The sequence below is a fragment of the Mesorhizobium vachelliae genome (assembly GCF_033977325.1).
GTDB classification, from domain to species: Bacteria; Pseudomonadota; Alphaproteobacteria; order Rhizobiales; family Rhizobiaceae; genus Mesorhizobium; species Mesorhizobium vachelliae.
Genome location: NZ_JAVIIR010000006.1, coordinates 226478 through 340592 on the forward strand (window position 1 = coordinate 226478; position 114115 = coordinate 340592).

The 114115-nt window shown below is 64.9% G+C and carries 100 protein-coding genes (2 of these 100 cut by a window edge); 61 read left to right on the forward strand and 39 right to left on the reverse strand.

Features of this window, described 5'->3' with window-relative positions:
- Nucleotides 1-1487: the 5' portion of an FAD-linked oxidase C-terminal domain-containing protein gene (locus tag RFM41_RS15290; RefSeq protein WP_320249916.1), read on the reverse strand. It extends 10 nt beyond the left edge of the window; 1487 of the gene's 1497 nt are visible here — the first part of the coding sequence; it begins with the start codon at nucleotides 1485-1487; its stop codon lies beyond the left edge, outside the window.
- 146 nt (nucleotides 1488-1633) lie between these two features.
- Nucleotides 1634-2902 (reverse strand): DUF3422 family protein, encoded by a 1269-nt coding sequence (locus RFM41_RS15295; protein WP_430691543.1) that lies wholly within the window; start codon nucleotides 2900-2902, stop codon nucleotides 1634-1636.
- Between the two features lie 259 nt (nucleotides 2903-3161).
- Here RFM41_RS15295 and RFM41_RS15300 point away from each other — a divergent pair, with 259 nt between their 5' ends.
- From RFM41_RS15300 to RFM41_RS15310, 3 genes are all read left to right on the forward strand, one after another.
- Nucleotides 3162-3965: a FadR/GntR family transcriptional regulator gene (locus RFM41_RS15300; protein ID WP_320249923.1), complete on the forward strand. Its 804-nt coding sequence runs from the start codon at nucleotides 3162-3164 to the stop codon at nucleotides 3963-3965.
- 23 nt (nucleotides 3966-3988) lie between these two features.
- Nucleotides 3989-5125: an alpha-hydroxy acid oxidase gene (locus RFM41_RS15305; RefSeq protein ID WP_320249925.1), complete on the forward strand. Its 1137-nt coding sequence runs from the start codon at nucleotides 3989-3991 to the stop codon at nucleotides 5123-5125.
- A gap of 112 nt (nucleotides 5126-5237) precedes the next feature.
- A complete protein-coding gene (locus RFM41_RS15310; protein WP_320249927.1) occupies nucleotides 5238-6005 on the forward strand; it encodes a metallophosphoesterase in 768 nt (255 codons plus the stop codon).
- 41 nt (nucleotides 6006-6046) lie between these two features.
- On the opposite strand, the gene RFM41_RS15315 is transcribed toward RFM41_RS15310, so the two are convergent.
- Nucleotides 6047-6178, reverse strand: coding sequence for a hypothetical protein (locus RFM41_RS15315; RefSeq protein ID WP_320250166.1), 132 nt, complete (start codon nucleotides 6176-6178; stop codon nucleotides 6047-6049).
- 294 nt (nucleotides 6179-6472) lie between these two features.
- Nucleotides 6473-7171: a type 1 glutamine amidotransferase gene (locus RFM41_RS15320; protein ID WP_320250158.1), complete on the reverse strand. Its 699-nt coding sequence runs from the start codon at nucleotides 7169-7171 to the stop codon at nucleotides 6473-6475.
- An 87-nt stretch (nucleotides 7172-7258) separates the two neighbouring features.
- Here RFM41_RS15320 and RFM41_RS15325 point away from each other — a divergent pair, with 87 nt between their 5' ends.
- From RFM41_RS15325 to RFM41_RS15340, 4 genes are all read left to right on the forward strand, one after another.
- The gene (locus RFM41_RS15325; protein WP_320249929.1) at nucleotides 7259-7906 is read left to right on the forward strand and encodes a hypothetical protein; all 648 of its coding nucleotides are present in this window, start codon (nucleotides 7259-7261) and stop codon (nucleotides 7904-7906) included.
- A gap of 31 nt (nucleotides 7907-7937) precedes the next feature.
- Complete coding sequence (locus RFM41_RS15330; protein WP_320249930.1) at nucleotides 7938-8672, forward strand: 16S rRNA (uracil(1498)-N(3))-methyltransferase; 735 nt, start codon at nucleotides 7938-7940, stop codon at nucleotides 8670-8672.
- Nucleotides 8673-8878: 206 nt separating this feature from the next.
- Nucleotides 8879-10252 carry a glutamate--cysteine ligase gene (locus RFM41_RS15335; protein ID WP_320249931.1) on the forward strand — a complete coding sequence of 458 codons (1374 nt, stop codon included), beginning with the start codon at nucleotides 8879-8881 and terminating at the stop codon, nucleotides 10250-10252.
- Between the two features lie 205 nt (nucleotides 10253-10457).
- Nucleotides 10458-11474 (forward strand): DUF937 domain-containing protein, encoded by a 1017-nt coding sequence (locus tag RFM41_RS15340; protein ID WP_320249933.1) that lies wholly within the window; start codon nucleotides 10458-10460, stop codon nucleotides 11472-11474.
- A gap of 306 nt (nucleotides 11475-11780) precedes the next feature.
- Here the strand turns inward: RFM41_RS15340 and RFM41_RS15345 are convergent, their stop codons facing one another.
- Nucleotides 11781-12071: a DUF1127 domain-containing protein gene (locus RFM41_RS15345; RefSeq protein ID WP_041010015.1), complete on the reverse strand. Its 291-nt coding sequence runs from the start codon at nucleotides 12069-12071 to the stop codon at nucleotides 11781-11783.
- 183 nt (nucleotides 12072-12254) lie between these two features.
- Here RFM41_RS15345 and RFM41_RS15350 point away from each other — a divergent pair, with 183 nt between their 5' ends.
- Nucleotides 12255-13211: a LysR substrate-binding domain-containing protein gene (locus tag RFM41_RS15350; protein ID WP_042640974.1), complete on the forward strand. Its 957-nt coding sequence runs from the start codon at nucleotides 12255-12257 to the stop codon at nucleotides 13209-13211.
- A 2-nt stretch (nucleotides 13212-13213) separates the two neighbouring features.
- Here RFM41_RS15350 and RFM41_RS15355 read toward each other — a convergent pair whose 3' ends face one another.
- Nucleotides 13214-15424: a bifunctional diguanylate cyclase/phosphodiesterase gene (locus tag RFM41_RS15355; protein ID WP_320249939.1), complete on the reverse strand. Its 2211-nt coding sequence runs from the start codon at nucleotides 15422-15424 to the stop codon at nucleotides 13214-13216.
- 119 nt (nucleotides 15425-15543) lie between these two features.
- Between RFM41_RS15355 and xseA the strand changes: the two genes are divergently transcribed.
- Nucleotides 15544-17109, forward strand: a complete 1566-nt coding sequence (xseA, locus tag RFM41_RS15360; protein WP_320249941.1) for an exodeoxyribonuclease VII large subunit — start codon at nucleotides 15544-15546, stop codon at nucleotides 17107-17109.
- An 8-nt stretch (nucleotides 17110-17117) separates the two neighbouring features.
- Nucleotides 17118-18236, forward strand: coding sequence for a DmpA family aminopeptidase (locus tag RFM41_RS15365; protein ID WP_320249942.1), 1119 nt, complete (start codon nucleotides 17118-17120; stop codon nucleotides 18234-18236).
- A 48-nt stretch (nucleotides 18237-18284) separates the two neighbouring features.
- Here the strand turns inward: RFM41_RS15365 and RFM41_RS15370 are convergent, their stop codons facing one another.
- Both RFM41_RS15370 and RFM41_RS15375 read right to left on the reverse strand, forming a co-directional pair.
- The gene (locus RFM41_RS15370) at nucleotides 18285-18539 is read right to left on the reverse strand and encodes a hypothetical protein (protein ID WP_320249944.1); all 255 of its coding nucleotides are present in this window, start codon (nucleotides 18537-18539) and stop codon (nucleotides 18285-18287) included.
- Between the two features lie 390 nt (nucleotides 18540-18929).
- Nucleotides 18930-19601: a FadR/GntR family transcriptional regulator gene (locus RFM41_RS15375; protein ID WP_320249945.1), complete on the reverse strand. Its 672-nt coding sequence runs from the start codon at nucleotides 19599-19601 to the stop codon at nucleotides 18930-18932.
- Nucleotides 19602-19824: 223 nt separating this feature from the next.
- On the opposite strand from RFM41_RS15375, the gene RFM41_RS15380 reads away from it, so the two are divergent.
- From RFM41_RS15380 to RFM41_RS15430, 11 genes are all read left to right on the forward strand, one after another.
- Complete coding sequence (locus RFM41_RS15380) at nucleotides 19825-20703, forward strand: fumarylacetoacetate hydrolase family protein (protein WP_320249947.1); 879 nt, start codon at nucleotides 19825-19827, stop codon at nucleotides 20701-20703.
- On the forward strand, nucleotides 20700-21479 hold the full coding sequence (locus RFM41_RS15385) for an alpha/beta fold hydrolase (RefSeq protein ID WP_320249949.1): 780 nt from the start codon (nucleotides 20700-20702) through the stop codon (nucleotides 21477-21479). The genes RFM41_RS15380 and RFM41_RS15385 overlap by 4 nt, the downstream gene beginning before the upstream one ends.
- Nucleotides 21480-21531: 52 nt before the next feature.
- A complete protein-coding gene (locus RFM41_RS15390) occupies nucleotides 21532-22872 on the forward strand; it encodes a metal-dependent hydrolase family protein (protein ID WP_320249951.1) in 1341 nt (446 codons plus the stop codon).
- Complete coding sequence (locus tag RFM41_RS15395) at nucleotides 22869-23918, forward strand: branched-chain amino acid ABC transporter permease (protein WP_430691539.1); 1050 nt, start codon at nucleotides 22869-22871, stop codon at nucleotides 23916-23918. The genes RFM41_RS15390 and RFM41_RS15395 overlap by 4 nt, the downstream gene beginning before the upstream one ends.
- Nucleotides 23915-24943 (forward strand): branched-chain amino acid ABC transporter permease, encoded by a 1029-nt coding sequence (locus RFM41_RS15400; RefSeq protein ID WP_320249953.1) that lies wholly within the window; start codon nucleotides 23915-23917, stop codon nucleotides 24941-24943. The genes RFM41_RS15395 and RFM41_RS15400 overlap by 4 nt, the downstream gene beginning before the upstream one ends.
- Before the next feature lie 56 nt (nucleotides 24944-24999).
- Entirely contained in the window at nucleotides 25000-26241 is a 1242-nt protein-coding gene (locus RFM41_RS15405; RefSeq protein ID WP_320249955.1) for an ABC transporter substrate-binding protein, read from the forward strand.
- A gap of 23 nt (nucleotides 26242-26264) precedes the next feature.
- The gene (locus RFM41_RS15410; protein WP_320249956.1) at nucleotides 26265-27050 is read left to right on the forward strand and encodes an ABC transporter ATP-binding protein; all 786 of its coding nucleotides are present in this window, start codon (nucleotides 26265-26267) and stop codon (nucleotides 27048-27050) included.
- The gene (locus RFM41_RS15415) at nucleotides 27043-29259 is read left to right on the forward strand and encodes an ABC transporter permease (protein ID WP_320249958.1); all 2217 of its coding nucleotides are present in this window, start codon (nucleotides 27043-27045) and stop codon (nucleotides 29257-29259) included. The genes RFM41_RS15410 and RFM41_RS15415 overlap by 8 nt, the downstream gene beginning before the upstream one ends.
- Nucleotides 29260-29340: 81 nt before the next feature.
- Nucleotides 29341-31545 carry a flotillin family protein gene (locus RFM41_RS15420; protein WP_320249959.1) on the forward strand — a complete coding sequence of 735 codons (2205 nt, stop codon included), beginning with the start codon at nucleotides 29341-29343 and terminating at the stop codon, nucleotides 31543-31545.
- Nucleotides 31546-31851: 306 nt separating this feature from the next.
- Complete coding sequence (locus RFM41_RS15425; RefSeq protein ID WP_320249960.1) at nucleotides 31852-32289, forward strand: SRPBCC family protein; 438 nt, start codon at nucleotides 31852-31854, stop codon at nucleotides 32287-32289.
- Between the two features lie 10 nt (nucleotides 32290-32299).
- Nucleotides 32300-33874, forward strand: coding sequence for an SRPBCC family protein (locus RFM41_RS15430; protein ID WP_320249961.1), 1575 nt, complete (start codon nucleotides 32300-32302; stop codon nucleotides 33872-33874).
- Here RFM41_RS15430 and RFM41_RS15435 read toward each other — a convergent pair.
- Nucleotides 33863-34750, reverse strand: coding sequence for a polysaccharide deacetylase family protein (locus RFM41_RS15435; RefSeq protein WP_320249962.1), 888 nt, complete (start codon nucleotides 34748-34750; stop codon nucleotides 33863-33865). The genes RFM41_RS15430 and RFM41_RS15435 overlap by 12 nt on opposite strands.
- Nucleotides 34751-34852: 102 nt before the next feature.
- Between RFM41_RS15435 and RFM41_RS15440 the strand changes: the two genes are divergently transcribed.
- Genes RFM41_RS15440 through RFM41_RS15450 form a run of 3 tightly spaced genes read left to right on the forward strand, consistent with a single transcriptional unit; the run spans nucleotide 34853 to nucleotide 37229 of the window.
- Nucleotides 34853-35590 carry an SDR family NAD(P)-dependent oxidoreductase gene (locus RFM41_RS15440; protein ID WP_320249964.1) on the forward strand — a complete coding sequence of 246 codons (738 nt, stop codon included), beginning with the start codon at nucleotides 34853-34855 and terminating at the stop codon, nucleotides 35588-35590.
- On the forward strand, nucleotides 35587-36321 hold the full coding sequence (locus RFM41_RS15445) for an SDR family NAD(P)-dependent oxidoreductase (protein WP_320249966.1): 735 nt from the start codon (nucleotides 35587-35589) through the stop codon (nucleotides 36319-36321). The genes RFM41_RS15440 and RFM41_RS15445 overlap by 4 nt, the downstream gene beginning before the upstream one ends.
- Complete coding sequence (locus RFM41_RS15450; protein WP_320249968.1) at nucleotides 36318-37229, forward strand: MurR/RpiR family transcriptional regulator; 912 nt, start codon at nucleotides 36318-36320, stop codon at nucleotides 37227-37229. The genes RFM41_RS15445 and RFM41_RS15450 overlap by 4 nt, the downstream gene beginning before the upstream one ends.
- Here the strand turns inward: RFM41_RS15450 and RFM41_RS15455 are convergent.
- Nucleotides 37226-38533 carry a type I glutamate--ammonia ligase gene (locus tag RFM41_RS15455; RefSeq protein ID WP_320249970.1) on the reverse strand — a complete coding sequence of 436 codons (1308 nt, stop codon included), beginning with the start codon at nucleotides 38531-38533 and terminating at the stop codon, nucleotides 37226-37228. The genes RFM41_RS15450 and RFM41_RS15455 overlap by 4 nt on opposite strands.
- Nucleotides 38530-39378: a MurR/RpiR family transcriptional regulator gene (locus RFM41_RS15460; RefSeq protein ID WP_320249972.1), complete on the reverse strand. Its 849-nt coding sequence runs from the start codon at nucleotides 39376-39378 to the stop codon at nucleotides 38530-38532. Before RFM41_RS15460 ends, RFM41_RS15455 begins: the two co-directional genes overlap by 4 nt.
- A 101-nt stretch (nucleotides 39379-39479) precedes the next feature.
- On the opposite strand from RFM41_RS15460, the gene RFM41_RS15465 reads away from it, so the two are divergent.
- From RFM41_RS15465 to RFM41_RS15525, 13 genes are all read left to right on the forward strand, one after another.
- Nucleotides 39480-40256, forward strand: coding sequence for an N-formylglutamate amidohydrolase (locus tag RFM41_RS15465; RefSeq protein WP_320249973.1), 777 nt, complete (start codon nucleotides 39480-39482; stop codon nucleotides 40254-40256).
- 3 nt (nucleotides 40257-40259) lie between these two features.
- Nucleotides 40260-40907: a cysteine hydrolase family protein gene (locus RFM41_RS15470; protein ID WP_320249974.1), complete on the forward strand. Its 648-nt coding sequence runs from the start codon at nucleotides 40260-40262 to the stop codon at nucleotides 40905-40907.
- Entirely contained in the window at nucleotides 40904-42214 is a 1311-nt protein-coding gene (locus RFM41_RS15475; RefSeq protein ID WP_320249976.1) for a M20 family metallopeptidase, read from the forward strand. Before RFM41_RS15470 ends, RFM41_RS15475 begins: the two co-directional genes overlap by 4 nt.
- A gap of 39 nt (nucleotides 42215-42253) precedes the next feature.
- The gene (locus RFM41_RS15480; protein ID WP_320249978.1) at nucleotides 42254-43486 is read left to right on the forward strand and encodes an ABC transporter substrate-binding protein; all 1233 of its coding nucleotides are present in this window, start codon (nucleotides 42254-42256) and stop codon (nucleotides 43484-43486) included.
- Between the two features lie 9 nt (nucleotides 43487-43495).
- Nucleotides 43496-44230: an ABC transporter ATP-binding protein gene (locus tag RFM41_RS15485; protein WP_320249980.1), complete on the forward strand. Its 735-nt coding sequence runs from the start codon at nucleotides 43496-43498 to the stop codon at nucleotides 44228-44230.
- Entirely contained in the window at nucleotides 44227-44952 is a 726-nt protein-coding gene (locus RFM41_RS15490) for an ABC transporter ATP-binding protein (RefSeq protein WP_320249982.1), read from the forward strand. Before RFM41_RS15485 ends, RFM41_RS15490 begins: the two co-directional genes overlap by 4 nt.
- Entirely contained in the window at nucleotides 44952-45815 is an 864-nt protein-coding gene (locus RFM41_RS15495) for a branched-chain amino acid ABC transporter permease (protein WP_320249984.1), read from the forward strand. Before RFM41_RS15490 ends, RFM41_RS15495 begins: the two co-directional genes overlap by 1 nt.
- Entirely contained in the window at nucleotides 45815-46792 is a 978-nt protein-coding gene (locus tag RFM41_RS15500) for a branched-chain amino acid ABC transporter permease (RefSeq protein ID WP_320249986.1), read from the forward strand. Before RFM41_RS15495 ends, RFM41_RS15500 begins: the two co-directional genes overlap by 1 nt.
- A gap of 19 nt (nucleotides 46793-46811) precedes the next feature.
- Nucleotides 46812-49145, forward strand: coding sequence for a penicillin acylase family protein (locus RFM41_RS15505; RefSeq protein WP_320249987.1), 2334 nt, complete (start codon nucleotides 46812-46814; stop codon nucleotides 49143-49145).
- Nucleotides 49146-49365: 220 nt separating this feature from the next.
- Nucleotides 49366-50157: an enoyl-CoA hydratase-related protein gene (locus RFM41_RS15510; protein ID WP_320249989.1), complete on the forward strand. Its 792-nt coding sequence runs from the start codon at nucleotides 49366-49368 to the stop codon at nucleotides 50155-50157.
- A gap of 19 nt (nucleotides 50158-50176) precedes the next feature.
- Complete coding sequence (locus RFM41_RS15515) at nucleotides 50177-51676, forward strand: 3-hydroxyacyl-CoA dehydrogenase (protein ID WP_320319276.1); 1500 nt, start codon at nucleotides 50177-50179, stop codon at nucleotides 51674-51676.
- Between the two features lie 194 nt (nucleotides 51677-51870).
- Nucleotides 51871-52344, forward strand: a complete 474-nt coding sequence (locus RFM41_RS15520; RefSeq protein WP_320249993.1) for a hypothetical protein — start codon at nucleotides 51871-51873, stop codon at nucleotides 52342-52344.
- A gap of 26 nt (nucleotides 52345-52370) precedes the next feature.
- The gene (locus tag RFM41_RS15525) at nucleotides 52371-54482 is read left to right on the forward strand and encodes a sigma-54-dependent Fis family transcriptional regulator (RefSeq protein WP_320249994.1); all 2112 of its coding nucleotides are present in this window, start codon (nucleotides 52371-52373) and stop codon (nucleotides 54480-54482) included.
- Between the two features lie 88 nt (nucleotides 54483-54570).
- Here RFM41_RS15525 and RFM41_RS15530 read toward each other — a convergent pair whose 3' ends face one another.
- The 7 genes from RFM41_RS15530 to RFM41_RS15560 all read right to left on the reverse strand — a co-directional run bounded on the left by RFM41_RS15530 (nucleotide 54571) and on the right by RFM41_RS15560 (nucleotide 62517).
- Nucleotides 54571-56202, reverse strand: a complete 1632-nt coding sequence (locus RFM41_RS15530) for a molecular chaperone GroEL (protein ID WP_320249995.1) — start codon at nucleotides 56200-56202, stop codon at nucleotides 54571-54573.
- A 57-nt stretch (nucleotides 56203-56259) separates the two neighbouring features.
- Nucleotides 56260-57072, reverse strand: coding sequence for an iron-sulfur cluster assembly protein (locus tag RFM41_RS15535; RefSeq protein WP_320249997.1), 813 nt, complete (start codon nucleotides 57070-57072; stop codon nucleotides 56260-56262).
- A 5-nt stretch (nucleotides 57073-57077) separates the two neighbouring features.
- The gene (locus tag RFM41_RS15540; RefSeq protein WP_320249999.1) at nucleotides 57078-58100 is read right to left on the reverse strand and encodes an amidohydrolase family protein; all 1023 of its coding nucleotides are present in this window, start codon (nucleotides 58098-58100) and stop codon (nucleotides 57078-57080) included.
- Between the two features lie 72 nt (nucleotides 58101-58172).
- Nucleotides 58173-58541 carry an MmoB/DmpM family protein gene (locus RFM41_RS15545; protein ID WP_071101918.1) on the reverse strand — a complete coding sequence of 123 codons (369 nt, stop codon included), beginning with the start codon at nucleotides 58539-58541 and terminating at the stop codon, nucleotides 58173-58175.
- Between the two features lie 21 nt (nucleotides 58542-58562).
- Nucleotides 58563-59621, reverse strand: a complete 1059-nt coding sequence (locus RFM41_RS15550) for an aromatic/alkene monooxygenase hydroxylase subunit beta (RefSeq protein WP_320250002.1) — start codon at nucleotides 59619-59621, stop codon at nucleotides 58563-58565.
- A 47-nt stretch (nucleotides 59622-59668) separates the two neighbouring features.
- Nucleotides 59669-60736, reverse strand: coding sequence for an NADH:ubiquinone reductase (Na(+)-transporting) subunit F (locus tag RFM41_RS15555; RefSeq protein WP_320250004.1), 1068 nt, complete (start codon nucleotides 60734-60736; stop codon nucleotides 59669-59671).
- Between the two features lie 107 nt (nucleotides 60737-60843).
- The gene (locus RFM41_RS15560) at nucleotides 60844-62517 is read right to left on the reverse strand and encodes an aromatic/alkene/methane monooxygenase hydroxylase/oxygenase subunit alpha (RefSeq protein ID WP_430691540.1); all 1674 of its coding nucleotides are present in this window, start codon (nucleotides 62515-62517) and stop codon (nucleotides 60844-60846) included.
- 550 nt (nucleotides 62518-63067) lie between these two features.
- On the opposite strand from RFM41_RS15560, the gene RFM41_RS15565 reads away from it, so the two are divergent.
- Complete coding sequence (locus tag RFM41_RS15565; protein WP_320250007.1) at nucleotides 63068-63529, forward strand: hypothetical protein; 462 nt, start codon at nucleotides 63068-63070, stop codon at nucleotides 63527-63529.
- An 8-nt stretch (nucleotides 63530-63537) separates the two neighbouring features.
- Here RFM41_RS15565 and RFM41_RS15570 read toward each other — a convergent pair whose 3' ends face one another.
- Nucleotides 63538-63801 (reverse strand): hypothetical protein, encoded by a 264-nt coding sequence (locus RFM41_RS15570; protein ID WP_320250008.1) that lies wholly within the window; start codon nucleotides 63799-63801, stop codon nucleotides 63538-63540.
- Between the two features lie 44 nt (nucleotides 63802-63845).
- On the opposite strand from RFM41_RS15570, the gene RFM41_RS15575 reads away from it, so the two are divergent.
- Genes RFM41_RS15575 through RFM41_RS15585 form a run of 3 tightly spaced genes read left to right on the forward strand, consistent with a single transcriptional unit; the run spans nucleotide 63846 to nucleotide 65520 of the window.
- The gene (locus RFM41_RS15575) at nucleotides 63846-64145 is read left to right on the forward strand and encodes a hypothetical protein (RefSeq protein WP_320250010.1); all 300 of its coding nucleotides are present in this window, start codon (nucleotides 63846-63848) and stop codon (nucleotides 64143-64145) included.
- Between the two features lie 23 nt (nucleotides 64146-64168).
- On the forward strand, nucleotides 64169-65299 hold the full coding sequence (locus RFM41_RS15580) for a WD40 repeat domain-containing protein (protein WP_320250011.1): 1131 nt from the start codon (nucleotides 64169-64171) through the stop codon (nucleotides 65297-65299).
- A gap of 26 nt (nucleotides 65300-65325) precedes the next feature.
- Nucleotides 65326-65520: a hypothetical protein gene (locus RFM41_RS15585; RefSeq protein WP_320250013.1), complete on the forward strand. Its 195-nt coding sequence runs from the start codon at nucleotides 65326-65328 to the stop codon at nucleotides 65518-65520.
- Between the two features lie 47 nt (nucleotides 65521-65567).
- Here the strand turns inward: RFM41_RS15585 and RFM41_RS15590 are convergent, their stop codons facing one another.
- Both RFM41_RS15590 and RFM41_RS15595 read right to left on the reverse strand, forming a co-directional pair.
- Nucleotides 65568-65861, reverse strand: a complete 294-nt coding sequence (locus RFM41_RS15590) for a ribbon-helix-helix domain-containing protein (RefSeq protein ID WP_320250015.1) — start codon at nucleotides 65859-65861, stop codon at nucleotides 65568-65570.
- Nucleotides 65862-66086: 225 nt separating this feature from the next.
- Nucleotides 66087-67139 (reverse strand): NAD(P)-dependent alcohol dehydrogenase, encoded by a 1053-nt coding sequence (locus RFM41_RS15595; RefSeq protein WP_320250017.1) that lies wholly within the window; start codon nucleotides 67137-67139, stop codon nucleotides 66087-66089.
- A 226-nt stretch (nucleotides 67140-67365) separates the two neighbouring features.
- Between RFM41_RS15595 and RFM41_RS15600 the strand changes: the two genes are divergently transcribed.
- The gene (locus tag RFM41_RS15600) at nucleotides 67366-69225 is read left to right on the forward strand and encodes a sigma-54-dependent Fis family transcriptional regulator (RefSeq protein ID WP_320250020.1); all 1860 of its coding nucleotides are present in this window, start codon (nucleotides 67366-67368) and stop codon (nucleotides 69223-69225) included.
- Nucleotides 69226-69300: 75 nt separating this feature from the next.
- On the opposite strand, the gene RFM41_RS15605 is transcribed toward RFM41_RS15600, so the two are convergent.
- Nucleotides 69301-71694: a thiamine pyrophosphate-binding protein gene (locus RFM41_RS15605; protein WP_320250022.1), complete on the reverse strand. Its 2394-nt coding sequence runs from the start codon at nucleotides 71692-71694 to the stop codon at nucleotides 69301-69303.
- A 130-nt stretch (nucleotides 71695-71824) separates the two neighbouring features.
- Between RFM41_RS15605 and RFM41_RS15610 the strand changes: the two genes are divergently transcribed.
- The gene (locus RFM41_RS15610; protein WP_320250024.1) at nucleotides 71825-72295 is read left to right on the forward strand and encodes an Lrp/AsnC family transcriptional regulator; all 471 of its coding nucleotides are present in this window, start codon (nucleotides 71825-71827) and stop codon (nucleotides 72293-72295) included.
- Nucleotides 72296-72367: 72 nt separating this feature from the next.
- Here the strand turns inward: RFM41_RS15610 and RFM41_RS15615 are convergent, their stop codons facing one another.
- Nucleotides 72368-73264 carry a LysR family transcriptional regulator gene (locus RFM41_RS15615; protein ID WP_320250026.1) on the reverse strand — a complete coding sequence of 299 codons (897 nt, stop codon included), beginning with the start codon at nucleotides 73262-73264 and terminating at the stop codon, nucleotides 72368-72370.
- Nucleotides 73265-73545: 281 nt separating this feature from the next.
- Between RFM41_RS15615 and RFM41_RS15620 the strand changes: the two genes are divergently transcribed.
- Both RFM41_RS15620 and RFM41_RS15625 read left to right on the forward strand, forming a co-directional pair.
- On the forward strand, nucleotides 73546-74280 hold the full coding sequence (locus RFM41_RS15620) for an SDR family NAD(P)-dependent oxidoreductase (RefSeq protein WP_320250028.1): 735 nt from the start codon (nucleotides 73546-73548) through the stop codon (nucleotides 74278-74280).
- A gap of 96 nt (nucleotides 74281-74376) precedes the next feature.
- Entirely contained in the window at nucleotides 74377-74976 is a 600-nt protein-coding gene (locus tag RFM41_RS15625) for an NADPH-dependent F420 reductase (RefSeq protein WP_320250030.1), read from the forward strand.
- A gap of 210 nt (nucleotides 74977-75186) precedes the next feature.
- Here the strand turns inward: RFM41_RS15625 and RFM41_RS15630 are convergent, their stop codons facing one another.
- The 6 genes from RFM41_RS15630 to RFM41_RS15655 form a co-directional block, all read right to left on the reverse strand.
- Nucleotides 75187-76695 (reverse strand): ABC transporter permease, encoded by a 1509-nt coding sequence (locus RFM41_RS15630; RefSeq protein ID WP_320250032.1) that lies wholly within the window; start codon nucleotides 76693-76695, stop codon nucleotides 75187-75189.
- Between the two features lie 29 nt (nucleotides 76696-76724).
- Nucleotides 76725-77810: a quaternary amine ABC transporter ATP-binding protein gene (locus RFM41_RS15635; RefSeq protein WP_430691544.1), complete on the reverse strand. Its 1086-nt coding sequence runs from the start codon at nucleotides 77808-77810 to the stop codon at nucleotides 76725-76727.
- 77 nt (nucleotides 77811-77887) lie between these two features.
- The gene (locus tag RFM41_RS15640; RefSeq protein WP_320250036.1) at nucleotides 77888-78850 is read right to left on the reverse strand and encodes an ABC transporter substrate-binding protein; all 963 of its coding nucleotides are present in this window, start codon (nucleotides 78848-78850) and stop codon (nucleotides 77888-77890) included.
- Between the two features lie 140 nt (nucleotides 78851-78990).
- On the reverse strand, nucleotides 78991-80550 hold the full coding sequence (locus RFM41_RS15645) for a trimethylamine methyltransferase family protein (protein WP_320250038.1): 1560 nt from the start codon (nucleotides 80548-80550) through the stop codon (nucleotides 78991-78993).
- Between the two features lie 17 nt (nucleotides 80551-80567).
- Nucleotides 80568-83027, reverse strand: a complete 2460-nt coding sequence (locus tag RFM41_RS15650) for a GcvT family protein (protein WP_320250040.1) — start codon at nucleotides 83025-83027, stop codon at nucleotides 80568-80570.
- Complete coding sequence (locus tag RFM41_RS15655) at nucleotides 83024-85477, reverse strand: GcvT family protein (RefSeq protein ID WP_320250042.1); 2454 nt, start codon at nucleotides 85475-85477, stop codon at nucleotides 83024-83026. The genes RFM41_RS15650 and RFM41_RS15655 overlap by 4 nt, the downstream gene beginning before the upstream one ends.
- Before the next feature lie 115 nt (nucleotides 85478-85592).
- Here RFM41_RS15655 and RFM41_RS15660 point away from each other — a divergent pair, with 115 nt between their 5' ends.
- The 3 genes from RFM41_RS15660 to RFM41_RS15670 all read left to right on the forward strand — a co-directional run bounded on the left by RFM41_RS15660 (nucleotide 85593) and on the right by RFM41_RS15670 (nucleotide 89909).
- Nucleotides 85593-86570, forward strand: coding sequence for a LysR family transcriptional regulator (locus RFM41_RS15660; RefSeq protein WP_320250044.1), 978 nt, complete (start codon nucleotides 85593-85595; stop codon nucleotides 86568-86570).
- Between the two features lie 137 nt (nucleotides 86571-86707).
- On the forward strand, nucleotides 86708-88036 hold the full coding sequence (locus RFM41_RS15665) for an aspartate aminotransferase family protein (protein ID WP_320250046.1): 1329 nt from the start codon (nucleotides 86708-86710) through the stop codon (nucleotides 88034-88036).
- A gap of 166 nt (nucleotides 88037-88202) precedes the next feature.
- A complete protein-coding gene (locus RFM41_RS15670) occupies nucleotides 88203-89909 on the forward strand; it encodes a GMC family oxidoreductase (protein ID WP_320250048.1) in 1707 nt (568 codons plus the stop codon).
- Between the two features lie 45 nt (nucleotides 89910-89954).
- On the opposite strand, the gene RFM41_RS15675 is transcribed toward RFM41_RS15670, so the two are convergent.
- The 5 genes from RFM41_RS15675 to RFM41_RS15695 form a co-directional block, all read right to left on the reverse strand.
- Nucleotides 89955-90656: an ABC transporter ATP-binding protein gene (locus RFM41_RS15675; protein WP_320250161.1), complete on the reverse strand. Its 702-nt coding sequence runs from the start codon at nucleotides 90654-90656 to the stop codon at nucleotides 89955-89957.
- Entirely contained in the window at nucleotides 90656-91504 is an 849-nt protein-coding gene (locus RFM41_RS15680; protein WP_320250050.1) for an ABC transporter ATP-binding protein, read from the reverse strand. The genes RFM41_RS15675 and RFM41_RS15680 overlap by 1 nt, the downstream gene beginning before the upstream one ends.
- Complete coding sequence (locus tag RFM41_RS15685) at nucleotides 91501-93216, reverse strand: branched-chain amino acid ABC transporter permease (RefSeq protein WP_320250052.1); 1716 nt, start codon at nucleotides 93214-93216, stop codon at nucleotides 91501-91503. Before RFM41_RS15685 ends, RFM41_RS15680 begins: the two co-directional genes overlap by 4 nt.
- Complete coding sequence (locus RFM41_RS15690) at nucleotides 93213-94304, reverse strand: branched-chain amino acid ABC transporter permease (RefSeq protein WP_320250054.1); 1092 nt, start codon at nucleotides 94302-94304, stop codon at nucleotides 93213-93215. Before RFM41_RS15690 ends, RFM41_RS15685 begins: the two co-directional genes overlap by 4 nt.
- Nucleotides 94305-94381: 77 nt before the next feature.
- Nucleotides 94382-95608: a branched-chain amino acid ABC transporter substrate-binding protein gene (locus RFM41_RS15695; RefSeq protein WP_320250056.1), complete on the reverse strand. Its 1227-nt coding sequence runs from the start codon at nucleotides 95606-95608 to the stop codon at nucleotides 94382-94384.
- A 377-nt stretch (nucleotides 95609-95985) separates the two neighbouring features.
- Here RFM41_RS15695 and RFM41_RS15700 point away from each other — a divergent pair, with 377 nt between their 5' ends.
- Complete coding sequence (locus tag RFM41_RS15700) at nucleotides 95986-96540, forward strand: helix-turn-helix domain-containing protein (protein ID WP_320250058.1); 555 nt, start codon at nucleotides 95986-95988, stop codon at nucleotides 96538-96540.
- A gap of 19 nt (nucleotides 96541-96559) precedes the next feature.
- Here the strand turns inward: RFM41_RS15700 and RFM41_RS15705 are convergent, their stop codons facing one another.
- The 3 genes from RFM41_RS15705 to RFM41_RS15715 are packed head-to-tail and all read right to left on the reverse strand — an operon-like array spanning nucleotide 96560 to nucleotide 100221.
- Nucleotides 96560-97618, reverse strand: coding sequence for an ornithine cyclodeaminase family protein (locus tag RFM41_RS15705; protein ID WP_320319277.1), 1059 nt, complete (start codon nucleotides 97616-97618; stop codon nucleotides 96560-96562).
- Nucleotides 97521-98798 (reverse strand): NAD(P)/FAD-dependent oxidoreductase, encoded by a 1278-nt coding sequence (locus RFM41_RS15710; RefSeq protein WP_320250065.1) that lies wholly within the window; start codon nucleotides 98796-98798, stop codon nucleotides 97521-97523. Before RFM41_RS15710 ends, RFM41_RS15705 begins: the two co-directional genes overlap by 98 nt.
- Nucleotides 98788-100221 (reverse strand): NAD-dependent succinate-semialdehyde dehydrogenase, encoded by a 1434-nt coding sequence (locus RFM41_RS15715; protein ID WP_320250066.1) that lies wholly within the window; start codon nucleotides 100219-100221, stop codon nucleotides 98788-98790. The genes RFM41_RS15710 and RFM41_RS15715 overlap by 11 nt, the downstream gene beginning before the upstream one ends.
- 119 nt (nucleotides 100222-100340) lie before the next feature.
- On the opposite strand from RFM41_RS15715, the gene RFM41_RS15720 reads away from it, so the two are divergent.
- Together RFM41_RS15720 and RFM41_RS15725 are read left to right on the forward strand one after the other, a co-directional pair.
- The gene (locus RFM41_RS15720; RefSeq protein ID WP_320250068.1) at nucleotides 100341-101078 is read left to right on the forward strand and encodes an aspartate/glutamate racemase family protein; all 738 of its coding nucleotides are present in this window, start codon (nucleotides 100341-100343) and stop codon (nucleotides 101076-101078) included.
- Nucleotides 101078-101593: an Lrp/AsnC family transcriptional regulator gene (locus RFM41_RS15725; RefSeq protein WP_320250070.1), complete on the forward strand. Its 516-nt coding sequence runs from the start codon at nucleotides 101078-101080 to the stop codon at nucleotides 101591-101593. The genes RFM41_RS15720 and RFM41_RS15725 overlap by 1 nt, the downstream gene beginning before the upstream one ends.
- Here RFM41_RS15725 and RFM41_RS15730 read toward each other — a convergent pair whose 3' ends face one another.
- Together RFM41_RS15730 and RFM41_RS15735 are read right to left on the reverse strand one after the other, a co-directional pair.
- Nucleotides 101594-103351 (reverse strand): thiamine pyrophosphate-binding protein, encoded by a 1758-nt coding sequence (locus tag RFM41_RS15730; protein ID WP_320250071.1) that lies wholly within the window; start codon nucleotides 103349-103351, stop codon nucleotides 101594-101596.
- 207 nt (nucleotides 103352-103558) lie between these two features.
- Nucleotides 103559-105163 (reverse strand): FAD-dependent oxidoreductase, encoded by a 1605-nt coding sequence (locus RFM41_RS15735; protein WP_320250072.1) that lies wholly within the window; start codon nucleotides 105161-105163, stop codon nucleotides 103559-103561.
- Nucleotides 105164-105315: 152 nt separating this feature from the next.
- Between RFM41_RS15735 and RFM41_RS15740 the strand changes: the two genes are divergently transcribed.
- From RFM41_RS15740 to RFM41_RS15785, 10 genes are all read left to right on the forward strand, one after another.
- Nucleotides 105316-105852, forward strand: coding sequence for a cupin domain-containing protein (locus RFM41_RS15740; protein WP_320250074.1), 537 nt, complete (start codon nucleotides 105316-105318; stop codon nucleotides 105850-105852).
- Nucleotides 105853-105861: 9 nt separating this feature from the next.
- Nucleotides 105862-106653: an aspartate dehydrogenase gene (locus RFM41_RS15745; protein WP_320250076.1), complete on the forward strand. Its 792-nt coding sequence runs from the start codon at nucleotides 105862-105864 to the stop codon at nucleotides 106651-106653.
- Nucleotides 106653-107459 carry an alpha/beta fold hydrolase gene (locus RFM41_RS15750; RefSeq protein ID WP_320250078.1) on the forward strand — a complete coding sequence of 269 codons (807 nt, stop codon included), beginning with the start codon at nucleotides 106653-106655 and terminating at the stop codon, nucleotides 107457-107459. The genes RFM41_RS15745 and RFM41_RS15750 overlap by 1 nt, the downstream gene beginning before the upstream one ends.
- Nucleotides 107456-109195, forward strand: coding sequence for a hypothetical protein (locus RFM41_RS15755; RefSeq protein WP_320250080.1), 1740 nt, complete (start codon nucleotides 107456-107458; stop codon nucleotides 109193-109195). The genes RFM41_RS15750 and RFM41_RS15755 overlap by 4 nt, the downstream gene beginning before the upstream one ends.
- Before the next feature lie 100 nt (nucleotides 109196-109295).
- On the forward strand, nucleotides 109296-110267 hold the full coding sequence (locus tag RFM41_RS15760) for a thiamine pyrophosphate-dependent dehydrogenase E1 component subunit alpha (protein WP_320250082.1): 972 nt from the start codon (nucleotides 109296-109298) through the stop codon (nucleotides 110265-110267).
- Nucleotide 110268: 1 nt separating this feature from the next.
- Entirely contained in the window at nucleotides 110269-111243 is a 975-nt protein-coding gene (locus tag RFM41_RS15765) for an alpha-ketoacid dehydrogenase subunit beta (RefSeq protein WP_320250084.1), read from the forward strand.
- Nucleotides 111244-111255: 12 nt separating this feature from the next.
- Complete coding sequence (locus RFM41_RS15770; RefSeq protein WP_320250086.1) at nucleotides 111256-112536, forward strand: alpha/beta fold hydrolase; 1281 nt, start codon at nucleotides 111256-111258, stop codon at nucleotides 112534-112536.
- A gap of 94 nt (nucleotides 112537-112630) precedes the next feature.
- The gene (locus RFM41_RS15775; protein WP_127293567.1) at nucleotides 112631-112954 is read left to right on the forward strand and encodes an NIPSNAP family protein; all 324 of its coding nucleotides are present in this window, start codon (nucleotides 112631-112633) and stop codon (nucleotides 112952-112954) included.
- A gap of 1 nt (nucleotide 112955) precedes the next feature.
- Complete coding sequence (locus RFM41_RS15780) at nucleotides 112956-113822, forward strand: hypothetical protein (RefSeq protein WP_320250088.1); 867 nt, start codon at nucleotides 112956-112958, stop codon at nucleotides 113820-113822.
- Nucleotides 113823-113824: 2 nt separating this feature from the next.
- Nucleotides 113825-114115, forward strand: partial view of a 3-hydroxyacyl-CoA dehydrogenase NAD-binding domain-containing protein gene (locus RFM41_RS15785; protein WP_320250090.1) — the start only. It continues 633 nt past the right edge of the window; the window shows 291 of its 924 coding nt (coding positions 1-291); it begins with the start codon at nucleotides 113825-113827; its stop codon lies beyond the right edge, outside the window.

Genomic DNA, 114115 nt, shown 5'->3' on the forward strand with positions numbered 1-114115 from the left:
GGAATATCCGGAAACGCCACCTGCCCGCGATGCACATGCATCCTCCCCAGCTCGGCGCAACGCCGCAGTTGCGGAAACACTTTTCCCGGGTTGAGCAGGTGGTTGGGGTCGAAGGCGCATTTGACGCGCATCTGCTGGTCGAGATCGATCTGGTTGAACATTTCCGGCATCAGGTCGCGCTTCTCGACGCCGACGCCGTGCTCGCCGGTCAGCACGCCGCCGACCTCGACGCAGAGCCGCAATATGTCGGCGCCAAAACTCTCAGCCTTGTCGAGCTCGCCGGGCACATTGGCATCGTAGAGGATCAGTGGGTGCAGATTGCCGTCGCCGGCATGGAAGACATTGGCGACGCCGAGACCGTATTTCTCGGAGAGATCACGCATGCCGGCCAGCACGCGCGGCAGTTCCTTGCGCGGGATCGTGCCGTCCATGCAGTAATAATCGGGCGAGATGCGGCCGACGGCCGGGAAGGCCGCCTTGCGGCCGGCCCAGAAGCTCAGCCGCTCCTGTTCCGATTGCGAGATGCGGCAGGTGGTCGAGCCGTTCCTGTAGGCGATGGCCTCGACGAGGCCGATCAGGTGGTCGACCTCGACGCTGGGGCCGTCGAGCTCGACGATCAGCAGCGCCTCGACATCGAGCGGATAGCCGGCATGGACGAAATCCTCCGCCGCGTGGATCGCCGGGCGGTCCATCATCTCCATGCCGCCCGGGATGATGCCGGCGCCGATGATGTCGGCGACGCACTGGCCGCCCTCCTCGCTGGTCGGAAAGCCGATCAGCAGCGCACGCGCCGTCTCCGGCTTCTTCAGGATGCGCACCGTAACTTCGGTGACGACGCCGAGCAGGCCTTCGGAGCCGGTCATCACGCCGAGCAGATCGTAGCCTTCCTGGTCGAGATGGCCGCCGCCGAGCCGCACCACCTCGCCATTCATCAGCACCATCTCGATGCCCAGCACGTTGTTGGCGGTGAGCCCGTATTTCAGGCAATGCACGCCGCCGGAGTTTTCCGCGACGTTGCCGCCGATCGAGCAGGCGATCTGGGAGGATGGATCGGGGGCGTAGTAAAAGCCCTCCTGCTCGACGGCGGTGGTGATGCCGAGATTGGTGACGCCCGGCTGGGCGACGACGATGCGATTGGGATAATCGATTTGCAGGATGCGGTTGAAGCGGCTCATGACCAGCAGCACCGCATCCTCAAGCGGCAGCGCGCCGCCCGACAGCGAGGTGCCGGAGCCGCGCGGCACGACGCGGATGTTGCGCTCGTTGCAGTATTTCAGGACGCGCGAGACCTGGGCGACCGTCTCCGGCAGCACCACGACCAGCGGCAGCTGCCGGTAGGCAGTCAGGCCGTCGCTTTCGAAGGCGCGCATCTCGTTGGCCGTGTCGACGACGCCCTCGCCCGGCACGATGATGCGCATGTCGGCGACGATCTCGGCGCGCCGGCGCATCGTCTCGGCATCTGGCTTGGGCATGGCTAGGCCGGACATCGGTCATCTCGCTTGACTGGTCAAAATCTTTTACCAGCTTGACCGTTTTGTTGCAAACGCTGCTTTGGTCCGGGCGGCGGCGAGCGTGACGCCAAGCTTCCGCAGCGGCAATCTGCCGCTGCTTCCGGCCGTCCCCCAAGATACGCTTACTCGCCCGGATGCCTCGCCGGCTCGGAATGCATTTTCCGCACGCGACGCACGCCCCACCAGACAAGCAGGATGGCGACCGGGACGGAGGCCGCGGTGACGACCTCGGGCGCGAAAGCGTGCCCGAAGACCGAGGCGCCCTTGGCGACATAGCCGATGAGGCCGACGACATAATAGGACACGGCGGCGACGGACAGGCCTTCGACCGTCTGCTGCAGGCGCAGTTGCAGCCGGGCGCGGTTGTTCATCGAGGCGAGCAAATCGCGGTTCTGCTTCTCGACATCGACATCGACCCAGGTGCGCAAGAGCGTCGTGGCGCGGGTGAGTTTGCGCGACAGGTTCGCCTGGCGCTCCTCGACCGAGCGGCAGGTGCGCATGGCCGGCGCCATGCGCCGCAAGAGGAAGCCTGCCCAGGTGTCGTAACCCTGCACCGGCTCTTCATCCAGCGCCCGGAGCCGTTCGGTGACGATGCCGTCATAGGCGCGGCTGGCGCCGAAGCGATAGAGGCTGGACGCGGCGTCGGCCTCGAGCTCGGCGGCAAGCCCGGTGAGATCGGCAAGCAAGGTCTGGCTGTCGCGGGTCTCGACCGCCTTCATTTCCAGCGTGGTCTGCGCCAGGCGGTCCTCGATACGACGGGCGCGCCCGGACAGCGTCAACGCCATCGGCAGGCCGAGCATGGCCAGCGTGCGATAGGTCTCGATATCGATCAGCCGCTGCGACAAGGCGCCGGTGCTGGCCGGCGTCAGGCCGCGATCGAGCACCAGGATGCGGGTCAGGCCGTCGCCGTCCTGGCGGAAATCGGTGATGATGGCGGCGGCGCCCCGCTCAACCAGCGAATAACACAGGCTGGTCGGGTCGAAGCCGGCGACCAGCTTTTCGCTGGCCTGCGTCCATTTGCGGATTTCGAGGCGGATGCCCGAAATCACGGTGCCGGGCGGCGAGAAGCCGTTGCCGAAAGGCGAATCTTCCTGCGCCCGGCCGTTCTCGGCCAGCGGCCCTTCCCAGAGATAGGTCGAGAATTCCGTATGCCGCTCCCAGCGCAGCGTGCCCTTGCCCCATTTCATCGCATGATGGCGCGCATTGCGCTCGGGCGCGGCGATGCCCAGCCGCCGCGACAGTTCCGACAGCACCGCATGGTCGACAGCGGCGCCGCCTTCGGTCATGAAGGAAAGCTGGATCAACACGCGCGGTTTTTCGATCAGCGGGTGCGGTCGGGCATGGACCTCCCCCAGCGCGCCAGGCCGCCCCTCATGCGCCGGAAAACCCATCACGCTGCCTTGGGCGCGCGGCTGGAATTCAAGCTTGGGCGTCTCGTCCGACACGGCTGATCCCCCTGATTTCGACCCATCGCGCAATCCGGTGGTCTTGCGGCAATCGGTGGGACGCGTAAACAGCAAATATTAGCATCCGGCGACCGCAACGCGCGGCGGGCAAGGCGACGGACTGACGAATTGGATAAATAATTTGACCAGTTGGCGAGAGAGGCCTTAATCTGAGTGACCTCCGTTCCGTTCTCCAGGCATCCCTTTGAGCGACATTTTCTTCAGGATCGAGCATTCGCGCACCGCCGACGAGGTGGTGCAGCAGATCGAGAGCCTGATCCTCGAAGGCGTGCTGCGCACCGGCGACCGGCTGCCCGGCGAACGCGAGCTGGCGCGCCAGTTCGACGTGTCGCGGCCGATCCTGCGCGACGCGCTGAAGGCGCTGGAGGGCCGCGGGCTGCTGACGACGAGGCCGGGCGGCGGCACGCATGTCGCCGACGTCATCGGCCAGCTCTTCACCAAGCCGGTGACGGACCTCATCTCCACGCACCGCAAGGCGGTGACGGACTATCTGGAATACCGGCGCGAGATCGAGGCGGTGGCGACCGAGTACGCGGCGCGCCGCGCAACTCCGGAGGATCTGGCGCTGCTCGACCGCATCATGGCGCGCATGGACGAAGCGCACCGGACCGGCGATTTCGACGACGAGGCGGAAATCGACGTCGAGTTCCACCACGCGGTGTGCGAATGCGCGCACAACATCATCCTCCTGCACACGCTGCGCTCCTGCTACCGGCTGCTGTCGGAGGGCGTGTTCCAGAACCGGCTTCTGGTGTTCAGCGTGCCCGGCGCGCGCGAAGCGCTGCTCGAGCAACACCGGGCGATCCATGCCGCGATCAAGGCCGGCGATCCGATCGCGGCGCGCAAGGCGGCGATGGACCACATCACCTATGTCGAGCGCTCGATGGCGGAAGCCGAGCGCAGCGGCGACTGGCAGCGGGTGTCCAGGCTGCGCCTCAGGCAACGCTCGGACGCCGGCGATATCGAACCCACACGAAAACGCTCCTAAGCACAGATTTAACGGGGACCATCATGAGCGAAATCCTCACCATCGCCGACCTCAAGGACCTGGCACGCCGCAGGGTGCCGAAGATGTTCTTCGACTATGCCGATTCCGGCGCCTGGACGGAGAGCACCTACCGGGCCAACGAAGAGGACTTCGGCAAGATAAAATTCCGCCAGCGCGTGCTGGTCGACATGAGCAACCGCTCGCTGGAATCGACCATGATCGGCGAGAAGGTGGCGATGCCGGTGGCGCTCGCCCCGACCGGGCTGACCGGCATGCAGCATGCCGATGGCGAGATGCTCGCGGCGCAGGCGGCGGAAGCGTTCGGCGTGCCGTTCACGCTGTCCACCATGAGTATCTGCTCGATCGAGGATGTCGCCTCGGCGACCAAAAAGCCGTTCTGGTTCCAGCTCTATGTGCTGCGCGACAAGGATTTCGTGCTTAACCTGATCGACCGGGCCAAGGCAGCGAAATGCTCGGCGCTGGTGCTGACGCTCGACCTGCAGATCCTGGGACAGCGCCACAAGGATATCCGCAACGGGCTCTCGGCGCCGCCCAAGATGACGCTTGCCAACATCGTCGACCTTGCGCTGAAGCCGCGCTGGTGCCTGGGGATCGCCGGCACGCCGCGCCGCACCTTCCGCAACATCGTCGGCCACGCCAAGGGCGTCGGCGACGTCTCTTCCCTGTCGTCCTGGACGACGGAACAGTTCGATCCGCAGCTGTCGTGGAAGGACGTGGCCTGGATCAAGGAACGCTGGGGCGGCAAGCTGATCCTGAAGGGCATCCTCGACAAGGAGGACGCGCTGATGGCGGCCAAGACCGGGGCGGACGCGATCGTGGTCTCCAATCATGGCGGGCGTCAGCTCGACGGCGCCGCCTCCTCGATCTCGGTGCTGGAAGAAATCGCCGATGCGGTCGGCGACCGGATCGAAGTGCATATGGACGGCGGCATCCGCTCCGGCCAGGACGTGCTCAAGGCGCTCTGCCTCGGCGCCAAGGGCACCTATATCGGCAGGCCTTTCCTCTACGGCCTCGGGGCGATGGGCAAGGACGGCGTCACCAAAGCGCTCGAAATCATCCGCAAGGAGATGGACATCACGCTGGCGCTCTGCGGCAAGCGCCTCGTCACCGACATGGGCAAGGAGCAGTTGCGTCGCTAAGGCGCTGTAAGCGCTGCATCGCATACATGGGGCAAGGAGCCGTTGCGCCGCTAGGGCGTTGTTCATCGATTGGTCCTAGCTTGCGCGGCGACCAATACGAAAGACAGGTTCCTTGACCGAAAGCGGCATCCACTACCTCGACGCGCGCGGGCCGGACGGCATGCGGCTCTATGCCATCGGCGACGTGCACGGCCGCCATGACCTGCTCGCCGCCATGCACCGGCGCATCGAGAGCGAACTGGAAAGCGCGCCCGCGTCCGACTGGCGCTTCATCCATCTCGGCGACTATGTCGATCGCGGTCCGGACTCCAAAAGTGTCATCGATTTCCTGATCGAGGCGCAAAAGCGCGATGCGCGCAACATCGTGCTCGCCGGCAACCACGACATCGGCATGCTCGAATTCCTTGCCGACGGCGAGCCGGACGGCCTGTTCATGAATTACGGCGGCATCCAGACGGCGCAGTCCTACTGCGTGGATTTCACGCGCGACATGGATTGGTTCGGCAAGGCCGAGGCCGTCGCGCGGGGACACATGGCCTTGCTGAAGGCCGTGCCGCGCAACCATGTCGATTTCCTGCAGTCGCTGCCGTTCTCGGTCAGCTTCGGCGATTTCTTCTTCTGCCATGCAGGTATCCGCCCCGGCGTGCCGCTCGAAAGCCAAAGCCCGCAGGACCTGATCTGGATCCGTGACGACTTCCATGACCACCCCGGCCTTTATCCGAAGGTGGTCGTGCATGGACACACGCCGGTGCCGGAGGCCGAAGTCATGGCCAACCGCGTCAATGTCGACACGCTCGCCTGGAAATCCGGAACGCTGAGCGCACTCGCCGTCAATGGCGGCGACAAACGCATCATCACGGTCCAGGGCAAAGCGCTTTAGACAGCCCCGGCGCGGGCGAGCTTCCGATTTTTTGATCGGGCTTAGTTCAGCGTTGCGGTGACGCCGTAACCGTCGACGGCCCGGTGGTTGGTCGCTGCGTCGGCGGCATAGATGCCCAGGCCGCAGAGAACGATGGCAGACAGCATGACAAAAGACAGGAGAGCTGCTTTCACGGACGTCATCTCTGGTTAAGCTTTCTGCATCTGGGCACGAGGCGGTTACCAATGCGTTGAAACGATAAAATGCGTCTCAATGTTTCGACGATTTCGCGCTTCTAAGCAGATTCTGTATCGCCGGTGTGTCGGCTGGATCACACAAAAGGTTCATGCCGGTTGCATCGGCGATACAAGGCGCGCCCTCTTAGGGGAGCGGTCGGACACAAACCAAGGAAGAAGAATGTTGTCCCCAGGCGGAAGCCCGCGGGCGTGCCAATTATGCCACGCTTCGCCCTATCAGGGACCGGATGCTCAGATGGTCGCCACCCAGGCGCGGGCAATCGCCAGCCCGGCGGCGTCGGCGTCGGCGCCATTGCGGGCCAGCTCGCCGTCGAAGCGTTCGTTCCAGCCGGGATGGCGCTCAGCGATCGTCGCCGCGAAGGACGTGCTCCAGTCGCGCACCATCGGCGTATCCGCCTCGAAGTGGAACTGGAAGCCATAGACGGCGCGGCCGAGGCGGAACGCCTGGTTTTCGGCAACCGCGCTGCCGGCCAGCCGCACGGCGTTTTCCGGCAGGCCGAACGTGTCGTCATGCCACTCGAAAATCGGGAAGCTTTCGGGCAGCGCAGCCAGCACCGGGTCCGACTTCGCCGCCGGCGTCAGCGAGACTTTGTGCCAGCCGAACTCGGTGGCGCCGCCAATCTGGTTGGTGCCGCCGAAGGCGCGCGCCAGAAGCTGGCTTCCGAGGCAGATGCCGAGCACCGAGCGGTCCTTGTCGGCGAAATCGCGCGTCAGGTCGAGGAGCGCCGGGAAATAAGAGTAGTCCTCGTCGGCCAGCGCATTCTGTCCGCCACCCAGCAAGACCATCGCATCATGCCCGCCTGCATCATGCGGCAACGGATCGCCCTGGTAGGGACGCCGCAGGTCGAGATCGGCGCCCGCTTCGGCCAGAGCGGCGCCGACCTGACCGAGGCCGGTGTTGTCGTAGTTCTGGACCACCAGCACGCGCATCGAGAATCCTGCTGACATGAAAACGCTGGGGCGAGCGATATCATGCGGCCCGTATTTCAGCCAAGATGCGCAGCCGGAGAGAAAGCTATGCCACTGCAGAACCGGGTCGACCCCTTCGGCGCCATCCATGCCGTGCCGGAACGCGGCCTGTTCACCGGCAACCGTGGCATCATCCACGACCCCGAGACCAAGACGCTGTTGAAGAAGCGCTGGGCCTTGCCGGCCTGGATCATCTGCGCTTGCCAGTTCCGCAATGTGCGGCGCGAGCCGATGGGCCGTAACAGGCCGGGCGGCAAGGCCGGCTGGACGGAATTGTTCTTCCTCGACGAGGTGACCGCCTTGGCCGCCGGCCACCGGCCCTGCTTCTTCTGCCGGCGCGAACGGGCGGCCGATTTCGTCACCCGCTTCGGCGAGGCGTTCGGCATCGATGAGCCGCGCGCGCCGATGGTCGACAAGCGGTTGCACAAGGAACGGCTGGCGTCAGGCGGGCGGCCGCCTGCCGTGACCGTTCCGGAGCTTGTCGGCTTGCCCGATGGAACGATGATCGCGCAGGGCGACGCTGCCTATGCGCTGCGTGCCGGCAAGGCACGCAAATGGTCATTCGCGGGCTACGCAGATTCCATTGCCCTCGATCGCTTCGCCGGTACTTCACTGCGCCTGCTGACGCCGGCGACCACCATTGCGGTGCTGCGGCTAGGCTTCTCGCCTGTCTGGCATCCGTCTGCCGATACTTGACGCCGCCCATTGCCTCGCCCATTCCTCAACGATGCGCGCCAACTACAAAATGCAGCGGCTGTTCGTGCCGGACGATCTTGGGCCCGGCCTCGAATTCGACGCCGGCCAGCAGCAGAGCCACTATCTCGCCCATGTGCTGCGGCTCGGCGAAGGCGCCGAGGTGTTGCTTTTCAACGGCCGTGACGGCGAATGGTCGGCGGCGATCGCTGCGAAGTCGAAGAAGGCTGTGCGGCTGAAAGTGCTGGAGCTGCAGCGGCCGCAGCCGCCGCTGCCCGATCTCGTCTATTGCTTCGCGCCGCTCAAGCAGGGCCGGCTCGATTACCTGGTGCAGAAGGCCGTCGAGATGGGCGCAGGCAGGCTTCAGCCAGTCATCACCCAGCACACACAGGTGGCAAAGCCCGGCATCGATCGGTTGCGCGCCAATGTGGTCGAGGCTGCCGAGCAATGCGGCATACTGGCGGTGCCGGAGGTGCGCGAGGCGGAGAGGCTGGAACGGCTGCTTGCCAATTGGGACAAGGAGCGGCGGCTGATCTTCTGCGACGAGGACGCCGCGACCAACAATCCGCTGCCGGCACTGCAAGCGGTAAGGGAGAGGAAACTTGCGCTTCTGGTCGGCCCGGAAGGCGGATTTTCCGAGGACGAGCGCAAGATGCTGAGGGCCTTGCCTTTCGTCACCGCCATTCCGCTCGGGCCGCGCATCCTGCGCGCCGACACCGCGGCGGTGGCGGCATTGGCGGCGATCCAGGCGACGATCGGCGACTGGTAATCAAATCCTGTTGAGGCCTGGCTCAGGATTTTTTGCTTGATCGGCTGCCGGCATTTCGTCCATCTAGCGCCGGCGGCCGTCCGGCCCCTGCAGCACCGCGCCTCCTTTTCGTGGAGCAAAGGGCGCTGTAACAATTAAAAGCTTGCGCAGGACGTCCAGCGAAAATCGGTACCGGTTTTCGGGGATTATGCGCACGGAGGGGCGAGATGGCGCGCGACACAACCGATACCCAGCCCATCGAAGGCATCGACGAACTGGTCGGCTATCTGGCCGCCGGCAACAAGCCGCGCGAAAAATGGCGCATCGGCACCGAGCACGAGAAGTTCCCCTTCTATGTCGACGGCAACGCACCGGTGCCCTATGGCGGCGAGCGCGGCATCCGCGCCATTCTCGAAGGCATGCAGGAAAAGCTCGGCTGGGATCCGATCATGGATGCCGGCCGCATCATCGGCCTCGTCGAGCCGACCGGCCAGGGTGCGATCTCGCTGGAGCCCGGCGGCCAGTTCGAGCTTTCCGGGGCGCCGCTGGAGTCCATCCACCAGACCTGCCGCGAGGGCAACGCACATCTGGCGCAGGTGCGCGAGATCGCCGAGCCGCTCGGCATCCGCTTCCTCGGCCTCGGCGGCAGCCCGAAATGGTCGCTGGCCGACACGCCGAAAATGCCGAAATCGCGCTACGAGATCATGACGCGCTACATGCCGAAGGTAGGCACCAAGGGCCTCGACATGATGTACCGCACCTGCACGATCCAGGTGAATCTCGACTTCGAGAGCGAGACCGACATGCGCCGCAAGATGCAGGTGTCGCTGAAGCTGCAGCCGCTGTCGACGGCGCTGTTTGCCAACTCGCCCTTCACCGAGAGCCGGCCGAACGGCCTGCAGAGCTGGCGCGGCGACATCTGGCGCGACACCGACAACCAGCGCTCCGGCATGCTCGAATTCTGCTTCTCGCCCGATTTCGGCTTTGCCGACTATGTCGAATGGGCGCTCGACGTGCCGATGTATTTCGTCATCCGCGACGGCCACTATCACGACATGACACGCTACACGTTCCGCCAGTTCATGGCGGGCGCCGCCCGCAATGAAGTCCCCGACGGCCTGCCGACGATGGGCGACTGGGCAAATCATCTCTCGACCCTGTTCCCGGACGTACGGCTGAAGCGCTTCCTGGAAATGCGCGGCGCCGATGGCGGCCCCTGGCGCCGCATCTGCGCCCTGCCCGCCTTCTGGGTCGGGCTGCTCTATGACGAACAGGCATTGGATGCCGCCGAGGCGCTGACGTCGAGCTGGACCCACAAGGAAGCGCTGGCAATGCGCAACGCCGTGCCGGAGCTGGGCATTGGCGCGCCGTTCCGCAACGCCACCTTGCGCGACGTCGCCCGCGACGTGCTCGCCATCTCGCGCATGGGCCTGAAGAACCGAGCCAAGAAGAACCGCGATGGCTATGACGAGACGTCGTTCCTCAACACGCTCGACGAGGTCGTGGCGCGCGGCACCACCAGCGCCGAGGAGATGCTGTCGGCCTACCACACGCGCTGGGGCGGTTCGATCGAGCCGGTGTTCATGGAATATGCCTATTAAAGCGCGTCGCGCTGCAGCGGACTCAGCCGACCGGTTTAAGCCTTTGTTTTGATGCATGTCGTTGTCCCAGAACCGCTGCACACTTCTGGGCGACATGCATTAACCGTTCGCCATGCGCCGAACGGTTGGGCACCAAAAGTCACTTCAATCGGTGATGGAAACGAATTAGGCTCTCCGACGAGGATATTGTCGGAGGAGAACCCAAATGCCTTCCCTGTTCGACATTTTCGCCCAGGCCCAGAACGGCGCAGGCATGCAGGCGCTGGCCCAGCAGTATGGACTTTCGATGCAGCAGACGCAGGCCGCGGTCCAGGCGCTTCTGCCGGCGTTCTCGCAAGGGCTGCAGCGCAACACCGCCGATCCTTACGGGATGGGCGCCTTCATGACGGCGATGGCGAGCGGCCAGCACGCCAAGTATTTCGAGGACGCCTCGAGGGCCTTTTCGCCGCAAGGCATCGATGAGGGCAACGGCATTCTCGGCCACCTGTTCGGTTCGAAGGACCTGTCGCGCGCCGTGGCGAGCCAGGCCGCGCAGGCGACGGGATTGAGCCAGCAGGTGCTGCAGCAGATGCTGCCGGCCGTGGCCTCGATGATGATGGGCGGGCTGTTCAACCAGACCAACAACCAGATGCGGGCCGCGGGAGGCTTCGGCGGCGGCAACAATCCGCTCGGCGAGATCATCGAGGAGATGATGCGGCAGGGCGGCCTCGCGCCGGCGCCGCAGCAACGTCAGGCGCCGCAGCCGGCGCCCAATCCCTATGGCGAGAACCCGCTCGGCAAGGTGCTACAGGACATGTTCGGCGGCGGCGCCCAGCAGCAGCCGCAGCAATCGCCCAATCCTTACGGCGAGAACCCACTCGGCAAGGTGCTGCAGGATATGTTCGGCGGCGGCGCCCAGCAGCAGCAAAGCCGGCCGCAGCCGCAGCAGACGCAAAGCCCTTATGGCGACAACCCGCTCGGCAAAATCTTCGAGGAGATGCTGCGTCAGGGCGGCGGCGGTTTCGGCCTGCCCGGCGGACAGCCGGCGCCCCAGCCGCAGCAGCGCCAGCCGCAGCAGAGCGCGCCGCAACAGCCGCAAACCAACCCGAGCGGGCGGCCGCGAAACCCGTTCGACGACATCTTCGGCAAGATGTTCGAGACGGGCGCGCAGCAGCGCGACGAATATGAGAAGAACGTCGGCACGATCTTCGACCAGTTCAAGCGCGACATGGACCGGCGGTAGTGTCGCTCGGCCCCAAGGTGCGCCGAGATTCAGGTCAGGCCGAGCCGAAAACGGTGGCTTCCGAGAACCGGAGCGGAGCGTACTTAAGTGCGTGAGCACCGGAAGCGCAGGAAACCGCCGTTTGCAGGCCGGCCTCACCTGAAGGTCGGCACACCTTAAAAAAATGCCCGGTCCTGGAGGAGAACCGGGCAATGTGCAGGCTGGCCGGCGGGGAACCGGCAGGGAGTGTGGGAGCCTGCATGAGACTTGGTCGCGCCGAGCCGTGAAAAGGTTCAACGTGACCGGAAATCCAGGCAACGCGGCCGTTCAGGCGACCTGACGAGCGAGGTCCTCGATCGTGTCGGCACGCTCGCTGGCGATGGCGCGCAGCTTCACGGTCGGATCGCGGCCGAACGGCACGGCGACGGCGACATGAAGGTCGGCGCGGGTCAGGCCGATATCGGCAAGCTCGGCATCCGACATCTCGCCCAGGCGATAGAAGGCGCGGCGATTTTTCCAGGCGACATAGGCGTTGGCGAGAGCATTGAGCACGCGCGTCGCAACGGCCGGACGCGTGGTGATGCGTGGGGTCTCGGAAGCGAATTCAATCGTGGTCATGTCAGTCTCTCCTTCCCGGAGTCGAGCGGACGAAACCAAGCAACCGGCGCCTTGGGAGAAGCGCCGTTTCGGTTTCCGTGCACATGCTGTCATGTGGACAAATCGCAATTTGCCATCGCGCGATTGATTAATCCAACGAATGTTTTTAATCTCTAGCATCAACATCAATGATAGGTTGGACCGATGAAAGCGCCGCTCGACCTCGATCAGTTGCAGACCTTCATCTCGATCGCCGATACAGGAAGCTTCACCCGCGCGGCCGAAGAGGTGCACCGGACGCAGTCGGCTGTGTCGATGCAGATGCGCCGGCTGGAGGAGCGGATCGGCAAGCCGCTGTTCGAAAAGGACGGCCGCACCAACAAGCTGACCGAGGAGGGCGACCGGCTGCTTTCCTATGCAAGGCGGCTGATCTACCTCAACCGCGAGACGCTTGCCGCCTTCGACGACCAGCGGCTCGAAGGCACGATCCGCATCGGCACGCCGGACGATTATGCCGACCGCTTCCTGCCCGAGATCATGGCGCGCTTCTCGCGCTCCAACCCGCGCGTCGAGCTGACGGTGGTCTGCGAGCCGACGCCGGGGCTGGTCGAGCACATCAAGCGCGGCAATCTCGACCTGGCGCTGGTGACGCACAACGACACGCGCGGCCAGTCGGAAGTGGTGCGGCGCGAGCCGCTTTTGTGGGTGACCTCGGCCAACCACGCCACGCATGAGCAGGAGACCCTGCCGATGGCGTTCGGCCGGCCGAACTGCATCTGGCGGCGCGCCGCGGTCGACGTGCTCGACAGGCAGAACCGCGACTACCGGGTGCTGTTCTCCAGCTTCTCGGCCACTGTGATCACCGCGGCCGTGCTTTCCGGCCTGGCGGTCTCGGTGCTGCCGGAATGCGCGCTCAGGCCTGGCATGCGCGTGCTCGGCGAGGCCGACGGCTTCGGCCAGTTGCCGGACTGCCGCATCGGCATCATGCGCGGCCAGACCTCGCAGCCGGAGATCGTCGACGCCCTGGCCCGCCACATCGCCGAAAGCCTCGACAACATTTCCGTGCCGGTCAGCGAAGAGGCGGGAAGCTTCGACTTCGCCGCGCTCGCCTTCGCCAAGATGAAGCGGGTCAAGGCGAACCAGATCATGCCTGGCTGGTAACGTCAGGCCCGGGCGACGGCACGCTCCCGGTCGGCTGACGAAACACCCGGCAGCGCAAGCAATTCGCCGGGCTCCAGCGGCGGCGACAGCAGATAGCCTTGCAACTGGCGGCAGCCCATGCCGACCAGCAGGGCCTTTTGGGTGTCGGTCTCGACGCCTTCGGCGGTCACTTCGACCTTGAGCGCCAGCGCCAGCTCGATCAGCGTCTTGGCGATCGCACGGGCGCTTTCGTCCTCGTCGAGCAGGCGCACGAAGGAGCGGTCGATCTTCAACTTGTCGATCGCCTGGCGGCGCAGATAGCTCAGCGAGGAATAGCCGGTGCCGAAATCGTCGAGCACGATGCGCACGCCGGACTTGCGCAGCTTGTCGATCGCCGTGCCGGTCGTGTCATTGTGCTCGAGCAGCACGCTTTCGGTGGTCTCCAGCTGCAGGCGGGACGGATCGAGCCCGGTTTCCCTCAGGACCGCGAAGACCTGTTCGGCAAAGCCGATATCACGCAACTGCATCGGCGAGATGTTGACCGCGATCCAGGGCAGTTCGGTCCTAGCGGCAAAGCTGCAGGCCTCGCTCAGCGCCCATTTGCCGAGCTCGCCGATGAGGCCGCGCTCCTCGGCGATGGCGATGAACTGCGCCGCAGGCAAAGCGCCATGCACCTCATGTCCCCAGCGGATCAGCGCTTCGGCCCCGAGAATGCAGCGGCCGTCGGCCGCGAAAACCGGCTGATAGGCGAGTTTTATGCCGCCGTCACCATCCAGCGCCTTGCGGAGTTCGGATTCGACCCTGCGCTTGCGCAACAGGAGATCGTCCATGTCGCCGGCAAACACCTCGTAGCGGCCGCGACCGTTCTTCTTGGCTTCGTAAAGAGCGATGTCGGCCTTGCGCAGCAGGTCGTCCGCATCCGTCTCCGATCCGGACGACAGCGCGATGCCGACGCTCGCGCTGACGAACACCTGGTCGTCGATCAGCCGGAACGGCTCGCGCAGCTTCGCGAGCAGCCTTTCAGCGATGTCCTCGGCGCTTCCGGCATCGGGAACGTCAAGCAGGATGACGGCGAACTCATCACCGCCGAGCCGGGCGACGGTATCGACCTCGCGGATCGTGTGCCTGAGCCGCGCCGCCGTCTGGCGCACCAGCTGGTCGCCGGCCGGATGGCCGAGCGTGTCGTTGATATGCTTGAAGCGATCGAGGTCGAGGTAAAGCAGCGCCACGCGCGTCCCGTCCTTGCTGGCGAAGAGCAGCGTGCGCCGCAAGCGATCCTCGAACAGCGCGCGATTGGGCAGGCCGGTGAGCGTGTCGTGGAAGGCGAGATATTGCGCCTGGTCCTGACTTGTCTGCAGCGCCGCCGAGGCGCGACGTAGCCTACGCAACAGGAATACCAGCACGCCGCCCGCCAGGAGCAGCGCGATCGCCAGGGCGGGAGCCATCTTACGCACCAGGGCAAGGCCGGGCCGCAATTGATCCCAGCCGATATAGCCGAGGATCACGCCGCGCGAATCGACCAGCGGCACGGCGGCTGGGCCAACCGGCTCGGACAATGGCACCAGACGCGCGCCCTCCAGCAGGTACTTTCCGGCGATCTTGCCGATGACCGCGTTGTTGATGAATTCGACCGAGATATGCAGATATTCGCTGCCGGGCGCCTGAGCGACCCTGTCAGAGCTCGGCAGCAGCGGCATGACGCTCAAGATCGCCGGCTTGCCGTCGAGCGGCACCAGATCCTCGGCAACCGCCTTCGCGGGCTGGCCGGACATGCCGGTTTCGGGCGGTCGCGAGAGCATGCCGCGCAGTTTTTCGATGGTGGGAAGAAGGACAGGCCGATCCTCGCCGTAGGCGGAGGTATCGACCGCCTTGCCTTCGCGCATGGCGTGGATCGGACGGTTGGCGCTATCCAGAATGTAGATCCGGTTATGGCCGTAGTAGGTGTACATCCAGACGCTGAGATTGTCGGCCATCCAGGCCTGGTTGCCGGCCTTTGCATTGACGACGGAATCGTCCCAGACTGAAACGCTTTCCTGCTCCCGCTCAACAGCCGCGATCTGGTCCTGCAGGCCATCGGCGACGAACATCTTCTGCCGTTCGAGAGAGGAATTGTCGGCCTTGCCTGCGGCGTAGAAGCCGAAGCCGACGACGATGGCCAAAGCGAAAGCGGCGAGCGTCAGCACCGTCAGCGTGACCTGACGTGTCAACGGGCTGCTGTTGCGGCGTGCGCTCATAACGTCCCAGCCGGCTCTCCTGCCGCCAGTCAAAGCAAATCGGGCTTAAAATCGCGTTATAATATTAGCGAGGTTTCTCCGTGCTTGACGCGGGCCGATAAGCGCTCCCCAATCGCCAAATGAGTGAAACAGCAAGCGAATCACGCAGCAACGCGACCGAATACACGGTGAGCGAGATTTCCGGCGCGCTGAAGCGCACTGTCGAGGACGCCTTCGGCAATGTGCGGGTGCGTGGCGAGATTTCCGGCTATCGCGGCCCGCATTCGTCCGGCCACGCTTACTTCGCGTTGAAGGACGACCGCGCGCGGATTGATGCCGTGGTCTGGAAGACCACCATGGCGCGGCTGAAGTTCCGCCCCGAGGAAGGCATGGAGGTGATCGCCAGCGGCAGGCTGACGACCTACCCCGGCAAATCCAATTACCAGATCGTCATCGACAATCTGGAGCCGGCGGGCGCCGGCGCGCTGATGGCGCTGCTGGAAGAGCGCAAGCGCCGGCTGCAGGCCGAAGGCCTGTTCGATGCCGGCCGCAAGCGGCGGCTGCCGTTCATGCCACGGGTCATCGGCGTCGTCACCTCGCCGACCGGCTCGGTGATCCGCGACATCATCCACCGCATCAAGGACCGGTTCCCGCTCCACGTACTGGTCTGGCCGGTGAGGGTCCAGGGCGAGACGACGGCACGAGAAGTGACCGCGGCCGTCAACGGTTTCAACGCGTTGACATGGGACGGACCCATCCGCCAGCCCGATCTGTTGATCGTGGCGCGCGGCGGCGGCAGCCTGGAAGACCTCTGGGGCTTCAACGACGAGGGGCTGGCGCGTGCCGTCGCGGCGTCCGGCATCCCGGTGATCTCCGCCGTCGGGCACGAGACCGATACGACCCTGATCGACTTTGTCGCCGACATGCGCGCGCCGACGCCGACGGGCGCCGCCGAGATCGCCGTGCCGGTCAGGGCTGATCTGGAGGCAACGCTCGCCAGCCTCGGCGCGCGGCTCAACGCCTGCGCCTCACGGCATCTGGACCGCAAGCGTCAGGCGGTGCGCGCGGCGGCGCGCGCGCTCCCCTCGCCTGACCAGTTGCTGGCGCTGCCGCGCCGCCGTTTCGACGATGCGACCAGCCGCCTCGGCCGCGGGCTGACGGTGAATATCGAGCGCAAGCGGGCAACGCTGGAGCGGCAAAGGCTGACGCCGGCGACCCTGTCGCGGCGCCTGAACGAGGCGCGCACGCTGACCGGCCGCGACATCGCGCGTGCCCGCGCGGCGTTCTTCGCCATCGTGCGCGAGCGGCGCGCGCGCTTCCAGCGCACATCGACACGCCTGTCGCCGGCGCCGATCGTCCGTCGGCAGAAGCTGCAGGCCGACACGCTGACGGGACTGTCGCGCAGGCAGGACCAGGCGCTGGCAAGGCGGCTCGACCGGCTGCGCGCGGCACTGACCCAGGCCGAGCGGCTCTTGTCGACGCTGTCGCACAAGGCCGTGCTGGCGCGCGGCTTCGCGCTGGTCAAGGACGCCGACGGCACCGTCATCAAACGGGCCGCGGAGTTGGCGCCGGGCGCCGCGCTGCAGCTGGAATTCGCCGACGGCAGTGCCGACGCCATCGCAACCTCCGGCGGCGCGCGACCGAAGCTCGCCGCGAAGTCGCCCGCCAAGGCCAAGGAGCCGGGCAATCAGGGCTCGTTGTTCTGAGGTTTTCAATGGGCAGCCACGACCCGCATCTTCGCACCCCCTCCGGCAAGCCGCGCCTGCGATCGTTCGGCATCGCGCTGGACGGGACGCCCGGACGTTTCAACGCCATCACCGACGTGCCGGGTGTGTCGGTGGGCTACACGACGCTGATATCCGGCGACGGTCCTCTGCAGGTCGGCACCGGCCCGGTGCGCACCGGCGTCACGGCCATCCTGCCAAGGCCAGTCGCCGATCTCGCGACGCCGGTGTTCGCCGGGGTGTTCAGCCAGAACGGCAATGGCGAGCTGACCGGAACGCATATCATCGAGGAGACCGGCGCCTTCAACTTCCCGGTCACCATCACCAACACGCATTCCTGCGGCGTCACCCGGGACGCGACGTTGCGCTGGATGCACAAAATATTACCGGCCGCGCTCGACACAGGCTGGGGCCTGCCGGTGGCGGCCGAAACCTATGACGGCTTCCTCAACGACATCAACGGCCACCATGTGAGCGTGGAGCACGTAGCCAAGGCGTTCGACGGCGCCAGCGGCGGGGCCATCGAGGAAGGCAGCGTCGGCGGCGGCACCGGCATGATCACCTTCGGCTTCAAGGCCGGATCCGGCACCGCCTCGCGCATCATCGAATGGCAGGGCAAGCGCTACACGCTCGGCGTGTTCGTGCAGGCGAATTTCGGCAAAAGGCACAATTTCACCATTCGCGGCCGGCGCGTCGGTCCTGAATTGGTCGAGCCTGCGATCCGCGAGGCGACGGCACGCGCCGAAAAGGGTTCCATCATCGCCGTCGTCGCCACCGATGCGCCGTTCCTGCCGCATCAGATGAAGCGGCTCGCCAGGCGCGTGCCGCTCGGCATCGCCATGACCGGCGGCTATGGCTACCACAGCTCTGGCGATATCTTTCTGGCGTTCTCGACCGCCAATCCGCAGGCGGCGCACGGCGCCTCGGGCAGCATCGGATACGCGGAATTCATCCCGGACGTCGACATCGACCCGTTCTTCGACGCAGTCGTGCAAGGTGTTGAGGAGGCGATCCTCAATGCGCTGGTCGCCAATGAGGATATGACGGGACGCGACGGCAATTTCGTGCCGGCGCTGGCGAAGAGTTGGCTGAAGGAGACGTTCGGCTAAGAGATACCGCCAGCCCGCGCCGGGACGGGCTTTTTCACTCTGCCGGCTTCATTCCGCCGGCTTGTCGGACGTTGCTTCGCTGCTGCCCTCTTCGGCAGCTTCCTCGAGGCGCGATGCGATCAATTCCTGGATGTCGCCGACCTCTTCCTGAATGTCCTCAAGCAGAATGCCCGCCTCGGCGGCCTTGGCGCAGCATTCCTTGGCGAGGGTCTCGGCCTGCTTGTCGATCTTGATCGGCGAATGCTGGCATTGGACTTTCTCGCCAATCCATCCGCGCAGGAACTCGATCGCATGTTCACTCATACTGCTTCTTCCCTAGCGGCAAAGCCGGTTGGTAGCCATGAACGTCCGCACCCCCGCACAGAATGCATGCCCCATTCGAGCCGAGTCGGCCTCGACCGGCAAGGCATCTTGCCCATGGGACAAGGCATCTTGCCCATGGTCCGCGGAGCCGAAGGAATGGGAGGGGTCGAGGTGCACGTTCAGATCATTGAGAATGATGGATCGTTGGCCGGGATCGATAGAAGGCCGCTATTGTTGTTTTTTGCTTGCTTTTTTCTAACTTTGACAGCGCATGTGTATCACAAGCCGTATCGCGGCTTCCCGGTCGATGCTGCCCCGGCCTCAGCCCGAGCAGGCGCTATATAGTGGCATCCTCATGCAATGTCGACTCAGGCTCCGCCATCGGGGCGATTACCTCCCCAGAAGATTGCGCTCGACGGTCCTCAGATGCGTCAGCATGGCTTCGCTGGCGCCTTCGGAGTCGCGCGCCAGCAACGCATCCAGGACGAGTTGGTGCTCGCTGCAATAGGTGGCGCGGCGCTCCTCCGAGAAGGAACGCTTCTTCATCTCGAACCACGGCCGCTGATTGCGCAGGATGCGCATGAGATTGTGTATCTCCTTGAGGAAGTCGTTGCGCGAGCATGCAAAGATGCGGTGGTGGAATTCCGCGTCCCAGTGCTCGAAAGTTGGCATGTCCTGGGACGCGCAGGCAATCTTGTGCGCCTCGCGCACGGCGTTCAATTCGCCGGTACTGGCATTGGTCGCGGCAAAGGACGCCGCCGCCGGCTCCAGCAACTGCCTGATCTCCATCATGTCGGCGGGGCTCGTCCCTTCCATGCGCGCGACGGTCGCGGCCATGGAATCGGGGTTGCCCGCCGTCAAAAAGGTCCCACGACCCACATGGCGTACGACCGTGCCGTCATCCTCCAGCATGCTCACGGCACGCCGCACCGTGTTGCGCGCCACGCCGAACTCGCTGGCGAGGTCACGCTCGGGCGGCATGCGGCCGTTCTCCAGCCACTCGCCCAGCGAAATGCGCTTCTTCAGGGCAAGGGCGATATCGTTGGCAACCAGTTTGGGCATGTTTGGGAGTGCTTATCTGATCCAATACTGAACCATTCATAGCAGAATTTCATGCGCCCGTCCATCATACAAGCCTGCGTACATTTCCGTATTTTCACGCTTTAGGCATTGGGATTATTTGATGAGGCCAATCAGAATCCGGCTTGCGGCCTAAGCCAATTGAAGCTAGCGTGTCTTAAAAGAGCGGAAAATTGGCTCAAAATTGGTTCACGGGAGGAACTTCATGCGGGTCGCGACTTTCTCGCTCGCCGGCGAAAGGCGGGTCGGCCTGGTCGATCTTGCCGCCCAGACCGTCGCCCCCTTCGATTTCCCGGTCGAGCGCGCCGAGACCGGGTTGCTCGCGCTGATCGAACGCAATGGAGCCGGGCTGCCGCGCACCCTCTCCCCGGTTCCGCTGGCCGGCGTGGAGATCGAAGCTCCGATTCCACAGCCGCGCCGCAATATTTTCTGCGTCGGCAAGAACTATCACGAGCACGCGCACGAATTCGCCCGCTCAGGGTTCGATTCCAGCGCCGGCGCCGGGGCGGTGCCGAAGCACCCGATCATCTTCTCGAAGGTGCCGGAATCGGTCGTCCCCAACCACGCCAGCGTGCTGATCGATTCCTCCGTGTCGACGGCGATCGACTATGAGGCGGAGCTTGCCGTCATCATCGGCAAGGGTGGGCGCGGCATCTCGAAGGAGGATGCCCTCGACCACGTCTGGGGCTACACGATCGTCAACGACGTCACGGCGCGCGACCTGCAAGGCAAATACAGCCAGTGGCTGATCGGCAAATCGCAGGACACGTTCTGCCCGATGGGACCGTGGGCCGTCACCAGGGACGAGTTCGATCTCGCCAGCGCCGGTATCCGCTGTTTCGTCAATGAGGACCTGCGCCAGGACTCGCGGATATCGCTGCTCATCTTCGATATCCCGACCATCATCGCCACGCTGTCGCAAGGCATCACGCTCAAGCCTGGCGACATCATCGCCACCGGCACGCCGGTCGGGGTCGGCATCGGTTTCGATCCGCCCAGATATCTCAAGCCCGGCGACGTCGTGCGCATCGAGATCGACGGTATCGGCATGCTGGAGAACCGTTTCGCGGAGAGGCCGCAATGACGACCGTGACCGTCGGCCAGGTCGTCGCGGAAGTGACAGGCGAAGGCGCGGCCGTGGTGATGATCCATGGCCTTGGCGGAACCTCGAACATGTTCCAGCCGCAGATGGGCGCGCTCTCCGGCTACCGCGTCATCCGGCTCGACCTGCCGGGGTCGGGCCGCTCGCCGCGCCCGATCGAGCCGCTCACCATCGAGGGGATGAGCGAGGCCGTCATCCGCGCCGTGGCCGGCATGGGCGTTACATCGGCGCATTTCGTCGGCCATTCGATGGGCACCATCGTGTGCCAGCAGATCGCGGCGACGCAGCCCTCGATGGTTACATCGCTGACACTGTTCGGCGCCCTGGCCGAACCCGCGGAAGCGACCCGGCAAGGCCTTGCCAACCGGGCGCGCCTGGCGCGCTCCGGCGGCATTTCCGACATCGCCGATCAGATCGTCGCCAACGCGATCTCGGCGCACACCAGGGAGACGTCGCCCGCGGCGGCGGCCTTCGTGCGGGAATCGATCACCCGCCAGGACCCCGAATCCTATGCGCGCACCTGTGAAGCCCTGGCGAAAGTCGCCGCGGTCGATGCGCGCCGGATTTCGGCGCCGACCCTGCTCGTCACCGGTGACGCCGACACGGTCAATCCGCCGGGCGTCGCCCAGGCGCTTGCCGACAAGATCAAGGGAGCCGTATTCTCCTCGCTCGATCGGTGCGGACACTGGGCCACGGTGGAAAGTCCGCGCGAGAGCAGTCTGAGGCTCGCCGATTTTTTGAGACGGGTTGATAGGTGAGGATTTCGCAGCGGGCGTAGACTTACGCGCTCGGCAAGTTGGGAGGCTTGTTATGGCAGACGAAAGCTGGGCCGGAAACGGGTCGGGAAGCACGCTCTTCACCAATGTGCGCGTGCTCGACGCGTCAGGTGAATACCCCTACACCGGCGAGGTGCTGGTGCAGGGCAACCGCATCAAGCAGATCACCAAGGGCTCGTCCCGCTTCGGCTCCTCCTCGTCGTCTTCCTACAGCGGCGGCGCGCCAGGGGGCGCCACCGTGATCGACGGCATGGGCGCGACGCTGATGCCTGGCATGATCGACGCGCATCTGCATCTGTCCTGGAACAACGCGCCCGGCATCGATCCCATCCAGATGATGGAGATCGAGGAGCACATGCTGGTCACCATGGAGATGGCCAAGCTGGTGCTCGATGCCGGCTTCACCGCCGGACGGGGCGCGGCCGCCGCCAAGCCGCGGCTCGACGTCGTCGCCAAGAAATTCATCAACCAGGGCCGGTTCCCCGGACCGCGTTACCTCGCGGCCGGACCTGAGATCACGACGGTCGGCGGCCTCGGCGATTCCGCGCCCTCGCATATCCCGCATGAGGGCCTCAATCTCGGCATCGTAGTCTCCGGTCCGGAGGAGATCCGCCGCACTGTGCGCCAGCTGATCAAATACGGCGTCGATTCCATCAAGCTCAACCTTTCCGGCGAGAGCATCACCGGCATGGGCGCGGAGGAAACCCCGATGTCCGAGGAAGAGGTCGCCATGGCTGCTTCCGAGGCGCGCTGCCGCAACAAGGTGCTGTCGGCGCATGCGCGCTCTTCCGGCTCGGTCAAGCAATGCATCCGCCACGGCATCCAGAACATCTACCACGCTTCCTTCGCCGACGAGGAAGCGCTCGACATGCTGGAGGCGGTCAAGGACAAGCACTTCGTCGCGCCCGGCGTCGCCTGGCTGATCAACACCGCGCGCCATGCCGAGCAATGGGGCATCAAGCCCGGCTCGCCGCTGTCGCTCGAATATGAGCGCGAGTTGGAGATGTGCATCGACACGATGAAGAAGATGCACCGGCGCGGCATCCGCGTGTGCATCGGCGGCGACTACGGCTTCGCCTGGACGCCGCAGGGCACCAACGCCAAGGACATCCAGACCTTCGTCGAGATGTTCGGCTTCTCGCCGATGGAGGCGATCCAGGCCGCGACCAAATATGGCGGCCAGATCATGGGCATGGGCGACGAGCTCGGCCTGATCAAGGAAGGCTACCTCGCCGATATCCTCCTGATCGACGGCGATCCGATTTCGGACGTGCGCATCCTGCAGGACAAGAACCGCATCCTCGCGATCATGAAGGACGGCAAGTTCCACAAGGCGCCGCGCATGAACGAGCAGCGCCGGCGGCTGACCGCATGAGCATACTCGACCAGCCATCGTCCTCGTCGCTGTCGGGCGGCGGCATGACACGCCGCCAGGTCTGGGGCCTTGTCGGCCTGCTGGCCCTCGCGGCGGTCGCCTGGCTGGTCTTCGCCGTCTGGCCCGCATGGCTGAACGCGATCCTGATCTCCAAGAAGGCCTTCGTCAGCGCCATCCTCAACGGCCTGACGCTGGCCGGTCTTTATTTCCTGGTCGCCAGCGGGTTCACGCTGATCTTCGGCCTGATGCGCAACATCAACCTGGCGCATGGTTCGCTCTACCTGCTCGGCGCCTATATCGGCTACGAAGTCACCAGCCGCACCGGCTACTGGCTGCTCGGGGTCGCCGCCGGCTTCGCGGTGCTCGCCATCATCGGCGTTGTCATGCAGGTTTTCGTCTTCCGCCGCCTGGAAGGCGACGACCTCAGGCAGACCCTGGTCACCATCGGCATCTCGATCGTCGCCGCCGACCTGATGCTGGCCGTCTGGGCCGGCGGCACCTACCAGATCGCCACGCCGGAATGGCTCGACGGCGCCTTGATCCTGCCCATCATCACCGCGGTTCGCTCGAACGGCGCTTCGGTGTTCCTCACCTATCCGCTTTACCGCGTGGTCGTGCTGGCGGCTGCGATCGTCATCGGGGTCGGACTCTGGCTGATGCTCAACAAGACGCGCGTCGGCATGATGATCCGCGCCGGCGTCGACGACCGCGCCATGCTGTCGGCATCCGGCGTCAATGTGCATGCGGTGTTCGCCATCGTCTTCGCGGTCGGCGCCGGACTAGCCGGTTTCGCCGGCGTCGTCGGCGGGTCGGCGCTCTCGGTCGCGCCCGGCGAGGACGTGCGCTATCTGCTTGCCTCGCTGGTCGTGGTCATCGTCGGCGGCATGGGCTCCATCACCGGCGCGGCGATCGGGGCGCTGCTCATCGGGCTCGCCGAGCAGATCGGCCTCGTCTATTTCCCGACCTATGGCGTGGTGCTCACCTTCGTCATCATGGTGGTGACGCTGGCGGTTAGGCCGCAAGGCATCATGGGGAAGGCGCGATGAGCCTCGCCACAGCCGCCGACGGCGCGGCGCCGCAGCAGAACTGGCTGGACAAGATCGGCGCGGGGCACGTCATCCTTGCCGCCGCGCTCCTTCTCTATCCGCTGGTGGCATCCGACTTCTTCCTGACGCAGATCGCCGGCTATTCGATGATCTTCGGCGTGCTTTCGCTGTCGCTGATGCTGTTGGCCGGCTATGGCGGAATGCTGAGCCTGGCGCAGATCACGGTCGCCGGCATCGCCGCCTACGCGGTCGCCATCCTTGGCAGCAACAATTCCAACGTGCTGGGTTTCGGCTGGCCATGGTGGATCGTCGTCCCCTTCGCGGTCGCCGCGGCGGCGGTGTCGTCGGCGCTGATCGGCTGGATCTCTGTGCGCACGGAAGGCATCTACACGCTCATGATCACGCTGGCGATCGCGACGGCGACCTTCTACTTCGCCCAGCAGAACTACGCGATCTTCAACGGCCATTCCGGCTACGCCGGCATCCACGCGCCGGTATTCTGGGGCATCAACTGGCGGGACCCGAAACCCTTCTACTACCTCTGTCTCGGCCTTGCGATGCTGTCCTACGCGGCGGTGCTCTATGGCTCGCGCTCCACCTTCGGCATGACCTTGCAGGCGATCCGCGACAACCCGCGCAGGATGCGGGCGCTGGGCTATCACGTCACCGCGCACAAGGTCTTCGCCTGGTTCCTGGCCGGCATCCTCGCCGGGCTGGCGGGCGTGCTCCTGGTCTGGTTCAACGGACGCGTCTCGCCGGGCACGATCGGTGTCGACGTGGCGATCGACATCCTGATCATCGCCGTCATCGGCGGCCTGCGCCATCCGATCGGGCCGTTCGTCGGCGCGATCGTCGTCATACTGATGCAGACCTTCGCCATCGACATCGTCGGCGCCGAGCGTTTCAACACGCTGATCGGCCTGGTGTTCCTGGTGATCGTCTTCGTCTCGCCGGATGGAATTCTTGGGTTGTGGGGGAGGATCAAGCCACATCTTGCCCAGGGATCCTTGCGCGCCGGCCCCTAGCGGCCGTCGCGGATGAAGCACTGCAGATCAATGCAATTCAATGGGAGGAACCGAGGATGCATAGACGTACACTGCTGGCCCTGGCGCTGTTCACCGGGCTGACCGCGCCTTCGATGGCGCTCGCCGCCAACGACACGATCAAGATCGGCCTGCTCGCCACATTCGAGGGACCGTTCACGGTGCTCGGCGAGGACGGCGAACGCGGCGCCATGACGGCGATCGCCGAGACCAACGGCACCGTCGCCGGCAAGAAGATCGAGATCGTCAAGGGCTCGTCCGACGCATCGCCCGACAGCGCCGTGCGCGCGGCGCGCAAGCTGGTCGAGCAGGACGGCGTGAAGGTGCTGGTCGGTCCGCTTTCGGGCGATGAGGGCCTTGCCGTCAAGGACTACGCCAAGACGAAGCCCGACGTAACGTTCATCAACGGCACCTCGGCCGCGCAGGACACGACGCTGCGCAATCCGGCCGAGAACTTCTTCCGCTTCTCCACCGACGGCGCGCAGTGGATGGCCGGCCTCGGCACCTATGCCTTCAAGGACAAGGGCTACAAGAAGGTCGCCACCGTCGCCGAGGATTACTCCTTCCCCTACACGCAGGTCTTTGGCTTCATGGCCGAGTTCTGCAAGGCTGGCGGGCATGTGCCGTCGAAATCCTGGGTGCCGATCGGCAACAAGGACTTCTCCTCCGTCATCGCGGCGATCCCCGAGGATGTCGACGCCATCTATGTGGCGCTCGGCGGCGCCGACGCCGTCAACTTCCTGACCCAGTATCAGCAGGCAGGCGGCTCGGCTCCGCTGATCGGCGGCTCGATCACCGTCGACCAGACCGTGCTGACCTCGAAAGGCAAGTTGCGCGACGTGCTCAAGGGCACGCCCTCGGCCGGACCGACCGCCGACACCAATGACGCGCCGGCCTGGAAGTCGTTCGTCGCAGCCTATGCGAAGCAGCCGGGCGCCTTCCCCTCGCCATCGCTCTTCGCCCACGGCTATTATGTGAACATGAAGGCGACGCTGCTGGCGCTCGACCAGGTCGGCGGCGACGTCTCCGACGGCGGCAAGAAATTGCGCGAGGCCTTGTCGAAGCTCTCCTTCGACACGCCGACCGGCAAGGTGTCGCTCGACAAGAACCGCAACGCCGTAGCCGACATCTTCCTGACCGAGGTCACCGAAGGTTCGGACGGCAATCTTCTGAACAAGCTGGTCAAGGTCGTGCCGCAGGTCAACCAGACGCTCGGCATTCCCGAGGACGAGTTCATGAAGCTGGGTGCGGTCAACCGCGACAATCCGAGCTGCCCGTAACGGTACCTGCAAGAGCATCGTCAGTGACCGAAAACCTGGCCGCGAACCGTCTGCAGAGCTCCGGTGCCTATGCGCTGGAGCTCGATGGCGTTGTGCGGCATTTCGGAGCGCTGGTGGCGCTCTCGGGCATCGATATGAGGATCGCGGCCGGCGAGCGGCGCGCGGTCCTCGGCTCCAACGGCGCCGGCAAGACCACGCTCTTCAACGCCGTGACCGGCGACTTCCTGCCGACCGCCGGACGCATCCGCTTCTTCGGCGAAGATATCACCGACCTGCCGCCGCATGAGCGCATCCGTCGCGGCCTGCGCCGCACCTATCAGATCTCGCAGCTGTTCAAGGGGCTGTCGGTCCTCGATTCCATCTTTCTCGCCTGCCGGGGCGTCTCGCGCCGGCGGTTTTCGCTGCTGAGGCCCGCCGCGGACGACGTCAACATGGTGCAGGCGCGATCGATCCTCGAAGCGGTCCATCTCGAGGCCCATCGCGACACACTGGTGGCGACGCTGAGCCATGGCCAGCAGCGGCAGCTGGAAATCGCGCTGGCGCTTGCCGGCGCGCCGCGCTTCATCCTGTTCGACGAGCCTGCGGCGGGTCTTTCGCCGACCGAGCGCCGCGACCTCGTCGCCATCCTCAACGCGCTGCCCAAGCATATCGGCTTCATCATCATCGAGCACGATCTCGACGTCGCGCTGCGCGTCGCGGACTACGTGTCGATGATGCACAATGGGCACCTGTTCAAGGAAGGCACGCCGCAGGAAATCGAGGCCGATCCGGAGGTCCAGCAGATCTATCTCGGAGGCAAGCATGGCTGAACGCTCCGCCGGCAAAAGCGCCAGGGCGGTGCTGAAGATAGAAGACCTGCAGGTCTTCTATGGCGAGAGCCATGCGCTGCAGGGAATTTCGCTGACGCTGGAAAGCGGGGTGCTTTCCGTCGTCGGCCGCAACGGCATGGGCAAGTCGACGCTGTGCAACACCATCGTCGGGCTGAAGCGCGCGCGCTCCGGCTCGATCCGCTTCGACGGCCGCGAGATCACCGCGCTCGAACCGCACGAGATCCACCGCCTCGGCATCGGCTATGTGCCGCAGGGGCGACGCGTCTGGCCGAGCCTGACGGTCGATGAGCATCTGCGTCTGGCCGCCGGCAACCGGCGTGAAGCCGCCTGGACGGTCGAGCGCACCTACCAGACTTTTCCGCGCCTGGCGGAGCGGCGGCACAATGGCGGATCGCAACTGTCAGGGGGCGAGCAGCAGATGCTCGCCATCTCGCGCGCGCTCCTCAGCGACCCCAAGCTCCTGGTGATGGACGAGCCGACCGAGGGCCTGGCGCCGATCATCGTCGACCAGGTCGAAAGGATGCTGGTCGACCTCGCCGCCGAGGGCGAGATGGCGGTGCTCGTCATCGAGCAGAATATCGGTGTTGCCACCGCTGTCTCCAGCCAGGTCGCGATCATGGTCAATGGCCGGATCAACCGACTGATGGACGCTTCCGCGCTCGCCGCCGACCGCGACCTGCAGCAGCGGCTGCTCGGCGTCGGACGCCATGCCGAGGAAGCGCCAGTCACGGCGATGGAAGCGGCGCAGGCAAAGGAGCAGCTGGCGGCCGTCTATCGCGTCGACCGCGCGGCAGGCGGATCGGTCGAACCGGCGGAGGGCGGCGTCTACCGCCCTGTCACCCAATTGCCCAACCGCTGGAACGTGCCGGTCACCGAATTGCGGCAAGCGGCCGTCGACAAGGCCGCGCCCCAGGACGACCCGAGGAAGGTCTTCGCCATCCCCTTTGCCGAGCGCATCGGCAAAACCGTGCTGGTCGCCGGAACCTTCGATACCAAGGGCAAAGAATTGCGCTTCGTCGCCGACCGGCTGAAGTCGCTCGGACTGCCCGTCCGCACCGTCGACCTGTCGACATCGGGAAAGCCGTCGAGCGCCGACGTGCCCGCCATGCAGGTGGCCGGCATGCACCCGCGTGGGTCCTCGGCCGTCTTCACCGACGATCGCGGCGGCTCGGTCAGCGCCATGGCGGAAGCTTTCGCGCGCTGGATCGAGCGCGAGCCGCGCATCGGCGGCGTCATCTCGGCGGGCGGCTCCGGCGGCACCACGCTGGCGACGTCGGGCATGCGGGTCCTGCCTGTCGGCATCCCCAAGCTGATGGTGTCGACGGTGGCGGCGGGCGACGTCGCCAAATATGTCGGCGGCGCCGACATCATGATGTTCCATTCGGTCGCCGATGTTCAGGGGCTGAACTCGATCACCGAGCAGGTGCTTGCTAACGCCGCCCACGCCATGGCCGGCATGGTCGCGCAATTGCCCAATGCGGAGGCGTGGGACGCCAGGCGCAAGCTGGCGCGCCCTGCCCTCGGCATCACCATGTTCGGCGTCACCACGCCGGCGGTGCAAGCGGTCACGAAGCGGCTCGAGGCCGACTACGACTGCCTCGTCTTCCATGCCACCGGCATCGGCGGGCGCGCGATGGAAAACCTCGGCGATTCCCGCCTGCTGTCGGCCTTCCTCGATCTCACCACGACCGAAGTGGCCGACATGATCGTCGGCGGCGTCTTTCCGGCGACCGAGGATCGTTTCGGGGCGGCGATCCGCACAAGGCTGCCCTATGTTGGCTCGGCCGGCGCGCTGGACATGGTCAATTTCGGCCCGCGCGAGACCGTGCCGGAAAAGTTCCGCAGCCGCAAATTCGTCATCCACAATCCGAACGTCACGCTGATGCGCACGACCCGCGACGAGAACCGCGCCTTCGGCGAATGGATCGGCACACGGCTCAACGCCATGGACGGGCCGGTGCGCTTCCTGCTGCCCGAGGGCGGCGTGTCGATGCTCGACGCGCCCGGCCAGCCCTTTCACGATCCGGAAGCCGATAACGCTTTGTTCGAAGCGATCGAGAAGACCGTTCGCCGGGCGCCGCAACGCCATGTCGAGCGGGTGCGCGCCAACATCAACGACACGCCTTTCATCGATGCGGTGATCAGCGCCTTCCACGCGATCGGCCCGAAGCTGCAGAGGCGGGCATGACGAATTTGGCTTTACCTGAGGGCGGACGGATCTTTGAATTGGCGTCTAGCGCTGACCGGATTGTGTAGGGGAGAATAAATCATGGACGCGCAGAGCTTTGGCGCTTTCCTGTTGTGGCTGATCGTTGCCGCGGTCGTGGTGGTGATCGCCGTCTACATCCTGCGGTGGCTCTATCGCCGCTCGACGAAGGAGACGGCATTCGTGCGCACCGGCTTCCTGGGCGAGAAGGTGGTGGTCAATGGCGGTGCCTTCGTGATCCCGGTGCTGCACGAGATCACCCCCGTCAACATGGGTGTGTTGCGCATCGAAGTTCGCCGCGAGGACGCGCTGGCGCTGATCACCAGGAACCGTATGCGCGTCGACCTCATCGCCGAGTTCTTCGTCCGTGTCGGAGCGAGCCGGGAGTTCGTCGCCGCCGCGGCGCAGACGCTTGGCCGCCGCACCCTGCAGCCCGACAGCCTGCGCGAATTGCTGGAGGGCAAGTTCGCCGGCGCCATGCGCACCGTCGCCGCGCAGATGACGCTTGAGGAGATGCATGAACTGCGCGGCGACTATGCCGACAAGGTCCGGGCGCTTGCGTCGGATTCGCTGGCCGCCAATGGGCTCGAGCTGGAGAGCGTCGCCATCGTCGATCTCGACCAGACGAGCCTGGAATATTTCGATCCGTCCAACGCCTTCGACGCCGAAGGCCTGACGCAGCTCACGGAATCCATCGAGACCAGGCGCCGCATGCGCAACGAGATCGAGCAGCGCACTTTGGTCGATATCCGCAACCAGAACCTCGACACGCAGCGCAAGGTGCTGGAGATCGAGCGCGACACCGAATATGCGCGCCTCGAACAGGAGCGCGAGGTGGAGATAAGGCGCGCGGCACAGCGCTCCGAGCTTGCCAGGGAACGGGCCGTGCGCGACCAGGAGGCCGAACAGGCGCAGCTTTCGGCGCGCGAGGCAGTCGAGAAATCGCGCCTCGCCCAGGAGCGCAGCATTACCGAGGAACGCATCCGCAGCGAGGAAGACACCCAGCGCCGCGAGATCGCGCGCCGCCGCGCGCTCGACGAGGCCGAGATGAAGATGCGCGAGTTGACCGAGCGCGAGCAGATCGCTCTCGGACTTTCGCTGGAGAAGGCGCGCATCGAGCGCGAAGGAGCGCAGAGCGGGCTCGAGATCGAGCGCAAGAAGTCGCTCGAGATCGCCGAGCTCGAACGTCAGATCGCGCTGGCCGAAAAGGCGCTCGAAGTGACCAGGGCGGAGGCGGAGAAGCGCCGCGCCGAGATCGTCGAGAACCAGGCGACCGAAACCGCGCGGATCGAGCAGGAACGTGCCGTCGACGAGGTGCGGATCGACAGGGAGCGCCATCTCGAAGCCCTGCAGATCGCCAAGCGCCAGGCCTTCGAGGAAGCCGAGATCTCGGCCGGCGAAGAGGTCGAGCGGGCCCGCATCACCACCGAGCGCGGCATCGAGGAGGCTCGCCTCATCAAGGAGCGGGATATTCGCCAGCTCGGCGTCGACCGCGACCAGAAGGTGGAGATCGCCGAAATCCAGAAGGCTATCGATATCGCCAAGAAGACGCAGGAACGCTCCTCGGCGATCGCCGCTTCGGAGGCCGTCCGCGCCAAGGCCATCCAGGCCGAGGAACAGGCCCTGACCGCCCGCGAGCGCGAGATCGCCGAGCGCCGCAAGCTGACCGACCTGATCGCCGCTAGCCGAGAAGCGGAGCGTGAGGCGCTTCGTGTCACGGCCGCCGCCGAGGCCGAGATGAAGGCCGCGAAGAGCCTGGCGGAGGCGCAAAAGATCGCGGCCGTCGCCGCCGCGGAAGCGGAGAAGATCCACGCCCTTGCCGCCGCCCAGCGCTACGAAGTCGACGCGACCGGCCATCGGCAGATCAACGAAGCGGAGAACCTTCTCTCCAGCGAAGCGCGCGCCGGCCGCCTGCGCGGCAAGCTGCTGGACCACATGGAAGGCATCATCCGCGAGAGCGTCAAGCCGATGGAGAAGATCGACGGCATCAAGATCCTGCATGTCGACGGCATCAACGGCGGGCCTGGCGGCAACCGCAACGTCACCGACGAGGTGATCGATTCGGCGCTGCGCTACCGGGTGCAGGCACCGATGATCGACAATCTGATGAAGGAGATCGGCATCGAGGGCGGCTCGCTCGGACGGATGACCGACGTGCTGCGTGACGCCAAGGACATTTCCAACCTCGCCCGTGACAAGCGACAAGAAGTGCAAGGGAAAGGCAAGGCCAAGACCGCCAAGGACGATGATGACGACCGCGACCATTGAGGTGAGCGCGGTGTTTCCCACCGCTTCGTTGGGCCGTGCGAGACGACGTCCTGCGCCCGATTGCCATGCCGGGTCGGTTCGCGATGATTGCCAAGTGGTTCCCCCACTCCGTCGCCGCTTCGCAGCGCCGCCTCTCCCCCCTCCGGAGGGAGAGCAAGGGAGCCCGCCGCGGAAGGCTCGCGCCCTTCCTCTCCCCCGTCGATCGGGGGAGAGGTGTCGAGCGAAGCTCGACGGAGCGGGGGTCGAGCTGGCGCGGCGCGAGATAATGCATGCGTGGACTGCCATGCCCACAGCCGGCTTTCAAACATGACCAAGGTCTATGTCTCCTCGGTCATCCCGGCTCCGGCCGCGGATGTCTGGAACGTCGTGCGCGACTTCAACGGCTTGCCGGGCTGGGCGCCTTTCGTGGCGGAGAGCCGCATCGAGCAGAACGCGCATGCCGACCGGATCGGCTGCATCCGCAATTTCACGCTCAAGGACGGCGGGCGTATTCGCGAAAAATTGCTGGCGCTGTCGGACTACGACCTCTCCTGCAGCTACGCGATCCTCGAAAGCCCTATGCAGGTGGAGAACTATGTCGCCACCTTGTCGCTGACGCCGATAACCGACGGCAATTTGACGTTGGCCGAGTGGCAGGCGGAGTTCGATTGCGCCCCCGGTCGCGAGGCGGCGCTGACGCAGCAGATCGGCGGCGGCGTGTTCCAGGCCGCGCTCACCGCGCTGAAGCAGCGCTTCGGCCGCTGACCCGCAGCGAATGGTCCAGGTCCGCCAGAGCACGATCATCGATGCCCCGATCGAGGAGGTCTGGGCGATCCTGCGCGATTTCAACGGCCACGACCGCTGGCATCCGGCGATCGCATCGAGCAAGATCGATGGCGGCGAGCCGGCCGACGCGGTTGGCGCCGTGCGCCATTTCCGCCTGGCCGACGGCGGCGAACTGCGCGAGCAGCTTCTGGCGCTGTCCGACAAGGACCGCCGGCTGAGCTACTGCCTGCTCGAGGCGCCACTGCCATTGATGGGCTATGTCGCATCGATAAGGCTGAAGCCGGTGACCGACGGCAACGCCACCTTCTGGGAGTGGCGCTCCGAATTCCATCCGCCGGCGCATCGCCGCGACGAACTGGTGAAGCTGGTCGCCGAAGACATCTATCGTGCCGGCTTTGCCGCGATCCGCAATCTGCTTGGGCGCCGCAACGTCGCCACACCGAACGACGCGAGGCCGTCGCCGGCAATCATGCCGTTGAGGCCGACAGGCGTCGCGCCGCGGTCGATCCCGGCGCCGTCGATCCTCGCACCATCCCTGGGTACGAAAGAAACGACGCGCGCGATCCTCGTCGAGCGCTATGGCGGACCGGACATGCTGCAGTTGAAGGAGATCGCATTGCCGCTGCCGGCGCCCGACGAGGTGCGGATCCGCCACACGGCGATCGGCGTGAACTTCATCGACGTCTATTGCCGCACCGGCTTCTTCGATCTCCTACAGCCGCCCGGCGTGCCCGGCATGGAAGCGGCAGGTGTCATCGAGGCCGTCGGCTCGGCGATCTCGGGCCTGTCGGTCGGCGATCGCGTGGCCTATGCCTGCCCGCCGGTCGGCGCCTATGCCGAGCGCCGCAACATGACGGCCGACCTCCTCGTGCGCCTGTCGGACGACATATCGGACGAAACCGCCGCCGCGAGCCTGCTCAAGGGCGTGACGGCCAGCTTTCTGCTGCACGACATCCATGCGGTCCGGCCAGGCGAGGTCGTGCTCATCCACGCTGCCGCCGGCGGCATCGGCCAGTTGCTGGTGCAATGGGCGCGCCATCTCGGCGCCACCGTGATCGCGACCGTGTCGAGCGACGACAAGGCGCGCATCGCCGAGCGTCTCGGCGCGCACCATGTCGTCGTCTACTCCCGGGAGGATTTCGCGGAAGCGGTCATGCGGCTGACCGCCGGCGCGGGCGCCAACGTCATCTACGATGCCGTCGGCGTCGATACTTTCGCCGGCTCGCTGGCTGCCCTTGCCGTGCGCGGCCATCTCGTCAGCTTCGGCCAGGCATCGGGACCGGTCGGCGCCTGGGACATCGACCGCCTGGCCTCGAAGTCGATTACCATTTCGCGGCCTAATTACGCGCATTATACCGACATGCCCGAGAAGCTCGCGCCGCATGTCGACCGCTTCTTCGCGGCACTGCGCCAGCGCGCCGTCAGGGTCGGGCAGCCTGCGTCCTACGATCTGGCCCAAGCCGCGGACGCCCATCGGGACCTGGAAGCCCGCAGGACCAGCGGGGCGCTCGTTCTGTTGCCGTGGCCACGGATCAAGCCGCCCGTGCGCTTGTCAGAGCGATGAGAAGCTGTTGACGCCGGTGCGCATCGGGTTTTCCGATTTCCACTTTTCGAGCGGGTTCTCCGATTTCCATTCGGCGGCATAGGCGCCGAGCGTGGTGAAATGCACGCCCGCGCAGGCTTTCATGCGCTGGATCAGCCGGTCGAGCATCATGATGCGGTGGCCGCGGCCGATGAATTCGGGATGCATGGTGAGCGTGTAGATGCCGCCCTTGCAGTTATCGAGCGCGTACTGGAAGTCATCCCACCAGATCTCCTCGATGTCGCGCGGATTCGAATAGCCCTGGTTCCAGCCGGCAACGACCTCGAAGGCCGGGTAGTCGTCCAGCCCCCAGGTTACCGGGAGCTCGACGAGTTCGGTCACCGGGCCGAAGGTGTATGGCTCGTCCAGGCCCCACTTGTCGTGCTTGCGCAGATAGTAGGGGTGGAAATCATGCGCCATGCAGCTTGAGTCATAGAGGAAGCCGAACTCCTCCAGAAGCTCGACGGTGTTCTCGCTGAAATCCCAGGCGGGAGAACGGTAGCCGGCCGGGCGGATGTCGAGCTTCCTGTAGGCGGCGAGGCCGTTCTCGATGATCCGGCGCTCATTGTCCCTGTCGAACTTCGCCGGGTTCTCATGAACCCAGCCGTGATGGCCGAATTCGTGGCCGTCGTCGCGGATCGCCCGCACGAGATCGGGGAAAGCCAGAACGTTGTGGCCGGGAATGCAGAAGGTTCCGGGAATGTCGTGCTTCTTCAGGAGCGAAAGCACGCGCGGCGTCGCCACGACTGTGAATTCGCCGCGCGACACCATGGATGGATTGCGGCTTTCCATGGTTCCGATCCATGCCGACGGGCCGTCGACGTCGAAAGTAAGCGCCACCGAGAGATCGTGTTTCATGGCTTTTGCAGCTCCCGGAAAGGAATGTTGAATTTTTGATATTTTGATGCAAGCTATGGAAATATGTAAAAAATTCAAGACTGCTTTTCGAGGAGATCCGAGATGCGATTCAAGGGCAAGCGCGCCGTCGTCACCGGCGCGGCGAGCGGATTGGGCCTGGCTACGGCGCAGCGGCTTCGCGCCGAGGGCGCCGAGGTGCTCTCCGTCGATCGCAATGCCGATCTGGTCGATGCGATGGCCTCGCCCAGGCTGCTGATCGACATCGCATCGAAGGAAGCGCCGGAAGCGATCGTGCGGACGGCGATGGATACGCTCGGCGGCATCGACTTCCTGGTCAACAATGCCGGCCTCGGCCGTCTCATCACGCTCGAGGAGAGCGACGACGACTATATCGACGACACCATGGCCATCAATCTGCGCGCCACGATCCGCCTCACGCGCGAAGCGCTGCGTGTGATCAGCCGGCCGGGCGGCTCGATCGTCAACATCGCGTCGATCTTTGGCCAGGCGGGCTTCCCGCGCTCGGTGATCTACGGCACGACCAAGGGCGCGATCGCGCAGTTCACCCGCAACGTGGCGGCGGACGTCACCCCGCACGGCATCCGCGTCAACGCGATCGCGCCGGGGCTGATCGAAACGCCGAGCAATCGCGAATTCGTCCAGAACGATCCCTGGTACAAGCGCAACATGATCGACACCATCCCGGCCCGCCGCAGCGGCCAGCCGCCGGAAATCGCTTCGGTGGTCGCCTTCCTCTGCTCGGACGATGCGTCCTATGTCAGCGGACAGGTGCTGGCCGTCGACGGCGGCTGGCTCGGCACGCGCGGGGTTTATGCATGAGCGGCGAGCGGGGCGAGCTTGACGGTCGCGTCGCCATCGTCACCGGCGCCGCCGGCGGGATGGGCGGCGCGATAACCCAGGCGTATCTCGCGGCCGGATGCCGCGTCGTGGCCACCGACCTGAAGCCGCAGCAGCTTCCGGAAGCCAGCGACGTGCTGTCCTGCCTGGCGCATGACGCATCGAACGAAAGCGACTGGCGCAGGGTCGTCGAGGAGGCGTCCGGCCGTTTCGGGCGGATCGACATCCTGGTCAACAACGCCGCCTATTTCGAACCGGCCCCCTTCATCGACACCACGGCGGCGGACATGGATGCGCATTACCGGGTAAACCAGCGCGGCGTGCTGATCGGCATGCAGTCGGTCCTGCCCGCGATGCGGTCGGCGGGGCGCGGAGCGATCATCAACATCTGCTCGGTGGCGGCGCTCAGCGGCTCGACCGGGGCCTTCGCCTATATGTCGACCAAATGGGCGATCCGCGGCATGAGCCGGGCGGCCGCACGCGAACTCGCCCCGCTCGCCATCCGCGTGAACGCCATCATGCCGGGGCTGATCGACACGGCTATGATGGTGCGCAACCCGCCGGAGCGGAACGCCGGCATCATCGGCGCCATCCCCGCCGGCCGCGCCGGAAGATCCGCGGAAGTCGCCGAGGCGGCACTTTATCTCGCGAGCGACCGCTCCGCCTATCTGACGGGCTCCGAGATCGTCGTCGACGGGGGCCTCTCCGCGTGAGGATCAGGGAGCGGCTGACGGCTGAGGATTTCGTCTTCACCAATTCGGAGAAGAAGGTCGTCCGTGAGCTCCTGAGCAACTATCCCTCCGCCGCGCTGGTCTCGGCATCGCATCTCGCGCGCTGCGCCGGGGTCAGCGACCCGACGGTGGCGCGGCTCGCCAACAAGCTGGGCTATGAGCGCTTCGCCGACATGCAGCAGGCGCTGCTCGACGAGGTGGCGTCCCATCTCAATTCGCCAATGACGATGCTGTCTTCGTCGAGCAGGTCGCTCGGCAGCCGCGAAGTCTGGCAAGGCTACCTGCAGGCCGTCACACGCGACCTTGGCGTGATGGAGCAGGAAATCCTCCCGGCCCAGTTCGCCGATGCGGTCGACCTGATCAGCGACCCCAAGCTGCGCTTGAGCTGCCTTGGCGGCCGGGTCAGCGGCTTCCTAGCAGCGATGCTGCAATGGCATTTGCAGCAGATCCGGCCCGGCGTGCACTTGTTGACCCACGACCGATCGCAACTCGCGGACCGGCTCGTGGATTTCGGCAAGCGCGACCTTCTGGTCGTCTTCGACATCAGACGCTACGAGGTCGACGTCGTGCAGTTTGCGGAAGCCGCCGCGGGGCGTGGGGCGCAGATCGTCCTCTTCACCGATCGATGGCGGTCTCCCATCGCGCAATGGGCGACGATCGTCTTCTCCGCACCGGTCGAGACCGTGTCGCCTTTCGACACGATGACGCCGTCACTCGCGCTCATGGAAGCGCTGATCGCGGCCGTCGCGCGCAAGCTCGGCGATTCCTTCGCCGAGCGGATGGAGCGCATCGAAGCCGCTCGCGCGCCCTACAACATCACCGTCGATCAGAAGCCGCTTGCGACCGCCGCGCCGAACCGCCGCGGCCGCAAGCCGAAAGGCTTAGTTTAGTAGACCGCCTCGTAGGCCTTGCATTGGTCGAGCACGCTGCGGTCGCCGAGGAATTTCAGCTCGCCGAGCTTGTGGTCGCGGTAGACCTCGCAGAAGCCGGCGGGGAACCAGCCGCGCACCGTCTCGTTGGCCATCATCCGCTCGATTGCCTCGCCGAGCGATTGCGGCAGCCGCGTGAAGCCGCGGGCGGCGAGCGCCGCGGGATCGAGCAGCGAAAGATCTTCTTGCGTCGCCTTTGGCGCCTCGAGCTTTTCCACGATGCCCTGCACCCCGGCATGAACGATGGCCGCGAGCGCCAGATGCGGCGAGGCGGCGGCGTCGGCCGCGCGGAACTCGATGTTGTACTGCCTGGCCACGCCCTCCGGATCGCGCGCGGTGGTCGGGCATATCCGCACCGACGCCTCCCGGTCGCGGACACCGAGATTGTTGAAGGCCGCACTCCAGCGATGCGGCGTCAGCCTGAGATAGGAAACCGACGACGGCGCCGTGAAGGCGACGATGCTGTCGAGATATTTCAGCACGCCGGCGACGAACCCTTGCGTGATCGCGGACATGCCGTGCGGACCATTCTCGTCATAGGTCGCGGGACGGCCGCTGGAATCCTCGAAGCTGAGATGGATATGCACGCCATTGCCGACACCGTCGGGGTGGCGGATCGGGGTGAAGCTTGCCTCGTCGTCGAAGCGCCGCGCGGTGGCGCGGACCATCTCGCGCAGGACAAGGCCGGCATCGGCCGCGCGCACGCCGCGCTCCGGGCTGATCGTCACCTCGTATTGGCCGACGCCGTACTCCTTCATCACCGTGTCCGGCTTCAGGCCGGCCGTCTTGATCGCCGCCATCAGCGTTGCGGCGAATGCCGCCCGGTTGCGGTAGCCCTCCATCGAATAGGCGCCGCCGCCCTCGCCGGCCTTGAGGTGGAACTCGTGCTCGAAGGCGCCGACCAGCCGGGCGCCCGCGATGTCCTCCAGCCTCTTCAGCGCCGATTTCAGGATGGAGCGCGTGCAGCACTCCCAGGGGGCGCCGTCGAGGGTCAGGATGTCGCCGAGCATGAAGTCCTCGGCGGGGCTGCCATCCTGGAAATCCACCGTCACGCGGCTGTCCCGGTCAGGCACCAGCAACAGGTCGCCAAGCGAACCATACGGGCTTTCGGCAATGGCATCGAAGCAGGTGATCTGCACGTTGGTCGGCGTCCAGCCCACACCGCGCCCTGCCCGTTTCTCGAGGAGCTCGAGGGGAAATGCCTTGCCCCGAACACGCCCCGAAACGTCGCATGTCGCGACGAAGAGCAGGGGTTCCCTTATCATTTTGTCGACTTCCTTTCCTTGTCCAGCCGCAGGGCATCCCAGGCGCGGATGCGGCTGCTTGTGGAATTCCAATCCCGTTCGGAAATGTGGGTGATCATCGCGTCCACGGTGACCATGGCGGCGATGTAGGTGTCCCATGCCGTTCCGTTGTCGATCGAGAGCGCGATGACCTCGGTCGCCTCGCTGGAGACCGGCGACATCCATTTGTCGGTGAAGAGCAGGACTTCGATGCCGCTCGCCTGCTTGGCCGTGCGCACGAGCTGCTCGAGGCGCGGCTGATAGCGGCGAAAATCGAACACCACGAAGACGTCGCGCGCCTTCATCCGCAAGATGTATTCCGGCCAGACTTCCGGATCGGGCGGGATGTGAAAGACGTCGCGCCGGATCTGGCGCAGATGGCGCGAGAAATGCTGCGCCATGGGATCGCTGATGCGGCCGCCGATCAGATAGATGGCCCGCCTTTCATCCGCCACCATGCCGCAGATGCGCTCGAACTGCACTTGCGTGAGCGCGGCGGGAACCGCGCGCACAATCTGGCTCGCGCGTTCGACATAGGCTTCGAGGAAGTTCGCGCCATGGGAGCTTTTGCTGTGCAGCTCCACCGGCGAGCGATGCCACTCCTTGAGCTCGCCGATCAGCTTGTGCTGGAAATCCTGGTAGCCCTGGCAGCCCAGCTTGGCGACGAAGCGCGTGATCGAGGGCGCCGACACGCCCGTCTTGTCGGCGAGCGTCTGGATCGTCTGCAGCCCGGCAAACGGATAGTCCGCCAGCAACGTCGAGGCCAGCTTCCGCTCGGCCGGCGTCAATGCGCTCTCAAGCTCTTCGATCTGTGCCCTGAGTTCCATTCCCGCCTTCCTCCCACACAGAAAAAATTTAGTCAATTATGATTTTGGATTTGACATTGATGAAAAATTTTCATCACCTTTACCCCGATAGAGAAGGCAGCATGAATATTTCCAATCAACCACAATCGACGCTTCTCGGCGCATCCGATCCCTTCCCCGTGGAGATCGTCAATCCCGCCGGCAGCGGCGATGTGCTCCTCGTCTGCGAACATGCCGGCCGAGAGATCCCATCCTCCCTGGGAGACCTCGGCATCGCGGTGAGCGAGATGGACAGGCATATCGCCTACGACATCGGCGCGCGCGATCTTGCCTTGATGCTCTCCGAGCGCCTCGATGCGCGCCTCGTCGCGCAGCGATACAGCCGGCTGGTCATCGATTGCAACAGGCCGACGGAGGCCGACGATTCCATCCCGCCGGTCAGCGACGGGACCGAAATACCGGCCAACAGGAACCTGGACGCCCGGCAGCGCGCGCAGCGGGCGACGGAGATTTTCGAGCCGTTCGACCGCGCGCTGGCGCAGGCGATCCGGGATCGCAGGCCGAAGGCCATCTTCGCGATCCACAGCTTCAATCCGGTGTTGCGGGGCGTGTCGAGGCCGTGGGACATCGGCTTCCTCTTCAGGAAGGACGAGCGGACATCCCCGGCGCTTAAACAATATCTCCTCGCGGCCGCGCCGGATCTTTCGATCGGCATGCAAGAGCCTTACGCGATCAGCGATCAATCCGATTGGTTCGTACCGGTGCATGGCGAGGGCAACGGCATCGCGCACAGCCTGATCGAGGTACGCAACGATCACATCTCGCATCCTGAAGGCGTGGCGCGTTTCGCTGGCCTTCTCGCGGGCGCGATCGACGAATTCATGAAGAGAGGCGACTAAGGAATGGAACTGACACGCAACGTTCCGCTGGTGCCGGAACAATCCTGCATCCTGTTCATCGATGTGCAGAATTTCTCGGCGCATCCGGACGGCGGCGAGTTCAAGGACCTCAGCAAAGCCGAATTCGAGGAAAAATACGGCTGGTTCTTCAAGCGCATCAAGAGCGAGACCATCCCAAACATGAAGCGCCTGCTGGATGGCTTCCGAGCCAGCGGGATCGAGGTCATGCACACGACGATCGAAAGCCTGACCAAGGACGGCCGCGATCGCAGCCTGGACTACAAGATCACCGGCTTCCATGTGCCGAAGGGATCCTGGGACGGCAAGGTCATCGACGAACTGGCGCCTACGGACGACGAGATCTGCCTTCCCAAGACGTCGTCGTCGGTCTTCGTCTCCACGCATATCGACTACATCCTGCGCAATCTCGGTGTGCGCCAGCTCGTGATCTCCGGGCTGCTGACCGACCAGTGCGTGGAAAGCGCGGTGCGCGACGCCTGCGACCTTGGATATCTCGTCACGCAGGTGACCGATGCCTGCGCGACCTATTCGCAGGAGCGCCACGACAATTCGCTGCGCACCATCAAGGGCTATTGCCGCCAGGTGACGACCGATCAGCTTCTCGATGAATTGAAGGGGCTCGCGAAATGAGCGACACGATTTCCGCCGTCTGGAAGGCCGTCGAGGAGGACCGGGACTACGTCGTCGGGCTGACCCGGGACATCGTGCGGATACCATCCGTCAATCCGAAATTTCAGGCCGATCCCGCGATCAACCGCGAGGCCGATGTGCAGACCCGTCTCGCCGGCGAGATGGAAGCGCTCGGCTTCGGCGTCGATCGTTGGGACGTGTTTCCGGACCGGCCGAACCTGACCGGCGAGTGGGCGGGCAGCGACGAGAAAAGCCTCATTCTTTGCGGCCATATCGACGTCGTGCCGGTGGGCGATCAGTCGAAGTGGAACTGCGATCCGTTCGGCGGCGACATCAAGGACGGCCGCATCTGGGGCCGCGGCGCTGTCGACATGAAGGCCGGCGTCGCCGCCTGCGTGGCGGCGGCCCGCGCGGTCCGCAAGGCAGGGGTCAAGCTCGACGGCCGGCTGGCTATCCACACCGTGGTCGACGAGGAGGCCGGCGGCTTCGGGGCGATGGACCTCGTCAAGCGTTCGCGCCTGGCAAAAAGCGCTATCATCGCCGAGCCGACCTGGGGCAACATCGTGCCGGCCGAAGGCGGACTGACCTGGGTGCGCTTGACGATTTTCGGGCGGCAAGCCCATTCGGGCTGGCGCTTCAATTCGATCTGGCCGCAGCCGCATGTCGAGGGCCGTCTCACACCCGGCGTGAACGCGATCGAGCTCGCTGCGCGATTCCTCGCGGCGTTGCGTGAATTCGAGGCATCGCGTTGCCGCGACAACTGGCATCCGTTGCTGCCTGCCGGTCTTCCAGGCATCAATCCCGGCGTCATTCGCGGCGGTGCCGGCCTGGGGCCCGACGGCACGCCAGCGATCATGACCAATCCCGCCATCATTCCCGACGTCGTCACCATCGATCTCGACTACAAGTTCATGCCGCAGGAGACGTTCGAGGACGTGAAAGCCGAGTTCGAGGCATTCGTCCATCACTTCGCCGCCACCGACGCCTGGATGCGAGCCCATCCGCCGAAGATCGAATGGGATCTTTTCGGCCTCAATTTTCCGCCGATGAACACGCCGGTCGACGCACCGATCGTGCAATCGCTCAACAAGCGCGCCATGGAACTGCAGGCCAAGGCGCCCGTGATCAAAGGTTTCGAAGCCGTCACCGATGCGGCGCATTACGCCGGCGCTGGTGTGGTGCCGGTGATCTACGGACCCGCCGGCGACGGCTTCCACGGCGACAATGAATGCGTGGAGATCGAAAGCCTGATCGAGACCACGAAGGTCATCGCCGCAGCCATCATCGACACGTGCGGCACTGCCTGAACAGACCGACCAATAAAACCAATATCAAGGGGTAACGAAATGATCACGAGACGCGTTCTTATGGGAGCAGTATCGGCCGTGGCGCTCTTTTCCACGTCCGCGTTGGCCTATGCCGACACCGTCAAGCTCGGCGTGCTCGCGCCGCTCACCGGCCCGGCCGCGGCCGACGGACAGGAAATGGTCAACGGCGCCAAGCTTGCCGTCGACGAGTTGAATGCCGCCGGCGGTATCGCCGGCCACACTTTCGAAGTCGTCGTGGCCGATGTCGGCGACGGCAATCCCGACAAGGTCGCGACGGCGGTCGAGCGGTTGCTCGGCGACCACGACATGGGCGGCGTGTTCACCAACTATGCTTCGAGCACCAACTTCGAAATCGAGATGATGGCCGAGCAGGACATGGTCTACATGATCGCCGCCAATTCGCAGCAGACCCACGACATCATCGCGCCGAACCCCGAGAACTTCCCCACCGTATGGTCGCTGACCCCGTCCTATGACGGCTACAACACCGAGATCGTGCCGGTGATCAAGGAACTGTCGGATCAAGGCAAGATCAAGCTGCCGAACAAGAAGGTCGCGATCATCTCGTCCGACAATCCTTATTCCAAGGGCATCGCGGAAGGCATGGCCAAGGCCTTCGGCGCCGACGGCTGGGAAATCACGCAAAACGATCTTGTGCCGTTCGGCGAAGTCAGCGACTGGCGCGCCTTCCTCGGCAAGGTCCGCAAGGATCCGCCGGCGCTGCTGATCAACACCGACTATCTGTCTGCCAATGCCGCGACCTTCATGACCCAGTTCATGGAGAATCCGACCGACAGCCTCGTCTTCATCCAATACGCGCCGTCGGTTCCCGAATTCCTGAAGCTGACCAAGGAGAAGTCGTCCGGCGTGGTCTACAACATGCTGGGCGGCCTGCTTTTGTCGCCAAATAACCCGCGCGCGCAGGCAGTGCTCGACAAGTACAAGGCCAAGTACAACATCGAATCCGGCGGCGCTGGCGCGCTGACCTATGAAGAGGTCATGATCTACGCCGACGCGCTGACCAAGGTCGGCGACCCGACCAAGCGCAAGGAGATCGGCGAGCAGATCGGCAAGACCGACAAGCAGACCTCGATCGGGCGCATCACCTTCGACCCGGCGACGCATCTGTCGGTGCAGAACACCGACGGCGTTCCGCTGCAGTTCTACCAGATCCAGGACGGCAAGCGCGTCCTCTTCTATCCAGGCAAATATGCGACCGGCGATTTCGTCCAGCCGGCATGGATGAAGTGACACGGTCCGATGAACGACACGATCCTCGAGGTCGTCGACGCCAGCAAGCATTTCGCCGGGTTGAAGGCCGTCAACGGCGTGAGCTTCGGCGTCACGCGCGGCGAGATCCTGGGCATTGCCGGCCCGAACGGCTCAGGCAAGAGCACGCTCTTCAATCTCATCACCGGCGTTCCCTTCGGCCCCACCTCCGGCGAGATACGCTTCCAGGGCCAGCGGATAGACCGCTGGCCCGCTCACCGCATCGCCCGCGCCGGGCTTGCCCGCACATTCCAGAAGGATGCGGAATTTCCGGATCTGACGGCCGACGAAACATTGCTGGTCTGCGGCACCTATAACGGCCAGCTCGGCCGCGCCGCGGCCAGGACGCGTTCCAACGAGGTGCTCGGTCTCGTGGCGTTTGCCGACACGCGGCGCGGCATCCCCTCGCGCAACCTGTCGGTCTATGAAAAGAAGCAGCTGATGATCGCCTCGGGGCTGATGTCGCGCCCGGCGGTGCTGATGCTCGACGAGCCAGCCTCCGGCCTCACCAAGCCCGAGATCGAGAACCTGGACAGGCTGCTCGTCGCTGTCAACGCCTCCGGCGTGACGGTGCTCCTGATCGAACATGTTCTCAGCCTGCTGCTTTCGATCTCCCAACGGCTCATCGTCCTCAACCAGGGTTCGGTCCTGGCCGAAGGCAATCCGGCCGAGGTCGTTCGCAACGAAGCGGTGATCACCGCCTATCTCGGAGGGCGCAAGCAATGACAGCCCTCCTCGACGTCAGGGACGTGCAGGCCGGCTATGGCGACATGCGCGTGCTGCACGGTCTTTCGCTGCACATCGGAGCGGAGGAATCGATCGGGCTCTTCGGCCCCAACGGCCATGGCAAGACGACCTTGCTCAAGACCATTTCCAGTCTGGTCCGGCCCACGGCAGGTTCGATCACCTTCGACGGCACCGACATTACCGGCCGCAAGCCGCCGGCCATCGTCGAGGCCGGCCTCATCCACGCGCCGCAGGGCAACACGTTGTTCGGCAGCATGCGCATCGCCGAGACGCTCGAGCTGGCCGCCTTCAGCAAACGGGCAAGCAACGGCGCCCAGAAGCGCCTCGACGAGGTCTACGCCCTCTTCCCGCGCCTGGCCGAGCGCAAGACGCAGCTCGCCAAGACCTTGTCCGGCGGCGAGCGGCAGATGCTGTCGATCGGCTGCGCGCTGATGTGCGCGCCGCGTCTTCTGATGCTGGACGAGCCGACGCTCGGCCTCTCCCCCCGCCTCAAGGAAGAGCTCGGCGCGGCAATCGGCGAGATTTCCAAAAGCGGCGTGCCGCTCATCGTGGTCGAGCAGGACATCGAGTTCCTCCTCTCCCTCACCGACCGGCTCTATCTGGTGGAGCACGGCGTCGTCGTGCGCGAGATCGACCGCGCAAACGCGCCCGACCATGAAGAGGTCATGCGGCTCTATTTCGGCGAAGGAGGAACGCATTGATGGATACGCTCCTCGCCACGCTGGTCTCCGGCCTCGTGCTCGGCTCGCTCTATGCCCTGATGGCGAGCGGGCTCAGCCTGGTCTGGACGACGCTCGGCGTCTTCAACTTCGCGCATGGTGCGCTGATGATGGTCGGCGCCTTCATCGCCTGGACGGTCAGCGAAGCGGTCGGGGCCGGCCCCGTCGCGGGCGTCGTCGCCGGCACGCTCGGCGCCGGCCTGATCGGCATCGGCATCGAGCGGCTCGTCATTCGGCCGTTTTATGCCAGCCGCAACATGCTGCTCGTCACAGCCATGACGACGCTCGCCGTCACCATCATCCTCGAACGCGGCGCGCAGATGATCTGGGGGCCGCGCCTGAAGCAGCTTCCGCCCCTCGTCAATGGCGAGATCAGGCTGTTCGGCAATGCGATCTCGGCGCATGAAGCCTTGCTGCTGGTGGCGGCTCCCGTCATCCTCATCGCGCTGTGGCGCTTCACGGTCTCGAGCAAGATCGGACGCAGCCTGCGCGCCGTCGGCCAGAACCAGGATTCGGCGGCGCTGATCGGCGTCGACGTGCCGACGGCCTTCGCGCTCGCCTTCGCCATCTCGGCGGCGCTCGCTGGCCTCACCGGCGCGCTTCTCGGCTCGATCCGCTTCATCACGCCCGCCATGGGCACGGAGCCGCTGACCAAGGCGATGATCGTCGTTATCTTCGGCGGCCTCGGCAGCCTCGGCTCGACGGCAGGCGCAGCCTATCTGATCGGCTTCATCGAGGCCTTCCTGGTGCTCTGGGTCGGGCTCTACTGGACACCCTTCGCGCTCTTCCTTTTGATGATCCTCGTCCTCCTGCTCAGGCCGAACGGAATATTCGGAAAGAGATGATGACCAGAAACAACCTCCTGCTGCTCGCGCTCTTCGTGGTCCTGGCCTTCGTGCCGCAGGTCTTCACGGACGGCTATGTCAGGCACCTCTTCATCATCGCCTTCATCTACGCGATCATCGCGTCGAACTGGAACCTCAGCCTCGGTCATTGCGGCATCTTCAATTTCGGCCACATGACCTTCTTCGGCATCGGCGTCTACACGGCGGCCATCCTGACCAAGACCGCCGGCGTCAGTCCCTGGCTCGCAATCCCTGCCTGCGCGATCACGGCGGCGATCTCGGCCGTGATCATGGCGGCGCCGGTCGCCCGGCTCAAGGGCATCTATGTCGTGCTCGTCACCTTCGCGGTGAACCAGCTGATGATGCAGCTGGTGCTCAGCCAGGCCGACCTCACGGGCGGCGCCAAGGGCCTGGTGCGCCTGCCGTTCCTCACCATCGGCGACTACAGCTTCATCCGCGACTACAAGCTCGGCTATTACTACCTGGCGCTGATCCTGCTCGGCCTGTCCACGGCCTTCCTGATCCTTGTCGCCGGCTCACCCTTCGGCAAGTCGCTCAAGGCCGTGCGCGACGCCGAGGACTATGCGACCGCGCGCGGCATCTCGGTGGCGCGCACGCGAGTTTCGGTGCTGGTGCTGAGCGCCATCTTCACCGGCATCGCCGGCGGCTTCTACACCATCTATCTGCGCGTCGCGTCGCCCGAGGTCTTCGGCTTCGGGACGATGTCGCTGGTGCTGTCGATGGTGCTGATCGGCGGCATCAACAGCGTGCTCGGCCCGGTGATCGCCGCGTTGGCGCTTACTTTTGCCAGCGAAGCCATGGCAGGGATTGGTGGCTTCGAGGACGCGCGCTACATCGTGATCGCGGTCGCCATGATCCTGGTGCTGAGGCTCGCGCCGGGCGGCCTGATCCAGATCCTTGAAAGACTGGCGCCGACGGGGCAAAAGCCGGCGACGCCAACGAGGAGCCCAGCCTGACCCGGGAGCAGCAATGGTCATGAGCCAAGAGGAAATCGCCGTCGAGGGCCTGAGCTCAGCGGCCAGCATCGTCGTCGACCGCTGGGGCATCGCCCATATCCGCGCCGAAACCTTCCTCGACATGTTCTTCGTCCAGGGCTTCAACGCGGCGCGCGACCGGCTCTGGCAGATCGATCTGTGGCGCAAGCGCGGCCTCGGCCTGCTGGCGGCGGATTTCGGCCCGGGTTACCTCGAGCAGGACCGCGCCGCCCGGCTTTTCCTCTATCGCGGCGACATGCAGGCGGAATGGGACGCCTACGCCCCGGACGCCGAGGCGATCTGCCGCCATTTCGCCGCCGGCATCAACGCCTATGTGGAGCTTTGCGAACGCCAGCCGCAAAGGCTGCCGCCGGAATTCGCCGCGCTTGGCACCCGCCCGGCGAAATGGCAGCCGGAAGACGTCGTGCGCATCCGCAGCCATTCGCTGATGCGCAACGCCGTCTCGGAGGTGATCCGCTCCAACATCCTTGCGGAACTCGACGCCGAGCTCGACGCGCTCCGGCAGAAGCTGGAGCCGCCGCACGACCCGCTTGCCGGCCGCGACCGCCCTGCCCCGCTGCCGCTCGACTGCCTCGATACGTTCAAGCTCGCCATCGCGCCCGTCACCTTCGGCGGCGAAAGGCTGGCGGCAGGCATCGGCGATGCCCGCGCCTGGCGCAAGATGACGCCGCTCGGCGACGTCGTGCGCGACACCAGCCTGCAAGGCTCCAACAACTGGGTGGTGTCGGGTGCCAGAACCGCCAGCGGCCGGCCCATCCTGGCCAACGACCCGCACCGCACCCATGCGGTGCCGTCGCTGCGCTACATCGTCCACATCGCCTCGCCCGAATTCAACGGCATCGGGGCCGGCGAGCCGGCGCTGCCGGGCATCTCGATCGGCCACAACGGTCATTCGGCCTTTGGCCTCACGCTCTTCCTCGGCCATGACCAGGAAGATGTCTATGTCTACGAGACGCATCCGGAGGATCCCGGCCTCTACCGGTACGGGGATGGCTGGGAGGCTTTTCTCGACATCGGCGAGACCGCCTCGGTCAAGGGTTGCGGAGAGGCCGCGCTCGCCCTGCGTTTCACCCGCCACGGGCCGGTGATCGCCGAATATCCGGAGCGGCGTCTGGCGGTGGCGATCCGCACTGTCTGGACCGATCCCGGCACGGCCCCCTACTTCAAGAGCATCGCCGCCATGCGGGCGACCAGCTTCGAGGCGTTCCGCGGCCATATGGGCGGCTGGGGCGTGCCAGCCGTCAACCAGGTCTATGCCGACGCCAAGGGCGATATCGGCTGGGCCGTCGGCGGGTTCAGCCCCATACGCCCTACCTGGGACGGACTGCTGCCCGTGCCCGGCGACGGGCGGCATGAATGGCAGGGCTTCCTGCCGGGTCATGCACTGCCGTTCAGTCACAACCCGGCGAAGGGCTATTTCGCCACCGCCAACGAGTTCAACCTGCCGGCCGATTGGCCGATGGACCAGCCGATCGGCTATGAGTGGCTGGAGCCCTCGCGCGCCCAGCGCATCGACGGCGTTCTGGCCGCAGACGAGCGCCACAGCGTGGACGCGTCCCGTCGTCTTCAGACCGATGTGTTCTCAGTGCCGGCGAAGCGGGTTGTCGGCCTGCTGTCGGGGCTGTCCGGACGCAACGAAGCGGAGACGGCGGCCCTGGGGCTGCTCGGCAGCTGGGATTTCCGGCTGGCCGCCGACAGCCCGGGCGCCGCGCTCTACGAAGTCTGGTGGGCGAACCACTTGCACGTGGCCATCATCGCCGATGCCGTCGGCAAGCCGGAACTGAGGCCATTGTTCGCACCCGGCGACACCGCCGGCATCCTCGATCGGCTTGAAGCCTTGGCGGCAAGGGCTCCGGGAGAGTTCGCCGCGCTGGCGCTGGGCAGCCTGGCGAAAGCCTATGACACGTGCCGGCGGATGCTCGGCCCCGACACGGGTGAGTGGGCATGGGGCCGCGTGCACGAGGCGCTTTTCGAGCATCCGGCAGGAGCGATCGCCAATGCCAAGGGCCGCTGGGATGTCGGCCCCTTCCCCTTTGGCGGCAGTGGCAGCACCCCGATGAACGGCTCCTACCGCCCCACTGACTTCCGGCTGACCATCGGCGCCTCGTTCCGGATAGTCGTCGATGTCGGCGACTGGGACAACAGTGTCTGCATCAACACGCCGGGCCAGTCCGGCGATCCGCGGTCGGACCATTACGGCGACATGGCGCCGCTCTGGGCCGTTGGCGACTACGTGCCACTGCTCTACACCGACCGGGCCGTCGACGCCGCGGCGGTGCTGACCTTGAAGCTTACGCCGCGACGAGCCGCATAGGCTCGGCCATGGCGCGCTTGGACACGCGCCGGATGCCTGCCGAACTCATGCATCGACACCGCAACCGCGAGCCGGTCAGGCGCTCTCGAAACGGCCACGGGACATCGTTTCCGAGGCGGTGCGGAGAATAGTCGTCAGGACCTCCACGTTAGCCTTGCAGGCTGCGCTGACGCTGACTATAGCCACGGATATGAAATTAAATTCCATGTGCTAGGTACGAATGCGTCCCGCGAGCGATCAGTCTCTTGTTGTGGTGGAGAGCCGCCCGTTCGACAATGTGGGGTTGGTCGAGATCAACCGCCCCGAAGTCCGCAACGCAATCAATCTCGAAGTACGGGAGAAGCTGGCCGCTGCCGTGGCAGGCTTCTCGGAAGACGCGGAGATCCGGTCCATCGTCATCGCCGGGCGCGGCGCCAACTTTGCCGCCGGCGCCGACGTCAGAGCGTTTGAAAAGCTCGGCTCCGCCGACATGCTTCTTCAACGCACCCATCGCTACTGGGATGTGATCGCCAAATGTCCGAAACCGATCATCGCCGCGGTCGAGGGCTTCGCGCTGGGCGGTGGCTGCGAGCTTGCAATGCATGCCGACATCATCGTGGCGGCACGTACAGCCACTTTCGGGCAGCCGGAGGTCAAGCTTGGCCTCATGCCGGGCGCCGGCGGCACCCAGCGGCTGCTGAGAGCAATCGGCAAGTACAAGACGCTGATGCTCGTTCTGACCGGCGATATGTTCCCAGCGGAAGATGCCGAGCGCGCCGGTCTCGTCAGCCTTCTCACGGATGAGGGCGAGGCCCTGCAGCAGGCGCTGCAGATCGCCCAGAAGATCGGTCGTCTCCCGCCATTGGCCGTCGAGCAGATCAAGGAAGCCGTCGCCAATGGCGAGGACGCGCCTCTGGAAACGGCGCTGCGCCTGGAGCGCAAGGCATTTCAACTGCTTTTCGACACGGCCGACAAACGGGAAGGCATCGCCGCCTTCCTGGAAAAGCGCAAAGCGTCGTTTACGGGGCGCTGACTTGGCAGACTCGGGAGGGGTGTCGAGAGGTCGGATCGAGAAAGCCGGTGTCGTGGGCGCCGGGGTGATGGGCTCCGGCATTGCGGAGGTTCTGGCCGCTGCGGGCGTCGACGTGATGATCGTCGACGAAGCGCCGGGAAAAGCCGCAGCCGCCCTCGATCAGATCGCGTCGCGCCAGCGCGCCAGGGCAACCGCGGGCAAGGTCAGCGCGGAAACGGTCGAAAAACTGCTTGCCCGTATCGAGCCCGTCGAGACCCTGGACCGCCTGGCCGGCACCGACCTGGTGGTGGAAGCCATCATCGAACGTCTCGAGCCCAAGCGTCAGCTCATCGGGACGCTGGAAAAGATCGTCGGGCCGGACGCAATCATAGCGACCAACACTTCGTCCTTGTCAGTGACGGCGATCGCCTCCGCGGCCAGCCGGCCGCAGCGCGTTGCAGGCTACCATTTCTTCAATCCCGTCCCGGTGATGAAGCTGGTGGAGGTCATCTCCGGCGCCCGCACGGCGCCCGAGGTCGAGCACGCGCTGGTCGATCTCGCGACCCGCTTTGGCCATCGCCCCGTCATCGCCGCCGACACGCCCGGCTTCATCGTCAATCACGCTGGCCGCGCCTTCGGCACGGAAGCCCTGGCGATGCTGCGCGAAGGTGTCGCGTCGATAGACGACATCGATGCGATCCTGCGGGACGCCGCCGGGTTCAGGATGGGTCCGTTCGAGCTGATGGACCTGACCGGGCTCGATGTCTCGCATCCGGTCATGGAAAGCATCTACAACCAATTCTACCAGGATCCGCGCTACCGCCCGTCGGTCATTGCCGCCCGGCGCGTGGAGGCAGGTCTTCTCGGCCGCAAGACCAAACGTGGTTTCTATGACCATGGCGATGTCCGTGCGACCCCTGCCGCGAAACCGGTAGAAGCGGTCGGCGCCGAGGCGGCCTTGCCGGGTCGCGTCACCGTGATCGCCGACAACGAAGCCTCGGGCATGCAGGAGCTCGTCGACTCATGCGCCGCCGACCTGACAATCGACGGCGACCACCTCATTCTCATCGGCCTGGAGGGCGAGGACGTGGCTGGTGCGGCGGTACGGCTCGGCCTGCCGGCTTCGCTTTGCGTGGGCTTCGATCCGTTTTTCGGTATCGACCGCCACGTGACGCTCGTGGCCTCCGCCGCGACGTCCGACCGGACCAGGGAAGCGGCTTTGAGCCTGGTCCACCGCGCCGGCCGCAAGGCGACCATGGTGGAGGATAGCTGCGGGGCCGTCTGCCAGCGCGTGATCGCCATGATCGTCAATATCGGCAGCGAGATCGTCGAGCAGAAAATCGCTTCGGCGCCGGATCTCGACGCGGCGGTCAGGCTTGGCCTGGGCTACCCGCTGGGGCCGCTGGAATGGGGCGACAAGATCGGCCCCAAACGCGTTCTGCGCATCCTGGACACGATTTATGACCGCACCCGCGACCCTCGCTACAGGGCAAGCCTATGGCTGCGGCGACGCGCGGAGCTAGGCCTTTCATTGCAATAGGCCGAGCGGGAGGAGACGAGTTGGCCCAAAATGCGGAGGGTGGTTTCGCCGGTCGCGATGCGGCATCGGGCTACCACCCGCACCGCTGCCGGATGTCGTATGTTAGTCTACTGGCACGAAAGGTGGTTCTGCGATACGGTTGAAAAAGGGGGCGTTGCAGACGGCTTTTTGACCAAGTGACTCTGGGAGGAGCAATGGTCGAAATCATATCGAAGCGCGACGGCTCGCGACGCGAGGACGTCGCGATGAAGCGCCTGATCGAGCAGAACCGCGCTACCATCACGCGGCTCGCCGATCATATCAGTGGCGGAAGCTATTCGGCAGGCAAGGCGCCAAAGCACAAGCCGCAGGCAAAAGGCCTCATCATCCATTCCGTCGGCAGCGCAAGGCCCACCACCGACGCGAGCCCCAGGATCCGCATCAGCCTCAACGGCCGGGTAATCGTGGTGGACGAGAATTCGGGCCGGCAGCTGCATCATATCGGCGATCTCAGGGGCCGGGACGGCAACGACGTCTTTGTGCTTGCGACCAAGGCCAACCAGTATTTCTCGCCGGTCGACGAGGACATCGCGGCCGCGTTGGCCGACCTCGACGGCGGCCGGCTCGGACCAGACTATGGCGAAGAACAGCTCGCCGCGGATATCGGCAACAGGCTTGGCATGACGTGAGGTGGGCGAGAGCGTGCGATGGTTAAATGAAGCGTAGCACCGGCCAGGACGAAAGCCTGCTCATGGCGCATCCCGCCCGTCATCCGTTGCGTCCCAACGCGTTTGTCGCGCCCAGCTATGACGAGCGGGCGACCATGCGAGCCTGGGAGACGTTGCTCGCCGGCGACGGCGAACGAGCGGGCAACCGCTTTCCTGTCCGCTCCCTGATCCACGATTCCTGGAGCCGCTGCGCCACAAGCGGCATCAATGCCCAGCAGAGCGAAGCGCCGCTGGAGAACGGCAAGGACCACATCGAGCTGCTTTCGCGCTCCAACGGCGAGTTACTCGCTGCCGCGCGGCGGTCCTTCTTCACCATCGGCCGCCTGCTCGACGGGACCGGCGCCATGCTGGTGCTCACCGACGGCGACGGCGTGCTCATCGATGCCATCGGCGACAAGCGCACGATCCATGACGGCATGGACATCCATCTCGCCGTCGGCGGAAAGTGGACCGAGGATGTCGTCGGCACCAACGGGATCGGCACAGCACTTTGGGCGGGCGAGCCGGTCTTCGTGCATGCGGCGGAGCATTTCTGCGCCGGGATCAAGTCATGGACATGCGCCGGTGCGCCCATTCGCGATCCGATCGATGGAAACATCATCGGCGTGGTCGATCTTTCGGGCCATCCCGACATCTTCCGGCCGCACAACACGGTTCTGGTCGCGGCGGCCGCGCGCGAGATCGAGAAGGCGCTGGCCGAACAGCAGATGGAGGACCGCGCGCGCCTGCTGGAGGCCTTCATCACCTCTGCCCCCAACTATCGCCGGCGCGACGGATTGATGATCGTCGACCGCCGCGGCCGGCCGATCTACTGCAACAACCTTCCCGAAGAAGCGGCACGCGAGTTGCTGGCGGAGCCAGCCGCGCAGAACCCGAACGCCAGGTTCCTGGTCAAGCTGCCAGAGCTCGGCTCCGGCATCGACCTGGGCGACGCCCTGCCGGCGTCGCTGCGGTCCTGCAACATCAGCGCGCTCGAGTTCGACGACGGCCTGCGCGGCGCCGCCCTCGTCTTCCCGGCGCAGGGATCGGCGACGATCGTCTCGGACAGCCGCAGAACGCAGATCAAGCAACTCGAAGCGGCGTCGGCGCTGATCATCGGCGAGAGCGAGCCCCTGCTTGCCGCCGTCGACATCGCCTGCAGGGTCGCGGACTCGAAGGAGGTCACCTCCGTCCTGCTCGAAGGCGAGACGGGCGTCGGCAAGGAGTTGTTCGCAAGGCTCATCCATATCGGCAGCCGCGCCTCGCAGAACAGCCCGTTCATCGCCGTGAACTGCGGCGCGATCACCAAGGAGCTGTTCGGCTCCGAGCTGTTCGGCCATGTGTCGGGCGCCTTCACCGGCGCGAGCCGCGAGGGAAAGCCAGGCGTCTTCGAGCTCGCCAATGGCGGCGTGCTCAGCCTCGACGAGATCGGCGAAATGCCGCTCGAGATCCAGCCGTTCCTGCTTCGGGTGCTGGAAGAGCGCGTGGTCCATCGCATCGGCGACAGCCGGGCTCGGCCTGTCGACGTGCGCCTGATCGCCTCGACCAACCGCGATCTCAAGCGCGAGGTGGACGCCGGACGGTTCCGCCGGGACCTCTATTATCGCATCTCGACCGTTTCCATCCGCGTGCCGCCCTTGCGGGACCGCGGCAGCGACGTGCTGCTGCTTGCCGAGCACTTCAACCACAAGATCTCGGCCCGGACGGGGTCGGCTCCGCTTGAATTCTCCACGGCGGTCATGGATGCGTTCCTGGCTTATCAGTGGCCGGGAAATGTGCGCGAGTTGAAGAACCTGGTCGAGAGGCTGCACGTGCTGTCGCGCGGCGCCGTCGTCGGCCTCGGCGATCTGCCGGAGGAAATGCTGGGAGCCGGAACGGCAAAGGCGGGATCCGAAATTCAATTGGCTACGCCGGCAACCGCCGGCGCGCCCGGCGCGTTGCCTTGCGCCATCGGCGGAGCGCCGGTGCGCAGCATCGAGGATGCCGAACGTCAGGTCATCAAGGACGCGCTGGCGGCGGAGGGCGGCAATCTGAGCCGCGCGGCGCTGCGTCTCGGGGTGTCACGCCCCACGCTCTATCGCAAGCTCGATCAGTTCGGCATCCGGCGCGGCTTCATCTGAGTTCATGCGTGGAAAGATCGAAGGCCCCATGGCATGAGCCATGGGGCCAAGGTCGTTGCTGTCTAATGCTTGGGCGCAACCGGTTGGATCACTGACGCCCGAGCTTCTCCGCGCCGCCGCCGAGCGCCGGCCCTTCGGTGGGATCCTCGTCCTCGGCCAAGTCGCCGACCAGCGTCTCGGTGGTGAGGATGAGCTTGGCGACCGACGCGGCATTGCTGAGAGCCGCGCAGGTGACGCGTACCGGGTCGATGATTCCGGCGTCGTACATGTTCTGGAATTCGCCCTTGTCGGCGTTGTAGCCGTAGCCGCCATTGACGCTCGAGATCTTGGCGACCACCGCGTCGGCATCGGCGCCCGCATTGGTGACGATGCGCCATAATGGACGCGACAGCACCGACCTGACCAGCCGCACGCCTTCGGCGACGTCGCCGTCGACCTTGGCCAGCACCTCGTCGAGCACCGGGGCAATCTGCGCCAGCGCCACGCCGCCGCCGGCGACAACACCCTCCTCCCACGCGGCGCGGACCGCCGAGAGCGAATCCTCGATCAGCTGGATGGTGCGCTTCTGCTCGACGGGTGTCACGCCGCCGGCATAGAGGACCGCCGTGCCGCCAGACAGTTTGGCCAGCCTCTCGCGCAGCTTGTCCTGCTCGACATTCGGCGGCGCGACCTCATACTGGCGCTGCACCTGGGCGCGACGCGCGGCGATTGCCTGCGGCTGGCCACCACCACGGATGACGGAGGTGTGGGTGGCGCTGGTGCGGACGCGCTCGGCCGAGCCGAGCTCCTCTTCCTGGATGTCCTCGAGCCGCCCGCCAAGGTCGCGCGCGATCACGCGGCCGCCGGTCAGGATCGCAAGGTCCTCCATCATGGCCTTGCGCCAATGGCCGTATTCCGGCGGATGCACCACGAGGTACTTCCCGGGTCCGTTCTTGCCGAGCAGCGTGACCACCACGTCCGGCGACATCTCCTCGGCGACGATCAGCAGCGGCCTGCCTTGCTTTTCGGCGATGGCCCTGGCCGCGTCGAGCGCCTTCGGCTCCTTGATCTTGAGATCGGTCATCAGGATCAGCGGCCGCTCCAGCACCACCTCCATCTTGTCCTGGTCGGTGACCATGTGATGCGAGAGGTAGCCCCGGTCGAAGGACATGCCCTCGACCACGTCCAGCGTCGTATCCCTGGTCACGCTGAAGTCGGTGGTGATGACACCGTCGGCGCCGACGCGCTCGTAAGCTTCCGCGACCAGGCTACCGAGCTTCGGATCGGTCGCGGCGATGTTGGCGACGGCCGCCAGGTTGCCGTTGGCCCGCGCCGGTTTCGCCGACGCCTTCAGCGCCTCCACGACCCTTGCCACCGCAAGGTCGATGCCCCTGACCAGATCGACGGATTTGGCGCCGCGCTCGTTGGCTTCAATGCCGTTCTGGACGAGAGCGTTGGCAAGCACGATCGCGGTCGTGGTGCCGTCGCCGGCGACTTCGTTCGTCTGCATGGAGACTTCGCGCACGACCTGCGCGCCCATGTTCTCGAACCGGTCATGCAGCTCGATCGAAGCGGCGATCGATACGCCGTCGCGGGTGACGATCGGCGTGCCGATCGGGCGATCGATCATGGCGTTCATGCCGCGCGGTCCGAGCGTCGGCTCGACGGCGGCGGCAAGCTGGTGGACGCCCCGGGCGAGCGCGCGGCGGGCATGTGAATTGTGGATCAGTAATTTGGGCATGGCTCCTCCTTCGCCGCGGGACGGCGCTTGTATCTGCCTCCGTGCGGAGGCTGTTTTTCAGCTATGTGCCGGGCGGCTCGCGCAGTCCCGGGGCGGCACGCGGTCGAGGATGAAGTCGACCAGCGTCGGTTCGCCATCCACCACCTCCAGTTCCTTGTACCGTGTGGTCTTCAGTCCACGGCACAGCGCGCCGTTGAACTCCATGTTGATGCGCACGCTCCTAAGTTCGGCGAGATAAGCGCCGAGCGCCTCCGGCGGGATCGGCGATCCCTGCCAGGTGACGAAGACGGGCTCCGTCGGACGCCGCTCGGGCCAGCGCAGCAGCAAGGCTTCGCGGTACCGCGGCTTCTGCTTGACGGCCTCCTCGCCCGCGAGCCTTGCGGTGTCGTAGGCGAGCAGGTCCATGCCGAGGATCTCGCGATCGGTCAGGCCATGCTTGCGCAGTCCAAGAAGCACGGCCTCCTGGCGTCTCGAATAGGCCTTTCGGGCAAAGGTCTCGTGCAGGCCGGCGATGTCTTCGTCGCCGGCCAGCTCGCCGAAGATCTGGCCGAATGTCTTGCCGGCCTCGACGCCGCGATTGACCTCCTCGGCGAACATGTGGTCGTGCAGCCGGATCCGGTGGGCAGGCGACCACGACAACGTATCGAGCGCCTGGCGCATCCCGTCCAGCATCAGGAAGGCGAAGTTCGGCGAGCACCAATAGGTCGGCAGGCGGAAATCGACCGCCACGGACCCGTCGGTCAGAACCTCGGCCCGTTCGACAAAACCCATCTCGGTCACGGGCTCGTCGAGCTCGGGATCGTTGACGCCTTCCAGGCTCCGCCAGAGTTCCCCCTGGCGGTTGCCCCGCAGGTCGGGCTGCACGGTCATCGCCGTCACTCCGCCGCGATCCGCAGCGGCGATTTCGCGAGCGCCGCCTTCTTGGCCGCCACGTCGATGTTGTAGAGCCGTGCCGCGTTGAGGCCGAGGATCTTCTCCTTGATCTCGTCGGTCAGTTGAACGCCCCGCTCGGCCGCGATGTCCTCGGGGATCTGATAAGCCCAGAGCTTCTCGACCAGCCAGCGCGGCGTCCAGATTCCGTAGTCCGATCCGAACAGGAGCTTGTCCGGGCCAAGCCAGTAGAGCAGTTCGGCGATCACCTCACCGAAATAGCGCGGCCGGTTGTGAATGAACGGCAAAGCGACCGCCAGTCCGCCATAGACGTTGGTTTCCTGCACGGCGACCCAGCAGAAGTCGTCGAGCCTTGGCAGGCCGCAATGCTCGATGATCCAGTTGAGGCCCTGGAAGTCCGTGGCGGCATGGTCGACGTCATGGACGTCGAAGGAATCCTTGGCCAGAGGAATGATCGTCGGCCCCTTATGGACATGGATGTTCTTGATGCCGAGCTTCTCGCAGAGCTCGAAACACCGGTAGGCGTCCGGATCGTTCAGCCGCCAGCCCTTGGAGGCTCCGTTCCATTCGGCCGTGTACATCTTCACGCCCTGAATGTCGTAAGTCTCCTTCATGTAGTGGATGTATTCGATCGCCTTCTCGCCATCGCGGGGATCGAAGGAACCATTGACGATGAAGCGCTCAGGATAGCGTTTCGCGACTTCCGCGTTGCGCTCGATCGTGTTGAAGCCGTTCTTGTAGAAATCCTTCAGATAGGTCGACTGGATGATCGCCACGTCATCCGGACCGTTGATGAAAAGGTCGCTGTAAAGATCGTCGGCACTGTATTTCTCGAACTTCTCCTTTGGCCAATATTCCTCTTTTGGGCTGAGGAACGTGTGATAGCCGTAGAAGCAGTCGATGAACTGCTTGCCGTGGATGTTGCGCTGGTTCTCGGGGCTGCCGTCCCAGAAATGGGTATGGCCGTCGACCACGAAGATTTCCTTGCCTTCCGGTGTGATGAACATGTTTGTGCTCCGCAAGTCGGATTGGTTGGTCGGCGCGCCGCAAAAGCGCGGCGCGCCCGTCTCGTGACGCGCTCAGATGAACTCGAAGACCTCGTCCATGTTGCCGAAGAGGATCACCGTGTTGTCGTCGACGCGGACCATGCGGCCGTAATGGGTCGACGTGTTCACCTCGAAGATCTCGGCGGTCATCTCGCGGCCGAGATATTCGCTGATCTCATCCATCTTGAAGATCAGCTTGCCGTGGCCGTCGATGCGGATGAGCGCCGGCTGGTAGGTGATGGTGACGCCGGGCTTCTTGCTCATGAACTCGGCGATGGCGCGCGCCTCGACGGAGTCGTTCATGGTGACGCCGCACTGGTCCGAGATCGTCTGCTCGAAGGTGATGTCCTTCATCGACTTGAAGATGTTGTCGTGCGAGGCATCGCGGGCTGCTGTTGACATGTTGGTGTCTCCTGTTTGCGGTTAGCCGTTGAGGCCGAGTTCGCCGAGGATCCTGGCGATGCGCTCCTGGGACTGGGCCCGCACGTCATCGAAGGAGATCGGCTTGGAGTGCGGCGCCGACCAGATCGGCTGCAGGCCCTGCGCGGCCTTGTCGGCGAGGGCCCGGTGTTTCTTCAGCCAGCCCTTGAAGAGCTTCTGGTTCGCGGCCGCGTGCTTCGCGTCATGCGCGAGCAGGTAGATGAGGTCGATCGTGTTCGCGAGGTTGCGCTCGTAATCGGCCTCGGCCGCCGAGATCACCGCCGGCGTGATGAAGTCGTGGTTGGCGGCGGCGACCTGCATCAGGAAGCCCGACCGGAACAGCTCGCCCACCAGCGGCTCGAAGACGATGTTGATGGCGAAGTACTGCTCCAGATAGTCGGCGGTGCCCATGATCGTCTCGATCGCCTCACGGGTGCCCTGCCAGACGCCGTCCTCGAGCCAGGCCTTCTTGCCGAGCTCGTCGTTCCAGCCGGGAATGTCCATGCCGATCTCGGCGAGGTAGAGGGTGATGTCCTGCGCCAGCCGGAGCTTGTAGGAGGAATTGGTCAGCGTGGCGTTGTTGATCATCTGGGTGTAGCCGTAGCGCTGCGCCTGCATCAGCGAGGTGCCAAGGCCGAACTCGGCATGTTTCCAGGCGCCGAGATGTGTCTGGAGGATCTTCGCCCACACCTTGTCGACGGCCTTCGGCGCGCCCGACTTGCGGCCGTTGGCGATGACGCTCTGCACCATCGTCTCGATCCTCGACTGGCGCTGGTAGTGGGTGCGTTCCCACTCCTGGTCAGGAGCGCGGAAGGCATGCCAGTTCGAGCTGTGGACGGCGGTGTTGTCCTTGACGTAGGCGCCCTTGCCGTTGGCGAAGGAAATGATCCAGTCCTGGATCAGGTAGCGCTCCGGATCGGGCTGGACGTCGACCGTGACGTCCTCGTAATGCGTCGCCCTTTGACCTCTCGGGTCGAAGTAGCGGTACTTGCGGCTATCGGAGTCGGCGAAGATCGCGGCGCCCGCGGCTCCCGACCCTACTGAACTCGATATGGCTGGCATTTCTCTCTCCCTTGGTTTCAGTTGCTGGTGAAGCCGCCGCGGCGGTCTCAATGTCCCGGCGTGCCGGCGCCGGAAGACGTGGTGGTGAAGCGATCGAAGAAGATGCGCTCCACCTCGAAGCCGTTCATGAACAGGACGGGCTGCAGCGCATCGATCATGGGCGGCGGACCGCAGGCATAGACGTCGCCCTGTCCGTCGATGGCGAGCTCCTTGAGCTTGGCGTCGACGCGCTCATGCACGAAGCCGCGCTCGCCCTGCCACGAGGCGTCGCCGTTGACGTGCGACAGCACCGGAATGAAGTTGAGCTCGGGATGCCGTTCCGCGAGCTGCGCGATGCGGTCGAGGTAGAACAGGTCGTCCGGGGTGCGCGCGCCGTAGAAGAAATAGACCGGCCGCTTCTCGCCGCTGGCGAGATGATCGTTGAGGATCGACCAGACCGGCGACATGCCCGACCCCGCGCCTACGAGGACGATGGGGCCTTGGCGATCCTCGCGTCGGAAGCAGGTTCCGTAGGGCCCGACGACGGTGACCTCGGCTCCGGCCCGGATTCCTCCGGAATCGAGTTCTCCTGAGAATTTTCCTTCGGGGTATTTCTTGATGATGAAGGAGAGCCTTTGGGCTTCGTCCGGCGTATTTGCCATGGAGAACGAGCGCGTAATCGTCTCCCCTTTTTGCGTGGTGACCGTGATGTCGACATATTGTCCGGCCCAGAACTTGATCGGGGAGTTGAGCTCGATTTGGATGCCGCGGATGTCGTGCGTCAGCTTCTCGACATTGGCGATGCGGCCCGTGAAGGTCTTCACCGCGATCGATTTCGAAAGCACTTCCTCGTCATAGTTGAGGAGCTCGACTTCCATGTCGGAATAGGCGATCGACCGGCACAGAAGGATGTGGCCGGTTTCCTTTTCGGTGTCGTTGAGCGCGAAGGTCGAATATTTCAGCATGTCGACCTCGCCGTCGCGCAGCACGCATTTGCAGGCCGAGCACTGGCCTTCCTTGCAGCCGTGCGGCAATGCGATTCCCTGGCGGAATGCCGCGTTCAGCACCGTCTCGCCGTTCTCGACCTCGAACTCGACCCCGACCGGCTCAAGACGCACTGTGTGAGCGCCGCTCATCGTTTCTCCTCCCAAAGCTCCGCCGTTGCCCGTCCGGTGGGACGGGAGCGGCTGTGTCCGCTTGGGATGGAGGCCCCCGGAGGAGCCTCCATCCCTGCAATTGCGGTCTAGTTGCAGGCGTTGATGGTGAAGCCGGCGCGGTATTCGGCGAGATGCTTCTCGCGGTCCGCGGGGCTCATCTCGCGCAGCAGCGTCAGCGGCGACTGAAGCGTGTGGCCGCGCACATCGTCGAGCGTCCACATCTCCTTGTCGTCGAAGCGCAGGTGCGGCTGCGGCACCAGCGTCTTGCCGTCGGACCGGACGAAGTTCAGGTCCTTGATGGCGTCGGCCAGATCCCAGCCGTGATAGAGCGTCTCCCACTCGCGCTTGCCGCTGAAGCGGCCCATCGCGGGCGTCGGACGGCCCTGGTATTCGTCGGCGAACGCCTCGACCACGGTCCAGCGATCGAGCTCATGCGCGAAGGTGTAGAGCTTGCCGTCGATCTCGTCGGTAACGATGTCCTCACGGATGAGGCAGGGCACCAGGCACGACCAGCAGCGATGCGGGTAGACGTAGCCGACGGCCTCGTTGAACAGCAGCACCTTCTCGCCCTTGTGGCTGAGCTTGTCGTACCACTTCCAGAACTCGCCGAACTGGGCGTACCAGCCCGGATACTTCTGCTCGAACCATTCGAAGTCGGCGTCGCGCTGCGCCTCGATGCGCCAGAAATTCACCGGCCAGCCGACAGCGAAGAACTGCGCCACCTTGTGCACGTAGAACTTCTCGGTGAGGCGCTTCCAGGCGGTCTGGACGTCGTCGTGATGGATCTTGATGCCGTATTTCTCGAGCGGCAGCATGTAGGTGCGGTAGTAGTCCTCGAAGATCCACCGGTGCCACATCTCCGCGTAGGACTCCTTGTTCTTGTCGCGGTTGGTGGTGCCGTACTCGATGAAGGTGCCGATGGCGGCATCGACGATCGCGTGGTTCTGCCAGAAGGCGTAGCGCAGGTCGCGCTCGAGCAGCAGATGGTTTTCCGGCTCCTTCAGCGCGGCCATCAGCAGCGAGTGGCCGTTGCCGATATGGCGGCTTTCGTCCGACTGCACCGACAGGAACACGGTCGGCAGCGCGTAGTCGCCGTTGCGGGCGGCCTCCGACGGCATGGCGACGAAGAGCGTGTTGGTGAAGGCGGTCTCGGCGACGACCGTCAGGTACATGCAGGCGGCCGTCATCGTGTCGCCGGTGATGAAGCCCTCACCGAACTGGCGGCCGATCGTCGTGGCGTAGCACTTGCCGAACGCTTCCTCGGTGATGTCGAACCCGGCCGGGTCGATGTAGTTCTCCATGTACCATTTCTTGAGGTTCATCTGGATGGTCGAGTGACGGAACTCGTCGACCATCTGCATGGTGAAGCCGGTGCGCAGGTCCTCGCCGGGGGCGAGCCGTGCGACCATAGCCATTGAGCGCGCCGCCGAGATTTCCGGGAACGGGATGATCGCCAGGAACAGCTTCATCCACTCCACCCAGCGCGGCTCGACATTGCGGAACATGTCGCCGCGCAGCGCCGCGTCGAGAGCGCCGTAGACGCGATTGTCTTTCTCTTCCTGCATCGGGAAATAGGAGCGCAGCACCTGCTTCATCGGGTCGCGCGGCGCCTTGGTGATCTTGTAGTCCGTCGGGAAGGTCATCGCTTCCTGGACGTAGGTCGGGTTCCAACCGAGGTCGGAAATCTTCTTGGTCGCCTCGCCCACGGAGATGCCGCGTTGCGAGGTTATCTTGTTGAGCGTCAAAGACGTCATAGCCATAAGCCTCCACCAGATTTGGGTCCCGGACCTCATGGCCCGGGCAGTCGCGGCACACACCGCCGCCAGTTGCAGATCGAACGGCAGGGCGAGGCGCAGGCGGGCGCCCGGCCAACCGTTCAAGTGGATCACGGCAAAGGTGTGCGACGAGACCTCCGGAATGCCCTGGCGCCAGGCGCCGTTGCGGCCGCATGCGCGGTTTCCGGTCTCCTCCTCCGCTCCTTCGTTCTTGTGGCACCGCGTTTCGGACGCGATGGGCTTCTTATGCAAACCTATGAAGCAAGGGGCGTGCCAGTTTGAGCCAATGCCCAAATCACTGACCGGTCGCCGGCAAATCAACTTGCATACCGGCCTCAGATGCCGCCACGGACAGCTTGCGGCCATACAACTGTAAAGAATCGTTACATTCGAAATTTACATCTGTAATATTTTACAGATATTCCAAATCGCAAAACATTACTTTTAAATTCAGCATAATCATTTGTCGACAACTCCCAAATGCGACCCTATCCTTTAATACGCATGCAAGCGAAGCGCAGCCAACGGGACGACAATGCCTGGGAAGGACGACCGCCCTCTGCCGGGGCGCCAAGAACAAGACGTCACATCCGATCTGGTCCGCCTGATGCCGCGCGACCTGGTGTTCACCATGCGCTTCCTCGGCGAGAGCCAGAATCTTCTGCAGCGGCATTTCCAGAGCTTCGTGGAAGCGGAGATGGCGGCGGCCGGCATGACGCAGGAAACGCATCCCATGATCCATGCCTTCATCGAACGGCACGCGCTGCTGATGCGCGATTTCGTCTTCTCCGGCGTCGCGCTCACCCGCCAGTTCCGGATCGAGGAAATCGAGCGCCTGATCGGCGATAGCACCTCGCTGCTGCGCGTCGACATATGGGATCAGCTCAAGGGCCACATCGCGATGGCCGAGCGGCAGTTCCGCAGCCAGGTTCCCGGCCTGCCGCAGCTCCTGTCGGGCTGGGCGGCACCGGCGGAGACGCCGCCGGACGATCGTTGAGGGTGCCGTCAATGCCGCGAAGCAGAGCCGCCCCACGTTCCCAGGATCGCCGATGGGTCTTCCCGCAACGCCTTGTGCGCATCGGCCATGAGCGCGACCAGCACCTCTTTCGGCAGGCCGTTCAGAGCAGCTTGCGCCACGCGAACCGCCGTCGCGTCCGGATTCCGCGCAGCCTCGGCGATCGTCAGGCTGCATGGGTGCTGTTGGCCGAGCCTTTTTTCGGCGGCGGCTTGCAGCGCCTGGAAGAAGGTCTTGCCGGTGGTCTCGAACATCTCAGGTCTCTCCCAAAACCCCGGCCTCAGCAAGGAGGACTGCGATGACGGAACATGCGCGCGTGGAATTGCTGGAGAGACGCCTGTCGCTCGTGGCGGCCCTGTCGAGGTTGAACGCGGAAGCCCTGAAATGGACCCAGTTCCTGGGCGCGATCGAAATGGACATCCTGCGCATGGAGCTCGAGATCGGCCGGAGTGGCACCTCCGAGCAACTGGTGCGGGACTTGCATGGCGCGGAAACGAGCGCCGACGGAATCCGCACCGCGCTGTCGGACTGCGAGGAGCGGATCGCCGCCGCCGAACTGCAGGTCGACGAGGTCGACCGCCTGCTGGCTGCGGCCTGATAGGAATGAAGGGAGATTGAAGCGTGAACCAGCAGAACATACGCAATCTGACATTGTTCGATCTGCTCGCCAGAAGCTGGACGCTGCCCTCGGCCGTCGAGGCTCTGCGCTTCAGCACCGACAGTTCCGTGGCAGCCTTCGCCTGCGCGAACGGAACGATTGCCCTTGCCTCGCTCGCCGACCCGGAGCCGCCGGAGTCGCGCGTCAGGGTAAGCGGCGATCTCGGCCAGACGACCATCCGGCCGCGTGAGAAGCCCGCGGCGCCGCTCATCATCACGGAGCGCCTTCGCGACGGCGCGCCCTTGATTGCAGCGTCCGGACAATCGGATTTCCTCGCCGGGGCGTCGGACGGCAGGGTCGTGCGCGTGACCGCGACCGGAGAGGTCGACAATACGGCCATAAGGCTGAACGGCGCGATCATGGCGCTCGATCACGCCCGCGGGCAAGGCCTGACGGCCGCCAGCGACGGCGCGGACGTCCTCCTTGCGAGCGCTTCGGACGGCATCGTCCGCTCGCTGACGCGGCACGGCGGCGGCGAAGTCGCGGCGCTCGGTTTTTCTCCCTCCGGGCGGCAGCTTGCCGTGTGCCGCGGCAATGAGATTTCGATCTGGACGCTCGTGGGCGAACCTGCCCTGATCCGAACGGTCAGCTTCCCCCAGCCCCCGGCAGCGGTGCGGTGGAGCGCCGACAGCGAATGGATCGCCTGCCCGTTGGCATCCGGCGGATTCGGCGTCGCGCGCCTGACCGACGGGAAGGCAGGCACCGTCGGCGATTTCCCCGCCATGGTGCGCACCGTGTCGTGGAGCGAGCGCGCCGACGCGCTGATTGCCTCCGGCGCCTTCCGCATCGCGGCCTGGTCGATGAAGCTTCCGCCGCTCGAGGGCGAGACCGGGGGCGCGCTCGTCACCGGACGTCCCGGCCTGGTGGTGGTCGAGGCAGTGGCTGGTCATCCGACCCGGCCGCTCGCGGCCGCCGGCTTCGCCAATGGTCAGATCATCGTCGCCCGGATCGGCGAGCGCGACGAGCTTCTGGTCAAGCCGTCCGGCGGCGCGGTTACCGCGCTTGCCTGGTCCGCCGATGGCCGCCATCTGGCGGCGGGCACGGCGGACGGAGGCGCCAGCCTCATCACTTTCCCCGCCCAGATGTTCAAGTGACGGGCGGCAACGATCAGGAGGAAACGATGCAGACACAACAGACACAGTTGACCCCGGAGGAAGTGAGCAAGGACGAATTCTTCCAGCAGCTTGCCAGGCTGTCGGAAGAGATGGTGGCCAGGCACGGCAAGGACTTTTCGATGGGCGCGCTGGTGCTCGCGGCCCGCTGGATCGCGGAGAACCGCATCGGCGGCGAAGCGCGCGCGGGGAAGCCATCGTGACTGCGCCATGCCGCGGCGCCGCCGCGGCTGGCACACCCGGAAAGGCGTCACGCCGGCGGATGCCGGCGGACTGCCATCTCGGCGCGCTCGCCCTGGTAGATGAGGCAGACCGTACGCAGGAGCGACGCGAAGTTCGCGACCTCGCCATGCAGGTCCACGGCTTCCTCGTAGAGCGAGGCGACGAGGCGCGATACCGACATGCCTTCACCGGCGGCGATGGCATCCAGTATTTCCCAGAACGCCGTCTCCAGCCTGATGCTGGTCGATTGTCCCGAGATGCGCAGGGACCGGCTGGTCTGCGTGAAGCGACGCGGATCCTGCCTGGCCAGGAGCTTGCACATGTCTCCTCCCGGTGTCCTTCGGGGAGCGACGCCGGTCCGGGCGCAGCTTGCCCTGGCCCTCTTTGCGCAGCTCCAGTTTTCATTGATGCCAACGGACGACACTTCGGCCTCCTGATGCGCGGAAGCGGCACGAGGCAACCGCACGCTGCCCCGCGACATGGTTCGGCATTCCGCGCCTGGCCGCGCGGCGATCGCACGGCCAGGCTCGAGATGGCATTCCCCTTGTCAGGGAATGAGCACCGCGCGGCCGTGGATCTTGCCGTGATGGAGATCATGCAACGCCCTGTTGGCGTCGGTGAGCCTGTATTCGACCGTCGTCAGGTCGACCAGGCCGCGATCGGCCAGCGCCATCAGCTCGACGAGCTCAGCCCAGGTGCCGACCAGATTGCCGATGATGTTCTTCTCGGTGATGACCATGTCGACGGTCGGAATCTTGATGTCCTCGCCATAGCCGACAACGTAGTAGCTGCCCATCGGCCGCGTCATCGCCAGGCCCTTGGCGGTGGTGCCCTTCTCGCCGACGAAGTCGATGACGGCCTCGGCGCCCTGGCCATCCGTCAGCGCCAGCACGGCCTCGACCTCGTTGCCGTCCGCCTTGACCAGCTTGTCGGCGCCGATGCGTCCGGCGAGCGTCAGCGAGTCGTCCGATTTGTCGACGACGATCACGTCCGCCGCGCACATCGCCTTGAGGCACTGGATGCCGATATGCCCCAGGCCGCCGGCTCCGATCACCACGCAGCTTTCGCCGGGCAACAAGTGCCGGCTCGCCTTCTTGGCGGCACGGTAGGCCGTCAGGCCCGCATCCGCATAGGGCGCGACATCCTTCGGCGCCAGCGTCTTCGGCAGCGCCACGATGTTGCGCTCGGAGGTGCACAGATATTCGGCGTAGCCGCCATTGCAGTCGAGCCCCGGAAACTTCCCGGGACCATGCATGTCGAAGCCGCGGCGGCACGCCAGGCATGTGCCGCCGGAGATCTTCGGATGGACGATGACCGGGTCGCCGACCTTGATGCCTTCCACTTCCTTGCCGACCGCCTCGACCCAGCCGGCGTTCTCGTGCCCCATGATCAACGGCAGCAGGGCGTCCCCGGTCGGATCCATGTGCGGGCGCCATACACCCTCGATGATGTGCAGGTCCGTCCGGCACACGCCGGCGCCGCCGATGCGCACGATCACATCCGTGGATTTGGTGATGTTCGGGTCCGGGACCTCCTGCTGGGAGACCCATTCGCTCCCGGTCAGGCTGTCGTCGTATCTGGTGAGAACCTGGGCTTTCATTGTTGTCTCCTCCGCGGGCCCGAGCATTGCGCCGGCCTTCGACAAGGAGATCAGCAACCCGCATGCCAGATCATATATATAAATGAAATCAACGATTTGAGATTCCGACCCCGGCACGAGGCCGTTCATCGGCTGAACAGTTCCGGGCGCAAGCTGTTCAGTTTCCAGCCAAGCTCAAGTCGATGTCGCGGAGCCTCCTGCGGGCGCGCGGCGCAGCGGAGGAACCATGTTGCACCCGTCGGGAATTGACCGCGCGCGTCAGGCCCTGGAACGCGGAGACCGGCTGCCGGGCGGGACACTGCCGGCCGCCATCGCCGAGAGCTGGCAGCGCTGCCGCGATCTCGGTCTCGATCCCCGCTCGGTCCCGAACGGCGAGGTGATCGCCTTTGCCGAGGTGATCCGCAAGCGCGAGCAGGTCGCGGCGCTGCGTCGCCTGGCGCTGGCGGAGATGAAGCTGCTGCATTCCCAGATCGCGGGATCGAATTTCATCATCGCGCTCGGCGATGCCGAAGGCGTGGTTCTGGACACGATCAGCGACCAGCACTTCGCCGACAGCACAGCGGGCCGATCCGTCATCCCCGGCAGCATATGGAGCGAAGCTCGCTACGGAACGAACGCGCTTGGACTGGCGGCCGCCGGAAAGGAGGCCGTCGCCGTCTACGGGCGCGAGCACTATTTCGCCTGCCACGGCCATTTGAGCTGCATGGCCGCGCCGATCCTCGATTCGAACGGCCGAATCCTCGGCCTCCTCGACGCGTCCTGCTCCAACGAGGCCCGCCAGCAGCATACCCACGCGCTGGTGCGCATGGCTGCCGCCCAGATCGAAAACGGCCTGATCTTCCAGGAACGCACGGAGTGCTTCATCCTCGCCTTTCACCCGCGCGCCGAATATCTGGATACGCTTTCGGCCGGCCTGGTCGCCGTCTCACGCGACGGCGAGGTGATCTCGCTCAACCGACCCGGCACCTCCCTGCTCGCGGGTCTCCCGGCGGCCGCGGGCAGCCATTTCGACCAGCTGTTCGAGGCAAGTTTCGGGACCACGATCAGCGGCCTGCTCAACGGCGGTGTCACCGCTGTCCGCGACCGGGCAGGCAGCGGTGTCTTCATGGTCTGTCGCCAGATAGCTCCGGGCGGGCGTGTATCACCGCCGCGACGGTCCGGCGTCATGCCCGCCCACAATGGCGGCGACCGCGCGCCTGATTTCGTGTGCGAGGATCGCAGCCTGAAACGGGCCGTGGCGGAGATCGGCCGGGCCGCGGCGCTGCGCATGCCGATCCACATCACGGGCGAGACGGGAACGGGCAAGGAGTTGATGGCGCGCCATGTCCACACCGTCAGCGGCAGGAAAGGCGAATTCGTCGCCGTGAACTGCGGCGCGGTGCCGGAGCAGCTCTTCATCGCCGAGATCTTCGGGCATGAGCGCGGCGCCTATACCAACGCCCGGAGCGAAGGATCGCCCGGCCTCGCGCGCCTCGCCGACAGGGGCACGCTGTTCCTTGACGAAGTCGCCGACATTCCCTTGCCGGCGCAGACGGCGTTGCTGCGCTTCCTCGATTCCATGGAAGTCCGCGCGGTCGGCGGACAGCACACACACAGGGTGGATGTGCAGATCGTCTCCGCCACGAACCGGGATCTTTCCGAAATGGTCGCCGAACGAAGCTTCCGCGCCGATCTGCTCTATCGGCTCAACGCCTTCACGCTGCATCTGCCGCCCCTGGAAGCGCGTTCGGATTTCGCGCTGATCGTGCGGCACCTGATGCGCAAGCTCGCCCCGGACGCGGCCATCACCGACGCCGCGATCACCGCGCTTTCGCTGCGCAAATGGCCCGGCAACATCCGCGAGCTGCAGGCAGCGCTGCAGCGCGCGCTTGTCCGCGGCATGGATTTTGTCGACGAAGGGTCCTTCGATGATTGCTCATCCCCGGAAGAAACCGAAAGTTGCGCAGCCTGCCGCGGACATCCGCTCGACGAGAGCAGGTGCCGCGAAATTCGCCGGGCCTATCGCGATGCGTCCGGAAATATTTCGGAAACGGCGCGCCGCCTCGGCCTTTCGCGAACGACGGTCTACAAGCATCTCGGCTTGTAATCAGCGCTTCCAGTCTGGAGGACTGAGGCGCAAGGCGGTCATCCCGAGCCGTCGAGAGTATAGCCACCACCCAGCCTATGCCAGGCGCAGATGCCGCATCGGCCGGCCGGACGTCAGCGACTGTGCGGCAGCGATGATGCCGCGCGCGTCGATGCCGAAATGGCGGTAGAGCTCGGCCAGCGATCCCGTTTGGCCAAAATGCTCCACCCCGAGCGCGCGCGTGCGGTGCCCCGCGACCGCGCCGAGCCAGGCGAGCGTGGCGGGATGTCCGTCAAGCACGGTGATCAGCGCGCAGTACGGCGGCAGATCATCGAGAAGCCGCTCGATGTGGCTGCGGGCATGGGAGAGGCCGTTTTCACGCGCACGCAAGGCGGCATTCCACCCCGCATTGAGCCTGTCCGCGGAGGTCACGACCAGAAGGCCGATGTCGCGCCGGTCCTCGCCCATCATGCCGACGGCCTCGATCGCCTCGGGCGTTATCGCGCCGGTGCAAGCAACGACGAGCTGGGCATTGGGTCCCGGCCGACGCATCCAGTAGGCGCCGTTGATGATGTTGTCCGCCAGATCGGGCGTGACCTCGCGCTTCGGCTGGTCGATGGTGCGCGTCGAAAGCCTCAGATAGACGGAGCCGCCGACCCGGTCGCGCAACCACGACAGCGGGTCCGGCTCCGCTTCGCCGTCGCGCTGCACGTAATCGAAGGCCCAGCGCATGATGACGGCGAGCTCGTCGACAAAGGCCGGCTCGAAGCTGGCGAGCCCGTCCTGCGCCATGCCGATCAACGGCGTTGAGATCGACTGGTGAGCGCCGCCCTCGCCTGCAAGTGTGACACCCGAGGGCGTCGCGGCAAGCACGAAGCGGGCGTCCTGGTAGCAGGCGTAGTTCAGGGCATCGAGGCCGCGCTGGATGAAGGGATCGTACAGCGTGCCGACCGGGATCAGGCGTTCACCGAAAACCGAATGGGACAGGCCTAGCGCCGAAAGCAGGATGAAGAGGTTCATCTCGGCGATGCCGAGCTCCATATGCTGACCCTTCGGCGAGAAGGCCCAATTGTAGGTGGACGGGATACGCTCCGCCTTGAAGACATCCGCCAGCTCCTTCTTGGCGAACAGGCCGCGCCGGTTCACCCAGGCCCCGAGATTGGTGGAGACCGTGACATCCGGCGATGTCGTGACGATGCGGTCGGCAAGCGGCGTATCCGATTTGCCGATCTCGTGCATCAAAACGCCGAAGCCCTGCTGGGTCGACATCGAGGCCTGCGCGCCGAAGGCGAGCCGATCCGGGACTGGGATATAGGGCGCATGATAGCGGCGGGTGCCCTTCGCGTTGAACGACACATCCGCGAGAAAAGCCCTGAGCGTGGCCGGCTTCGCGTCCAGCCCCTCGAACAGGTCCCATTCGTGGCCGGGCCGGACATTCATGTCCGCCTGCAGGGAAGCGACCTGGGTCGGCGTCATCAGGCCGGCGTGATTGTCCTTGTGGCCGGCAAGCGGCAGGCCAAATCCCTTGATGGTATAAGCGATGAAGCAGACGGGGCGATCATGACCGCGCGCCGCCTCGAAGGCCTCCAAGAGTGATGGCAGGTCATGCCCTCCAAGGTTTCCCATCAGCCGCGCGAGATCGTCATCGCTGCGCGCCTCGATCAGGCGCGAGACATCGCCTTGGTCGCCAAGATCGTCTAGCAGGCGTTTGCGCCAGGCCGCGCCGCCTTGGAACGTCAGAGCCGAATACAGCTGGTTCGGGCACAGGTCGATCCATTGCCGCAGCTTCTCGCCGCCCGCCTCGGCGAAGGCCGCCTGCTGCAGCTTGCCATGCTTGATGATGACGACGTCCCATCCGAAATTGCGGAAGATCGCCTCGAAACGGGCCCATAAGCCCTCACGCACAACGGCATCCAGGGACTGGCGGTTGTAGTCGACCACCCACCAGGTGTTGCGGACCCCATGCTTCCAGCCTTCCAGCAAGGCTTCGAAGATGTTGCCCTCATCCATCTCCGCATCGCCGATGAGGGCCACCATCTTGCCTTCTGGCAACGCGCTGCCCCAGCCCTTGGTGCGGATGTAGTCCTGCGCAAGGGACGCGAACAGCGTCTGCGCCACGCCGAGGCCGACGGAGCCGGTGGAGAAGTCGACGTCGTCGACATCCTTCGTGCGCGATGGATAGGACTGCGCGCCTTTGTAGCCACGGAAATTCTTCAGCTTCTCGAGCTTCTGGTTGCCGAGAAGATACTGGATCGCGTGGAAAATCGGGCTCGCGTGCGGCTTCACCGCGACGCGGTCTTCCGGACGCAGGACGCAGAAGTAGAGCGCGGTCATGATGCTTGCGAGCGAGGCGGACGAAGCCTGATGCCCGCCGACCTTGAGGCCGTCGCCATTGTCGCGCAGGTGGTTGGCGTTGTGGATCATCCAGGTCGCCAGCCAGAGCACCTTGCGCTCCAATTCACTGAGCTTTGCCAGCCGCTCGTCTTGCATCTGTCCGCGAACCCCGTTTCGTTGGTCGGAAGCGTAATCCCGGCGCGGAAGCGAATGTGATCAATTTGACGTTGTTTGCGGAGATTTTTTGGCACAAAAAGGAAGCAATCTGGCGCTCATGAGGTGAAACGTGCCAAATCTGGAGATTGACGAGATCGACAGGAAAATAATTGCCGCGCTGCAATCCGACGGCAAGATCACGGTCAACGAACTGGCCGAAACGATAGGCCTTTCGGCGTCGCCCTGCGCGCGCCGCGTGCGTCTTCTGGAACAGGCGGGCATAATCAAGGGCTACGCGGCCATAATCGACCAGAAAAAGGTCGGATTGCCGATCAGCGCATTCGCCTCGATCAAGATGGAGCGACAGCGCGAAGACGCGCTTGAGCGGTTCTCCAAAGCTGTCGCGCGCTGGCCGGAAGTGGTGGACTGCTATTTGATGACCGGGCAGCGCGACTATCTGCTGCGCATCGTCGTGAAGGATCTCGAAGCGTACGAGCAGTTCCTGGCCGACAAGCTGACGCGGTTGGACGGCGTCGCGTCGATTGAGACGAGCTTTGCGTTAAAGCAGGTGAAGCGGTCAGAAGTGCTTCCGATCACATAGAGGCCGCCCCTGAGCTGCAGGTAGCGATCGACATCGGCGGTAGAGACTGCGCTATCGGCCGCCTGTCGCGCGTCAGTCCGCTGCCAAGGAGAGTCCGGCGAGAAGGGGCGCGTAGGCGGCGAGCCTGTGGGATATGAACTCGGTGAAGAGCCGCACGCGCTTCGTCTTGCGCGCCTCCCCCTGGGTGAGAAGCCAGAGCGTTCCATACAGGTGCAGGTCGGTACCCGGCACCCTGACCAGCAGGGGGTCGGCATCTCCGACGAAGCACGGCAGTGTCGTCATGCCGAGCCCTTGCCGTACGGCAACGATCTGTGCCTCGCCGTCCGTGGTCTTGAACAGAACCTCCGTTGCGGGAACCTCACCCTCGCGGACCCAGTCCGGGATGCCATGCATGCTTATGACGATCCACCGGATGGGATCCGGCGCACCCGCACGCCACGCGGCTAGTCGATCGCGAGAAATGTAGACGCCTCCGAACAGCTCCGGCCCCTTGAGGCCGTGAAGATTGAGCGGCAGGGTTTTGCGGTCGTAGACGACGCGGATCGCGACGTCGGCGTCCCGGTTGGTCAGATTTGCCAGCTCGCCGGACGACACGATTTCCATCTCGATATCCGGATGCAGACGCGCGAAATCGGCGAAGTCCGGCATGAGCAGGTGTGTCGCAAGCGTCGGCGCCAGCGTCACCCGCAGAAGCCCGCGCACGCTCTGGTCGCGACCGAAGACGCGCGTCTCCAACTGGTGCGACGACGCTTCCATCTGGTTCGCGAGCTCGAGGACCTCCTCGCCGGCAGCCGTCAGGCGGTAGCCCGAAGGCAGCTTTTCGAACATGTGCGCTGCCAGGCGTTCCTCGAGCTGAGCGATGCGTCGCAGCACGGTCGAGTGGTTCACCCCGAGGCGCCCGGCGGCAGCCCGCACTGAGCCTGCGCGCGCGACGGCAAGAAAGTAGCGAACGTCATCCCAGTCGATCATGGCCAGTCGATCATGGTGCAATCCGGCACCGCGCGGTGCCCTTCCAAAAGCTCGTATCCAACACGTCGACCAGCAATCTCGTATGTGGATGATACGTCATCATAGCCTATGCCGACAAGCGCGGCCGAATTCCGAACGGCGGGTGTCAGCCGTCCAGCCGGATCGATTTCGCACCACCGATGTGCGCGCTTCCACACTCAACGCCTGACTCCGGCCGCCCCATGTTGAGGCCCTCGGGGGCGTCCCCGAACCACCAAGGATGGAGCCTGGAAGGAAAAGTCATGGGAAAGTTAGACGGTAAGGTTGCAGTCATCACAGGCGGATCGAGCGGCATGGCGCTGGCGAGCGCCAAGCGGTTCGTTGAAGAAGGAGCCTATGTTTTCATCACAGGCCGGAGGCAAGAGGCGCTCGACGAGGCCGCCAGGCTGATTGGCCAGAATGTGACCGCTGTTCGCGGCGACGCGGCCAATCTCGACGACCTCGACCGTCTGTTCGACACCGTCAAGCGGGAAAAGGGCAAGATCGACGTCCTGTATGCGAGCGCTGGTCTGGGCGAAGCCGTCCCGCTGGGCGAAATTACCGAGCAGCATTTCGATGCGGCCTTCGGCCTCAATACGCGCGGCACGCTGTTTACGGTTCAGAAGGCGTTGCCGCTGTTCAACGATGGCGGATCGATCTTCATGACCGGGTCCGTTGCTTCGGTGAAAGGTTTCCCTGGTTACGGCGTGTATGCGGCGAGCAAGGCGGCGTTGCGCTCATTCGCACGCACTTGGCTCAATGAACTGAAGGGCAGGAATATCCGGGTGAACGTGCTGAGCCCGGGGCCGATCGCCACACCGATGCAGGACCAAGTTCTCACCGAGGAGGCGAAGCGGATGTTCGAATCCCTGATCCCGCGGGGGAAGATGGGGCGTGCCGATGAAATTGCGGCCGTCGCGGTGTTTCTAGCTTCAGACGATTCCAGCTTCGTGAATGGGGTGGAATTGTCCGTCGACGGCGGCTTCTCAGCCATCTGAAATCGCGCCTCCGCAAAGGTCGCCACACGGCCGAACGGATAACCCAGCGCCATTGAAGGCCAGGGATTCAACATCAACAAGGATCGGAGAAACATCATGAGCTATGCAATCGTAGGATTCGGCAAGGTAGGCCAGGCCCTCGCCCAGGCCTTCGCCCGCAAGAACATCGACGTAGCCGTCGCGAGCAGACGGCCGCCGGAGGCGTTGGCGTCGCAGGCCAGGGCGATCGGACCCACGGTCGTCGCCAAGTCGCTGCGGGAAGCGCTCGAGGCCGACACGGTCTTCCTGGCGGTCCCGTTCGGGGAGCATCGCAAGGTTGCGAAGACCCCGCCGAGTTGGGAAGGCAAGACGGTCATCGACGCGATGAACGCGTTTCCAGTACCTGAAGAGCTGGACGGTATCCCGTCCTCCGCCTTCGCCGCGAACGCGTTCACCGGCGCCAAGTTCGTCAAAGGGTTCAATCACCTGGTTGCGGCCACCCTGGCTGCCGACCCGACTGTCGAGGGCGGCCACCGGGTCGTCTTTCTGTCGAGCGACGATGAGGACGCGACCGTTCCCGTGGCGGCCTTGGCCAAACGACTCGGCTTCGCACCCGTCAAGCTGGGAAAGCTCAACGAGGGTGGCGCGCTGGTGCACGCGCGCGGCCGCATCTGGGGCCCGCTCATCTTCCAGGATTTGTTCAAGAAGGAGCAGTAATCGATATAGCCATGGCTTGGCCTAAAGCGCGTCGCGATCTTTCAGATTCGCTCCATGCGCTTTAGGTTTTTGATTTTACGCATGTCTCCCGAAACGGGTTCCCACTTTCGGGAGACATGCTTTAAGGCAACACGCGAATGTCCGAAGTGGGGCCGATTCCGCCGGTCGGCTCAATGAATCCCGACAGGATCCTCCGTAGTCTTGTCGAAACTACTTGCCCGACTGCGACGCATTGCCCTGGACGATCCGATCAATGACCATAGCGCAGAGCAGAATTGCAAAGCCTGCCAGAAGCCCTTGACCCACGGCGGCGTATTGCAGCGCGTTCAGCACGTCCTCGCCGAGGCCCTTGGCTCCGATCAGCGAAGCGATGACGACCATGGAAAGGCACATCAGGATGGTCTGGTTGATGCCGGCCATGATCGACGGCTTGGCCAGCGGCAAGTCCACGCGGGTGAGGAGAAACCATCGGGTCGCGCCATAGGCCTGCGCGGCCTCGCGGATGCTGGTGGGAACGCCCTGCAGGCCAAGCGCCGTCAGGCGCACGACCGGCGGCGTGCCGAAGATCAGCGTGGCAATGATGCCCGGCGGCTTGCCGATGCCGAACAGCGCGATGACGGGGATCAGGTAAACGAAGGCCGGCATGGTCTGCATGAAATCCAGCACCGGGCGGACGGCGGCATAGACGCGCGGCCGGCGGCCGCACCATATGCCGAGCGGAATCCCGATCGCCAGGCACAGGATCGCCGCCGTGCCGAGCAGCGCGATCGTGTCTAGGCTCTTTTCCCAGAAGCCGAGCAATGAAAGATAGGCAAGTGCCGCGCCAGTGAAGATGGCGACGCGGGGACCGGCGAGCTGCCAGGCAAGCAGCAGGATCAGCGCCATCGTCACCGGCCACGGCATAGCAGTGAGCGCATAGGCCAAGGCATCGAGGAAGCCCGACAGGCCGCGCGTGATGAGGCTGAAAAACGCGTCTCCCGACTGCGCGATCTGGTGCATCACGGCATCGAGCCCGGACGACAACGCCGCCTGCCAATCCCTGTTCGATGGCGCCGCCGCTAGCCAGGGCGCCGGCGCGGTCGCGGCAAAACGATAGGCCGTGAGCGCAAAGATCGCGACGCAGAAAAGCGTGGCAAATGAGGTGAGCATATGGTTGCGACCGCGATGAATGGTGCGATCCGAACGCCATCGGGTAAAACGGCGTTCAAGCATGCCATTGGCGAGCAGCCCACTCAGCGCGGCGCTCAGCAGCAGCGTGGCCAGGCCAGTGGCAAGGAAGCGCGGACCTTGCACGCGCGCCGCCGTCGCGGTGGCCACGGCCTGGGTCGCGGCGCGTTCAAGGGCCTTTGCCGATTTGTCCAGGCCATCGGCGTTGGCGGCGCCTGAATCCTTCGCGGCCTGCGCCTGCTTGGCCCGATCCTGGGCCTGTTGTGTCAGGCGCTCGGCGCGGCTCTGCTCCGCGGCTCCCAGATTGCCGGAGGCGCCGACGCTGATTTGCGCGACGGCCGCCATGTGGAGCAGGAGCGTGATCCAGAACAGAAGCAGCAGGTTGCGCGAGGCCGCCCAGACGGGTCCCAGAAGTGCTGCGGCCGGATTGAACGACCAGGCTCTTCCGGTCGCGTTTCTGATCCTTGCAAAGGCGCGGACATAGTAATCGGCACCCTGGACCGCGAACTCGCGGGCAAGCGCGTCCTCGGACCCGGCCTGAGGCTGGATCATCCCATCGGGGCTCGGGGGCATATGCGAATTCACGCCTTATCCCCCTTCCTCAGGCCGTTGAGGATCGACTGTCGGTCGACTATGCCGACGATGCTGCCTTTCGCGTCCTCGACGGCCAGCGGCTCCGGCGAGGCCGCGGCGATGTCCACGAGGGTGGACAGAAGATCCTGCTCGGCGACCCTGCGCAATTTGCGCTCCTGCGGGCCAGCCTCGGCGACAGGCCGCATGACGCGCCGCGCGGTGATGACGTTGAGGCGCGGAATATCGGCGATGAACCTAGCGACGTAGTCGTGCTTCGGCGCCGTGACCATCTCTTCCGGCGTGTCGGTCTGAATGATCACGCCATCCTTCATGATGGCGATGCGGTCTCCGATGCGGATCGCCTCGTCGAGGTCGTGGGTGATGAAGATCACCGTCTTGCCCATCGACTTGGAAAGCGCCACGAACTCGTCCTGAAGCTGCCGCCTGATCAGCGGATCGAGCGCGCTGAACGGCTCGTCCATCAAAAGGATCGCGGGATCGGCCGCGAGCGCGCGCGCCAGTCCGACGCGCTGCTGCATGCCGCCGGAAAGCTCCTGGCAGTAACGGTCTCCCCAGCCGGCGAGATTGACCTTGGCGAGCGCCGCTTCGGCGACGTCGAAGCGACGCTGCTTGGTTGCGCCCTGGATTTCCAGCGGCAGGGCGACATTGTCACGGACCGTGCGGTGAGGCAGCAGCCCGAAGCTCTGGAACACCATGCCGATCTTGCGCGAACGCAACGCGCGAAGCTCGGCCGGCGTCTTGGCCAGGATATCCTCGCCATCGATGAAGATTTCGCCCGCCGACGGTTCAAGCAGGCGATTAATGTGGCGGATCAGCGTCGATTTTCCGCTGCCTGAAAGACCCATCACGCAGAAGATCTCGCCGCGGGCAACCGAAATGTCGATGCCCGCGACACCGACCACGCAGCCGAAGCGCTCGGCGACCTGCTGCTTGTCGAGTCCCTCGCTGCGGATCGCCGCGATCGCCTCGCGCTCGCGCGCGCCAAAAACCTTCCACACCGCCTTCATGACGATGGCATGGTCCGAACCTTCCGACGAAGCAGGCGAAAAGGAGGCCGGAGGATGCGCTTGCATCATCGTCCGCCCCCTACGCGCAACGGCTTCGCGCTTTCGCCGCGAAGCCGTCACGATCGAAATGTTTGCCTTGTCGATCAGTGGCCGAACCACTTCGAGACCGCTTCGGGATTCGCCTTGATCCAATCCTTCGCCACCTCGTCGGCAGGCTTTTTGTCCACGATGATGGAGTATGCCCATTTGCTCACATCGTCAGGATTGAACTGCATGCGTTCGAGCGCGGCGACGAGGTCCGGCTGGCGATCGGCCAAGGACGACGCATAGGCGATATGGACGGTGGTCTTGGCGTATGCCGATGATATCTTGGACTTCTCGAACCATTGCGGGTCTTCGTTTGCCTGCACGACGACGAACTTGGCTGGATCATAAGCCGGCTCTGCGAGGAATTTCAGCTTGTAGCGGGCGAAATTCTGGTGCGGGCCGTAGCAATATCCAACCCAGGGCTTGTCCTGCTTGGCCGCGCTGTCGAGCGTGGCGTTGGAGATCGCCTCGTCGGTCGCCTCCAGATTGAAGAAATCGGCGAAGCCGTAGTCCCGGGCGCGCACCTTCTCGATGTTGGTCGACTGCCAGCCTGGTGCTCCGATCCAGATGTTGCCCTTGCCGTCGCCGTCACGGTCGAAGATCTTGGCGTTGTCGGGATTGGCCAGGTCCGAAACATTCTTGATGCCGAATTTGTCGTAGGTGACCTCCGTCACGCAATAGCCCTGCTGGGCTTCGTAGCTGTTCTCCGCCAACTTAACCGACTTCTTGTCCTTGACGTATTTGTCGACGAGACCCTGCTGGTTGGGAAGCCAGGTGTCCGGCCATATGTCGACCTCGCCCTTGTTGCGGTCCATCGCTTCCCAGATCACCGGCACGGCGGTGGTGGTGACCGTCGATATTTGCAGGCCGAGCTCCTGCTCCGCCGCAGCCTTGATGACATTCATCACCGCCGTGGCGGTCGCATAATTCGGATCCGGCATCGTGACGTCGGCGGAAAAAGCCGATGTCATCGAGCCGGCGAGCGCCATGGCCGACAGTCCAAGAAGATAAAGTTTCATGAGGGTTCCCCAATCCTGGTGTCTTTGTTGATCTTGGCATCAGGTTAGCGAAACGGGCAGGTAATCCATCCCTTATTCTTCTGCATTAGCAAAAACGATGACTCGCATAAGGCCTTGACGCGCAACGTGCTTTTTAGCGCTCAGAAATAATCCTGGTCGGGCATGCTCTCCTTGCGCCTGACGATGAAGGCCCGCAATTCTTCATCGATCGCGGGGTCGAGGCCGGGATCCGCATAGTCGCTCAGAAGCTTCTTCCACTGGCGATTGGCGCGCTGGGCGGCGTCCAGTCCGCCCTCGGAATTCCACTGCTCGAAGGAATTGTTGTCGCTGATCGTCGAGCGGTAGAAGGCCGACAGGAAGTTCGACTGGGTATGGGCGCTGCCGAGGAAGTGGGACCCCGGCCCGACTTCCTCGATGGCGTCCATCGCCTGTGCATTCACCGACAGGTCGATGCCCTCGAACAGGCTCATCACCTTGCCGCAAAGATCGGCGTCGATGATGGTCTTCTCGAAGCCGGTGACGAGCCCGCCCTCCAGCCATCCCGTTGCATGATTGATGACGTTGGCGCCGGCGAGAAGCGACATCAGCAAGCCCCATGTCCCTTCCTGCTCCGCCTGCGCGTCCGGCAGCTTCGATGCCGAGAGCGTGCCGACCGTGTGGAACGGAACGCCGACCCTTCGCGCCAGCTGACCCGCCGCCAGAACCATCTTTGCCGCTTCCGGCGTGCCGAAAGTCGGCGCGCCGCTTTGCATGGAGATGGTGCTGGCGAAGCTCCCCATAAGGCAGGGCGCTCCCGGATTGATGAGCTGGACGAGCGAAAGGCACGCAAGCGCTTCCGCCAGCACCTGCGCCAGCGTGCCGGCGACAGTGCAGGGACTCATCGCGCCTGCCAGCGTCCAGGGCGTGCAGGCGACCGGCTGGTTGTTGCGCGCATAGACCTTGAGCGATCCCGACATGTTGGCATCGAGCACCAGCGGCGCGTTGGTGTTGCTGACGTTGTAGAGCACGGCGTTCTCTGCGACGAATTCGGCGCCGAAGACGATCTTGGCGATGTCGACCGCATCCTGCGCCCGCATGGAGCCGATGAACGCGCCCATGAAAGGCCGGTCGGAATAGCGCACATGCGTATAGAGCATATCGAGATGGCGCTTGTTCGCCGGAAGATCGACCGGTTCGCAGACCACGCCGCCGGAATGGTGCAGGTAGGGGATCATCTGGTGGATCCGCACCAGGTCGCGGAAGTCGTTCAGCGTCGCATAGCGACGGCCGCGGTCGAGATCGTGCACGAAGGGCGGGCCCCAGGATGGGCAAAGCACCGTGTTGTCGCCGCCGATCATGACGGTGTTGGCCAGGTTGCGGGCATGCTGCTTGAATTGCCTCGGCGCCGTCGCCTGGACGAGCTTGCGGCACATGCCGGGCTCGAAGCGGACGCGGGTTCCCTTCACGTCGGCTCCGGCATCGCGGAAGAGATCGAGGATTTCGGGGTCGTCATGGAATTCCATGCCGACCTCCTTGAGCAGGCGGTCGGCATTGGCCTCGATCAGGCTCAGCCCCTCCTCGTCGAGGATGTTGAACGTGCCGATCCTGCGGCTGATATAGGGACGGCGCGGTTCCTGCGCGCCGCGTTGCATGAGGCGCGCGGCGCGGCCACGGGAGCGGGCCGGGGATGCGGCTTCGCCAGGTGTGACGACATCTTCCATGGTGTGCCTCCAGACGTTCAGACGGATGCGGCGGGCTGCAGATGGTCCAGTCCACGCAACCGCAGATTTCGCGGGTCATAGGGAGCTTCCCGCAGTTCGTGCGCCGCTAGTTCCTTGCCCAGGATCGAGATGCCGAACTCGCGTTCGGGCACCCCTGGCCTGAGATAGGCAAGCGCCAGCAGCTTGCTGGTGCGGAAGCCATAGCCGCCGCTGGTGATGACGCCGACCGGCCGGCCATCTTGCAGGACGGCGTGGCTGTAGAACGGGAGCCGTTCGCCGTCGTCGTCGATCTCCAACAGCGCCATCCGCCAGGGGCTCGCCTTCTGGCGCTCCAGCATGGCCTCGCGGCCGACGAAGGAACGTCCGTCCGCCTTGACCAAGGCGCCCAGTCCGGCCTCGAGCGGCGTGCGCTCGGTTGTGAGGTCCGCGCCCCAGCCACGATAGCCCTTCTCCAGCCGCATGAAGTTCAAGGCATAGACACCGAAGGGGCGCAGGCCATGCTTCGCGCCGGCCTTGGCGATCGTTTCGTAGAGCCGCCGGAACTGCGCGAGCTGCACATGCAGCTCCCATCCCGACTCGCCGGCGTAAGACACCCGAAGCGCGGTCACCTTGATGCCGGCGACCCTGATCGTCTGCGCAGACAGCCATGGGAAGGCTGCGCTCGATAAATCGACCTGGCTGACAGCTTGCAGAATCTCGGCCGCGTTCGGTCCCATGACGCCGAGGACGCCTCGCCTCTCGGTGATGTTCTCGATCACGACACCGGCAAACGGGGCCGACCGGGCGCGAAGCAGGTCTTCGTCATGCCGTTCGGCCAGCGCCGCGCTGGTCAGGTAGAAGCGGTGCTGCTCGAGCCGCGTGACCGTGAACTCGGACGCGACACCGCCTCTCTCGGACAGAACGTGAATGAGACCGATGCGGCCGAGGCGCGACGGCGGCGTGTTGGCGCCCAGGGCAGCCATGAAGGCTTCGGCGTCCGGCCCGCTCACCTCGAATTTCGAGAAGGCCGAAAGGTCGATGAGGCCGGCGCTGTCGCGGACGGCGAGGCATTCCCCTTTCACCGCGCCGAGCCAGCCGGGCCGTTTGAATGTCAGCGGCGGGTCGCGATCGAAGTTCCCGGTCGCGAACCAGTTCGGTCGCTCCCAGCCATAGGCGGCGCCGAGCACCGCCCCTTGCGACAGCTGGATGTCGAGCGCCGGCGTGGTGCGGCGCGGGCGCCCAGCCTCACGTTCCTCGTAAGGGTAGTGGACACCGAATTGCAGGCCGAAGCATTCCACCGCCTTGTCGACGCGATAGTCGCGATCGGCATAGTTGCCGAAGCGCCGTGGATCGATCGCCAGCGCATCGCGTGGCGGCTCGCTGTCGACGATCCAGTCGGCGAGGAAGGCGCCGGCGCCGCCACCCTCCATCACGCCCATGCTCGACCCCGTCAGAAGCCAGCCGTTCGGGAGGCCGAAAGCAGGCCCCACCAGCGGATTGGCGTCGGGCGTGAAGGTGATCGGGCCGTTGACCACGGTCTTGATGCCGGCATTGGCGAGCGCCGGCACACGTTCCATCGCCAACGCGATGATATGCTCGACGCGGTCGAGATCGGGTGGCAGGAGTTCCATTCCGAATGCGGGCGGCACGCCGTCGATCGCCCAGGGATGCGCCGCCTTCTCGTATGGCCCGACGATATAGCCGTCCCGCTCCTGCCGCAGATACCAGCTCTCCTCCGGATCGCGGATGATCGGCAGTTCCTTCTCGCCGGCCGCGATGCGCGCGGCTATTTCAGGCACGGTATCGGTGACGACATATTGATGCAGCATTGGCACGACGGGCAGGTCGATGCCCATCATGGTGCCGACCTCGCGGCACCAGGTGCCGGCCGCGTTCACCACATGCTCCGCCCTGATATCGCCTTGCGCGGTGCGGACCAGCCACTCGCCCGAAGCCGTGCGCTCGATCGACTGCACAGGATTGTGCCGAAGGATCTCGGCGCCGCGCGAACGCGCCCCCGCCGCCATCGCGTTGGTGGCCAAAGTCGGATCGACATGGCCGTCATGCGGCTCATGGAAGGCGCCCAGGATGCCGTCGGTTTCGCAGAGCGGATATATTTTCTTCAGCTCGGCCGGCGTCAGGATGTTGAAGTCGTAGCCGACGAAGCGGCCAAGGCCCTGCACATGGCGGAATTCGGCCATCCGCTCCGGCGAGCGTGTCACGCGAAGCGCGCCGCTTGCGTGGAAGCCGGTCGGCAGGCCGGTCTCGGCTGTCAGCACCTCGCGGTAGAGCCGCACGGAATGGGCGCGCATCTCCATGATCGTGGCATTGTGGGCGAAATGCGTGCAAAGCCCTGCGGCGTGCCACGTCGAGCCCGCGGTCAGTTCCTGGCGCTCGACAAGCACCGCGTCGCTCCAGCCGCGCTTGGCGAGATGATAGAGAAGGGAAACCCCCATGGCGCCGCCGCCGATCACGACGACGCGGGCATGCTGTCTCATAATGTCTCCTGTTGGCCGCGCATTCTGCCGCCGGTTGGGTCGTAGGGTGGCCTGTCGAGAAGCCTGAGACCGAAGCGCTCTCCGGCGACCGCAATCTCGTAGCTCGAAGTGGCGATCTGCTGCTTCGTTTCGGCTGGATCGCAGGCGACGTAACCGAGGCAGAGGCTCAATCCGGTGCGAAAGCCGAAGCCGCCTGAGGTGGTCAGCCCGGCGAACTTGCTGTCCCGGTAAATGGGCTCGTCATGCAGCAGAAGCGGATTGGCGCCGTCGACCGCGAAATGCAGCAGGCGGCGCCCAAAGCCCTGCGCCTTGCGCGCTTCGAGGGCTTCACGGCCGATGAATCCGCCCTTCGTCCAGGAGACAGCAAAGCCCAGGCCCGCCTCGATCGGCGTCTCCTTCGGCCCGATATCATGGCCCCAGTGCCGGTAACCCTTTTCCAGCCGGCAACCGTCCAGCGCATAATGGCCGCAAAAGACCGCGTCATGCGCCTTGCCGGCTTCCCGGATGGCCGCCAGCAGGCTCTCGGCGCATTCGACGGGGACATAGAGCTCATAGCCAAGCTCGCCGACGAAGCTGACCCGCGTCGCCCGCACATTGACCATGCCGATGTCGATGCGCCGTGACGCCGAGAAGGGAAAGGCCGCCTCCGACAGATCCGCGCCGGTCAGTTGCTGCAGCAATTCGCGAGAGCGCGGCCCCATGACGCCGAGCACAGCCTCGGCCGAGGTGGCGTCGAACACCGAGGCGTCGAGCCCGAGATCGCTGGCGTGCCTCGCGACCCACGCGAAATCCTTCTGCCGGGTAGCCGCGCCGGAAACGATCCGAAAGGCGGTCTCGCCGCAGCGCGTGACCGTGACGTCGGCCTCGATCCCGCCGTTGCGGTTGAGCATCTGCGTATAGACTGCCCTGCCCTCCGCGACGTCGATATTGTTGGCGGCGAGTTGTTGCAGCAGCTTCACCGCATCGCGCCCGGTGACATCGAGCTTCGTGAACGGGGAAAGCTCGAACAGCCCGACGCCGCTCGCCATGGCGACAGCCTCGCGTTCAGCGGCCTGCCACCAGAACTGCCTGCCGAAGGTGTAGCGCGGCTCGCGCTCGGCTTCATCGCGGGCATACCAGAGTGGTCGTTCCCAGCCGGTCGGCGCGCCGAACACCGCTCCGGCCTCATCCAGCATGCCGTGCCATGCCGAACGGCGCAGGCCACGGCCGGCCTTGGACTGCTTGTAAGGCCAGTGCATGCGGAAGAGGTCGGCGACCGATTCCTCCATGCGCGCCTCAACGAAGGCGCGGGACGCGGCGCCGCGGTCGAAACGCGCGATATCGAGCGGCCACAGGTCGAGACCGGGTTCCCCGTCGACGATCCATTCGGCCATCGCCTTGCCGGCGCCGGCCGACGACATCATGCCCGTCGAGTTGAACCCGGCGGCGACGAAGAAGCCGCGCAGATAGGGCGACTCGCCCATCAGCGGCTGGGTGTCCGGCGTGAAGCTCTCCGGCCCGTTCATGAAGTGACGGATGCCTGTTTCGGCAAGTGGCGGAAAGAGCCGCAGGCCTGCCGACATGAAGGGCTCGAACTGCTCCCAATCTTCCGGCAGCTCGAGAAAAGGCCTGTCGCCAACCGGGCCGGTGACGTCGAGGACCTTGGCATTGGGCTCGAAGCCGCCAAGCACCAGCTTGCCGGAATCGCCCTTGACGTAGATGCCCTCATCCAGGTCACGCACGATCGGGAAAGGATCGGGCAGCCCAGCCACCGGCTCTGTCACCACATACATGTGCTCGGCCGCCTGCAGCGGCACCGGCACGCCGGCCATGGCGCCGATTTGCCTAGCCCAGGCGCCGGCGCAGTTCACAGCGACCTCGCAGCGGATCGTGTTACCGGAGGCGAGCTTGACACCGGCGACGCGGCCGTTCTCGATCACGAAGCCGCTGCAGGCCGTTCCTTCGAGGACCCGGATGCCGGCGGCGCGTGCCCGTTTGGCGTAGGCCGCGCAGATATCGACGGGATTGGCCTGCCCGTCTTCCTCCACCCAAAGCGCGCCCGCGAGCCCGTCCAGCGCAATTCCTGGGATCCGCTCGCCGACGACATCCGCTCCAATGATCTCCACCTTGAGACCGCAGACGTCGCCCATATGCGCGATACGTTTGAGCTCGCTCATCCGCTCTTCCCGGCGCGCCAGCCAGACCCCACCGGTTTGACGGTAACCGGAGGTCTGGCCTGTCAGTTCCTCGAGCTTCGGGAACAGCTCGGTCGCGTATTGCGCCAGGCGCGTCAGGTTGAGCGTTGCCCTGAGCGGCCCCACGATCCCGGCCGCGTGCCAGGAGGTGCCGCTCGTCAACTGGTTGCGCTCGATGAGAACGACATCGGTGACGCCAAGCTCGGCAAGGTGATAGGCGACACTCAAGCCAATCACGCCGCCGCCTATGATAACGATCCGAGCGTCTTCCTTCACCGATGCGATACCCTTGCCGTCGAAACGGCGCGATCTTTCCCGCCAAGCAGGCTTGCGCTCAATGGGATTTCTGCAACATTAGGAAAACTTATGTACGGCCCGCGAAGGAACCCTGGTGAAGAGTGGCAGCTTCGACTTCAACCTTTTTCGATCGATCGAGGTCTTCGCGGCCGTCGTCGAAACGCGGCATGTGACGCAGGCCGCGCAAATGCTCGGCATGACGCAGTCGGCCGCCTCGCAGCACCTGAAGAACCTGGAAACGGCCCTCGGCGTCAGCCTGATCGACCGCAATCTGAGGCCGATCGAACTGACCAAGGCCGGCATCGCGCTGCACCGCCGGGCCACAGCTATATTGGCGGAAGTCGAGGGGCTGCGCACCGATGCCCGCCGCATCAACGCGGCGCCGCTGCCGTTGCTCAGGGTAGCGCTGCTGGCCTCCATCGCCACCACGCTGGCGCCGGCTCTTTCGGTGCTGGCACGCAAGAATTTCGGCATTCCCGAACTCAGCCTTTTTGCCGGGCTTGCCACCGACCATGTCGCGCTGCTTCGTGCACGCCGCGCCGATCTTGCGGTGACCTCAGGCGAGCTCTTCGAGATCGAGGGGCTGACGCGCTATCCGGTCATGACCGAAAAATTCCTGCTGGTGACGCCGAAGGGCTTTTCCGGCGATGTCGGAGACATCACCAAGCTTTCGAGAAAGCTCGCATTCGTCCGTTTCTCCAGGGAGACGCCGGTGGGCTTGCGCGTCGACCAGCATCTCAGTCGCCTGCGCATAGAATTGCCGAGGGCGATGGAGGGCGATCGCTCCAGCGTCGTGATGGCGCCTGTTGCGGCGGGCATGGGTTTCGCCATCCTGACGCCGACCCTTCTCATCGACGGCCTCGCCGAGGGCATGGAAATCGACATCCACCCCCTGCCCTTCACCAGCCTGTCCCGCAACATCCTCCTGGTTGCGCGCGAGCGCGAGTTGGGTGATCTGCCCGAGGCCTTTGCCGCGCGCACCGCCGAGGTGCTGAAGCAGACGATAAACGAGCGCCTGCCCGATTTGCCTCCGGACCATTACGCCTTGGACTCATCCGTCGCTTCGGCATGAGGCGGACCTTATTGCGTTCGTCGGATCCGCCAGCTGCTAATCGGCTGCATCAGTTATCCTGATGGATGATTTTGCCGGATGCCTTCGGCGCGCGTCCATGTTCTATCCTGTTGCCATCCAATCCGGGAGGCCAAGATATGAACGCTCCTCATACCCATTCGTCGCTCGCGATCGACTGGTCGACGCAAGGTATCGTCGATCGCCGGAACCGCTTCTACTCCGCCTCCCAGCGCAAATTCGTTCCCTACAAGGATCCGCTGATCATCAAGCGTGGCCGAGGGCAATATGTGTGGGACGAGCAGGACAGGAAATACATTGACCTCCTTGGCATGAACCTTTGCATCTCTGTCGGGCACGCCCACCCGCGGGTCGTCAAGGCGGCGAGCGAACAGGTTGCCGAACTCACCCACTGCACAACCATGTTCTACCATCCGGTGCCGGCCCAATATGCCGAAGAACTGGCAGGCACGATGCCGGCCGGCCATGAGTGGGTGGTGCATTTCACCAACTCCGGCGCGGAGGCGATCGACCTCGCGCTTTTGATGGCGCGTTCGCACACCGGCAACATCGACATGCTGGCGCTCGCCTCCAGCTATCACGGCGCCACCTTCGGCGCGCAATCGGTGACGGGGATAGCCGGCTTCCGCCACTCGGTCCCACAGCTTGGCGGCGTGACCTTCGTGCCCGAACCGAACCAGTATCGCGGCATCCACGGCGAAGGCGTGGAGCCGTATCTGAAGGAGATCGATCGGGCGATCGCGACGTCGACGAGCGGTAGGCTGGCGGGCATGATCGTCGAACCGGTGCAGGGCTATGGCGGCATTGTCCCCATCCCCGAAGGCTACATTGCCGGCGCGTTCGAGCGCGTGCGGGCCGCGGGCGGTCTTTGCATCATCGACGAGGTGCAGTCCGGCGTCGGACGCACGGGCGAGGCCTTCTGGTCGTTTGAATCGCATGGCGTGGTGCCTGACATCGTTGTGGTGGCGAAAGGCGTCGGCAACGGCATCCCGCTCGGCGCGGTCATCGCCACGCGCGAGGTTGCCGAAACGATGGCCGACAAGTTCCTGTTCCACACTTATGGAGCCAATCCCGTCGCCTGCGCGGCCGGCAGGGCCGTCCTCAAGGTGATGCGGGAGGAGCGGCTGCAGGAAAACGCGCGAACTGTCGGTGGCGCGCTGAGGACCCGGCTTGAGGATTTGAAGGAACGCTATCCGATCATCGGCGACGTCAGGGGCCGTGGCCTGATGCTTGCGATCGAGCTCGTCAGGAACCGCGCGACGAAAGAGCCGGCGCCGGAGGAAACGCTCGCGGTCTTCGAGGAAACGCGCCGCAACGGGCTCGTCGCCAGCCGATCCGGACCCTACCGGAACGTCATCCGGATGTGCCCGCCGCTTTGCCTGGCGATGGCGGATGTCGATGATGTCCTGGACCGGTTTGAAAGAAGTTTCGCTGCAATTGCTCGATAACGATTGCCCGCGCAGCAAACGGCACCGCCAATAATCTTGTGTTGCGCCTCACGCCGACGGCTACATTCGGCGCGAGCTTCCCTGCCACACTTGCCGGACCCCGCTATTTCGATGGATTGCCGATCGCGCCATTGACGTTCTCCTATAGTGGAATTATGGAGATCGCATGCGTTTCGATTATGTGATTGTGGGTGGCGGCTCCGCGGGTTGCGTGCTTGCCAACAGGTTGTCCGCGGACCCTCGGCGCAGCGTCTGCCTCGTTGAGGCGGGGCCGGACACGCCGCCGGAAGCCGTGCCGGACGCGATCTATTCCGACGCCTTCCTACCCGATTATTTCCAGCCATACCGCTATTGGACCGACCTCGAAGCCTATACCGGCGCGCTCGGCAACAAGTCCCAGGCGCAGGTCAAGGCAGACATGAAACCCCGGCGTTACGAGCAGGCGCGCGTGATGGGCGGCGGCTCGTCGGTCAACGGTCAGGTGCTGATCCGCGGCCTGGCCGCGGACTATGATGAATGGGAGGAACTCGGAGCTTCGGGCTGGTCCTGGAACGATTGCCTGCCTCTCTTCAAGCGGATCGAGCGCGACCTCGATTTTGCCACACCGCTGAGCGGCACGGAGGGGCGCATCCCGATCCGCCGGACATTCCCCGAGCATTGGAGCCCCTTCGCGCTCGCCTTTCGCGACGCCGTCGGGAAAGTCGGCATCCCTTACCTGGATGACAGTCATCAGCAGACCGGGGACGCCTGTTTCCCCTTCGGCCGCAACAACGCCTACAACCACCGTGTCTCCGCGGCCGCTGGCTACCTCGATGAATCGACCCGACGCCGCCCCAATCTCAGGATCCTCGCCGGTTCCACCGCTCGCTCCCTGACCTTCGAGGGGCGCAGGGCAACCGGCGTCAATGTCGTCACCAAAGGCCGGGAACAGTGGATCGAGGCCGGAGAAGTCATTCTCTCGGCCGGCGCGCTGCACACGCCGGCCTTGCTGATGCGTGCCGGCATTGGCAGCGCGGAGCATCTTCGCGAGGTGAACGTCCCGGTCCTGTGCGATCGTCGCGGCGTTGGCGAAAACCTGCTTGACCACCCGCTGATCGGTTTCGGCGTCCACCTTCGCGACCATGGCCGGCTCTCGCCTGCCGCGCGGAACGGCTTCCTGATGCATATGCGCTGGAGCTCCGGACATCCGGACTGCGCGCCAGTCGACATGAAGCTGACCGTGTCCGGGCGTTTTGCGGCGACCCGCCTCGGCCAGCGGCTGGCCACGGTCAATTTCGGCCCCAACAAGGCCTACTCCAAAGGAATCGTCCGGCTCAACGCCGCGTCGCCGGAGGCCGAACCCTTCGTCGCCTTCAACTACCTGTCCGACGAACGGGACCTTGCGCGTTTCAAGTCGACCGCCCGGCGGGTCGCCGGCTTCCTGTCCACGGACCCGGTGAGCGGTTTCGTCAACGGTTTCTGGCCCGGCATCTATGCCGAGTCGCTGCGCAATCTCTCGGCGCCGACGGCATGGAACAAGCTCGTCACCAACGTCGCCGCGAGCCTGCTCGATTTGGGTGGGCCGGCGCGACGCATGGTGCTTGGCGCGGCCGTCGACCGCCGCTTTCCTCTGGAGCGCACGCTTGCCGACGACGCCACGATGGAAGAGTGGATCCGCACCGGCGTGCAAGGCGACTGGCATCCATGCGGCACCTGCAAGATGGGCGCTCCGGACGATAGCTACGCTGTTGTCGATCCCAAGGGCCTGGTCTACGGCGTCGAGCGGCTGCGCGTCGCGGACGCTTCGATCATGCCATCCATACCGAGCGCCAACATCAATCTCACCACGATGATGATCGGCGAGAAGATCGCCGACTGCATCATAAGCGCATAGCCTGCCGGCTGCCGCGGCGGCCTTCACGCTCAAACCGGATGCGCCTCAGCCCAGATAGATCGAGATCACGCGCTCATCGACGGCCAGTTCCGCGCCCGGCCCTTCGAGCACGATCTCGCCGTGCTCCATGACATAGGCGTGGTGGGCGATTTCCAACGCCATCAGCGCGTTCTGCTCGACCAGGAGGACCGTCGTTCCCGCCGCGTTGATGGCCTGGATCGTATCGAACACCTGTTCCACCACCAGGGGCGCGAGGCCCATCGACGGCTCGTCCATGAGCAGCACCCTCGGCCGCGCCATGAGCCCGCGCGCGGTTGCCACCATCTGCTGCTCGCCGCCCGAGAGCGTGCCCGCGACCTGGCGCCGCCGCTCCTTCAGCCGGGGAAACAATTCGAACATGCGGTCGCGGTCTTCCGCGATCGCAGCATGGTCGGTTCTCGAGAACGCCCCAATCAGCAGATTTTCCTCCACCGAGAGGCGTCCGAAGATCCGTCGCCCTTCCGGCACCTGGACGATGCCCCGGCGCGTGATCTCGTGCGGCTTGAGCGCGGCCGACGATTGCCCGTCTATCCTTATGCTGCCGCTTTTGATCGGGATCAGCCCGCTGATGGCGTTGAGCGTCGAACTCTTGCCGGCGCCGTTGGCTCCCACCAGCGCGACGATGCCGCCGTCCACGATCGTGAACGAGACACCACGAACCGCTTCGATGTTGCCATAGGCAAGCGACATGTTCTCGACTTCGAGGATCATGGATGGCCTTCCTTCGCGGGCGAAGTCAGCGCGTGCTCGATGCCGCTCGCCACGCGCTTCGCGCCACGGCTGCCGCCCGATCCGAGATAGGCCTTGATGACATCGGGATTGCGTTGCACGTCGGCAGGGACCCCGTCCGCGATCTTGACGCCGTGGTCCAGCACGACGACCTGGTCGGACAGTTCCATGACCATCTTGATCTGATGCTCGATCAGGAGAATGGTGATGCCAAGCTCGTCACGCAGCCTTCGAATGAAGACGGCCATCTCGGCAGTCTCGCTCGGATTCATCCCGGCGACAGGTTCGTCGAGCATGAGCAGCCGCGGGCGCGTCGCGAGCGCGCGCGCGATTTCGAGGCGCCGCTGCTCGCCATAGGAGAGATGGTCGGCGACCATGTCGCCCTTGCCCCTCAGACCGACGAATTCGAGCAGCCGATCGGCTTCGATAGCGGCCTCACGCTCCCCTTCGCGATTGGATTTGAGGTTGAGCAGCGAGCCCCACCAGCTCGAACGCCTGAGGTGCAGATGCATGCCGACAAGCGTATTCTCGCGCGCTGTCATGTTCCGGAAGAGCCGGATCGTCTGATAGGTGCGGGAAATGCCTGTGGCCACCACCATGTCGGGCAACATGCCGTCGATGCGCGTTCCGGCGAAATACACTTCGCCCGAGCTTGGCGAGATCATCTGGGTCAGGCAATTGAATGCCGTCGTCTTGCCCGCTCCGTTCGGCCCGATGATGCTGCAGATCGCACCCTCGCGAACCTCGAGGTCGAGCGCGTTTATGGCGACAAGGCCGCCGAAGCGCTTGCCCATGCGCACGGCGCGAAGAACAGCGTTTTGCGTCATGGCCGCGTCGCCCGAACGCCTTGCGCGCCCGCCATGGGAGCCACGATCCTGCGCCGCCGATGGCCTGCCGGCCACAGGCCTTCAGGCATCAGCCGCATGGTGAGGATGAGCGCCAGCCCGTAGAACAGGTAGCGGAATTCGCCGAATTCGCGCAGCGCCTCCGGCAGGCCGATAAGGACCAGCGCGCCGAGAACAACGCCGGACAGGCTACCCAGCCCTCCCACGACGATCAGCGCCAGGACGTTGATCGACATCAGGAGCTGGAAGCTCGAAGGAAACACCGAATTCACCATCACCGCGAAGATGGAGCCGGCCAGTCCTGCGAACGCCGCGCCGAAGGCGTAGGCGAGCAACTTGCTTTGCACGAGATTTATGCCCATGGCCTGCGCGACATCCTCGTCCTCGCGCAAGGCGATCCAGGCCCGGCCGAGCCGCGACCGTTCCAGCCGCCAGGCGCAATAGGCGGCGAAGATGGCCGCGGCGAGGGTCAGGTAGAACAGCGACACCGCGCTGCCGAACTGGAAGCCGCCGACCTGCGGCTTCGGTATCTGCAGGATGCCCTGGGCGCCGCCGAGCAGGGGAGCCGCCGCATCCGACTGGACCACGATCCGCACGATTTCGCCGAGCCCCAATGTCGCGACGGCGAGATAGTCGCCCTTGACCCCGAGCACCGGTATGCCGAACAGGATGCCCATCAGCACGGCGCCGAGAACCGCGATCGGCATCGCCGCCCAGAACGAAAAACTGGGCACGGCCGTGTAATGCGCGAGCGCGAGCGGGCTGTCCGCCGTCAGGATTGCGGTGATGTAGGCTCCAGTCGCGAAGAAGGCGACGAAGCCCAGATCCAGCAGGCCGGCAAGACCGAGCTCCAGGTTGAGACCCATGCCCATCAGCACATAGAGGCCGATCAGCAGGAAGACTTGCGCGATATAAGGACCGCCAGCGATAGGAACCAGGAGCAGCAGCAACAGCATCAGCAGCGCCGGCATGGGCCGCTGCCATGGATGACCGCCGGTGCCGCCGGCGAAACCGCCGGGCTTGCGAAGCAGAAGCGGCAGGGCGGCGACGACCAGGGCAATGGCGAAGATCGTCAGCCCGCCCCTGCCGGTCAGCCCGTCCCAGCCATAGAACCATGGAGCAAACCAGCGAAACAGGGCGTTGCTTTGCAGGATGACCTGAATGAATTCCTGGAACATGCCGCACAAAAGCACCGCGAGCGCGGCGGGAAACATCAGGCGCCGGACCTTCTGCGGCAGGCGCTGATACAGCGCGCCGGCCGAAGCCACGGCCACCGAGCCGGCGGCCAGCAGGACGGTACCCGAAATGCCCGTTTGTCCGAAGGTCAGCAGCCGCGCCAGCGGCGGGGTGAGCGCGATGAAGATCGACCGAAGATTGACGCCGAGGATCAGGCTGGCGAAACCGGCCACCAGCAGGCCGGCAACGAGGCCTGCCAGCGGAGCGGTCCAGAATGCCGGGGCGGGATTTTTCGAGGATGATCTCTGGCTGATCAGTCCGGCCAGAAAAGCGATCGCCAGCAGCGCGGTTTGCGCGAGCGTCAGGACATTGGCGATAACCGGGCGGGCGTTCATCATCGCCAGCAGCCCGACGCTGCTCAGATAGACCGCGACCAGCGCCGCGCCGGCTCCAGTTGCGATGCCGCGCCGCAGGTGGCGGTTCAGCCGCCCGTCGAAATCATCCTGCTGCACGCTCATGCCCGCTTCTTCGCCATGGCTTCACCGAACAGTCCTTGCGGCCTGAAGATGAGGACCATCAAAAGCACCAGGAAACCGATAGCGTCGCGCAGTTGATAGGGTGCGGTTATGCCCAGGCCGTCAAGGAACAATGCCGGGCCGACGGCTTCGATCAGACCGAGGAACATTCCGCCCACCATCGCGCCCGGTATGCTGCCGATGCCGCCGAGAACCGCGGCGCCGAAGGCTTTGATGCCCGGGGCGAAGCCCATGAAGAAATGTACCTGCTGATAGATCAGCGCGTAACAGACACTGGCCACGCCCGCCATCGCCCCGCCGAGGGCAAAGGCGAAGACGACGACGCGGTCGACATCGACGCCCATCAGGGAAGCGGCGGCCTTGTCCTCGGAGACGGCCCGCATTGCCATTCCCATGCGGGTGCGATGAACGATGAGATAGAGGATCACCATCGCCGAGATCGCGCATCCCATGACGAAGAGATTGACGACCGGGATCCGCATGCCCAACACGGTGACGACGGCATCCTGCCAGGGGGTGACCGGATAGGATTTGACGCCGGAGCCGAACATGCCCCGTACGGTCTGTTCCAGCACGAACGAAACACCGATGGCACAGATCAGCGGCGCCTGGCCGGAGCTGTTCCGGAACGGCCGATAGGCAAACCGCTCGGTGGCAAGCGCGACCGCGATGCATGTGACCATCGCGACCGCGAAGATGGCCAGGATCGCCAGGATCGGATGCGTCGCCAACAGCCCGCTGCGCGATGCGCTGGTGGCGACGAAATAGCCCGCGAACGCGCCGGTCATGGTGATATCGCCATGCGCGAAATTGATCATCCTGAGCACGCCGTAGACCATGGTGTAGCCAAGCGCGATCAGGGCATAGACGCTTCCGAGCGTGAGCCCGAATATGGCGAAGTCGAACCACTGGGGAAGCGAGTATCGTCCTTCGAGCAGCGTAGCGACGATGCCGAACAGCGCGACGGCAGCCACCGCGCAGCGCAACACCCACATGAAGATGTCGATGCCGTTGACGCGCTTGCGGGCGCTCGCACCCGGCGCCGCCGTGGTAAGGCTTGTCTCGCTCATTCACTGTCCGATGCAACTGCCCCTTTAGAGCGATACGCCGGTCGACCGGCGTATCGCGATGAGCAGGCTTATTCAATTCAGGGGTAGATCTTCTTCGGATTCGTGCCGATCGCGAAGGTCGAGCGATCCGCGCTCTGGTACTGGTAGATGCCTGGCTTGAAGGCCGAGCACTGGCCGTCGGCGTTGCAGGAGATATCGCCGCTCATGCCGCTGAACTTGATCGCGAAGAGCGCGTCGTGAAGGGCTTTCTTGTCGACGACCACGGTGCCATCGGCCTCGGTCTTGGCCGATTTCTCCAGCGCCATCTTGAGCAGCGTCAGCGCGTCATAGGCGTTTGCGACAAAACCCGATGTCGGCGCTTCGCCATACTCGTCCTGATAGCTCTGAAGGAGCTTGGGGTAATCCTTGCCCTGGGCTTCGGGCGTGACGTCCGGGAACGCGCCGTAGAAGCCGATGACCGCCTCACCCGCCGCGTCCATGATGTCGGGCGACATCGTGCCGCCGCCACCGATGAAGGCGATTTTCTCCAGTCCCGGGGTCTGCTTGGCCTGCTTCAAGATCTGCGCGGTCGCGGGAACGAAGATCGGCACATACACCGCGTCGGGCTTTTCCGTGGCGATGCGCGCCAGCAAGGGACGCATATCGACATCGGTCGGCGCGACCGCTTCCTGGGACGCGATCTTGCCACCCAATCCGGTGAAGGTCTTGGCCATCTCCGCGGTAAGCTGCTGCGTATAGGGGCTGCCGTCGTGAATGGTGACGACCGTCTTGGCCTTCAATCCGTCATGGATCCATTTCGCATCGGCCGGACCCTGGTCGGCATCGCTGAACACGGTCCGCAGGAAACCCTTGTAGTCGGCCTTGCGGTCTGGTGCGGTAAGGGACGGTGCCGTCGCGGAGGTGCCGATGCTCACCAGGCCGGCATTCCACAGGATCGGCGCGGCGGCCGTCGCCTCGCTGGAGCAGGATGGGCCGATCACGCCGACGACCGTCGGATTGGAGGCGAGCTTGGTCGCGGCCGTCTGGCCGCCTTCGGCGCTGCACTGGCTGTCTTCGGCGACGAGGCGGACCGGATGATTGAGGATCGTGCCGTTCAAATCCTTGATGGCCAGTTCCACGCCTCGCTTCTGATCGTTGCCGAGCGCGGCATCGCCTCCGGAGAGCACCCAGTAGCCGCCGATCACGATCGGCGCGCCCGGCTCGATCCGGATTTCGCTCGACTGGGAAAAGGCAGCGCCGGCAAGCGCGAGATAGGCGACAGCCCCTACAAAGGCGCTCTTGCAGATACGCTTTGATTCAGTCATTCCAACCATCTCCGTTGTTGAGTCGCGCAAAATCGATGCGATTCAAGAAATTTATTCTCGAAACAGCATGAGTAAGCGCCAATTTCTCCGCTTTCGTGCAAACAATACCGCGCAATCCAGAAATCTACATTCGATTCATCTGGATTTCACTTGGATTCTGTTGTACAGATTCTGGAGAGCTTCCCCTTTTTATCTAAGGAAAGATCATATTCCACGATAGGAGAAACGTCAACAGGCGCCCTGACGATGTGTGCGAAGGGTCGTGACGATTCGTCAAACTGCCGCTAAATTGTCGCTATCTCCCGTTTCCAGACCGAGGCCTGATGCCGCCAGCCCGCACCGCCGAAATTGAAACCAGTCCCAGTGCGAAGCCGTCCATGCTTCTCGCCAAGCGCATAAAGGCGCTGCGGGATGAACGGGGATGGACGCTGGACGTGACCAGTGAGCACACTGGCCTTTCGCGCTCCGCCCTCTCCAAGATCGAACGGCAGCAGATGTCGCCGACCTACAACGCCCTCAACAAGCTGGCGCAGGGCTTCGGCATCGGCATGATGCAGTTGATGGAAGGTCGAGTGCCTGAAAAGTCGCAGGACGTGAAGCTGACCCGCAGCAACGAAGGATCGATGCATTCGACGTCGCTCTACCTGCTGAGGTTCCTCGACGCCGGCCTCCATGCCAACTCGCCCTTGATCGTGACGGAGTTCACGATCGAGGCGACGGACATTTCCCAGTTCGAGCAATGGGATCGCCACGACGACGAAAACTTCGTCTACGTCCTGGAGGGAACGGCACTCTTCCACCGGGAAGGTGGCGACGAGCCGCTGAAGATCGGCAAGGGCGACAGCATCTGCTTCGATGCGCGCATCGGCCACGCCTTCACGAGCCCGACTGGCAAGCCGGCCCGTGCATTGTCCGTGACAATCAGAATGTGAGCGGTTCGGGGCGACAGGATCAAAGCGGCAGCTTGCGTCCGATGCCCATGCTCTTGGCCCTGTCCACGACAAACCGCGCGACCGCTACGTCCGCAAGGCCGGAGCCGGAGAAGATAAGAGCCGCTCGACCCGCCGGCGCATGATCGCCCCTGGTTTCCGAGAGCAGATCGGCCAGATCCTTCTCCGGCACCCGGTCGGTGTTGTATCCGCGGCCCGGCGGCACCTGGTCGCGGTCGTCGGTGGCCAGCAGCTCTATCTCACCGAACGATCGACGTTGCCAGCTATAGCCCAGATCCACCATCGAAACGAACGCGTCGCGTTTGAGCCAAGAAGCGTCCAGAAACCCGTCATTCAACGTTCGGTGCGGCACGCTGCTGATGACGATGTCGGCATCCTCGATGGCGCGCCGTGGCTCTTCCACCACCTCGGCATCATACCCCATCGCGCGCGCCTCGTTCGCGAAGGCTTCGGCGGTCTCCCTGCGGCGGCCATGGGCAAGAACGCGCTCCAGGGGAAATGCCGCGCCGAATGCCTGGAGATGGCTTCTCGCCTGCTGGCCGCAGGCAATGAAAGCGATGCTTTGCGCGTTCGGATCGGCGAGCCGGGTCGCGCCGGCCGCCGAGATTGCCGCGGTCCTCACCTCGGAAATCCAGGTGCCGTCGATGAACGCCACCGGCAGTCCCGTTTGCGCCTCGTTCAGGATGATCATCGGCCAGAAATCGCGCTGGCCGTGCCCGGCATTGGCGGCAAAATAGCCGTACCATTTCAGACCGGAAAAGCCCGAAAAATAGCCGCCCTTGCCGTCGAAATATCCGCCGTTCGCCTCAAAGGACATCGGCTTGGCGGTCCGCGCTCCCTGGACGGCCTTGGCCTTGAAGGCATCGCTGACCGCGGCCAGCAGATCCGAAGGTCCGACCTCGCAGCGCAGCACGTCGTCGCGCGACAGATATAGCAGTTCCCCGTTATAGCTCATCATCAACTCACTGTTTCGCGGCGGATCGGGAGAACCGCCTGACATCGAATCCCGCAATCGGGAGGTTCTGGCGCTCCTTGCGGATGAGTCGCGCGACAATGTCACCTGTCACCGGCCCGGTCGAGAAGCCTATATGACCGTGGCCGAAAGCCAGGACGATACGATCGTGCCGGGGCGCGAGCCCGATCACCGGGAGGCTATCTGGCGTGGACGGGCGGTTGCCCGACCAGATCGGGCCAGCCGCCTCACCCAGCGGCAAGGTTTTAGCTGCCTCCGCGGCTGCAAGGTCGAGCTGACTCCGCCGAGGCGAGTCATCCGGTCGGCAAAGCTCCACACCAGTCAGCACCCGCACCTCGCCATTCATCGGCGCGACGACGAAGCCGGCGCTGGTGTCGTTGATGGCGCGGCCGAGGCTCGCGCCCTCCCGCAACCGGTAATGCGCGTGGTAGCCGCGCTCGGAGACCAGGGGAATCCGATATCCAAGCTCCCGCAGCAGATGGCCGCTCCAGGCGCCGGCGCTCACCACCGCATGGCCGGCATGGATGATGCCGTCGCGCGTTCGGACATCCACGCCGGCCTCCGTCTGGCGCAGGCCGGTCGCGCAGTCCTTCAGGAACTGGCCGCCCCGCGCGCGAAATGCGGCCGCGAAACGGCGCACGACTTCGCCCGGGCTTTGAACCGACGCCGTCTGCGTGAACAGCAGCCCATGCGCGTAACGGCGCGCCAGAAAAGGCTCGAGCTCATAGATCGCCTCGCCACTCAGAAGCTCCGTCGTGACGCCATGCTCGCCGAGAATTTCGCGCTCCAGAGCGATACCGGCCAGATTTCCGTCCGAGCGGTAGAGCCGCAGCCATCCGTCGCGATGGATGAGCGGTATCGTCCCGGCAATTTCGCCCAGCGCGATGTGGCGTTCGAAAGCCGCCTCGACGAGCGGATTGAGAATGGCGGCGCTGTCGCGCTGCGCTTGCTCGTTGGCGGCGCGCAGAAAGCGACGCAGCCACGGCCACAGTGCCGGCAAGGATGAATAGCGCAGCCTGACGGCTGGATCCGCATTGCGCGCGTATCGAAAAAAATTGTTCCAGACGCCAGGTCCGGCGACCGGCAGGATCGACCCCCGGCTGAGCACCCCGGCATTGCCATAGGAAGCGCGGCGATGCTCGTCGTCCGGATCGATGACGACGACGAGCCGGCCCCGCGACTGCAGCTCTAGGGCGGCGGACAGGCCGACAATACCGCCGCCGATGACGGCGACATCGTGGATCTGCTGCGTTGGGTCAGGCGACATGCACGAACTTCTTGACCAGGTAAGGTTCGAGCCCTTCGCTGCCGCCCTCGTGGCCATGGCCGCTCTCCTTGATGCCGCCGAACGGCGTTTCGGGAAAGCTGACCGTGAAGGTGTTGACGCCGACAAGTCCGGCCTGCAGGCCGTCGATCATGCGCCGCTGCCGCTTCGCGCTGTCGGAGAACACGAAGGAGGACAGGCCCACATTGATGTCGTTGGCGCGCTGCAGCGCCTCCGCTTCCTCGTCGAAAGGCGCCACGAGCGCCAGCGGGCCGAACGGTTCGGTGTGATAGGCATCCGCCTTGGGATCGAGATCGTGGAAAATGGTCGGCTGAAAGAAATTGCCGGCATTGCCGAGGCGTTCGCCGCCGACCACGCCGCCGCCGCGCCGCCGCGCATCGGCGGTGAAGCGCTCCATTGCCAGCACCCGGCGATCGTTGGCGAGCGGTCCCATCTGCACGCCGTCCTTGCGTCCGTCCCCGACGACGATTGCCCTTGCGTGATCGGCAAAGGCGGCGAGGAAGGCATCGTAGACACCGCGCTGGACGTAGAAGCGGGTCGCGCCATTGCAGACCTGACCGGCGTTGCGGAATTTCCCCGCGGCGGCCATTGCGGCGACCTGAGCTGTATCCACATCGTCGAGGACGATGACGGGCGCATGGCCGCCGAGCTCCATGGTGCTGCGCTTGCCATGGGTCGCGGCCAGGGCCGCGAGCGACTGGCCCACCGGCACCGAGCCGGTAAAGGAGATCTTGCGGATTTCCGGCGAGCGGATGAGGCCTTCCGATATCTCGGCGGGATTGCCGTAGAGAACGTTGACGACGCCTTCAGGCAAGCCGGCCTCCAGCAGGCATTCGACCGCGATCAACGTTGCGCCGGGTGTTTCCTCCGCCGGCTTGATCACGATGCTGCATCCGGCCGCCAGTGCGGGCGCGATCTTGCGAATGGAGTTGATGAGAGGGAAGTTCCAGGGCGCGAAGGCCGCGACAGGTCCGACCGGCTCGATCTCCACGAGTTGGCGATTGCCAGGAAAGCGCGAAGGTATGATCCGGCCGTAGGACCGGCGCGCTTCATCGGCAAACCATTCGAACGTTTCTGCGGAGGCTTCGATTTCGCCACGCGATTCGGCGAGAGGCTTGCCCTGCTCCGTGGTGATGGTCCAGGCCAGTTCCTCGCGCCGCGCGCGCAGGGCCGCCGCCGCGCCGCGCAGGATCGACTGCCGCTGGTGGCTGGAGGTCTTGCGCCATTGTTCATAGGCGCGTCCGGCCGTCTCGGCGGCGGCGCGGATGTCGTCGGCCGTCGCGATCGGCAGCTCGCCGATCGTCTCGCCGGTCGCCGGGTCGACCACCGGCCTGCTATGCCGCTCGGCGGCCCCGATGCGCGACTTACCTATGATCAGGGTGATCTCGCGATATGCGTGGGCCATCGATACTCCGGAGATTGACGTTGCGGATGACATTGCAGTTGATTCCACTATAATGGATTTATATGGAAGAGGCGAGCGCCGTCGACCGACGAAATGACGGATGGAATGGGAGGACCGAATTGGCGATCTATCGCGTGCGCGGCGACGCGCAGAGCTACGGCCACGAAATAGGCATCCTGCTGATCGCCTGTTCGAACCCGTTTCCGCCCGGCGATGTCGGCAACGCGTCGAGCTATCGCTACCCTGTGCTCTACGAAACGATCCGCTCGGTCACGATCGGCAGCCTCATCAACGAGGGCGACCGCTCGATGGCGGGGGACGTGATCGCGGCCGCGCTCAGGCTGCAGGATATGGGGGTGAAGGCGATCACCAGCGATTGCGGCTACATGCTTCATTTCCAGGACGAGGTGGCGGCCGCGCTGAAGGTGCCGGTCATGCTGTCGAGCTTGCTGCAACTGCCGCTGATTGCCTCGACGCTGGCGCCGCACGCATCGGTCGGCATCATCTGCGCCAACGCCAGCCGGCTCACCCAGCCGCTACTGTCACTCGCCTACCCGAACCCGACGCGCGCCGTTCACATCGTCGGCATGGAAGACGCTCCGGCGTTCCGTTCCGCTATTCTCGACGAGGAAGGGGCGCTCGACACCGACGCGGTCGAGGCGGAAATCGTCGAGCGTGCGAAGGACCTCGTCGCCCAACATCCAGAGGTCGGTGCCATTCTTCTGGAATGCTCCAACCTGCCGCCTTACGCGGCCGCAGTTCAGCGCGCGACGGGACGGCATGTCTTCGATTTCCTGACCATGATCGATTTCTTCCAGGCCGCCGGCCGCAGGCAGGCATACCAGGGGGGATACTGATGACGTTGGCCCATCGCCAAACCGAGAAGAGCAACGGCTTCAGCGCGAGAAAAAACATCAATCTCGACAGCGTCGATCGCAAGCTTATCGCCCTGCTCGTCGCCAATGCGCGCGAATCCATTACCGACCTGGCGAAGAAGCTTGGGCTCGGGCGCACCACGGTCCATGAACGGCTGGCGAGGCTCGAACGCAATCGCGTGATCGCCGGCTATTCGACGATCCTGTCGCGGAGCCTCGAAGGCAATTCCAGCCGCGCGCTGGTGATGTTGAGCATCGTCCAGCGCATGCAGCCCGCGCTGATGGAGCACCTGAAGATGCTCCCGGAAGTGTTGAGCTGCTATACGGTCAGCGGCGAGTTCGACCTGATCCTGCTCGTCGAGGCGCCGCAGATGGACGACGTCGACGCCGTTCTCGACGAGATCATCGGCCTGCCCGGCGTGGAACGCTGCCGCACCTCGATCATCATGACCACCAACTTTCAGCGCGGCAACGGCCAGGCCATCGCCATCGGGTGATCAATGGACCGCGCGATCGGCCAGGCGCAGCCCGGCCTCGGGCTTCAGGTCGAGCGGATCGCGGCCCAGGCGGCGCAGCCAGGACATGACCGGCGGCGCGACATCGGCGATCGATTCGACCTCGATATCGATGAATGCCGGACCATCATGCGCGAAGGCTTCGCCGAGCGCACTCTCCAGCTCGTCCGGCGTCCGCACATGCCACGCGCGCAGCCCGAAGGCTGCAGCGATTGCGGCGGCATCCAGTTGCTTGAAGTCCACAGAATAGGTGGCGTTGTGACCATGCAGACGCTGCAGCGCCTTGATCCAGCCGAAGCATCCATTGCTGAAATGGATGAGCAGCGCCGGCACGTCGAGCCGCACGATCGTCTCGAGCTCGCCCATCGACATGGCGAAGGAACCGTCGCCGAACAGTCCGACCGGTCGGATCTCCGGCCGCGCCAGCCAGGCGCCGACCACGGCGGGCAAGGCATAGCCGAGACCGCCAAAGGCGCGCGGGATGATGAAAGTCGAGTCCGGATTGGAAAGGCGAAGAAGCCGCGTCATGTGCGGCGTCGGCGTGCCGGGGTCCGACAGGATGGAATAGGGCTTCTTCTCCAGATGCGCGTTGAGCGCCTTGACCACGCGCTGCGGCTTGAGCGGCACGCTGTCATCCGTCAGTTCCGGCTGGACATGCTGCCAGAACGCGCCGCGCCAGGCGTTCAGCTGATCGATCCAGGCTTGATGGGGACTGCCGCCCGGCGCCTCCAGCGCCAGGAGGGCGGCGAGAACGGCGCTTACATCCGCGCAGATGTTGAGTGCATTGTCGGAATTGTTGCCGAGTGCGACCGGATCGATGTCGACCTGGACGAGGAGACGTTCGGCGCGAGGCGTGGGGAAGGTCCAGCCCACGGTGACGACGGAACCCATCCGGCATCCGAGATAGACCAAGAGGTCGGCGTCCTCGACGGCCCGGTTCGCGTGCGGGTGAAAGCCGTTGTCGCCGATCACACCGATCGCCAGCGAGTGATCGTCCGCGAGCGCCGACTGGCCGGTGATGGTGTTGACGACGGGGACGTTGAAGCGCTCGACCACCTCGCGCAGCAGCGCTCCAGCGTGGCCGCGATTGACTCCGCCTCCCGCGATCAGCAGCGGCTTTTTGGCTTCGCCGATCATCCTGGCGAGCCGAACAATGTCCTGCATTTGCGGGCTTGCCGGATAGGCGGGAAAACGGGCGCAGTTCGCGTCGGCGTGAAGTGAAACCGTTGTGGGATCGATCTCCACGCCGAGCACATCCTCCGGCAGGACGAGATGCACGGCGCCGGGCCTGCCGGTCGTGGCGACGCGGAATGCGCGACGCACATATTCCGGGATCTTGCGGGCCGATTTTACCTGCCAGGAGCCCTTCGTCACCGGCTCGAACAGCTTTGCGCATTCGAGTTCCGTGATGACCCCTTGCGCCTCCATCTTGAGCGGCGTGTCGCTTGTGATGAGGATCATCGGCAGCGACGAGAAATTCGCTTCGGCAACGGCCGGCAGCGCATACATCGCGCCGGCGCCGCTAGGCACCTCCATCACCGCCGGCTTGCCCGAGAGCCGCGAGAAGCAGTCGGCCATGAAACCACCGGTCCGCTCGTCGCGCACCATCACATGGCGCACCTTGCCCTGAGCCTGCCGGAGCGCATCGTAAAGCGGGACGTTGGTGTCGCCGGGCACGCCGAACACCAGGTCGACATCGTGGGCGATCAGCATTTCCATCAACAGGTCGGCGCCGCGCATCTGAATAAGTCTCCAAGGATCGCGGGGGCGACCTTACCGAGCGCACTGTTCGGAAGCTTCCTCCGTTTTGCCGGTTCAGCGGCCCTTTTGCCGTCAACATGACCGGGTTCCGGATCAGTTTATTCTCCGCATGTTCCGCAACGCCGCGAAATTCGACACGGCACTTATTGGCAGTTCGAGTGACGATGCGCATTCACACCGGAGAACTCACCGGTTCTGGTGAAGGATGGTTTCGGCGGCGATGAAACCCCAGGTCATGTTGGGGCCAAGCGTCGTGCCGGCTCCAACCGCGCGGGTGCCGATCGGGTTGGCCATAGCAAGGCCGGCCGCGTACAGACCGGGGATGATCGAACCGTCCGGCCTAAGGACTTGCGCCCGCTCGTTGGTGCGGGCGCCGCCCTTGGTGCCCAGGATCGAACGATTGAGGGTCATGCCGACATAGGGCGGCTTGTCGATCGGCTTCAGCCGATTTTCAGGGCCATGCGCCTTGTAATCCTCCCAGCCGTTCTCACCGCGGCGGAAATCCTCGTCGCGCCCCTTGGAGCAAAAGCCGTTCCATCGGGCGATCGTATCCTCGAGCGCCGCCGCCGGCAGTCCGAGTTTCGCGGCGAGGCCAGCGACCGTATCGGCCTTCTTGACCCATTGACTTTCGTAGGAGGCATACCAGCGGAAAGGCAGCGACGTCTTCAGGAAACGATGGTCGCCGACGAGGTAACACGGCAGGTTCACCGGCGCGCCGTCCGACCCGCGCGCATCGATCGCCTCGCCGATGTTGAAATCATTCTCGCTGACAAAGCGCTTGGCATCGCGGTTCACCACGATCGAATGCGGCTCGGCCTGAAAGGTCATGGGAAGGCCATGCGGCTTGCCCCGATAGCGCGTCGGCAGGCAGGGATAGACATTCGCCTGGTCCATGCGATCCAACTCCGCGCCGACGGAAGCGGCAAGCTTCTGGCCGTCGCCCTCATTGGTGGGAGGACTGCCGATCCGATCCAGGGCGCCGGGGAAATGGCGCGCCCGCATCTCGGCATCCCATTCGAATCCTCCCGTCGCGATGACCACGCCGCGGCGGGCAAGAAGTTTCGTCCTCCGACCCTCTCGCTCCACCTCGGCGCCGATCACTCGAGAGTCCGAATCCTGGATCAAGCCCACGGCGCGGGTTTCCAGCCAATAGGTGACGCCTGCATCAAGGCACCCCCTGATCAGCCCGGTCATGAGAGCCGTGCCCTGTCCGCCGCAATTCGTCAGTTTCCGCCAAAGCAGCTTTGGCCAGAGCCTGAGGCCGGCACGAATCGGGTGGTGATAGAGGTCGGTATCGACGATCTCCTGATAGCTGAAGCTGTGCGGCAAGGTGGAACGGCGCAGCCGCGCCGCGAACTTGCCCAGCATGCGGCGGCTGAGAGGCATAGGCGAAACCATCCGGCCGAAAAGCTTGCCGCCAGGCGCTTCGGCGAAGGGGTCCGGCTCGTTGACCAGACGGAAATCCAGAGGCGTGCTGCCACAAAGGAAACGCAGCATATCGGGTGCCGCCCTGACGAAGGCGCTCCAGAGCGCATCTTCCTTCCGCGCCCAATCCTGCGGAGACACGGCGCGCAGATAGGTCAGCGCATCGTCCCGACTGTCGGCGACGCCGGCACCCGCGGCCAGGTGATTGGCGGGTATCCAGACCCCCGCGCCGGACATGGCCGAGGTGCCGCCCAGCCATTCGCTCTTTTCGATCACCAGCACTTTGAGGCCGCCCTTGGCCGCCCTCAATGCCGCCGAGCAGGCCGCCGAACCGGAACCGATAACCAGAACATCGAATTCGCCCATCGGCGTCCCCCAGACTGTCATCGCGGCGTCACTATAGGTGCAGGAAATTAAATCTGTCTACTATTGTGTCGACACTTTTTGCGTTATACGTTCCGTTGGTGAGCGGCATGCACCCGCACGATAATCTCAAGCCCTTTTCGATAGGCAGAGCCATGGACGATACTCACCTTCCGCCAGCTCCATCCGGCATTCATATCTCCGGGTCTGAGACGCGCGAAAGCTACTGGCAGCCGGTGCCGGCGAACGGTCATATCGACGTGGCGCTGGCGCCTCATATCGTCGGCATGGAGCACCCGTTCGCGCTTGGCACACAATCGGTGGCGCCTGGCGGCTATGTGCGCGAGCACACGCATGAGCGCAATGAGGAAGCGATCTATGTGATCGAAGGCCACGGCCGCGCCGTCGTCGACGGCAAGGAGTATCCTCTAGGCCCCGACAGCGTGGTGTTTCTGCCGAAGAATGTCAGGCACATGTTCATCAACGATGGCGAAAAGCAGCTTCGCTGGCTCTGGCTGATCGTGCCCAACGGGCTCGAAGACTTCTTCCGCCTTATCGGCAAGCCGCGCAGGCCGGGCGACCGTGTGCCCTCCAACTTCCCACGCCCCGAAAACGTGCTGGAGATCGAGCGCAGGACCGTCTTCGGCGCCGATCTCACCGACAAGTTCGATCCCGTGAGCCGCGGCTCCTGAAGACGCCGGATGACGACGCTCGGCCTCATCGGCTACGGCGCGATCGCGCGTGACATCGTCTCGGCCTTTCCGCCGGACGCGGTCGACTGGCTGATGTTGCTGCGCGAAGGCGCCAGCCCCGAACTGCCGGCGAATGTCAGCGTGGTCGCCAGGATCGAGCAACTGATCGAGGCAAAGCCACTGGCCGTCGTCGAGGCAGCCAGCCAGGGGGCAGTGGCGACCTACATACCTGCCTTGCTCGAGGCCGGAATACCAACCGTCGTGGCATCGGTCGGAGCGCTTGCCGATGCCACGCTTCACGCCCGGATCGCCGCCGCCGGCCGCAGCGGCGGCGCGCGCCTTATCCTGCCGGCGGGAGCGCTGGGCGGCCTCGATTATCTGCGCGCCATAGCGGCCCTTCCCGACGCGCGGGTGCGCTATACCTCGCGCAAGCCGCCGACGGCCTGGGAAGCCGAGCTTGCCTCGCTCGGTCTATCGGCCGAGCGCGATGCGGTGACGCTCTTCGAGGGCACCCCCGCCGAAGCGGCATCTGCCTATCCGAAGAACCTCAACGCGGCTTTCGCCGTGGCGCTGGCCGTAGGCGCCGAAAAGGTCACCGTGCGGGTGATCGCCGACCCGAAGGCGACTGGCAACAGCCATGAAATCGAGGCCGAGAGCGCTGCCGGCACCGCCCTCTTCAGCATGGTCAACGCGCCCTCGCCCGGCAATCCGAAGACTTCGGCACTGACTGCGCTGAGCTTGGTTGCCGCACTTCGCGATCTGCTCGACATGGACCTGCTCGACATGGGAGGCCGCCGCTGATGGCCTTCTTCGTCGCCGCCGATGGCTGCCGCATCCATTACGAAACGTTTGGCGCGAACGGTCCGCGCCTGGTTCTCATCCCGGGGCTCGGCGGCGACGGACGATTCTGGGCCGGCGTGGTCCGCCTGCTCGAGGCCGACCATCGCCTGATCGTCACCGATCATCGTGGCGCTGGCCGCAGCGACCGCCCCGACGGTCCCTACTCCGTTCCACTCATCGCCGGCGATGTCGCGGGCCTGCTGGCGCAGACGGGCGGGCCTGCCCATATCGTCGGACATTCCACAGGCGGCGCCATCGCCCAGAGACTTGCCCTCGACCATGCGGATCTCGGGCTGAGCTTCACAATCAGCAGTTCCTGGGCGCGGGCCGACACACGCTTCCGCACCCTCTTCACCGCGCGTGCCGAACTGCTCGAAGCAGGCATGGCTGAGACCTACCAGCGCCTTACCCACGTGCTCTGCCACGAGGCTTCCTACCTGGCCATGCATGCCGCCGAACTCGAAGCGGCGGTCGCCATCGCCTCACGGACCCTTGCCCCACTGAACGTCGCCGCGTCGCGCCTGCGCATGCTGCTCGATCACGATTGCCTCGATGACCTCGCAGGAATTGCCGCTCCGGTGCAGGTGATCGCCGCCGCGCACGACGTGCTGACCCCGCCCACCCTGACGCAAGCGATCGCCGACGCGATACCGGGCGCCCGATACGTGTGTGTCGATGGAGCGCATTTCCATCCCCTCGCAAGGCCTGAGGACATTGCCGCGCTCATCCGCCGTTTCATCCCCGAAGCCGAGCAGCAGGTATCATGACCGCTGACATAGTCCCCGTCCTCACCGATCCGCGTCTCAAGCCGGGTTCGGACCTGCTCGCCAAGGGGCGAGCCATGGCGCGAGACTGGCGGCTCGGGAGCTGCCGTTTCCTCATCGAAACGGGGATGCCGTCCGAAGCTGCCTGGAAGCGCAAGGCGGCGGTGGAAAGGCGCATCATGCAGCATGCCCACATCGGCTTCCGCAGCGTCGACCGCACCATCACGGCGATCGGTGAAGTGCATGAGCAATGCCGCAAGGCAGGGGTCACGGTCGACCGTTTCGGCATCACGCTGGACTGGTCGATGGGTTATCCGCAGGCCATGCGCGCCAAGGCCGCGCGCGGCACAGGTATCGTGCTGACCGGTCCGGAGGATTTCGCGCGCATCACCAATGCCGCGCCCGCCGCAGCCCATTTCGGCGACTTCATGCTCGGCCTGCCGGGCGCGGTCGAAAACACGCGTGCCGCGATCGCGGCCGGAGCGACGGCCATCGGCAATCTCGGACAGTATTTCACCTTCCGCCTGCCCTACTGGGACGACGACGTGGCGACAACGGAGGCGACCGTCACCGCGCTCGGCCTGATCGCGGCGCAGGATGCGGAGATCCTGGTCCATTCGAATCTCGACGACGGATTCGCCGGACTTTTCATCGACATGGCCTGCGCGCTCGGTATGGTGCTCGTGGAGAAGCATATCGTCGAGACGCTGATCGGCGCGCCCCTTGCCCATTGCTACGGCCATCACTTCAGCGACCCGCTTTCGCGCACCGCCTTCCACGCGGCGCTCGTGCGGGTCACCGACACGCCGGGCACCATGATCTTCGGCAACACCGTCTCCTATCAGTCGACCCCCGCCGGCAATTACGCCAGCCTGGCGAGCTACCTGATGGCCGACATACTCGCCATGGGGCGCTGGCCTTCGGGCCATGCGATCAATCCCGTACCGGTGACGGAGAACCAGCGCATTCCCGACGTCGACGAGATCATCGACGCGCAGACATTCGCCCACAGGCTGACGCTGCACGCGCCTTTCTACGAACCGGTCTTCGATTGGGCCAAGACCGAGGCGATGGCCGACGTGCTCGTCGAAGGCGGTCGACGCTTTGCCGATGCCGCTCTCGCCGGTCTCGCCGAGCGAGGGGTCGATGTGGACGACCCTGCGGCGTTGTTGCTGGCCATCCGCCGCATCGGCCCGAAACGCCTGGAAGCGCTGTTCGGCCCAGGTGCGGCGGGTCCGCGCGGGCGCGCGCCGCTGATCCATGCCGAATGGGCACGAGAGCTAAACCACAAGGCGGCAACCTGGGTGGCGGCCCAGAAGCGGCTGGAGGCATCACGAAACCTCACTGTCTGCATCGGCACCACGGATGTTCACGAGCACGGCAAGTATCTCGTCGAACAGGCGCTCGATGGCCTCGGTATCGCCATCGCCGATGCCGGCGTCGCCGTCGACCCGGAAGCGCTCGTCGCCCATGCCGCCGAAACCGGCGCGGCCGCCATCGCGGTCAGCACCTATAATGGCATCGCGCTGCGCTACGCGCAGGCTGTGAAGGCCGCGATGGCGGCGCGCGGACTCTCCTTGCCGGTGCTGATCGGCGGACGGCTGAACGAGGTGCCGAAGGATTCGAATTCAGGCCTGCCGGTCGACGTGACCAAGGATATTGCCGACCTCGGCTGCCTCCCTTGCGCCGACCTCGACGAGATGCTCCGCGCCCTTCGCTCCATCCCCCCAGCCGCCTGAGTTCTCTTCTTTTTCGAACTTGTTTCGCACCACATTGCAGAAGCGCTTGCAAAGTGTCGACACTTTTGTATTTAATTCGGTGCGCAACTGGGGATAGCCCGTGAAGAACACTCCGTCCGTCGAACAGCATTTGGAGATTTATCGTCGGATGCTGCTGGTGCGGCACCTCGAGGAGAGGCTCGGGGCGCTTCATAAGGAAGGCCGTACGCGTGGCCCTATCCATCGGTGCGACGGCCAGGAGGCTGTGGGCGTTGCGGCCACGGCTGCTCTGGAAGCCGGCGACAAGGTTGCCACCACCCATCGCGGCCATGCCGTCTATATCGGCAAGGGTATGGCCATGCGCCCAGTCGTGGCCGAGATATTCGGCAGGGCGACGGGCGCCTGCGGCGGACGTGCTGGCCATATGCTGGTGGCCGATGCCGAAAAGGGCGTGATCGGCGGCAACGCTATCGTTGGAGCCGGCATCCCCGCCGCTGCCGGCATGGCCCTGTCGATGCAGATCCTCGGCACGGGCAATGTCGCCATGTGCGTGTTCGGCGACGGCGCCGCCCAGACGGGCATCTGCCATGAGGCGATGAACATGGCGGGGCTCTGGAAGTTGCCGGTCGTGTTCGTGCTCGAGCACAACCAGTTCGGCCTGACCGTTCCTTCCGATGTCCAGTCGCCGGTCGCGGATCTGTCGATCCGAGCCGCCGGCTACGCGATGCCGGCCGAAATCGTAGACGGCAACGATGCGGTCGCCGTCTATCGCGCCGTGTCGGCGATGGCGGAGCGGGCGAGGCGTGGCGAGGGTCCCGGCATGGTCGAATGCAAGACCTACCGCGTCCAAGGTTTCTCGACGTCCGATATGGGCGGCTACCAGAAGCCCGAGGAGATCGCCGCCTGGAAAGCGCGCGACCCGCTGATCGTCTCCCGCAAGGCTTTGTTGGGCGATGTCGGCGAGGCACGGCTCGCCGACATCGAGGCCGAGGCCAAGGCCGAGACGGAAGAGGCGTTCGATGTCGCCCTTTCCGACCCGATGCCGGAGTTCCTGGTGGACGAAGCCTGCAATCCCTACAGCGAGGCGCACTGACATGGCGATGATGCGATACGCCGAGGCACTCAACGCCGCGCTGCGCGAGGAAATGCAGGTCGATCCTTCCGTCTTCCTGTTCGGCGAGGACATCGGCCGCTACGGCGGCGTGTTCAAGGTGACGAAGGGGCTGATGGAGGAATTCGGTGAAAAGCGGGTACGCGACACGCCGATCTCGGAACAGGCGCTGACCGCGATGGCGGTGACCGCGGCCATGACCGGCACCCGACCAGTGCTGGAGATCATGTATGCCGACTTCATACCGCTGTCGCTCGATGCTTTGGTCAACCAGGCATCGATCTACGACTATATCTGGAATGGTCAGGTGAAGATGCCATTCGTCGTGCGCACCCAGGGCGGCGGCGGAGCGGGCGCGGGCGCGCAACATTCCAAGGCGCTGGATTCCATGCTGGCCCAGATACCGGGCATCAAGGTGGTCGCGCCGTCGACGCCGGCGGATGCCAAAGGCATGCTGAAGGCTGCCATCCGCGACAGTCAGCCGGTCGTCTTCCTCGAGCACAAGCTGCTCTACAACATGCGTGGCGAGGTTCCGGAAGGCGACGTGATCGTGCCGCTTGGCAGAGCGGCAACCGTGCGCGAGGGCAGCAACATCTCGATCTTCGCCACTTCCAAGATGGTGGTTGAAGCAACAAAGGCGGCTGACCTGCTGGCCGCGGACGGCGTTTCGGCGGAAATCGTCGATCTCCGGTCGCTGCGCCCCCTTGACGTCGACGCCATCGTCGCCTCGATCGCGAAGACGCACCACGCCGTGGTGGTCAACGAGGGCTGGCGCTTCTGCGGCTACGCCGCCGAGCTTTCGGCAACGATCATGGACCATGCCTTCGACGAACTCGACGCTCCGGTCGCGCGCATGACGCTGCCGGACATGCCTATTCCTTATTCTGAGCCCCTCGAAACGGCGATGCTGCCGAGCGCCGAGAAGATCCGCGCCGCTGCGCTGAAGACCTTGAAGTGACGGAGGCGGCAGATGGCAACCCATCCGATCAGCATCGACAGCGCCGGCGGCGAGTATATGGAAGCCGTGCTGGTGATTGCCTGGGCGGCCAAATCCGGTGACCCGGTCAAGGCCGGCGATCTGATCGTCACCGTCGAGACAGCCAAGGCGGCGACCGAAATCGCGGCCGACCGTGATGGCTGGCTAGCCGATATCTACTTCACCGAGGGGCAGGAGGCGCCGGTGGGCGCCATGCTCGGCACCATCGCGGACGAAAAACCGATGGCGGGCAACGACGCGGCTCCAGCCGCAACAGCAGCGACGACCAATACCCTCCCCGCAACCGACGCCCCTCCGCCCGCCCGCCAGCCTGGCACCCGTGCGATCGCAAGCCCGCTTGCCCGCCGGCTTGCGGCGGCTGCGGGGCTGGACCTGTCAACCGTCTCGGGGACAGGTCCAAGGGGACGCATCAAGAAGCGCGACATTGACGCCGCACTCGCCGGGCGTTCGGATCGGTCCGGCGCCATCCAGGCGGAGCCGGTCGCGTCCCCGGCGTCGCCCGTCGCCGCGCCGGCGACAGCGCGGCAAACGGCGCCGGCGGTCCTCATCCACGGCTTCGGGGCGGACCGCTCCGTTTGGCGGCAGGTCGTGCCTTTGCTCGAACCAGGCATCGCGACGATCAGCCTCGACCTGCCCGGCCACGGCGCGGAGGCCGCTCGGCCGGCAAGGAGCATCGAGGAGATCGCCTTCTCCCTTTCCGACCGCCTGGAGGCCATGGGCGTCACGGACGCCCATCTCGTCGGCCATTCGCTCGGCGGGGCGGCCGCTCTTGCGCTTACCCGGCTCGGCCGTCTCACCGTACGCTCCGTGACCCTCCTCGCCCCGGGCGGTCTCGGCCCCGAGATCAATGCTGGCTTCATCGCAGGGCTTGCGCGCTCGACCACCGTCCAGGCGCTGGAGCGCTGGCTGGCGGTCATGGTGGGCGATTCTCGGACCCTGCCGGCTGGCTATGCGCAGGCGGCGCTGAGACAGATGGAAAAAAACGGCAATAGGGATGCGCTGGCTGCAATGGCGGAAGCGCTGTTCCCGGATGGAACGCAAGGCTTCGACCTGACGCCCACGCTCGCCGAACTTGGCGTGCCGACACGGCTCGCGTGGGGCAAGCTCGACCGCGTGACACCTGCCGCTCATGCGGCCCGCGCGCCCGGCTTCGCCGCCGTTCACCTGCTCGATGGCGTTGGCCACGTGCCGCAGATCGAAGCGCCGGCGCTGACGGCCAGGCTTATTGCGGAGACGGTGCGAAGTTGCGGTTGAGACGACCCCGCGCTTGCGGCGCCGGCGAAGCCGAGCCGGACAAGACTTTTCTGGCCTCACGGGGCCGGAACAGGAACCAGAAGGAGTGACCGAGATGATCTTCGACCACCGCACCTACACCGCCCGCCCGAACAAGCTGTCCCATTTCCTCAAGCTCTACGAGGATGTCGGCCTGCCCATGCAGCGGCATTATCTGGGAGAGCCTTTCGGCTTCTTCCAGACCCACATCGGCGATCTCTCCCGGACCGTGCACTTGTGGAAATATGAGAGCCTTGCCGATCGTGAGGAACGTCGCGACCGCATGGAAGCCGACCCGGAATGGCAAGCCTATCGGCGCAAGGTGATCGAGACCGACTACCTCCTCGACATGCGCAACCAGATCCTGAAGCCGGTTTCGTTCTTCAACCCCGGCAAGTGACATGCAGCTCGTTTTCTCGGCCGAGGGCAAGGCCTGGCCTATCCAACTGAACGGCGACGCCCTGCGCACCCGCCGCTCGCTACTGGCCGCCCTACCGCTGCGTTTGCAACTGCACACGCCCAAGATCGCCGGTAGCCATATCTATTGGCACGCTCCCTTCGTCGAGGACGTGGAGGGCGCGACCCATGTGCTCGACGCCAAGGCGGGAGCCTTCATCTACTGGCCGGTGCGGCAGTTCCTGGAAATCACCTTCGCGCCGCTCCAGGCCGAGACGGCGGAGATCACCGTGCTCGGCCATCTCGATGCGCCGGTCGAGGGCATTGCGGAACTCGCCGCGGTGCTCAAGCGGGAACAGGGACGCCGCGTCATCGACGGGACCCTGGCGCTGGCCGATGGCGGGAGCGTGGAGGCTTGGCCGGCATCGACGCTTGCACACGACATCGTGGCCGGACGAAAGGTGATCTGGGACCGCATGCCCGACGACATAGCCCGCATCACCGCTTCGCGGGCCATCATGCATCCCGCCGGGCCGGTCTTCACGGCGGAGGCGGAGGCGCGCGTCCTGCACGAACTGCTCTGGTGGATCCGCTCCGAGCGAGGAAGCGTCAACGAGGCGGTGCTGCGCCAGACGGCGGCGCTTGCGCTGAACAAGGCGGCGACGCGGCTGCGAGACTTCTGCCATCTCGAGGAAACGCCGTCGCTGCTGTTTCGTCTCGAGAGGGCGATGGGGGAGCAAGCGCCTTTTGACGCCCTTATCGACGAGGCGATCCTCGTCGCCGGCCGTATCGGCGCCTGGCTGGACCTGCTCATCCCGTGGAACGATCTCAACGAGGCATTTCGTGCCGCGCTCGATGGAAGAAGGGCCTGAAAATGGACAGACTGACCATCGGCGTCGTCGGGTTCGGCGTCATCGGGCAGCGCTGGGCGGCTTGCTTTGCCCATGCCGGTCATGATGTGCGCATATATGATCCGGCGGAGGGTCAGGAGGCAGTCCTTCACGAAGTCCTGCCGGCGCTCGCGGTGGACCTGGACGGCTTGAAGGGCCCGGCGCCCGCGCCTGGGGAGATCAGGCTTTTCGCGACGATGGCCGAGACGCTCGAACGCGTCGACTTCGTGCAGGAGAACGGTCCGGAAGACCTGTCGCTCAAGCGGCGGCTGCTT

What these genes read in the sequence shown, in the direction of transcription:
- RFM41_RS15650 (WP_320250040.1), bottom strand. Translation starts at nt 83,027, where the DNA reads ATGAGACAGCATGCCCGCGTCGTCGTGATCGGCGGCGGCGCCATGGGG.
- RFM41_RS15545 (WP_071101918.1), bottom strand. Translation starts at nt 58,541, where the DNA reads ATGTCAACAGCAGCCCGCGATGCCTCGCACGACAACATCTTCAAGTCG.
- RFM41_RS15540 (WP_320249999.1), bottom strand. Translation starts at nt 58,100, where the DNA reads ATGTTCATCACACCGGAAGGCAAGGAAATCTTCGTGGTCGACGGCCAT.
- RFM41_RS15570 (WP_320250008.1), bottom strand. Translation starts at nt 63,801, where the DNA reads ATGTTCGAGACCACCGGCAAGACCTTCTTCCAGGCGCTGCAAGCCGCC.
- RFM41_RS15325 (WP_320249929.1), top strand. Translation starts at nt 7,259, where the DNA reads ATGCCACTGCAGAACCGGGTCGACCCCTTCGGCGCCATCCATGCCGTG.
- RFM41_RS15390 (WP_320249951.1), top strand. Translation starts at nt 21,532, where the DNA reads ATGGCAGACGAAAGCTGGGCCGGAAACGGGTCGGGAAGCACGCTCTTC.
- RFM41_RS15490 (WP_320249982.1), top strand. Translation starts at nt 44,227, where the DNA reads ATGACAGCCCTCCTCGACGTCAGGGACGTGCAGGCCGGCTATGGCGAC.
- RFM41_RS15645 (WP_320250038.1), bottom strand. Translation starts at nt 80,550, where the DNA reads ATGGAAGATGTCGTCACACCTGGCGAAGCCGCATCCCCGGCCCGCTCC.
- RFM41_RS15595 (WP_320250017.1), bottom strand. Translation starts at nt 67,139, where the DNA reads ATGAAAGCCCAGGTTCTCACCAGATACGACGACAGCCTGACCGGGAGC.
- RFM41_RS15585 (WP_320250013.1), top strand. Translation starts at nt 65,326, where the DNA reads ATGCAGACACAACAGACACAGTTGACCCCGGAGGAAGTGAGCAAGGAC.
- RFM41_RS15565 (WP_320250007.1), top strand. Translation starts at nt 63,068, where the DNA reads ATGCCTGGGAAGGACGACCGCCCTCTGCCGGGGCGCCAAGAACAAGAC.
- RFM41_RS15765 (WP_320250084.1), top strand. Translation starts at nt 110,269, where the DNA reads ATGGCGATGATGCGATACGCCGAGGCACTCAACGCCGCGCTGCGCGAG.
- RFM41_RS15385 (WP_320249949.1), top strand. Translation starts at nt 20,700, where the DNA reads ATGACGACCGTGACCGTCGGCCAGGTCGTCGCGGAAGTGACAGGCGAA.
- RFM41_RS15455 (WP_320249970.1), bottom strand. Translation starts at nt 38,533, where the DNA reads ATGATAAGGGAACCCCTGCTCTTCGTCGCGACATGCGACGTTTCGGGG.
- xseA (WP_320249941.1), top strand. Translation starts at nt 15,544, where the DNA reads ATGAGTGAAACAGCAAGCGAATCACGCAGCAACGCGACCGAATACACG.
- RFM41_RS15735 (WP_320250072.1), bottom strand. Translation starts at nt 105,163, where the DNA reads ATGGGCGAATTCGATGTTCTGGTTATCGGTTCCGGTTCGGCGGCCTGC.
- RFM41_RS15780 (WP_320250088.1), top strand. Translation starts at nt 112,956, where the DNA reads ATGCAGCTCGTTTTCTCGGCCGAGGGCAAGGCCTGGCCTATCCAACTG.
- RFM41_RS15555 (WP_320250004.1), bottom strand. Translation starts at nt 60,736, where the DNA reads ATGAGCGGCGCTCACACAGTGCGTCTTGAGCCGGTCGGGGTCGAGTTC.
- RFM41_RS15460 (WP_320249972.1), bottom strand. Translation starts at nt 39,378, where the DNA reads ATGGAACTCAGGGCACAGATCGAAGAGCTTGAGAGCGCATTGACGCCG.
- RFM41_RS15320 (WP_320250158.1), bottom strand. Translation starts at nt 7,171, where the DNA reads ATGCGCGTGCTGGTGGTCCAGAACTACGACAACACCGGCCTCGGTCAG.
- RFM41_RS15340 (WP_320249933.1), top strand. Translation starts at nt 10,458, where the DNA reads ATGCCTTCCCTGTTCGACATTTTCGCCCAGGCCCAGAACGGCGCAGGC.
- RFM41_RS15475 (WP_320249976.1), top strand. Translation starts at nt 40,904, where the DNA reads ATGAGCGACACGATTTCCGCCGTCTGGAAGGCCGTCGAGGAGGACCGG.
- RFM41_RS15480 (WP_320249978.1), top strand. Translation starts at nt 42,254, where the DNA reads ATGATCACGAGACGCGTTCTTATGGGAGCAGTATCGGCCGTGGCGCTC.
- RFM41_RS15505 (WP_320249987.1), top strand. Translation starts at nt 46,812, where the DNA reads ATGAGCCAAGAGGAAATCGCCGTCGAGGGCCTGAGCTCAGCGGCCAGC.
- RFM41_RS15365 (WP_320249942.1), top strand. Translation starts at nt 17,118, where the DNA reads ATGGGCAGCCACGACCCGCATCTTCGCACCCCCTCCGGCAAGCCGCGC.
- RFM41_RS15520 (WP_320249993.1), top strand. Translation starts at nt 51,871, where the DNA reads ATGGTCGAAATCATATCGAAGCGCGACGGCTCGCGACGCGAGGACGTC.
- RFM41_RS15305 (WP_320249925.1), top strand. Translation starts at nt 3,989, where the DNA reads ATGAGCGAAATCCTCACCATCGCCGACCTCAAGGACCTGGCACGCCGC.
- RFM41_RS15640 (WP_320250036.1), bottom strand. Translation starts at nt 78,850, where the DNA reads ATGAAACTTTATCTTCTTGGACTGTCGGCCATGGCGCTCGCCGGCTCG.
- RFM41_RS15635 (WP_430691544.1), bottom strand. Translation starts at nt 77,810, where the DNA reads ATGCAAGCGCATCCTCCGGCCTCCTTTTCGCCTGCTTCGTCGGAAGGT.
- RFM41_RS15355 (WP_320249939.1), bottom strand. Translation starts at nt 15,424, where the DNA reads ATGAGCGCACGCCGCAACAGCAGCCCGTTGACACGTCAGGTCACGCTG.
- RFM41_RS15680 (WP_320250050.1), bottom strand. Translation starts at nt 91,504, where the DNA reads ATGACGCAAAACGCTGTTCTTCGCGCCGTGCGCATGGGCAAGCGCTTC.
- RFM41_RS15330 (WP_320249930.1), top strand. Translation starts at nt 7,938, where the DNA reads ATGCGCGCCAACTACAAAATGCAGCGGCTGTTCGTGCCGGACGATCTT.
- RFM41_RS15550 (WP_320250002.1), bottom strand. Translation starts at nt 59,621, where the DNA reads ATGCCAGCCATATCGAGTTCAGTAGGGTCGGGAGCCGCGGGCGCCGCG.
- RFM41_RS15590 (WP_320250015.1), bottom strand. Translation starts at nt 65,861, where the DNA reads ATGTGCAAGCTCCTGGCCAGGCAGGATCCGCGTCGCTTCACGCAGACC.
- RFM41_RS15440 (WP_320249964.1), top strand. Translation starts at nt 34,853, where the DNA reads ATGCGATTCAAGGGCAAGCGCGCCGTCGTCACCGGCGCGGCGAGCGGA.
- RFM41_RS15420 (WP_320249959.1), top strand. Translation starts at nt 29,341, where the DNA reads ATGGACGCGCAGAGCTTTGGCGCTTTCCTGTTGTGGCTGATCGTTGCC.
- RFM41_RS15295 (WP_430691543.1), bottom strand. Translation starts at nt 2,902, where the DNA reads ATGGGTTTTCCGGCGCATGAGGGGCGGCCTGGCGCGCTGGGGGAGGTC.
- RFM41_RS15510 (WP_320249989.1), top strand. Translation starts at nt 49,366, where the DNA reads ATGCGTCCCGCGAGCGATCAGTCTCTTGTTGTGGTGGAGAGCCGCCCG.
- RFM41_RS15620 (WP_320250028.1), top strand. Translation starts at nt 73,546, where the DNA reads ATGGGAAAGTTAGACGGTAAGGTTGCAGTCATCACAGGCGGATCGAGC.
- RFM41_RS15535 (WP_320249997.1), bottom strand. Translation starts at nt 57,072, where the DNA reads ATGACCGTGCAGCCCGACCTGCGGGGCAACCGCCAGGGGGAACTCTGG.
- RFM41_RS15345 (WP_041010015.1), bottom strand. Translation starts at nt 12,071, where the DNA reads ATGACCACGATTGAATTCGCTTCCGAGACCCCACGCATCACCACGCGT.
- RFM41_RS15730 (WP_320250071.1), bottom strand. Translation starts at nt 103,351, where the DNA reads ATGCGCGGCGCCGACCTGTTGATGGAAATGCTGATCGCCCACGATGTC.
- RFM41_RS15715 (WP_320250066.1), bottom strand. Translation starts at nt 100,221, where the DNA reads ATGGCCCACGCATATCGCGAGATCACCCTGATCATAGGTAAGTCGCGC.
- RFM41_RS15375 (WP_320249945.1), bottom strand. Translation starts at nt 19,601, where the DNA reads ATGCCCAAACTGGTTGCCAACGATATCGCCCTTGCCCTGAAGAAGCGC.
- RFM41_RS15435 (WP_320249962.1), bottom strand. Translation starts at nt 34,750, where the DNA reads ATGAAACACGATCTCTCGGTGGCGCTTACTTTCGACGTCGACGGCCCG.
- RFM41_RS15605 (WP_320250022.1), bottom strand. Translation starts at nt 71,694, where the DNA reads ATGCAAGACGAGCGGCTGGCAAAGCTCAGTGAATTGGAGCGCAAGGTG.
- RFM41_RS15685 (WP_320250052.1), bottom strand. Translation starts at nt 93,216, where the DNA reads ATGAGCGTGCAGCAGGATGATTTCGACGGGCGGCTGAACCGCCACCTG.
- RFM41_RS15775 (WP_127293567.1), top strand. Translation starts at nt 112,631, where the DNA reads ATGATCTTCGACCACCGCACCTACACCGCCCGCCCGAACAAGCTGTCC.
- RFM41_RS15400 (WP_320249953.1), top strand. Translation starts at nt 23,915, where the DNA reads ATGAGCCTCGCCACAGCCGCCGACGGCGCGGCGCCGCAGCAGAACTGG.
- RFM41_RS15485 (WP_320249980.1), top strand. Translation starts at nt 43,496, where the DNA reads ATGAACGACACGATCCTCGAGGTCGTCGACGCCAGCAAGCATTTCGCC.
- RFM41_RS15575 (WP_320250010.1), top strand. Translation starts at nt 63,846, where the DNA reads ATGACGGAACATGCGCGCGTGGAATTGCTGGAGAGACGCCTGTCGCTC.
- RFM41_RS15350 (WP_042640974.1), top strand. Translation starts at nt 12,255, where the DNA reads ATGAAAGCGCCGCTCGACCTCGATCAGTTGCAGACCTTCATCTCGATC.
- RFM41_RS15750 (WP_320250078.1), top strand. Translation starts at nt 106,653, where the DNA reads ATGGCCTTCTTCGTCGCCGCCGATGGCTGCCGCATCCATTACGAAACG.
- RFM41_RS15695 (WP_320250056.1), bottom strand. Translation starts at nt 95,608, where the DNA reads ATGACTGAATCAAAGCGTATCTGCAAGAGCGCCTTTGTAGGGGCTGTC.
- RFM41_RS15370 (WP_320249944.1), bottom strand. Translation starts at nt 18,539, where the DNA reads ATGAGTGAACATGCGATCGAGTTCCTGCGCGGATGGATTGGCGAGAAA.
- RFM41_RS15630 (WP_320250032.1), bottom strand. Translation starts at nt 76,695, where the DNA reads ATGATCCAGCCTCAGGCCGGGTCCGAGGACGCGCTTGCCCGCGAGTTC.
- RFM41_RS15415 (WP_320249958.1), top strand. Translation starts at nt 27,043, where the DNA reads ATGGCTGAACGCTCCGCCGGCAAAAGCGCCAGGGCGGTGCTGAAGATA.
- RFM41_RS15405 (WP_320249955.1), top strand. Translation starts at nt 25,000, where the DNA reads ATGCATAGACGTACACTGCTGGCCCTGGCGCTGTTCACCGGGCTGACC.
- RFM41_RS15495 (WP_320249984.1), top strand. Translation starts at nt 44,952, where the DNA reads ATGGATACGCTCCTCGCCACGCTGGTCTCCGGCCTCGTGCTCGGCTCG.
- RFM41_RS15445 (WP_320249966.1), top strand. Translation starts at nt 35,587, where the DNA reads ATGAGCGGCGAGCGGGGCGAGCTTGACGGTCGCGTCGCCATCGTCACC.
- RFM41_RS15530 (WP_320249995.1), bottom strand. Translation starts at nt 56,202, where the DNA reads ATGCCCAAATTACTGATCCACAATTCACATGCCCGCCGCGCGCTCGCC.
- RFM41_RS15525 (WP_320249994.1), top strand. Translation starts at nt 52,371, where the DNA reads ATGAAGCGTAGCACCGGCCAGGACGAAAGCCTGCTCATGGCGCATCCC.
- RFM41_RS15600 (WP_320250020.1), top strand. Translation starts at nt 67,366, where the DNA reads ATGTTGCACCCGTCGGGAATTGACCGCGCGCGTCAGGCCCTGGAACGC.
- RFM41_RS15430 (WP_320249961.1), top strand. Translation starts at nt 32,300, where the DNA reads ATGGTCCAGGTCCGCCAGAGCACGATCATCGATGCCCCGATCGAGGAG.
- RFM41_RS15380 (WP_320249947.1), top strand. Translation starts at nt 19,825, where the DNA reads ATGCGGGTCGCGACTTTCTCGCTCGCCGGCGAAAGGCGGGTCGGCCTG.
- RFM41_RS15465 (WP_320249973.1), top strand. Translation starts at nt 39,480, where the DNA reads ATGAATATTTCCAATCAACCACAATCGACGCTTCTCGGCGCATCCGAT.
- RFM41_RS15625 (WP_320250030.1), top strand. Translation starts at nt 74,377, where the DNA reads ATGAGCTATGCAATCGTAGGATTCGGCAAGGTAGGCCAGGCCCTCGCC.
- RFM41_RS15615 (WP_320250026.1), bottom strand. Translation starts at nt 73,264, where the DNA reads ATGATCGACTGGGATGACGTTCGCTACTTTCTTGCCGTCGCGCGCGCA.
- RFM41_RS15725 (WP_320250070.1), top strand. Translation starts at nt 101,078, where the DNA reads ATGACGTTGGCCCATCGCCAAACCGAGAAGAGCAACGGCTTCAGCGCG.
- RFM41_RS15665 (WP_320250046.1), top strand. Translation starts at nt 86,708, where the DNA reads ATGAACGCTCCTCATACCCATTCGTCGCTCGCGATCGACTGGTCGACG.
- RFM41_RS15700 (WP_320250058.1), top strand. Translation starts at nt 95,986, where the DNA reads ATGCTTCTCGCCAAGCGCATAAAGGCGCTGCGGGATGAACGGGGATGG.
- RFM41_RS15470 (WP_320249974.1), top strand. Translation starts at nt 40,260, where the DNA reads ATGGAACTGACACGCAACGTTCCGCTGGTGCCGGAACAATCCTGCATC.
- RFM41_RS15425 (WP_320249960.1), top strand. Translation starts at nt 31,852, where the DNA reads ATGACCAAGGTCTATGTCTCCTCGGTCATCCCGGCTCCGGCCGCGGAT.
- RFM41_RS15335 (WP_320249931.1), top strand. Translation starts at nt 8,879, where the DNA reads ATGGCGCGCGACACAACCGATACCCAGCCCATCGAAGGCATCGACGAA.
- RFM41_RS15670 (WP_320250048.1), top strand. Translation starts at nt 88,203, where the DNA reads ATGCGTTTCGATTATGTGATTGTGGGTGGCGGCTCCGCGGGTTGCGTG.
- RFM41_RS15755 (WP_320250080.1), top strand. Translation starts at nt 107,456, where the DNA reads ATGACCGCTGACATAGTCCCCGTCCTCACCGATCCGCGTCTCAAGCCG.
- RFM41_RS15500 (WP_320249986.1), top strand. Translation starts at nt 45,815, where the DNA reads ATGACCAGAAACAACCTCCTGCTGCTCGCGCTCTTCGTGGTCCTGGCC.
- RFM41_RS15710 (WP_320250065.1), bottom strand. Translation starts at nt 98,798, where the DNA reads ATGTCGCCTGACCCAACGCAGCAGATCCACGATGTCGCCGTCATCGGC.
- RFM41_RS15745 (WP_320250076.1), top strand. Translation starts at nt 105,862, where the DNA reads ATGACGACGCTCGGCCTCATCGGCTACGGCGCGATCGCGCGTGACATC.
- RFM41_RS15560 (WP_430691540.1), bottom strand. Translation starts at nt 62,517, where the DNA reads ATGGCTATGACGTCTTTGACGCTCAACAAGATAACCTCGCAACGCGGC.
- RFM41_RS15395 (WP_430691539.1), top strand. Translation starts at nt 22,869, where the DNA reads ATGAGCATACTCGACCAGCCATCGTCCTCGTCGCTGTCGGGCGGCGGC.
- RFM41_RS15690 (WP_320250054.1), bottom strand. Translation starts at nt 94,304, where the DNA reads ATGAGCGAGACAAGCCTTACCACGGCGGCGCCGGGTGCGAGCGCCCGC.
- RFM41_RS15770 (WP_320250086.1), top strand. Translation starts at nt 111,256, where the DNA reads ATGGCAACCCATCCGATCAGCATCGACAGCGCCGGCGGCGAGTATATG.
- RFM41_RS15740 (WP_320250074.1), top strand. Translation starts at nt 105,316, where the DNA reads ATGGACGATACTCACCTTCCGCCAGCTCCATCCGGCATTCATATCTCC.